General features: G+C 70.3%; 112 protein-coding genes (1 of these 112 cut by a window edge). 41 read left to right on the top strand and 71 right to left on the bottom strand.

Annotated elements, in window-relative coordinates:
- Positions 1 to 166, bottom strand: the 5' portion of a protein-coding gene (locus tag AC1U89_RS04920) for a GlxA family transcriptional regulator (protein WP_479898617.1). Its footprint begins 926 nt before the window's first position; the window shows 166 of its 1,092 coding nt (coding positions 1-166); its start codon is at positions 164 to 166; the stop codon falls past the left edge of the window.
- A 44-nt stretch (positions 167 to 210) separates the two neighbouring features.
- Positions 211 to 486 (bottom strand): DUF4242 domain-containing protein, encoded by a 276-nt coding sequence (locus AC1U89_RS04915; protein ID WP_029907250.1) that lies wholly within the window; start codon positions 484 to 486, stop codon positions 211 to 213.
- 188 nt (positions 487 to 674) lie between these two features.
- On the opposite strand from AC1U89_RS04915, the gene AC1U89_RS04910 reads away from it, so the two are divergent.
- The 8 genes from AC1U89_RS04910 (at position 675) to AC1U89_RS04875 (ending at position 11,984) form a co-directional block, all read left to right on the top strand.
- Positions 675 to 1,913, top strand: a complete 1,239-nt coding sequence (locus tag AC1U89_RS04910; RefSeq protein ID WP_479898616.1) for a molybdopterin molybdotransferase MoeA — start codon at positions 675 to 677, stop codon at positions 1,911 to 1,913.
- 109 nt (positions 1,914 to 2,022) lie between these two features.
- Positions 2,023 to 3,930, top strand: a complete 1,908-nt coding sequence (locus tag AC1U89_RS04905) for a polysaccharide biosynthesis protein (protein ID WP_479898615.1) — start codon at positions 2,023 to 2,025, stop codon at positions 3,928 to 3,930.
- Between the two features lie 139 nt (positions 3,931 to 4,069).
- Positions 4,070 to 5,881, top strand: a complete 1,812-nt coding sequence (locus AC1U89_RS04900; RefSeq protein ID WP_479898614.1) for a response regulator — start codon at positions 4,070 to 4,072, stop codon at positions 5,879 to 5,881.
- Positions 5,882 to 6,031: 150 nt separating this feature from the next.
- Positions 6,032 to 6,352, top strand: a complete 321-nt coding sequence (locus tag AC1U89_RS04895) for a hypothetical protein (protein ID WP_479898613.1) — start codon at positions 6,032 to 6,034, stop codon at positions 6,350 to 6,352.
- A gap of 52 nt (positions 6,353 to 6,404) precedes the next feature.
- On the top strand, positions 6,405 to 7,649 hold the full coding sequence (locus AC1U89_RS04890) for a TolC family protein (protein ID WP_479898612.1): 1,245 nt from the start codon (positions 6,405 to 6,407) through the stop codon (positions 7,647 to 7,649).
- Entirely contained in the window at positions 7,646 to 8,554 is a 909-nt protein-coding gene (locus tag AC1U89_RS04885) for an efflux RND transporter periplasmic adaptor subunit (RefSeq protein WP_479898611.1), read from the top strand. Before AC1U89_RS04890 ends, AC1U89_RS04885 begins: the two co-directional genes overlap by 4 nt.
- The gene (locus tag AC1U89_RS04880; RefSeq protein ID WP_479898610.1) at positions 8,551 to 8,799 is read left to right on the top strand and encodes a hypothetical protein; all 249 of its coding nucleotides are present in this window, start codon (positions 8,551 to 8,553) and stop codon (positions 8,797 to 8,799) included. The genes AC1U89_RS04885 and AC1U89_RS04880 overlap by 4 nt, the downstream gene beginning before the upstream one ends.
- Before the next feature lie 2 nt (positions 8,800 to 8,801).
- Positions 8,802 to 11,984 (top strand): efflux RND transporter permease subunit, encoded by a 3,183-nt coding sequence (locus AC1U89_RS04875; protein WP_479898609.1) that lies wholly within the window; start codon positions 8,802 to 8,804, stop codon positions 11,982 to 11,984.
- A 65-nt stretch (positions 11,985 to 12,049) separates the two neighbouring features.
- Here AC1U89_RS04875 and AC1U89_RS04870 read toward each other — a convergent pair whose 3' ends face one another.
- The 10 genes from AC1U89_RS04870 to AC1U89_RS04825 form a co-directional block, all read right to left on the bottom strand.
- Entirely contained in the window at positions 12,050 to 13,609 is a 1,560-nt protein-coding gene (locus AC1U89_RS04870) for a flavin monoamine oxidase family protein (RefSeq protein ID WP_479898608.1), read from the bottom strand.
- Between the two features lie 14 nt (positions 13,610 to 13,623).
- The gene (locus AC1U89_RS04865; protein ID WP_479898607.1) at positions 13,624 to 16,803 is read right to left on the bottom strand and encodes an amidohydrolase family protein; all 3,180 of its coding nucleotides are present in this window, start codon (positions 16,801 to 16,803) and stop codon (positions 13,624 to 13,626) included.
- A gap of 55 nt (positions 16,804 to 16,858) precedes the next feature.
- Complete coding sequence (locus AC1U89_RS04860; protein ID WP_479898606.1) at positions 16,859 to 19,582, bottom strand: TonB-dependent receptor domain-containing protein; 2,724 nt, start codon at positions 19,580 to 19,582, stop codon at positions 16,859 to 16,861.
- Positions 19,583 to 20,054: 472 nt separating this feature from the next.
- Positions 20,055 to 21,029 carry a FecR family protein gene (locus AC1U89_RS04855; RefSeq protein WP_479898605.1) on the bottom strand — a complete coding sequence of 325 codons (975 nt, stop codon included), beginning with the start codon at positions 21,027 to 21,029 and terminating at the stop codon, positions 20,055 to 20,057.
- On the bottom strand, positions 20,998 to 21,582 hold the full coding sequence (locus AC1U89_RS04850) for an RNA polymerase sigma factor (protein ID WP_479898604.1): 585 nt from the start codon (positions 21,580 to 21,582) through the stop codon (positions 20,998 to 21,000). The genes AC1U89_RS04855 and AC1U89_RS04850 overlap by 32 nt, the downstream gene beginning before the upstream one ends.
- Positions 21,583 to 21,754: 172 nt before the next feature.
- Entirely contained in the window at positions 21,755 to 24,709 is a 2,955-nt protein-coding gene (locus AC1U89_RS04845) for a DUF6493 family protein (RefSeq protein ID WP_479898603.1), read from the bottom strand.
- Positions 24,699 to 26,006: an SWIM zinc finger family protein gene (locus AC1U89_RS04840; protein ID WP_479898602.1), complete on the bottom strand. Its 1,308-nt coding sequence runs from the start codon at positions 26,004 to 26,006 to the stop codon at positions 24,699 to 24,701. The genes AC1U89_RS04845 and AC1U89_RS04840 overlap by 11 nt, the downstream gene beginning before the upstream one ends.
- Positions 26,007 to 26,183: 177 nt before the next feature.
- Positions 26,184 to 29,426, bottom strand: a complete 3,243-nt coding sequence (locus AC1U89_RS04835; RefSeq protein ID WP_479898601.1) for an error-prone DNA polymerase — start codon at positions 29,424 to 29,426, stop codon at positions 26,184 to 26,186.
- Positions 29,427 to 29,453: 27 nt separating this feature from the next.
- On the bottom strand, positions 29,454 to 31,034 hold the full coding sequence (locus AC1U89_RS04830; RefSeq protein WP_479898600.1) for a Y-family DNA polymerase: 1,581 nt from the start codon (positions 31,032 to 31,034) through the stop codon (positions 29,454 to 29,456).
- Complete coding sequence (locus tag AC1U89_RS04825; protein WP_479898599.1) at positions 30,949 to 31,728, bottom strand: ImuA family protein; 780 nt, start codon at positions 31,726 to 31,728, stop codon at positions 30,949 to 30,951. The genes AC1U89_RS04830 and AC1U89_RS04825 overlap by 86 nt, the downstream gene beginning before the upstream one ends.
- Positions 31,729 to 31,848: 120 nt before the next feature.
- On the opposite strand from AC1U89_RS04825, the gene AC1U89_RS04820 reads away from it, so the two are divergent.
- From AC1U89_RS04820 to AC1U89_RS04805, 4 genes are read left to right on the top strand one after another with little or no spacing between them, the layout of a single operon-like run.
- Positions 31,849 to 35,049, top strand: coding sequence for an acetyl-CoA carboxylase family protein (locus AC1U89_RS04820; protein WP_479898655.1), 3,201 nt, complete (start codon positions 31,849 to 31,851; stop codon positions 35,047 to 35,049).
- Positions 35,046 to 35,639 carry a DNA-3-methyladenine glycosylase gene (locus AC1U89_RS04815; protein ID WP_479898598.1) on the top strand — a complete coding sequence of 198 codons (594 nt, stop codon included), beginning with the start codon at positions 35,046 to 35,048 and terminating at the stop codon, positions 35,637 to 35,639. The genes AC1U89_RS04820 and AC1U89_RS04815 overlap by 4 nt, the downstream gene beginning before the upstream one ends.
- Positions 35,632 to 36,144, top strand: a complete 513-nt coding sequence (gene mug, locus AC1U89_RS04810; RefSeq protein ID WP_479898597.1) for a G/U mismatch-specific DNA glycosylase — start codon at positions 35,632 to 35,634, stop codon at positions 36,142 to 36,144. The genes AC1U89_RS04815 and mug overlap by 8 nt, the downstream gene beginning before the upstream one ends.
- Positions 36,145 to 36,146: 2 nt before the next feature.
- Entirely contained in the window at positions 36,147 to 36,908 is a 762-nt protein-coding gene (locus tag AC1U89_RS04805; protein WP_479898596.1) for a crotonase/enoyl-CoA hydratase family protein, read from the top strand.
- A 149-nt stretch (positions 36,909 to 37,057) separates the two neighbouring features.
- Here AC1U89_RS04805 and AC1U89_RS04800 read toward each other — a convergent pair whose 3' ends face one another.
- The 5 genes from AC1U89_RS04800 to AC1U89_RS04780 all read right to left on the bottom strand — a co-directional run bounded on the left by AC1U89_RS04800 (position 37,058) and on the right by AC1U89_RS04780 (position 41,485).
- Positions 37,058 to 37,423 carry a VanZ family protein gene (locus tag AC1U89_RS04800; RefSeq protein WP_479898595.1) on the bottom strand — a complete coding sequence of 122 codons (366 nt, stop codon included), beginning with the start codon at positions 37,421 to 37,423 and terminating at the stop codon, positions 37,058 to 37,060.
- 290 nt (positions 37,424 to 37,713) lie between these two features.
- Positions 37,714 to 39,294: a phosphoglycerate dehydrogenase gene (serA, locus tag AC1U89_RS04795; RefSeq protein WP_479898594.1), complete on the bottom strand. Its 1,581-nt coding sequence runs from the start codon at positions 39,292 to 39,294 to the stop codon at positions 37,714 to 37,716.
- 114 nt (positions 39,295 to 39,408) lie between these two features.
- Positions 39,409 to 40,584, bottom strand: a complete 1,176-nt coding sequence (locus AC1U89_RS04790) for a phosphoserine transaminase (protein WP_029907234.1) — start codon at positions 40,582 to 40,584, stop codon at positions 39,409 to 39,411.
- Positions 40,585 to 40,735: 151 nt separating this feature from the next.
- Positions 40,736 to 41,062, bottom strand: a complete 327-nt coding sequence (locus tag AC1U89_RS04785) for a hypothetical protein (protein WP_479898593.1) — start codon at positions 41,060 to 41,062, stop codon at positions 40,736 to 40,738.
- Positions 41,063 to 41,218: 156 nt separating this feature from the next.
- Positions 41,219 to 41,485, bottom strand: coding sequence for a hypothetical protein (locus AC1U89_RS04780; RefSeq protein WP_479898592.1), 267 nt, complete (start codon positions 41,483 to 41,485; stop codon positions 41,219 to 41,221).
- A 243-nt stretch (positions 41,486 to 41,728) separates the two neighbouring features.
- On the opposite strand from AC1U89_RS04780, the gene AC1U89_RS04775 reads away from it, so the two are divergent.
- Both AC1U89_RS04775 and AC1U89_RS04770 read left to right on the top strand, forming a co-directional pair.
- Complete coding sequence (locus AC1U89_RS04775) at positions 41,729 to 43,612, top strand: ATP-binding protein (protein WP_479898591.1); 1,884 nt, start codon at positions 41,729 to 41,731, stop codon at positions 43,610 to 43,612.
- A 143-nt stretch (positions 43,613 to 43,755) separates the two neighbouring features.
- A complete protein-coding gene (locus AC1U89_RS04770) occupies positions 43,756 to 44,133 on the top strand; it encodes a hypothetical protein (protein WP_479898590.1) in 378 nt (125 codons plus the stop codon).
- An 11-nt stretch (positions 44,134 to 44,144) separates the two neighbouring features.
- Here AC1U89_RS04770 and AC1U89_RS04765 read toward each other — a convergent pair whose 3' ends face one another.
- From AC1U89_RS04765 to AC1U89_RS04735, 7 genes are all read right to left on the bottom strand, one after another.
- On the bottom strand, positions 44,145 to 44,990 hold the full coding sequence (locus tag AC1U89_RS04765; RefSeq protein ID WP_479898589.1) for a PhzF family phenazine biosynthesis protein: 846 nt from the start codon (positions 44,988 to 44,990) through the stop codon (positions 44,145 to 44,147).
- 84 nt (positions 44,991 to 45,074) lie between these two features.
- Complete coding sequence (locus AC1U89_RS04760; RefSeq protein ID WP_479898588.1) at positions 45,075 to 45,659, bottom strand: nucleotidyltransferase family protein; 585 nt, start codon at positions 45,657 to 45,659, stop codon at positions 45,075 to 45,077.
- Positions 45,656 to 46,462, bottom strand: coding sequence for a bifunctional hydroxymethylpyrimidine kinase/phosphomethylpyrimidine kinase (gene thiD / locus AC1U89_RS04755; RefSeq protein ID WP_479898587.1), 807 nt, complete (start codon positions 46,460 to 46,462; stop codon positions 45,656 to 45,658). The genes AC1U89_RS04760 and thiD overlap by 4 nt, the downstream gene beginning before the upstream one ends.
- Before the next feature lie 692 nt (positions 46,463 to 47,154).
- Complete coding sequence (locus AC1U89_RS04750; protein WP_479898586.1) at positions 47,155 to 47,382, bottom strand: hypothetical protein; 228 nt, start codon at positions 47,380 to 47,382, stop codon at positions 47,155 to 47,157.
- A gap of 46 nt (positions 47,383 to 47,428) precedes the next feature.
- Positions 47,429 to 48,808 carry a M20/M25/M40 family metallo-hydrolase gene (locus AC1U89_RS04745; RefSeq protein WP_479898585.1) on the bottom strand — a complete coding sequence of 460 codons (1,380 nt, stop codon included), beginning with the start codon at positions 48,806 to 48,808 and terminating at the stop codon, positions 47,429 to 47,431.
- Positions 48,809 to 48,869: 61 nt separating this feature from the next.
- Positions 48,870 to 49,478 carry an N-acetyltransferase family protein gene (locus AC1U89_RS04740; protein WP_479898584.1) on the bottom strand — a complete coding sequence of 203 codons (609 nt, stop codon included), beginning with the start codon at positions 49,476 to 49,478 and terminating at the stop codon, positions 48,870 to 48,872.
- Positions 49,479 to 49,526: 48 nt separating this feature from the next.
- Positions 49,527 to 49,838, bottom strand: a complete 312-nt coding sequence (locus AC1U89_RS04735; RefSeq protein WP_479898583.1) for a metalloregulator ArsR/SmtB family transcription factor — start codon at positions 49,836 to 49,838, stop codon at positions 49,527 to 49,529.
- Between the two features lie 88 nt (positions 49,839 to 49,926).
- Here AC1U89_RS04735 and AC1U89_RS04730 point away from each other — a divergent pair, with 88 nt between their 5' ends.
- Genes AC1U89_RS04730 through AC1U89_RS04720 form a run of 3 tightly spaced genes read left to right on the top strand, consistent with a single transcriptional unit; the run spans position 49,927 to position 51,778 of the window.
- Entirely contained in the window at positions 49,927 to 50,403 is a 477-nt protein-coding gene (locus AC1U89_RS04730) for a hypothetical protein (RefSeq protein ID WP_479898582.1), read from the top strand.
- Positions 50,400 to 50,870 (top strand): hypothetical protein, encoded by a 471-nt coding sequence (locus AC1U89_RS04725; RefSeq protein ID WP_479898581.1) that lies wholly within the window; start codon positions 50,400 to 50,402, stop codon positions 50,868 to 50,870. The genes AC1U89_RS04730 and AC1U89_RS04725 overlap by 4 nt, the downstream gene beginning before the upstream one ends.
- A complete protein-coding gene (locus tag AC1U89_RS04720; protein WP_479898580.1) occupies positions 50,867 to 51,778 on the top strand; it encodes an acyl-CoA desaturase in 912 nt (303 codons plus the stop codon). The genes AC1U89_RS04725 and AC1U89_RS04720 overlap by 4 nt, the downstream gene beginning before the upstream one ends.
- Before the next feature lie 379 nt (positions 51,779 to 52,157).
- Here the strand turns inward: AC1U89_RS04720 and AC1U89_RS04715 are convergent, their stop codons facing one another.
- On the bottom strand, positions 52,158 to 52,760 hold the full coding sequence (locus AC1U89_RS04715; RefSeq protein ID WP_479898579.1) for a glutathione S-transferase family protein: 603 nt from the start codon (positions 52,758 to 52,760) through the stop codon (positions 52,158 to 52,160).
- Positions 52,757 to 53,590, bottom strand: a complete 834-nt coding sequence (gene folP / locus AC1U89_RS04710) for a dihydropteroate synthase (RefSeq protein ID WP_479898578.1) — start codon at positions 53,588 to 53,590, stop codon at positions 52,757 to 52,759. The genes AC1U89_RS04715 and folP overlap by 4 nt, the downstream gene beginning before the upstream one ends.
- Between folP and AC1U89_RS04705 the strand changes: the two genes are divergently transcribed.
- Positions 53,589 to 54,056, top strand: coding sequence for a DUF5063 domain-containing protein (locus tag AC1U89_RS04705; RefSeq protein WP_479898577.1), 468 nt, complete (start codon positions 53,589 to 53,591; stop codon positions 54,054 to 54,056). The genes folP and AC1U89_RS04705 overlap by 2 nt on opposite strands.
- Here the strand turns inward: AC1U89_RS04705 and AC1U89_RS04700 are convergent.
- The 17 genes from AC1U89_RS04700 to AC1U89_RS04620 all read right to left on the bottom strand — a co-directional run bounded on the left by AC1U89_RS04700 (position 54,043) and on the right by AC1U89_RS04620 (position 69,360).
- Positions 54,043 to 54,522, bottom strand: a complete 480-nt coding sequence (locus AC1U89_RS04700; RefSeq protein ID WP_479898576.1) for a YbjN domain-containing protein — start codon at positions 54,520 to 54,522, stop codon at positions 54,043 to 54,045. The genes AC1U89_RS04705 and AC1U89_RS04700 overlap by 14 nt on opposite strands.
- Positions 54,523 to 54,649: 127 nt before the next feature.
- Complete coding sequence (gene ftsH, locus AC1U89_RS04695; protein ID WP_479898575.1) at positions 54,650 to 56,524, bottom strand: ATP-dependent zinc metalloprotease FtsH; 1,875 nt, start codon at positions 56,522 to 56,524, stop codon at positions 54,650 to 54,652.
- 76 nt (positions 56,525 to 56,600) lie between these two features.
- Positions 56,601 to 57,869 (bottom strand): tRNA lysidine(34) synthetase TilS, encoded by a 1,269-nt coding sequence (gene tilS / locus AC1U89_RS04690; protein WP_479898574.1) that lies wholly within the window; start codon positions 57,867 to 57,869, stop codon positions 56,601 to 56,603.
- A gap of 157 nt (positions 57,870 to 58,026) precedes the next feature.
- Positions 58,027 to 58,890 carry a tol-pal system protein YbgF gene (ybgF, locus tag AC1U89_RS04685; RefSeq protein ID WP_479898573.1) on the bottom strand — a complete coding sequence of 288 codons (864 nt, stop codon included), beginning with the start codon at positions 58,888 to 58,890 and terminating at the stop codon, positions 58,027 to 58,029.
- Positions 58,891 to 59,065: 175 nt separating this feature from the next.
- Positions 59,066 to 59,620, bottom strand: a complete 555-nt coding sequence (gene pal, locus AC1U89_RS04680; protein ID WP_479898572.1) for a peptidoglycan-associated lipoprotein Pal — start codon at positions 59,618 to 59,620, stop codon at positions 59,066 to 59,068.
- Between the two features lie 203 nt (positions 59,621 to 59,823).
- Positions 59,824 to 61,137 (bottom strand): Tol-Pal system beta propeller repeat protein TolB, encoded by a 1,314-nt coding sequence (tolB, locus tag AC1U89_RS04675; protein WP_479898571.1) that lies wholly within the window; start codon positions 61,135 to 61,137, stop codon positions 59,824 to 59,826.
- 14 nt (positions 61,138 to 61,151) lie between these two features.
- On the bottom strand, positions 61,152 to 61,961 hold the full coding sequence (locus AC1U89_RS04670; RefSeq protein ID WP_479898570.1) for an energy transducer TonB: 810 nt from the start codon (positions 61,959 to 61,961) through the stop codon (positions 61,152 to 61,154).
- A gap of 170 nt (positions 61,962 to 62,131) precedes the next feature.
- The gene (locus AC1U89_RS04665) at positions 62,132 to 62,653 is read right to left on the bottom strand and encodes an ExbD/TolR family protein (protein WP_479898569.1); all 522 of its coding nucleotides are present in this window, start codon (positions 62,651 to 62,653) and stop codon (positions 62,132 to 62,134) included.
- 4 nt (positions 62,654 to 62,657) lie between these two features.
- Positions 62,658 to 63,356 (bottom strand): protein TolQ, encoded by a 699-nt coding sequence (tolQ, locus tag AC1U89_RS04660; RefSeq protein ID WP_479898568.1) that lies wholly within the window; start codon positions 63,354 to 63,356, stop codon positions 62,658 to 62,660.
- Between the two features lie 158 nt (positions 63,357 to 63,514).
- On the bottom strand, positions 63,515 to 63,976 hold the full coding sequence (locus tag AC1U89_RS04655; RefSeq protein WP_479898567.1) for a YbgC/FadM family acyl-CoA thioesterase: 462 nt from the start codon (positions 63,974 to 63,976) through the stop codon (positions 63,515 to 63,517).
- Entirely contained in the window at positions 63,954 to 64,451 is a 498-nt protein-coding gene (locus AC1U89_RS04650) for a hypothetical protein (protein ID WP_479898566.1), read from the bottom strand. The genes AC1U89_RS04655 and AC1U89_RS04650 overlap by 23 nt, the downstream gene beginning before the upstream one ends.
- The gene (ruvB, locus tag AC1U89_RS04645; RefSeq protein ID WP_479898565.1) at positions 64,451 to 65,497 is read right to left on the bottom strand and encodes a Holliday junction branch migration DNA helicase RuvB; all 1,047 of its coding nucleotides are present in this window, start codon (positions 65,495 to 65,497) and stop codon (positions 64,451 to 64,453) included. The genes AC1U89_RS04650 and ruvB overlap by 1 nt, the downstream gene beginning before the upstream one ends.
- Positions 65,494 to 66,111, bottom strand: a complete 618-nt coding sequence (ruvA, locus tag AC1U89_RS04640) for a Holliday junction branch migration protein RuvA (RefSeq protein WP_479898564.1) — start codon at positions 66,109 to 66,111, stop codon at positions 65,494 to 65,496. The genes ruvB and ruvA overlap by 4 nt, the downstream gene beginning before the upstream one ends.
- A complete protein-coding gene (ruvC, locus tag AC1U89_RS04635) occupies positions 66,108 to 66,629 on the bottom strand; it encodes a crossover junction endodeoxyribonuclease RuvC (protein ID WP_479898654.1) in 522 nt (173 codons plus the stop codon). Before ruvC ends, ruvA begins: the two co-directional genes overlap by 4 nt.
- Positions 66,630 to 66,695: 66 nt before the next feature.
- The gene (locus tag AC1U89_RS04630) at positions 66,696 to 67,631 is read right to left on the bottom strand and encodes a nucleoside hydrolase (protein WP_479898563.1); all 936 of its coding nucleotides are present in this window, start codon (positions 67,629 to 67,631) and stop codon (positions 66,696 to 66,698) included.
- 64 nt (positions 67,632 to 67,695) lie between these two features.
- The gene (locus tag AC1U89_RS04625; RefSeq protein WP_479898561.1) at positions 67,696 to 68,373 is read right to left on the bottom strand and encodes a hypothetical protein; all 678 of its coding nucleotides are present in this window, start codon (positions 68,371 to 68,373) and stop codon (positions 67,696 to 67,698) included.
- Positions 68,374 to 68,604: 231 nt separating this feature from the next.
- Positions 68,605 to 69,360, bottom strand: coding sequence for a YebC/PmpR family DNA-binding transcriptional regulator (locus AC1U89_RS04620; protein WP_479898560.1), 756 nt, complete (start codon positions 69,358 to 69,360; stop codon positions 68,605 to 68,607).
- Between the two features lie 107 nt (positions 69,361 to 69,467).
- On the opposite strand from AC1U89_RS04620, the gene AC1U89_RS04615 reads away from it, so the two are divergent.
- Positions 69,468 to 69,776: a hypothetical protein gene (locus tag AC1U89_RS04615; protein WP_479898558.1), complete on the top strand. Its 309-nt coding sequence runs from the start codon at positions 69,468 to 69,470 to the stop codon at positions 69,774 to 69,776.
- Between the two features lie 19 nt (positions 69,777 to 69,795).
- On the opposite strand, the gene AC1U89_RS04610 is transcribed toward AC1U89_RS04615, so the two are convergent.
- Positions 69,796 to 70,209: an organic hydroperoxide resistance protein gene (locus tag AC1U89_RS04610; RefSeq protein WP_029907201.1), complete on the bottom strand. Its 414-nt coding sequence runs from the start codon at positions 70,207 to 70,209 to the stop codon at positions 69,796 to 69,798.
- A gap of 165 nt (positions 70,210 to 70,374) precedes the next feature.
- On the opposite strand from AC1U89_RS04610, the gene AC1U89_RS04605 reads away from it, so the two are divergent.
- On the top strand, positions 70,375 to 71,160 hold the full coding sequence (locus AC1U89_RS04605; protein ID WP_479898557.1) for a class I SAM-dependent methyltransferase: 786 nt from the start codon (positions 70,375 to 70,377) through the stop codon (positions 71,158 to 71,160).
- On the opposite strand, the gene AC1U89_RS04600 is transcribed toward AC1U89_RS04605, so the two are convergent.
- The 6 genes from AC1U89_RS04600 to AC1U89_RS04575 form a co-directional block, all read right to left on the bottom strand.
- Complete coding sequence (locus AC1U89_RS04600) at positions 71,157 to 71,444, bottom strand: hypothetical protein (RefSeq protein WP_479898556.1); 288 nt, start codon at positions 71,442 to 71,444, stop codon at positions 71,157 to 71,159. The genes AC1U89_RS04605 and AC1U89_RS04600 overlap by 4 nt on opposite strands.
- A gap of 7 nt (positions 71,445 to 71,451) precedes the next feature.
- The gene (locus AC1U89_RS04595) at positions 71,452 to 72,273 is read right to left on the bottom strand and encodes a TIGR00282 family metallophosphoesterase (protein ID WP_479898555.1); all 822 of its coding nucleotides are present in this window, start codon (positions 72,271 to 72,273) and stop codon (positions 71,452 to 71,454) included.
- A 5-nt stretch (positions 72,274 to 72,278) separates the two neighbouring features.
- Entirely contained in the window at positions 72,279 to 72,893 is a 615-nt protein-coding gene (locus tag AC1U89_RS04590; RefSeq protein ID WP_479898554.1) for a 5-formyltetrahydrofolate cyclo-ligase, read from the bottom strand.
- Positions 72,894 to 72,895: 2 nt separating this feature from the next.
- The gene (locus AC1U89_RS04585) at positions 72,896 to 73,429 is read right to left on the bottom strand and encodes a methyltransferase family protein (RefSeq protein WP_479898553.1); all 534 of its coding nucleotides are present in this window, start codon (positions 73,427 to 73,429) and stop codon (positions 72,896 to 72,898) included.
- A 289-nt stretch (positions 73,430 to 73,718) separates the two neighbouring features.
- A complete protein-coding gene (locus AC1U89_RS04580; RefSeq protein ID WP_479898552.1) occupies positions 73,719 to 74,243 on the bottom strand; it encodes an FHA domain-containing protein in 525 nt (174 codons plus the stop codon).
- Between the two features lie 60 nt (positions 74,244 to 74,303).
- Positions 74,304 to 74,744, bottom strand: coding sequence for a MarR family winged helix-turn-helix transcriptional regulator (locus AC1U89_RS04575; RefSeq protein ID WP_479898550.1), 441 nt, complete (start codon positions 74,742 to 74,744; stop codon positions 74,304 to 74,306).
- 83 nt (positions 74,745 to 74,827) lie between these two features.
- On the opposite strand from AC1U89_RS04575, the gene AC1U89_RS04570 reads away from it, so the two are divergent.
- Positions 74,828 to 75,952 (top strand): aminotransferase-like domain-containing protein, encoded by a 1,125-nt coding sequence (locus AC1U89_RS04570; protein ID WP_479898549.1) that lies wholly within the window; start codon positions 74,828 to 74,830, stop codon positions 75,950 to 75,952.
- Positions 75,953 to 75,991: 39 nt separating this feature from the next.
- Positions 75,992 to 76,801 (top strand): polysaccharide deacetylase family protein, encoded by an 810-nt coding sequence (locus AC1U89_RS04565; RefSeq protein ID WP_479898548.1) that lies wholly within the window; start codon positions 75,992 to 75,994, stop codon positions 76,799 to 76,801.
- A gap of 30 nt (positions 76,802 to 76,831) precedes the next feature.
- Here the strand turns inward: AC1U89_RS04565 and AC1U89_RS04560 are convergent, their stop codons facing one another.
- From AC1U89_RS04560 to AC1U89_RS04550, 3 genes are all read right to left on the bottom strand, one after another.
- Entirely contained in the window at positions 76,832 to 77,110 is a 279-nt protein-coding gene (locus tag AC1U89_RS04560) for a hypothetical protein (RefSeq protein WP_479898547.1), read from the bottom strand.
- A gap of 90 nt (positions 77,111 to 77,200) precedes the next feature.
- Entirely contained in the window at positions 77,201 to 77,527 is a 327-nt protein-coding gene (locus AC1U89_RS04555) for a cell division protein ZapA (RefSeq protein ID WP_029907193.1), read from the bottom strand.
- A 3-nt stretch (positions 77,528 to 77,530) separates the two neighbouring features.
- Positions 77,531 to 77,929, bottom strand: a complete 399-nt coding sequence (locus AC1U89_RS04550) for a hypothetical protein (RefSeq protein WP_479898546.1) — start codon at positions 77,927 to 77,929, stop codon at positions 77,531 to 77,533.
- Positions 77,930 to 78,158: 229 nt separating this feature from the next.
- Here AC1U89_RS04550 and gap point away from each other — a divergent pair, with 229 nt between their 5' ends.
- From gap to fba, 3 genes are all read left to right on the top strand, one after another.
- Positions 78,159 to 79,166 (top strand): type I glyceraldehyde-3-phosphate dehydrogenase, encoded by a 1,008-nt coding sequence (gene gap / locus AC1U89_RS04545; RefSeq protein WP_479898545.1) that lies wholly within the window; start codon positions 78,159 to 78,161, stop codon positions 79,164 to 79,166.
- 88 nt (positions 79,167 to 79,254) lie between these two features.
- Entirely contained in the window at positions 79,255 to 80,445 is a 1,191-nt protein-coding gene (locus AC1U89_RS04540; protein ID WP_479898543.1) for a phosphoglycerate kinase, read from the top strand.
- 155 nt (positions 80,446 to 80,600) lie between these two features.
- Complete coding sequence (gene fba / locus AC1U89_RS04535; protein WP_479898542.1) at positions 80,601 to 81,692, top strand: class II fructose-bisphosphate aldolase; 1,092 nt, start codon at positions 80,601 to 80,603, stop codon at positions 81,690 to 81,692.
- Between the two features lie 87 nt (positions 81,693 to 81,779).
- Here fba and AC1U89_RS04530 read toward each other — a convergent pair whose 3' ends face one another.
- From AC1U89_RS04530 to epmA, 4 genes are all read right to left on the bottom strand, one after another.
- A complete protein-coding gene (locus AC1U89_RS04530) occupies positions 81,780 to 83,252 on the bottom strand; it encodes a hypothetical protein (protein ID WP_479898541.1) in 1,473 nt (490 codons plus the stop codon).
- 101 nt (positions 83,253 to 83,353) lie between these two features.
- Complete coding sequence (locus AC1U89_RS04525; protein WP_479898540.1) at positions 83,354 to 85,426, bottom strand: glycoside hydrolase family 65 protein; 2,073 nt, start codon at positions 85,424 to 85,426, stop codon at positions 83,354 to 83,356.
- Between the two features lie 89 nt (positions 85,427 to 85,515).
- On the bottom strand, positions 85,516 to 86,562 hold the full coding sequence (locus AC1U89_RS04520; protein WP_479898539.1) for a lysine-2,3-aminomutase-like protein: 1,047 nt from the start codon (positions 86,560 to 86,562) through the stop codon (positions 85,516 to 85,518).
- Positions 86,563 to 86,618: 56 nt separating this feature from the next.
- Positions 86,619 to 87,668, bottom strand: coding sequence for an EF-P lysine aminoacylase EpmA (epmA, locus tag AC1U89_RS04515; RefSeq protein ID WP_479898538.1), 1,050 nt, complete (start codon positions 87,666 to 87,668; stop codon positions 86,619 to 86,621).
- 109 nt (positions 87,669 to 87,777) lie between these two features.
- On the opposite strand from epmA, the gene efp reads away from it, so the two are divergent.
- Positions 87,778 to 88,347 carry an elongation factor P gene (gene efp, locus AC1U89_RS04510; RefSeq protein ID WP_479898537.1) on the top strand — a complete coding sequence of 190 codons (570 nt, stop codon included), beginning with the start codon at positions 87,778 to 87,780 and terminating at the stop codon, positions 88,345 to 88,347.
- A gap of 95 nt (positions 88,348 to 88,442) precedes the next feature.
- Here efp and AC1U89_RS04505 read toward each other — a convergent pair whose 3' ends face one another.
- Together AC1U89_RS04505 and AC1U89_RS04500 are read right to left on the bottom strand one after the other, a co-directional pair.
- A complete protein-coding gene (locus tag AC1U89_RS04505) occupies positions 88,443 to 89,084 on the bottom strand; it encodes an NrsF family protein (RefSeq protein ID WP_479898536.1) in 642 nt (213 codons plus the stop codon).
- Complete coding sequence (locus tag AC1U89_RS04500) at positions 89,071 to 89,613, bottom strand: sigma-70 family RNA polymerase sigma factor (RefSeq protein ID WP_479898535.1); 543 nt, start codon at positions 89,611 to 89,613, stop codon at positions 89,071 to 89,073. The genes AC1U89_RS04505 and AC1U89_RS04500 overlap by 14 nt, the downstream gene beginning before the upstream one ends.
- 240 nt (positions 89,614 to 89,853) lie before the next feature.
- Here AC1U89_RS04500 and AC1U89_RS04495 point away from each other — a divergent pair, with 240 nt between their 5' ends.
- From AC1U89_RS04495 to AC1U89_RS04480, 4 genes are all read left to right on the top strand, one after another.
- On the top strand, positions 89,854 to 90,147 hold the full coding sequence (locus AC1U89_RS04495; protein ID WP_479898533.1) for a BufA1 family periplasmic bufferin-type metallophore: 294 nt from the start codon (positions 89,854 to 89,856) through the stop codon (positions 90,145 to 90,147).
- Positions 90,148 to 90,233: 86 nt separating this feature from the next.
- Entirely contained in the window at positions 90,234 to 91,064 is an 831-nt protein-coding gene (gene bufB, locus AC1U89_RS04490) for an MNIO family bufferin maturase (RefSeq protein WP_479898532.1), read from the top strand.
- The gene (locus AC1U89_RS04485; RefSeq protein WP_479898531.1) at positions 91,057 to 91,827 is read left to right on the top strand and encodes an HvfC/BufC family peptide modification chaperone; all 771 of its coding nucleotides are present in this window, start codon (positions 91,057 to 91,059) and stop codon (positions 91,825 to 91,827) included. The genes bufB and AC1U89_RS04485 overlap by 8 nt, the downstream gene beginning before the upstream one ends.
- The gene (locus AC1U89_RS04480; RefSeq protein ID WP_479898530.1) at positions 91,824 to 92,294 is read left to right on the top strand and encodes a DoxX family protein; all 471 of its coding nucleotides are present in this window, start codon (positions 91,824 to 91,826) and stop codon (positions 92,292 to 92,294) included. Before AC1U89_RS04485 ends, AC1U89_RS04480 begins: the two co-directional genes overlap by 4 nt.
- Positions 92,295 to 92,301: 7 nt before the next feature.
- On the opposite strand, the gene AC1U89_RS04475 is transcribed toward AC1U89_RS04480, so the two are convergent.
- Positions 92,302 to 92,937, bottom strand: coding sequence for a DUF2799 domain-containing protein (locus tag AC1U89_RS04475; RefSeq protein WP_479898529.1), 636 nt, complete (start codon positions 92,935 to 92,937; stop codon positions 92,302 to 92,304).
- A 73-nt stretch (positions 92,938 to 93,010) separates the two neighbouring features.
- Entirely contained in the window at positions 93,011 to 93,601 is a 591-nt protein-coding gene (locus tag AC1U89_RS04470) for a TspO/MBR family protein (protein ID WP_479898528.1), read from the bottom strand.
- 83 nt (positions 93,602 to 93,684) lie between these two features.
- Here AC1U89_RS04470 and AC1U89_RS04465 point away from each other — a divergent pair, with 83 nt between their 5' ends.
- Positions 93,685 to 94,182 carry a GNAT family N-acetyltransferase gene (locus AC1U89_RS04465; RefSeq protein ID WP_479898527.1) on the top strand — a complete coding sequence of 166 codons (498 nt, stop codon included), beginning with the start codon at positions 93,685 to 93,687 and terminating at the stop codon, positions 94,180 to 94,182.
- Between the two features lie 46 nt (positions 94,183 to 94,228).
- Here AC1U89_RS04465 and bfr read toward each other — a convergent pair whose 3' ends face one another.
- Both bfr and AC1U89_RS04455 read right to left on the bottom strand, forming a co-directional pair.
- Positions 94,229 to 94,708, bottom strand: a complete 480-nt coding sequence (bfr, locus tag AC1U89_RS04460; protein ID WP_029907174.1) for a bacterioferritin — start codon at positions 94,706 to 94,708, stop codon at positions 94,229 to 94,231.
- 275 nt (positions 94,709 to 94,983) lie between these two features.
- Positions 94,984 to 95,169 (bottom strand): (2Fe-2S)-binding protein, encoded by a 186-nt coding sequence (locus tag AC1U89_RS04455; RefSeq protein ID WP_029907173.1) that lies wholly within the window; start codon positions 95,167 to 95,169, stop codon positions 94,984 to 94,986.
- A gap of 173 nt (positions 95,170 to 95,342) precedes the next feature.
- Between AC1U89_RS04455 and thiE the strand changes: the two genes are divergently transcribed.
- Both thiE and AC1U89_RS04445 read left to right on the top strand, forming a co-directional pair.
- Positions 95,343 to 95,990, top strand: coding sequence for a thiamine phosphate synthase (gene thiE, locus AC1U89_RS04450; RefSeq protein ID WP_479898526.1), 648 nt, complete (start codon positions 95,343 to 95,345; stop codon positions 95,988 to 95,990).
- Positions 95,991 to 96,066: 76 nt separating this feature from the next.
- Positions 96,067 to 96,486, top strand: coding sequence for a hypothetical protein (locus AC1U89_RS04445; RefSeq protein WP_479898525.1), 420 nt, complete (start codon positions 96,067 to 96,069; stop codon positions 96,484 to 96,486).
- Here the strand turns inward: AC1U89_RS04445 and AC1U89_RS04440 are convergent.
- Genes AC1U89_RS04440 through AC1U89_RS04430 form a run of 3 tightly spaced genes read right to left on the bottom strand, consistent with a single transcriptional unit; the run spans position 96,483 to position 98,287 of the window.
- Entirely contained in the window at positions 96,483 to 97,352 is an 870-nt protein-coding gene (locus AC1U89_RS04440) for a sigma-70 family RNA polymerase sigma factor (protein WP_479898524.1), read from the bottom strand. The two genes, AC1U89_RS04445 and AC1U89_RS04440, sit on opposite strands and share 4 nt — an antisense overlap.
- Positions 97,349 to 97,888: a hypothetical protein gene (locus AC1U89_RS04435; RefSeq protein WP_479898523.1), complete on the bottom strand. Its 540-nt coding sequence runs from the start codon at positions 97,886 to 97,888 to the stop codon at positions 97,349 to 97,351. Before AC1U89_RS04435 ends, AC1U89_RS04440 begins: the two co-directional genes overlap by 4 nt.
- A gap of 3 nt (positions 97,889 to 97,891) precedes the next feature.
- On the bottom strand, positions 97,892 to 98,287 hold the full coding sequence (locus AC1U89_RS04430; RefSeq protein WP_479898522.1) for a hypothetical protein: 396 nt from the start codon (positions 98,285 to 98,287) through the stop codon (positions 97,892 to 97,894).
- Between the two features lie 141 nt (positions 98,288 to 98,428).
- Here AC1U89_RS04430 and AC1U89_RS04425 point away from each other — a divergent pair, with 141 nt between their 5' ends.
- Both AC1U89_RS04425 and AC1U89_RS04420 read left to right on the top strand, forming a co-directional pair.
- Positions 98,429 to 98,686 (top strand): hypothetical protein, encoded by a 258-nt coding sequence (locus AC1U89_RS04425; protein WP_479898521.1) that lies wholly within the window; start codon positions 98,429 to 98,431, stop codon positions 98,684 to 98,686.
- A 149-nt stretch (positions 98,687 to 98,835) separates the two neighbouring features.
- Positions 98,836 to 99,636 carry an inositol monophosphatase family protein gene (locus AC1U89_RS04420; protein ID WP_479898519.1) on the top strand — a complete coding sequence of 267 codons (801 nt, stop codon included), beginning with the start codon at positions 98,836 to 98,838 and terminating at the stop codon, positions 99,634 to 99,636.
- Between the two features lie 222 nt (positions 99,637 to 99,858).
- On the opposite strand, the gene AC1U89_RS04415 is transcribed toward AC1U89_RS04420, so the two are convergent.
- Positions 99,859 to 100,248, bottom strand: coding sequence for a hypothetical protein (locus tag AC1U89_RS04415; RefSeq protein WP_479898518.1), 390 nt, complete (start codon positions 100,246 to 100,248; stop codon positions 99,859 to 99,861).
- A gap of 227 nt (positions 100,249 to 100,475) precedes the next feature.
- On the opposite strand from AC1U89_RS04415, the gene AC1U89_RS04410 reads away from it, so the two are divergent.
- The 5 genes from AC1U89_RS04410 (at position 100,476) to AC1U89_RS04390 (ending at position 104,546) form a co-directional block, all read left to right on the top strand.
- Positions 100,476 to 100,946, top strand: a complete 471-nt coding sequence (locus AC1U89_RS04410; RefSeq protein WP_479898517.1) for a chemotaxis protein CheW — start codon at positions 100,476 to 100,478, stop codon at positions 100,944 to 100,946.
- A gap of 81 nt (positions 100,947 to 101,027) precedes the next feature.
- Positions 101,028 to 101,663, top strand: coding sequence for a lysozyme inhibitor LprI family protein (locus tag AC1U89_RS04405; protein WP_479898515.1), 636 nt, complete (start codon positions 101,028 to 101,030; stop codon positions 101,661 to 101,663).
- Positions 101,664 to 101,748: 85 nt separating this feature from the next.
- Positions 101,749 to 102,852: a Zn-dependent alcohol dehydrogenase gene (locus AC1U89_RS04400; protein WP_479898514.1), complete on the top strand. Its 1,104-nt coding sequence runs from the start codon at positions 101,749 to 101,751 to the stop codon at positions 102,850 to 102,852.
- Between the two features lie 253 nt (positions 102,853 to 103,105).
- On the top strand, positions 103,106 to 103,516 hold the full coding sequence (locus tag AC1U89_RS04395) for a GFA family protein (protein ID WP_479898512.1): 411 nt from the start codon (positions 103,106 to 103,108) through the stop codon (positions 103,514 to 103,516).
- A 7-nt stretch (positions 103,517 to 103,523) separates the two neighbouring features.
- Positions 103,524 to 104,546 carry a beta-eliminating lyase-related protein gene (locus AC1U89_RS04390; protein ID WP_479898511.1) on the top strand — a complete coding sequence of 341 codons (1,023 nt, stop codon included), beginning with the start codon at positions 103,524 to 103,526 and terminating at the stop codon, positions 104,544 to 104,546.
- Here the strand turns inward: AC1U89_RS04390 and AC1U89_RS04385 are convergent.
- A complete protein-coding gene (locus AC1U89_RS04385) occupies positions 104,543 to 105,445 on the bottom strand; it encodes a LysR substrate-binding domain-containing protein (RefSeq protein WP_479898510.1) in 903 nt (300 codons plus the stop codon). The two genes, AC1U89_RS04390 and AC1U89_RS04385, sit on opposite strands and share 4 nt — an antisense overlap.
- Positions 105,446 to 105,559: 114 nt before the next feature.
- On the opposite strand from AC1U89_RS04385, the gene AC1U89_RS04380 reads away from it, so the two are divergent.
- A complete protein-coding gene (locus tag AC1U89_RS04380; protein ID WP_479898509.1) occupies positions 105,560 to 106,315 on the top strand; it encodes an SDR family oxidoreductase in 756 nt (251 codons plus the stop codon).
- A gap of 25 nt (positions 106,316 to 106,340) precedes the next feature.
- Here the strand turns inward: AC1U89_RS04380 and AC1U89_RS04375 are convergent, their stop codons facing one another.
- The 3 genes from AC1U89_RS04375 to AC1U89_RS04365 all read right to left on the bottom strand — a co-directional run bounded on the left by AC1U89_RS04375 (position 106,341) and on the right by AC1U89_RS04365 (position 110,442).
- Complete coding sequence (locus AC1U89_RS04375) at positions 106,341 to 106,775, bottom strand: recombinase family protein (protein ID WP_479898508.1); 435 nt, start codon at positions 106,773 to 106,775, stop codon at positions 106,341 to 106,343.
- Between the two features lie 135 nt (positions 106,776 to 106,910).
- Entirely contained in the window at positions 106,911 to 109,148 is a 2,238-nt protein-coding gene (locus tag AC1U89_RS04370) for a putative bifunctional diguanylate cyclase/phosphodiesterase (protein ID WP_479898507.1), read from the bottom strand.
- A 316-nt stretch (positions 109,149 to 109,464) separates the two neighbouring features.
- On the bottom strand, positions 109,465 to 110,442 hold the full coding sequence (locus AC1U89_RS04365) for an NAD(P)H-dependent flavin oxidoreductase (protein WP_479898506.1): 978 nt from the start codon (positions 110,440 to 110,442) through the stop codon (positions 109,465 to 109,467).
- Between the last annotated feature and the right edge of the window lie 175 nt (positions 110,443 to 110,617).

Below are 110,617 nucleotides of genomic sequence, written 5' to 3'. Positions count from 1 at the left end.
GCACCGGCGCGCCGGTCAGCGACGCCGTGCGCACCCGGAAGCGCGGCGCGGGCGGTTGGCCGTGCAGCTGGGCCCACAGCGCCCCGGCCGTATGGAATATCTCCATCGGCAGGACGGCCGTCGAGGCCAGCCCGTCATCGAACAGTACGACCGTGACGTCCTGCACGCTCCACCCGTCCCGCCGTCCTTCACCACGTCCCCGGATCAAGCCTAGGCCCGTTCCGTGGTCGGGTCGATGATCCCCGAGATCGGCGTTATCCGATTGGCCGGAAAGCCGCTGAGCCGGGCGTGGTCGCGAATCGCCGCCTCGTCCTCGGCCAGATAGACGCAGAAGGTCTTGTCCTTGGCGACGAACGACTGGACCCACTGCACCTTGGGGGCCAGCTCGGCCAGGGCCTTGTTCGAGGTGGCGGCCGCGCCGCTCAGCTGCTGGGCGTCCAGCCCCTCGACCCCGGGGATGTCGCGTTCGATCACATAGCGCTTCATGGAATTGTCTCCGAAAAAGGGAAGCGCGAGCCTATGGATATCGCCGTTCCCCGAAAGGGGGCGAAAGGGACAGACAACAGGGGTGAACGCGACCGCGCCGGATCAATTCTGGGGGCGCTATCGGAAAACCGTGGCGGCGCGGCCCGGCGACGCACGCTAGAGAGGATCCAGGGTTACGGAGGGCCGGCGTGAGCGGCGACAAGCTTCAACTGAAGAACCTGACCGTCGTCGAGGCGCGGGGCCGGATGCTGTCCGACGCCGCGCGGCTGGGCGTCGAGAAGGTCGCCCTGGCTGACGCCCTCGGCCGGGTGCTGGCCGCGCCGATCGTCGCCGACCGCCACCAGCCGCCGTTCGACGCCTCGGCCATGGACGGCTGGGCGATCCGCCGCGAGGACCTGGCGCCGGGCGCGACGTTCCGCATCGTGGGCGAGAGCGCCGCCGGCCGGGCCTATGGGCGACCGGTCGAGGCCGACCAGGCCGTGCGGATCTTCACCGGCGCGCCCGTCCCGCCGGGCGCCGACCTGGTGGTGATCCAGGAGAACGCCACGCGCGACGGCGACACCGTGACCTTCGCGATCGACCGCGACCCGCCGCCCAGCAACATCCGCCCCGCCGGCGGCGACTTCCGGTCCGGCGACCTGCTGCTGGCCGAGGGCGCGCGGATCGACGCCTGGCGGCTGTCGCTGGCCGCCGCCGCTGGCCGAGCCGACCTGGCCGTGGCACGCCGCCCCCGCGTCGCCATCCTGGCCACGGGCGACGAATTGGTCCCGCCCGGCGCCAGTCCCGCCCCCGACCAGATCTTCGAGTCCGGCTCGTTCAGCCTGGCGGCCCTGGTCCAGGCCTGGGGCGGCGAAGCGGTCAAGCTGAAGGCCCAGGCCGATGACCTGGAGGCCATCGCCCGGGCGGTCGACGCCGCCGAGGCCGACCTGGTCGTCACCGTGGGCGGGGCCTCGGTCGGCGACCACGACCTGGTCAAGCCGGCCCTCCAGACCCTGGGCCTGGACCTGCGCGTCCAGACGATCGCCGTGCGCCCGGGCAAGCCGACCTGGTTCGGAACGCTTGGAGACGGCCGCCGCGTCCTGGGCCTGCCCGGCAACCCGGCCTCGGCCCTCGTCTGCGCCGAGCTGTTCCTGCGCCCGCTGCTGGCCGCCCTGACCGGCGCCGATCCCGTCTTCCGCGTCGATGGGGCGATGAGCGTCGGCGTGCTGGCCGCGCCCCTGCCCGCCACCGGCCCGCGCGAGCACTGGATGCGCGCCACGCGGACCGTCGACGCCAAAGGCCGGGTGCGGGTCACCCCCTTCCCCGACCAGGACTCCTCGCTGATCGGCGTCTTCTCGCGCGCCGACTGCCTGGTGATGCGCCCGGCCGGCGCGGCGGCGGCGGGCGAAGGCGAAGTGGTCCAGCTGCTGCCCCTGGTGCGAGGCTGACCGCCGACCCGACCGCCTCCCCTCGCGACCTCCCCTGGCGACGACGCGCGCGGAGCGTGCTAAGCCGCGTGCGAAGCGGTTTGACGGCGGCCGCGGCGGGAGTTTGCGTATGGGTCGTATCGGCAAGATCGCGGCGCACATGGTGCTGGCCTTCATGGCCATGCTGCTGGCCCAGGCGCTGACCGCCGGCGCCGCGACCTTCACCGCTTCCGCCCTCGCCCATGCGGCCCTGTTCGCCGGCGCTGCCTTGCTGGTCGAGATCCTGTTCCAGGTCGAGCGGTCGCCGTGGCGGTTCTTCGCGGCCAGCGACGGCCTGCGCCTGGCGCGGTCGGCCGCCCTGTCGGTCCTGACCTTCGCGCTGATCGCCCGCCTGCTGGACGTGCGTCAGCCGGGCGGCCTGCGCACCCTGGTCGCCGCCTTCCTGCTGCAGACGGCCCTGCTGGCCGGCCTGCGCATCGTGCGCCGCGCCCTGCACGAGAAGGTGCTGCTGGACGCCCTGACTCGTCTGCGCCCGGCCCCCGCCTCGCCCGCCCTGCCGCGCCTGCTGATCGTCGGCTCGGCCAACGAGGCCGAGGCCTTCCTGCGCGCCCCCGCCGCCCTGGGCGAGCGCTACGCCCCGGTCGGGGTGTTGACGCCCGAGGCCCGCGAGCGGGGCGATGAGCTGGGCGGGGTCTGCGTCCTGGGCGCCGTCGACGAGTTCGACGCCGTCATGGCCCAGCTTCGGGACGGCGGGCTGCAGCCCTCGGCCCTGCTCTTCCTCACCGACGGTCCGCTCAGCGCCTTCGGGGCCGAGCGCCTGGGCCGGCTGAAGACCGAGGGCGTGCGCCTGCTGCGCCGCCAGGGCGGCCTCGTCGACATGGCCGGCGGCGCGGCCCTGCGCGAGATCAGCCTCGAGGAACTGCTCAGCCGCGCGCCGGTCCGGCTGGATCCCGCGCCCATCCGCGCCCTCGTGGCCGGCAAGCGGGTGCTGGTCACCGGGGCCGGCGGCAGCATCGGCTCGGAACTGGCCCGCCAAATCGCCGCCAGCGGCCCCGCCCGGCTGATCCTGCTGGACGCCGCCGAGGCCAACCTCTTCCACATCGACCGCGAACTGGGCGAGGCCTGGCCCCAGCTGCCGCGCCAGGACGTGCTGTGCGACGTGCGCGACGCCGCGCGCCTGGACCTGGTGTTCGCCGCCGAGAAGCCCGACCTGGTCTTCCACGCCGCCGCCCTCAAGCATGTGACCCTGGTCGAGAACCATCCCTGCGAGGGCGTGCGCACCAACGTGCTGGGCAGCCGCAACGTCGCCGCCGCCGCCAAGGCCAGCGGCGCGGCCCACCTGGCCCTGATCTCCACCGACAAGGCCGTGGCCCCGGCCAGCGTGATGGGCGCGACCAAGCGGGTGGCCGAGGCCGTGGTCCGCCAGYTCGCCAACGGCGGCGGGTCGGACACCCGCGTCAGCGTCGTGCGGTTCGGCAACGTCCTGGGCTCGGCCGGATCGGTGGTGCCGATCTTCCAGCACCAGATCGCCCGCGGCGGCCCGGTGACCCTGACCGACGCCGAGGTCGAGCGTTACTTCATGACCATCCCCGAGGCCGTGCAGCTGGTCCTGCGGGCCGTGGCCCTGTCGGCCGGCGACATGGAGCCCCCCACCGGCGTCCTGACGCTGGAAATGGGCGAGCCGGTCAAGATCATCGATCTGGCCCGGCGGATGATCGAGCTGCAGGGCCTGGTCCCCGACAAGGACATCGAGATCAAGATCACCGGCCTGCGCCCCGGCGAGAAGCTGACCGAGGCCCTGGTCGACGTCAACGAGACCGCTCGGCCCAAGGCCGAGGGCGTCACCGAGGCCACGCCCCTGATGCCGCTGCCGCCGATCCCGCCCGAGGCCCTGGCCGCCTTGGAGACCGCCGCCCTGGCCGGCGACGAGGCGCTCGTCCGCGAGCGGCTGTTCGCCCTGGTCGAGGGGCTGCGGACCGTGTCGCCCGCCAAGGCCCCCGGCGCGGGCAAGGCCGCCGCGGCCCGGACCCGCGCCTGATCGGCGTTCCTCCCCCCGCCTCATCGCCCATGAGGCGAGCGGGAAAGCCAGAATCAGCCTCCCATGCTCTGTGTCGCCCGCTTGCAAGGGCGAGCCGTCCCCCGCCAGCGGGACATCAGTAGCGTCGTCGGGAACCTGGATGTTCGAACAGACGGTGGACGTCACCCGCCTGGACGGGTTTGTTCGATACACGCGCGGGATCGTGCGCGCGCGCCTGGTGCTTGTCGGCCTCTTCCTGGGCCTCCTGACGATCTACACCCCGATGCGCATGGCCCTGTTCGGCGTGGTCGAGCTGGGCATCTACGCGGCCCTGTTCCTGGCCACCGAGGTGGCGATGCGCCACCCCGACCCGCTCGTGGCCTTCCGGCGTCTGCGCTGGCAATCGATCGGACTGGTCTTCCTGCTGTCGGTCAACGCCTGCGCCCTGGCGGTGAAGATCCGGCTCCTGGACGAACCGATCATGCGGGTCGAGGCCGCGCTGGTGGCGATCTGCGTGCTGCTGTTCGCCGCCCTGCGGGTGCACACCAGCCGGGTCAGCTACGTCACCGCCGTCGGACCGCCCGTGGCGACCCTGCTGTGGATCGCCTTCGATAGGCATACGCCGCTGCTGGCCAACCACTACGCAGCCGCCATGCTGCTGTTCATCACCGCCGTCCTGACCGCCGCCTGGCGCCAGCAGACGACCGACCGCGCCCTGGCCCAGGCCCTGCGCGACCTGGCCCGCCGCAACGCCGACCTGACCGAGGCCATCGCCGAGGCCAAGGCCGCCAGCCGCGCCAAGTCCGACCTGCTGACCGTGGCCAGCCACGAGATCCGCACCCCGCTGAACGCCGTGCTCGGTTTCGCCCACGCCCTGCGCCGCGACACCTTCCTGACCCCGATCCAGGCCGACCTGGCCCAGGGCGTGCTGGAGGGCGGGGCCCAGCTGACCCGGCTGCTCGACACGGTGCTGGACCTGACCAAGCTGGAGGCCGGCCAGGCGACGCTGACCCCGGCGCCGGTCGACCTGCGCCGCCTGGTCCGCACGGTGGTGCGGGTGTGGAGCGCCCACGCCCAGGCCGTGGGCGTGACGCTGAGCTTCGAGGACGCCGATCCCGACCTGGCCTACGGCCTGCTGGCCGACGAGGCCAAGCTGGAGCAGACCCTGGTCAACCTCGTCTCCAACGGCCTGAAGGCCTCGCCGTCTGGCGGAGCCGTCGTGGTCCGCCTGGCCGGGGCGGCCAGGGACCAGACCCTGAGCGCCCTGGTCGAGGTGCGCGACACCGGCGCGCCCGTGCCGCCGGAAGACCGGGTGCGGATGTTCGACGCCTTCGACCAGACCGAGCGCGGCCGGAACCTGGGCGGCAGCGGCCTGGGCCTGTCGGTCTGCGCGGCCAACCTGGCGCTGATGGGCGGCGAGATCGGCGTCGACGACGTCCCGGGCGGCGCGTCGGGCAAGGGTGCCCGGAAGGGCGCGGTCTTCTGGTTCGCCTTCGACGCGGCGGTGCTGGCGCCGCCGGCCGAAGGCTCGCCGGCCGAGGCCGGCCTGGTCGCCCCGATCCGGGTGCTGGCGGCCGAGGACAACCCCGCCAACCGCCGGGTGCTGGCCGCCCTGCTGGCCGCCTCGCCGATCGAGCTGGTGTTCGCCGAGGACGGCGCCCAGGCCCTGGACGCCTGGCGGGCCGAGGCCTTCGACCTGGTGCTGATGGACGTCAACATGCCGGTGCTGGACGGCGTGGCGGCCCTGGCGAAGATCCGCGAACAGGAAGCCTCGGCGACGCGCACGCGCACGCCGGTCTGGATGCTGACCGCCAACGTGTTCGACGACGACGTCGCCCGCTATCGCGCCGACGGCGCCGACGGGGTGCTGCGCAAGCCGATCGACACCGTGGCCCTGTTCGCCCTGCTGGCGGAGGTGGCGGCGGGGAAGACGAAGGCCGAGGTCTCGGACGAGCGCCGCGTGGAGGCCTAGCCGCGCCCGGAAGGCGGGCCGACGACGGGTAGCGGACCCATCGCGGGCGACCGAAGTGTGATCATGTAACGCGTTCTCAAGCTTGCCCCCCGCAGCTATAGAACCGCCATGCGTCGAGCGATGACATGGTGGCGGAACCTGGGTGGCCTGATGGCCGCCTGCGTCCTGGCCCTGCTCGTCGTCGCGCCCACCGCCAGCATGGCGACCTGCCTCTGCGACGGCGCGCCCGTCATCGGCGTCGAGACCGGCGCCGTCCAGACCACCGCCCAAGGCGATCAACGGGACCACCGCGCGCCCTGCGAGGCCGCGTGCTGCGTGAGCGGCCACTGCCATCACGGCGGCGGCATGCTCGACACGGCCGTCGCCGAGGCCCCCGCCCTGGCTCCCACCGCCTCCGAGCACGCCATGGCGTCCGTCCACGTCCTGGCCTCGCGCCCCCTCCCCGGCCTCGACCGACCGCCTCGCGCCTGACCGATCCGCGCGCCTTTCGCGCGCCGTCGCTCAGCCTTCGCGAGGAACCTTCATGTCATCGAACCGATGGCCGCTGCGCGCGGCCTTGGCCTGCGCCGCCGCCGGCGTGCTCTGCACGTCCGTCGCGGCCCAGACCGCCCCGACCTTTCAAGTCCTGTTGAAACAGGCCCAGGCTTCCGCGCCGCGCCTTGCGCTCGGGACCGCCGAGACACGCGTCGCCGAGGGCCAGGCCGTGCAGGCCGCCACCCGCCCCAATCCGACCCTGGGCCTGACGGTCGAGAACGCCGCCGGGTCTGGCCCCTACAAGGACTTCGACGGCGCCGAGACCACGCTGTCGGTCGAGCAGCCGCTGGAGTTGGGCGGCAAGCGCGCGGCGCGGACCTCGGCGGCCCAGGCCGATCTCACCGCCGCCCGGGCGCGCGCCGCCTTGGGGCAGGTCGATTTCGCCCGCGACCTGGCGCTGGCCTACGCCGGCGCCGAGGCGGCCCAGCGGCGCCTCGCCATCGCCAGGGACGCCGTCGATCTGGCCCAGGCCGACGCCAGGGCCGCCCGCCTGCTCGTCGACAACGGCAGGGAGGCCCAGGTGCGGGCCGTCCAGGCCGAGGCCGGATTGGCCGCGGCCCGGGCCGACCTGGCCGCCGTCCAGGCCGAGGCCGAGACGGCGCTGGCCCGCCTGAGCGCCCTGACGGGGTCGTCCGAGACCTACACCGCCGTCGCCGGCGGTCTCCTCGACGCCGCCCCCGCGCCGCCGCCGACAGGACCGACCTTCAGCCCGGCCATCGCGGCCGCCCGCGCCGAGCGTGACGCCGCCGAGCGTCGGGTCGCGGTGGAGCGCGCGCGACGCGCGCCCGACCTCGCCGTCAGCTTCGGTGTCCGCCGGTTCCAGAGCGACGACTCCACGGCGGCCGTCTTCGGCGTCTCGGTCCCCTTGCCGCTGTTCGACCGCAACCGAGGCGCGGTCGCCGCCGCCACGGCCAACGCCCAGGCCGCCCAGGCCCGGCTGGCCATGACCCAGGCTGAACAGGACGGCGACCGCCGCGCCGCGACCGCCCAGGTCACCGCCGCCGGCCAGACCTTGGACGCCTCCCGGCAGGCGGAAGACGCCGCGTCCGAGGCCTATCGCCTGGCCCGGATCGGCTACGACGCCGGCCGCCTGCCGCTGTCCGAACTGCTGGCCGCCCGCCGCGACCTCATCGCCGCACGGGGACGCGCCGTCGACACCAAGCTGGCGCGCGTCAAGGCGCTCGCCGACCTCGCCCGCGCCCAGGGCGGCATTCCCTTCGGAGACCAGCCGTGATCGCTCGTCGTTCCCTCATCGCCTCGGCGGTCGCCCTGATCGCCGCCGCCGGTCTCGGCTACGGCGCCGCCCAGTTCGTCGGAAGCCGCTCGGCCGCGCCGCCCCATGACAAGGAAGGCGGCGAGCACGAGGAACAGGGCGTGGCCGACCTCGTGCCCCTGAAGCTCGCCGACGCCGCGGCGGCCGGCGTCTCCGTCATCGCGCCTGGGCGCGGCGGCGGCGCGGACATCCTGCTGCCCGGACGGGTGACCCTGGCCGCCAACGCCTTGGCCGCCCTCGGCGCGCCGGTGTCGGGCACGGTGGAGCGCGTCCATGTTTCGGCAGGCGCGAACGTCGCCGCGGGATCGCCCATCGCCACCTTGCGCAGCGCCGACGCCGCCGCCGGCCGGGCCAGCCTGGACGCCGCCGGAGCCGGGGCGAGGGCCGCCCAGGCCGCCGCCAGCCGGGACCGCCGCCTGTTCGACGCCGGTGTCGTCGCCCGCCAGGACTGGGAAGCCAGCCAGGCCGTCGCCGAGAAGGCCCAGGCCGACTATCGCGCCGCCCAGGCCCAGGTCCGCGCCATGGGCGGGCCCGGGGCCAACGGCGTCACGGTCCTGCGCAGCCCCATCGCCGGGGTCGTGACGCGGATCGAGACCCAGGTCGGCGGCTTCCTGACCCAGGGCGCGCTCGTCGCCGAGGTCGCCGACCAGAGCCGCGCCGAATACGTCTTCGACGCCCCCGCCGCCGCCGCCGGCTCCATCCGGCTCGGCCAGGTGATCCATGTGCGGACGCCGGACGGTCAGGAAACGTCCGCCACCATCAGCGCCGTGGCTCCGGGCGCGTCCGCGGCAACACCGCCACCGTTCGGGCGACGCCATCTGGCAGGACCGCGCCGGTCGGGTCGGTCGTCTCGGCGCGGGTCATGACGGGGCCAGGCGGTGGTCGCGCGATCATCGTGCCCAGCGAGGCCGTCCAGACCGTCGAGGGCCGTCCGGTGGTCTTCGTGGTCGAGGCGGCGGGCTTCCGCGCCAAGCCGGTGACCCCCGGGCGGGTCGCCGCCGGCTCCACCGAGATCCTGCGCGGCCTGACGGGCGCCGAACGCATCGCCGGAAAGGGCGCCTTCCTGCTCAAGGCCGAACTCGGCAAGGGCGCGGCGGGACACGAGGACTGACCATGCTCGCACGCCTCATCGACCTCTCTGTCCACTTCCGCTGGATCGTCGCCCTGCTGGCCGTGGCCTTGCTGGCCTATGGCGGCGCTCAGCTCGCCGGCCTGCCCATCGACGCGGTCCCCGACATCACCAACCGCCAGGTGCAGATCAACACCATCGCCCCCGCCCTCGGCCCCGAGGAAGTCGAGCGCCAGGTGACCTTCCCGGTCGAGACGGCCCTGGCCGGCATCCCCGGCCTGGTCGAGACGCGCTCGCTGTCGCGCCACGGCTTCTCGCAGATCACCGCCGTCTTCACCGACGCCACCGACCTCTATGTGGCTCGAAGTCTGATCAACGAACGGCTCCAGGCCGCCCGCGCCACCCTGCCCGAGGGGCTGGAGCCCAGCATGGGGCCACCGGTCACCGGACTGGGCGAGGTCTATATCTGGACGGTCGAGCTGTCGGGTCCGGCGGCGCGGCCGGGCGTGGTCTACGTGACCCCCGAGGGCGACTGCCTGACCACCGATATCGAGAAGGCCACCTATCTGCGCACGGTCCAGGACTGGATCGTCGCGCCGCAGCTGAAGACGCTGAAGGGCGTGGCCGGGGTCGACGTGCTGGGCGGCTACATGAAGCAGTATGTCGTCCAGCCCGACCCGGCCAAGCTGTCGGCCTTCGGCATCAGCCTGCCGCAGCTGATCGACGCCCTGGAGCACGCCAACCGCGTCGAGGGCGCGGGCTACGTCCAGCGCGGCGGCGAGGCCTACATCGTCCGCGCCGACGCCCGGGTGAAGACCCTGGCCGAGCTGGCCGAGACCCCCGTGGGCCGTCGCGGGTCGGCGGTGATCCGCGTCTCCGACGTCGCCACCGTCGTGGTCGGACAGGCGCCGCGCCTGGGGTCCGCGAGCGAGGCGGGACGGGAGGTCGTCATCGGCACCGCCCTGATGCTGGCCGGCGAGAACAGCCGCACGGTCGCCGCGCGGGTGGGCGAGCGCCTGAAGGACATCCAGGCCAGCCTGCCGGCCGGCGTGGTGGTCAAGCCGGTGCTGGACCGCACCGACCTGGTGGACGCCACCATCCGCACCGTCGAGCACAACCTGGCCTTCGGCGCCCTGCTGGTCATCGCGGTGCTGTTCGTGGCCCTGGGCAACATCCGCGCGGCGATCATCACCGCCCTGGTCATCCCGCTGTCGTTCCTGTTCGCCGCCATCGCCATGCGGCGCTTCGGGATCAGCGGCAACCTGATGAGCCTGGGCGCGCTGGACTTCGGCCTGATCGTCGACGGCGCTGTCGTGGTGATCGAGAACACCCTGGGCCGGCTGGCGCTCCGCCGGGGCGAACTGGGGCGATCCCTGGACGCCCGGGAACGCATCGAGGTCGCCGCCGCCTCCGCCCGCGAGATGGCGCGACCGGCCGCCTTCGGCCAGGCCATCATCCTGATGGTCTATGCGCCCCTGCTGGCCTTCGAGGGCGTCGAGGGCAAGATGTTCGGTCCCATGGCGGCGACGGTCATGTTCGCCCTGGCCGGGGCCTTCCTGCTGTCCCTGACCTTCGTGCCGGCCATGGCCGCCCTGCTGATCGGCGAACCCAAGGCGCACGGCGAGACCCGCGTCATGACCGCCGCCCGGGCGCGGTTCGAGCCGATCCTGCGCCGTCTGATCGCCCGGCCGGTCGCGGTCGCGGCTGGAGCCGGCGCGGCGCTGCTGATCGGGGCCGTCGCCTTCCTGAGCCTGGGCCGCGAGTTCATCCCCACGCTCGACGAGGGCGACCTGCTGGTGCAGGCCGCGCGCGTGCCGTCGATCTCGTTGGAGCAGAGCCAGGCCATGCAGTTCCGGGTCGAGAAGACCCTGGCGGCCATGCCCGAGGTGGCCCTGGTGTTCACCCGCACCGGCACCGCCGAGATCGCCTCGGACCCGATGCCGCCCGGCGCTTCGGACACCTTCGTCATCCTCAAGCCGCGCAAGGCCTGGCCCGATCCGCGCCTGCCCAAGGCGGAACTGGTCGAGCGCATGGAAGGCGCGTTGGGCAAGCACCTGGGCAACGCCTACGAATTCACCCAGCCGATCCAGATGCGGTTCAACGAGCTGATCGCCGGGATCCGCTCAGACGTCGCCGTCAGCGTCTATGGCGACGACTTCGCGGTCATGGACCAGACCGCCCAGACGATCGCCAGGACCCTGCGCGGGGTGCGGGGCGCGGCCGACGTGAAGGTCGAGCAGGTCTCGGGCCAGCCGACCATCACCGCCACGGTGGACCGCACGGCCGCCGCCGCGCTCGGCGTCCACGCCAGCGACGCCGCCGACGCCCTGGCCATCGGCCTCGGCGGACGCGAGGCCGGGCATATCCTCGAGGGCGATCGGCGGTTCGACGTGGTTGTCCGCCTCGACGAGGAGCGCCGCAACGACCCGGCCGTCATGGGCCAACTGCCGGTCATGCCCGAGGGTGCGCCCCCCGGCACGGCGGCCATACCCCTCTCGACCTTGGCCCGCTTCGACGCCGCCGAAGGTCCCAACCAGATCAGTCGCGAGAACGGCAAACGCCGGATCGTCGTCCAGGCCAACGTCCGAGGCCGCGACCTCGGCGGGTTCGTCGCCGACGCCAAGGCCGCCGTGCGCGAGGAGGTCCCGCTTCCCGCCGGTTCGTGGCTCGACTGGGGCGGTCAGTTCGAGAACCTGGAGCGGGCCTCGGCGCGCCTGGCGGTCATCGTGCCGGTCGTCTTCCTGGTGATCGCGATCCTGCTCTACTTCGCCCTCGGCTCGGCGGCGGAGGCGGCCCTGGTCTTCGCCTGCGTGCCCCTGGCCCTGGTCGGCGGCGCGGTGGCCCTGGCGTTGCGGGGCACGCCGTTCTCGATCTCGGCGGCCGTCGGCTTCATCGCCGTTTCCGGCGTGGCGACGTTGAACGGCCTGGTGCTGATGCAGAGCATCAAGCAGCAACTCGCCACGGGGTTGGAGCCGGTCGAGGCGGTGGTCCGCGGCACGGTCAGCCGTCTACGCGCGGTCCTGACCACGGCCCTCGTCGCCATGCTCGGCTTCCTGCCCATGGCGATCGCCGTCGGCCCCGGGGCGGAGGTGCAGAAGCCTCTGGCCACCGTCGTGATCGGCGGCCTGCTGACCTCCACGTCATTGACCCTGCTGGCCTTGCCGGTCTTCGCGGCCTGGCTGGCGAGCAGGGGGTGGTTGAAGGCGGAGCCTACGAGATCGACCTAGCGTCAGCGAAGGTTCAGGCTCGGTCGGAAGAGGCCCACGCCACCGCCCGATCGGCCCACGGCGGCTCAGGCCGCCGACACCCGGGCCTGGATGAGCCTCAGCGCCTCGTGCGCCGACAGCGCCGCGCCCTCCTGCCAGGCGTTGATATAGCTCATGTGCTCGCCGGCGAAGTAGAAGGCGCCGTCGGGCTTGCACAGCTCGGCGTAGTCGGTGGCGCRCTGCTCGTCCCGCCAGCCCACGGCCACGCCCTCGCTGTAGGGCGTCTGCTTCCAAGAGACGGTGAAGGGCTTGGTCAGCTCCTGGCCGTGGCCGGGGTGGAACTTCTCGATCACCTTGCGCGACAGCGCGAAGCGCTCCTCGAACGACATGGCCGCGTATTTCGGCGGCGCGTCCGGGCCGGAGAAGCCGATCGAATAGGCCCCGACCAGGACACCGGTCTTCTCGCCGATGCCGCCGCTGGGGTACCAGACCAGCTCGTTGGCCTCGTCGGTCCAGCCCAAACCTCCGTACTGGAAGTCGTCCTGCTCCCAGAACCGTCGCGTCTCCCAGGCCACCTTGGTGCCATGATGGTACTCGCCCGCCGCGACCGCCTGCTTCACGCGCGGGCTGAAGTCGGACGGAATCCGGGCCAGCACGGGCAGCGGGATGGTGCAGATGCAGTAGTCGGCCTCCAGCGTCTGCGGGCCGGCCTTGTCGGCGTAGACGATCTTCACGCCCTTGCCGGTCTTGCGCAGTTCCTTGACCACCGCCTCGAACTTCACCGCCGGCTTCACCTGCTCGTAGAGGGCGTAGGAGATCCGGTCCATGCCGCCCACCGGCTGCAGCATGGTGGCCTGCATGTCGATGATCTCCTCGAAGATCAGACTGGCGCCCCAGAACTGGGACTTCATCATGTCGGCCATGCGCAGCGGCGGCCCGGCCTTGGGCGGATGGTCGTAGCCGCCGGGCGAGGCCAGGAAGCCGGCCCGCGTCGAGCCCTCGTAGGTGTTCTTGGACAGGTCGCCGTAGGCCGACAGGTAGCCCAGCAGCTTCTGCTTATCGATCCCGGTCAGCTCCTGATCCAGCGCGCCCTTGTCCACCGCCTTGGCCAGCAGCTCAGTGAAGGCCCCGCGCGTGTCGTCGACCGCCTGGCGCTCGGTCACCACCCGGCCGCCGAAGTCCAGCTTGGCCGAGCGGTTGGCGTTGACCATCACCTCCAGCGGTACGCCCAGCTCCTGGCAGTAGCCGAGGACGGCGTGGTGCCACTGCGGGATGCGGGCCGGGCCGGCGTTGAAATAGTCGTTCCTGCCCTTGGCCCAGTCGACCACCTGGTCGGGCCGGTCGGTCTGGACGATCCGCGAGCCCGAGCGCACCGACCAGGCCCGGCCGCCCGGCCGGTCGCGCGCTTCCAGCACCGTCACCGTATAGCCGGCCTTGCGCAGCTCGTAGGCCGAGACCAGGCCGGCGATGCCCGCTCCCAGGATCGCCACCGACGCGCCCTTGCCGCCCGCCAGGCCCAGCTTGGGCGCTCCGGCATAGGCCCTGGGCGCGGCCAGCAGGCCCAGGCCCATCATCGTCGTGTAGAGCGCCCCGTAGCCGCCGGCCGCACCGACCGCGCCGAGGAACCGGCGTCGCGAAATGCCCATGATCGTCCCCAATGCTAGACTTGAAGGCTGAAGGTCGGCGCCAAGCCGCAGGCTCCGTCGCAGCAGGAGGCGCGCGCGTTGGCCAGGAAATCAGGCTCGTGCCACCAGTATTCGGGCAAGGCCTCGCAAGCAAAGCGCCGGCCGCCCCCTCCCCCGCCGCCCAGGGCCGCGTGCTGGACGTGGTCCGCGAACGGCCCGATCAGGTCGGCGATCGTGTAGACCTCGCCATGCTTGATTACCTTGGCGACCTTGGCCGCGTCCTCGATCCGGGCCAGGGGATCACCGTCCACGAGGATGAGGTCGGCGTAGTTTCCCGTGGCGATCGAGCCCAGCGGCTCGTCCAGATACGCCCCTGAAGCGCTGGTGGCGGTGACCAGCGCCTCGAACGGCGTCATGCCGTAGCGGACCATGGCCCGCAGGTTCATGTGCAGGCTGACGGCGTTGAAGTCGATCGGCGAGTCCGTGCCGGTGGTGATCCGACCGCCCGCGCGGACGGTGCGGGCCACCTCGGCGACGTTCCGCTCCAGCGAGGCCAGGATCGGCGTGCGATCCATGGCCGCCATCTGCTTGGCGCGCTCGCGCAACCGGGCGTATTCCCACGGCGGATAGAGGGCCTGGATGCGCGGATCGTCGACCAGCGAACGGTCCTCGCCCAGCAGGGCCGTCGAGGTGAACAGGGTCGGCGTGCGCGCCGCCTTGCTGGTCACGAAGGCGGCGTTGACGTCCTGATAGATGTTGCCCAGCGCGCTGACCGTGCGCGAATAGCCGGTGCGGCTGGTCGCGCCCAGGTGCTCCATCCCGTCCATGCCCAGCGCCAGGGCCGGATAATGGTAGTGCGAGGTCAGCGGCAGCCCCTTGGCGTGGGCCCAGGCGATGACCTCCTTCTGGCGCTCGCCCGACAGGCGGACATAGGTCTTGATCAGGTCGTAGGACAGCGCCTCGGCCCGCCTCATCTCCAGCGCCATCTGGCCCGGCTCGGTGACCGGCCGCATGAAGTTGTAGAAGATCCGCGAGCCGTCGATCGCCTCGCCGGTGGCGTAGTAGCGCGGGCCGATCCGCTTGCCGGACTCGATCGCCTCCTGGTCCTCGACCGTGTGATAGGCCGGGCCGCCGGGCGAGCGGGTGGTGGTCACGCCCAGCGACAGCCACAGCCGCCCCTCGCGGTCGCCATAGCCGTAGCCCTGCATCTGGCGATGGGTGTGCATGTCGATCAGACCGGGCATCACCGTGCCGGTCGGTGCGTCAATCACTGTGACGTCGGCCGCCACCTCGCCGCGCGGAGCGACGCCGGCGATGCGGCCGTCCGAGATCAGGACGTCGACGTTCTCGCGCAGGGTCGGCGACTTGCCGTCCCACAAACGGGCGGCGCGGACCACCATCCGTCCCTTGGGCCGGACATTGGCCCAGGTCAGGCCGTGCGGCACGAGCTTGGGCGCGCCGCCGGCGGCGGGGATCAGCTTCAGCTGGCCGGCGGAGATGTAAATCAGGCTCTTGCCGTCGCCGCTCCAGCTGACCGCGTCGGTGACTTCGTCGTTCAGCGGCTTGGGCGGGCCCAGCAGCTTGCCGGTCTCGTCCACCGGCGACAGGTGCAGGCGGCTGGCGAACACGTAGGCCAGCGTCCTGCCGTCCGGCGACCATGCCGGACCGTCGTCGCCCCGCGTGCCCAGCGAGCGGTCGGGCAGGATCGGGGCGTAGGTCCCCTTCCCGCTGGCCACGTCGACGGTCAGGATCTCGCTGAGGCCTTCGCGGAAGCGGGCCGAATAGGGCTTGAAGGCGGCGTAGGCGATGGTCTTGTCGCCCGGTCCCCAGGTGGGCTTGCCCGGCTCCCAGAGGTCGCCGTACAGGCGGCGGGTCTCGCCCGTCGTGGCGTCGGCCACGAACAGCCCGCCGTTCTGGCTGAGGAAGGCGATCGACTTGCCGTCGCGCGACCAGGCGCTGGACACCGCCGCGCCGTCGAAATGGGTCAGTTGCCGGCTGGCGCCGCTGGCCATGTCGCGCAGCCAGATATCCAGCGACCCGCCCCTGTCGGTCGAATAGGCCAGGGTCTTGCCGTCCGGCGACCAGGCCGGATCGACCTTGTTGAAGGCGTCGTTCGTCAAGGCCTTGGCCGGGCCGCCGCCGATGTCGAGCAGGTAGAGATCGTTGAGGGCCCGGAACGCCACCTGGCGGCCGTCTGGCGACAGGGCCGGGCTGCCGATGCCGATCACCGGCCGGACCTTGGCCGACAGGAAGTCGCGGCTCTTCTTGGTGTAGCGCGGCGTGCGCACCGGTGCGGCGGCGGTGAAGGCAACGACCGTGGCCGCTCCGCCGGCCGCCCGACGCTTTATCCGGCCGTCGGCGGTGTAGAGGAACCCGCCCGACGGCAGCCAGGACGGGCGGAACGGGAAGACGTCCTCGCCTTGCACCACCACGCCGGCGGCGTTGCGCAGTTCGGCCTTGCCGTTCTCGATCGCGGTGAAGACCACGTCCTGGCCGTCCGGCGCGAAGGCCGGGCTGGACAGCGAGGCGGCGTTGAACCGGTCGGCCGAGGCCTTGACCTTGGCCACCGTCCGCCGCGCCCCGTCCAGGCCCTGGACGTCGATGCGGACCTTGTCGACCGTGAAGGCGATGGCCTTGCCGTCCKGCGACCAGGACGGCTCGAACTCGTCGGTCGGCCCCGAGCTGAAGGCGGTGATCTCGCCGCTGGCGACGTCCAGCAGGTGGACGCCGTAGCGCCCGCCCCGATCGGACGAGAAGGCGATCGTCTTGCCGTCCGGCGACCAGCGCGGCTCGCGGCAGTCGAACGCGCCCTTGGTCAACTGCTTCAATCCCGCCCCGTCGGCGCCGATCGTCCAGACGTGGAAATTGCCGTCGCGATAGGACTGGAAGGCCAGGGTCTCGCCGTCCGGCGACCAGTCGGGCTGGGCGATCTCGTAGAGGTCGTCGGTCAGCCGCCTGGCCGCACCGCCCTCGATCGGAACCAGCCACAGCATGGCGTAGACGTCGAAGGCCACGGTCTTGCCGTCGGGCGAAACCACCGCGCAGATGTTGGTGCCCTCGGTCGCCGTGACGGTGYGCGTGTCGGCGGCCAGGGGCTGGTCGGCCGCCTTCGCGCCGGGCGGCGTCAGGGCGGCGACGCCCGAGGCGGCGATCACCCCGCCGCCGATCGAGAAAAGCCGGCGGCGGCTGACGCCACGCGAGGAACTCTTGGTCATCGTGAACTCGCGAGAAAGCCGGTCCGGGCTCTCGGCCCGGACCGGCGGGCCAAGCCTAGAACCGGGCGGCGACGCGGGCGTAGTAGAAGCCGCCGCTGATCCCGTACGGGGAGTACTGATTGTAGTAGGCGAAGGCGGGCGTGCCGCGATTGGCGGCGCGGACGCTGTCGGGATAGGCGTCCAGCAGGTTGTTGGCCCCGACGCTGAGGGTGATGTTCTCGGTCGCGGCGTAGCTGAGGTCCAGATCGACGATCAGCTTGGGGCTGACGACCTCATCGTTGGCCGGCAGCGAGCTGCGCTGGATGACCTCGCCATAGCGGGTGAGGCGCAGGTTGGTGTCGAACTTCTCGAGGCTCCAGTCGGCGCCCAGGATGTACTTGTCCTTGGGCGTCCCCACCGTCAGGTCGCCGATCTTCACCCGGTCGATATAGACGATGCCGGCCGCGGCCAGGGCCGGCGGCGGCTGGACCACGCGGGTGAACTCGTTCTTGGTGTGGTTGGCCGAGATCGTCCAGCGCACCGAGCCGAAGTCGCCGAAGTCGGTGTGGTAGTCGGCCACGAAGTCGACGCCCTGCGTCTTCGTGTCGGCGAAGTTGCCGTAGTAGAAGGCCGCCTGCTGCGGGTTCAGCCCTTGGCTCGCGAGGGCGTTGCTGACCGCCGCGTTCGGCCCCAGCGTACCGCTCTGCAGGATGCGGTTGTCGATCTTGATCTGGTAGACGTCCAGCGTGATGTTCATCCGCCGCACCGGCTGGAACACGATCCCGACCGAGTAGTTCACCGATTTCTCGGGACGCAGCGGCTTGGCGCCGAGCGCGATGGCGGCGGGGTTGTCGGGCGGCAGCAGTTGCACCGGATAGAGCTGGGTGGTGGTCGCCGGCGGCACGATCACGCCGATGGTGCTGGACGAGGCGTAGTGCTGCTGCTGCAGGGACGGCGCGCGGAAGCCCGTGCTGGCCGTTCCCCGGATCGCCAGGTTGGGCAGGATCGCGTAGCGGCTGGACAGCTTGAAGGTCTTGGCGTTCCCGAAGTCGGAATAGTGCTCGAACCGGCCGGCCAGGGCCATTTCCAGCTTGTCGGTCAGCTTCTGCTCGACGTTCAGATAGGCGCTGACGTTGTCGCGCGAGAACGAGCCGGCCGAGAACGGCGGGAAGCCGGTCACGCCCTGCGAGCCGCCCGCGAAGACCACGCCGGCCTGCGGACTGCCGGCCGGGGCGACATAGCCGCCGTTGATGTACGAGGCCGGCTCGCCCGCCACGATCTCGAACTTGTCGTCGCGATATTCCAGGCCGCCCGCCACGAACAGCGGATCGGCGAAGACGCCCGTCTGGACTTCGCGCGTGAGGTCCAGGTTGCTGGTCCATTCCTGGAACTTCAACGCGCCGATGTAGAAGTAGGTCGGGCTGGCCGGACCCAGGGAGGCGTTCAGCGAATTCTCGTAGTAGTCGACGTCGTCACGGCTGAAGGTCGAGGACAGGTCCCAGTCGAAGCCCAGCACATTCGCGCCCTTGGCGCCGAACGCCACCTGGAAGTCGCGGTCCTTGAGGAACAGGCGCGGGGTGTAGCCGTCGGGATTGACCGCCGTGATGTTGTTGCTGGCGTTGGGATTGCGGAAGGTCAGGTAGGCGGCGGTGTTGCGGCTGGAGAAGGTGCCGAACGAGTAGACGTCGATGTCGCCGGTGATCGGCGAGCCGGCGCTGTAGCCCAGCGAGAACAGCTGGACCTGGGGCGAACCCGGATGGCTGGTGTGCCGATTGACCGTGGCTTCGCGCGGGTCCGGGGTCGCGCCGGCCGTCCCCACCCGCACGGGCTGGCCCAGCGCGTTGAGCGGGAAGTACATCAGGGTGGTGTTCGGCGTCAGGTCGCCCCGGTCCGTCAGGTCGGTGAGGCGCACGTCGCCCGTCAGGTTCAGATAGCCGGCCTCGCCGAGCCTCAGGCCGATATTGCCCGAGACCTGGCCGGTCTCGCCGTCGCCCTCGGCGGTCTTGCCATAGAGGGCGGTCATCGAGCCGCCCTCGGGGCTCTTCTTGAGGATGACGTTGATCACCCCGGCCAGGGCGTCCGAGCCGTACTGGGCCGAGGCGCCGTCGCGCAGCACCTCGATCCGCTCGATGGCGGCCGACGGGATCAGGTCCAGGTCCGGCGGCGACTGGCCGTTCTGCGTGGTGCCGTTGACGAACAGGATGGCGGTGTTGTGCCGGCGCTTGCCGTCGACCAGCACCAGGGTCTGGTCGGCCGACAGGCCGCGCAACGACACGGTCTTGATCGCGAAGCTGGCGCCCGCACCGCTGTTGGAGGTGTTGGCCGACGGCACCAGGGTCGAGATCAGGTCGCGGGTCGACTGCTTGCCGCTCTTGGTCAGCTCGGCCGACGAGATCACGTCGATCGGCGCCATGCTCTCGGTGACCGTGCGCGTGGTCGAGCGCGTGCCGGTGACGATCAGCTCCTCGATGACGCTGGGCGCATCGGGTTCCGGCGGCGGCGGCGGGGCGGGCTCGGGGACCGCGGCCATGGCCCCAGCGCCGGCGCCCGACCATCCGGTCCGGATCAGGCCGGTGCGCGGCGGGGCCAGGATGATCGTCTTGCCGTCGTTGGAGACCACCGACAGGCCCGTCCCCGCCAGGAGACGCTCCAGGGCGCGATCGACCGGCAGGGCGCCGCGCACCGGCCCGGTGCGCCGGCCCTGGGCGGCGTCGGACTGGACCAGKATCTGCACGCCGGCCTGCCGGGCGAACTGGCGGATGCCCGCCGCCGCCGGCTGGGCGTCGATCTTGAACGGCATGGCCTGGGCCAGACTCGTTCCTGCGCTCAGCGCCCAAACGGCCGAAGCCGCGCACAACAGCCTCCGCCTGGCGGAACGGTTCCGGTCACGCATCGACAATCCCCCATCGTTCCGAGGCCCGCCACTCGCGGCCTCCTGACAGGACGAGGCGCCGGAGCCGATTTTCCGGTGGGTGGACGTTGCATTGGTCCGCTCACGGCCCAACACGCCCGCTTTTGCGCCAGCTGCGCCGCCCGGCGCCCGTTTCGCACGCTTGTCGGCGCGGCCGCCCCCCACGGCGGAAGTCCCTACCGCCGGGGACCGCTCTTTCAGGACTTTCATGAACACCCCGACTTCAAACGTCGAGGATAGCAGGTCGATCAACGCAACCTACGCGAAGTCAATATACGTGCTTTGAAAGTAAGTTTTACTCATATCGCCGAAACGAATGAGGGACATTCAATGTATTTATAATCAGCGCGGGAAATATGTTCTAGGAAATACGAGCGCGCGCGATCCTGATCGTGCGATCATCATCGCTGACCACGGCCCCGAGGGTCGCGGCGACGGCGGCCGCGAAACTCTCTGGTTCGTTGGTCTGGAACAGGCCCACGAAGCGCTCCTGGGCCAGGGCCGGATCGTCGATCACGATCTGGCGGCTGTTGTAGCGATTGAACAGGCGCGCGGCCTGTTCCAGGCTCTCGCCGTCCAGGGCGATCTCGCCGTTGCGCCAGGCCAGGCTTCGTTCGATCTCGGAGGGCGACTCCGCCACGGTGGGCGAGACGGCGCTGGCCAGGACGATGCGGCTGCCCGCCGACAACCGCCGCCGGGGAGCGCTGTCGCCTTCGACCCAGGTCTCGACCACGCCCTCGGTGACCATCACGTCGACGCCGGCCCCGGCCTCGGCGTCGCGACGCACCGAGAAGGCCGTGCCCACGGCGCGGACACGGACAGGACCGGCCGCCACGACGAACGGACGCTGCGGATCCTTGGCGACCTGGAACCAGGCCTCGCCTTCCTTCAGGACGATGTGACGCGACTGGGGCTTCATCGCCACTTCCAGCGCGGTCTTGGTGTTGATCGCCACCAGCGAGCCGTCGGCCAGCGGCACGCGGCGGATCTCGCCCAGGCGGGTGTCCAGCCGCTGGGGCCGCGTGGTCCACAGGCCGACCCCGCCGACCAGGGCGGCGGCGACAGCGCCGCCGGCTCCGGCGATCAGGGCGCGACGATTGGGACGCTGGGCGACCACGGCCTCGACCGTCGGCGCGACATTGGCCAGGGCTCGGCCGCGGTCCAGGAAGCTGATCGCCGCCTGGGCGCGCAGCAGCGCCCCGACTCGCCGCGCATCGGCCTTCAGCCAGGCCTGCAGTTCGGGGTCACGCTCGACGTCCAGCCCATGCGCGTCGACGCGGGCGGCCCAGTCGGCCGCCTCCTCGTCAATCTCGCTTGCGGACCGAATGGAGCTCATGAGCCTTGCCGACTGTCGGTTGATGATCCTGCGCCGTTGTCTCCGATAAGGCGCGCAGGATTAAACGCAAGCCCCGGGCCGATTGCATTTCCACGACGTTCTCGGTCACGCCGAGACGCGCGGCGGTCTCCTTCTGCGACAGGCCGTGAATCCGGCGAAGGGTGAAGATCTGTCGACACCGCTCGGGCAACCCTTCGATCAACTGCCGCACCCTTCCCAGTTCGCGACGGCCCGCGACGACGCGCTCCGGGGAAGGCTCTTCATCTACGACGTTCAGGGCGTCGATTTCCGTGACGCAATCGATCCGGACAATGCGCGCGCGGCGAATTTTMTCGATGGCGATGTTGCGCGCCGTCCGGAAGAAGTAGGCGCGGCCGTTGGCGATGTGGGCGACGCTCTCCAGGGCGGCGAGGCGGCAATAGGTCTCCTGGATCACGTCGTCGATGTCGGCGGCGGAGCTGCCCGACCGACGCAGCCACCCGCGCACGTCGGCTTCGTGTGGAAGGATCTGGCCGCCGACGAAGGCGACGATCTCGGCGCGGCTCTGTTTCAACGGCCCCTCGATGACGACGATCCGGCTGGACGAACGTTCCGATCCCCGGATGGAGTCAGCAACATGCGGTCACGATATTCGGCCGTTCTTTCTGGCCAGGCGCCGCCGCACGAAGCATGAAGCGCCCCCCGGCGCCCCAGGCGAGCCCTCGCGCCGGGGTTCGCGAGGCCGATCAGACGCGCAGGAGATCCTTCGCCAGCTTCGCCGCCTTCCCGCTMCCGCCGACTTCGCGCAGCGCGGCCTGGGCCAAGGGCGCGAGGGGACGTCCGGTCAACGCCCGGGCCTCCAGAAGCACCTGGAGCACGTGCACCCCGCTCCGTTCCTCGAAGTCGAAGCGCGGAAGCCAGGCTTCCAGGGCCTCGCAGATCACCCCGGCATGCAGGGTCGAAACCTGCACGACCTGCATCAGCCCCTCGCCCAGCCGATTGAGCTTGCCCCATTTGCCTTCGCCGAGCCGCGCCATCACGTCGGCGAACACTCGCGGGTCAAACACCCGGCCCTCGATCCCCTCGATCAGGGCGTCGACGGCCAGGCCTTTGGCGTCGGCGTCCTTGCCGATCAGGCCCAGGCAGAGCAGCAGGTGTCCGAGCTCGCCCCACGGGCGGTTCCTCTGGAACAGCGATTGCAGGAATCCGAACCCGGGCGTCCAGTTGCTGCTGTTCTCGTCGATCCTCCCCGCGAGCTTCGAGACGCCTTTCATCTGCGCTCCGGCGGGATTCTGCGGCCAGAGATAGGCGAGCCATTGGGTGACCCAGACGGTGTTCAGGTCGCCCGAGTAGCGCTGGGGCTCCATGGGGCGGCACAGCGCGGCCGTGGGCAGCTCGCTCCACTTCGTCACCACCCGGCCTTGCACAGAGGTGAGCAGCCGGGCGATCAGCCCGCCCTTGGGCTCCGCGAGCGCCTCCTCGCCCTCCCGGCTCACCGTGACGTGGAATTCCGGCGTCTTCCAACGGGTCTTCTGATACTGGCCGACCGTGTGGGCCGCGCGCCAGCCGTACCGCGCCGGCCTCAGGCCGTCGGGCCACTCGTCCTCCAGGTCCAGCGACGCGAAGGCCGCGCTCCAGTCCGCCAGCGGCGCGCGGCAGCGGGCGGCGGTGATCATGGCGGCGTAGGCGTGGCGGTCTTCCTTCGCCGGCGCCCCCTCGCCGCCCAGCGCGAAGACCACGATCCGGCGCAGCGGCGCGGGCAACGCGCCGGCCCGCTCGAGAGCCTCGGCGCGGTTGTCCGGCGCCAGGCGCAGCAGCGACAGGCGGAAGTCCATCGTCTGACCCAGTCCCGCGACCGAGGCCAGCGCGTGCAGGCGATCCATCCAGACGAGCGGATCGATCCATCCGCCGTGGTGCGTGGGCGCGGACAGCAGCGTCCGGCTCTCGCGCCGCGCCGCTCGCTCCGCGACCGCCCGCAGGTGGGCGACCATCGGCTCGAGGGCCTCGTCCCGCGTATAGTATTCCGAGTGCTGGCTTTCCGTCCGGTACAGCCGACCGTGCGCCCAGCTGAAGATCAGATCGAGCACCGCCAGGCCCGCGCCGACGCGAACGACCCCCAGTCCGTTCGAACCCGTGCGCCCGTTTTCGAGACGGTGGACGAGCGGGGCGACGCGCTGCTCGAAATCGGGCGGCGCGTCGCCGGCGAAGCGGCTGATCGCGTCGATGATCAGCTCGATGTCGTCCGGGCTGTCCACGACCTCGACGGCGTGCAGCACCGCGTCGATCAGGGCGTCGACGGACGGGATCGGCGTCAGTTCCGCCTCGGGGAACAAGACCTTCCGGCCGACGACGTCCCCGCCGATCGGAACATAGGCTTCCGGCGGCGTGCCCCCTGGCGCGGATGGCGCGCCGACGACGGGAACCGGTTCCGCGCGGGCCGCCCGCCCAGGGGCCGGGGCCTGATCCACCAGCGCCAGAAGCCTGGCCCTGTTGCTGGCGGCGACGAAGCCTTCGAGGTCGGCGATCAGCTGCCGCTGCTCGGCCTCCAGCCGTCCGGCGTTCGCCTCGAGCAAGGTCAGGGCCTTGGCCTGCACGTCCGCGTTCGCATGGCGCAAGGCCTCGACGGTCGCCGACAGGCATAGCGCCCGCGCGCCTTCGTCACGCGCCGCCGTACGCTGGACCAGCATCAGCGCGGCCATGGCGTTGCCCTTGCCGGCGCCGGCGAACACGCCCTGGATCTCGCGCAGCACGGGATCGGCGTCCAATGCGCCCAGCTTCTCGACCCTGGCCAGCATCTCGATCGCGAACTTCGCCACGTGGCCGACCGGATGGCACAGCAGGTCGATGTAGAGGGGCTGATGCTCCAGCAGCTCCTGCGAGGTCGGCGTCATCTGGACGTAGAAGCGATGGAAACCCGCGAGCTGGTTCTCCTTGATGTCCAGCCGCAGGCCGTCCAGGGCCGCGCGCAGCAACCGCTCCCGATCCAACCTGCCCTGCGCCGCCAGTTTCACCAGGGCGTCCGGCCAGGTCTCATAGTCGGGCGCCGCGTTGCTCGTGAGCCAACCGTTGGTGTTGAAGGCGATGGTCTCGATCTTGAACAGCGCCCATACGTCTTCCAGCAGGCTCGGCTCGTCGATCAATTGCCGGCTGAGCGGCGGTGGCGGCGTCGTCGTGTCCGGCATGCCCCAGTCGCGGGTGCGCATCAGATGGCCGGCGAACTTGCGGTAGTAGCCGTCGACCTCCAGCTTGCGGCACACGCCGCTCTTCATCCAGGACACGATCGTGGGCAGTTCCAGCCAGGTGAAGTCCTGCTCCAGTTCGTGGGCGATCCAGTCGTCGATCCAGGGCGGCCGGCGGTCCGTCAGGATCTGCTCGGCCACGCGCTGCTCGCCCCACACATGCAGGCCGCGCTTCTTCACAGCCGTGAGAGGACCGAGGGCGAACAGGGCCATCGTGGCCTTGTTGTTCTCCGGCGCGCTGTAGAACTTCCAGGCCCCCTCCTTGCCTCGTCGCGCCAGCAGCGCCTTCAGGCGCTCGGACGCGGTCTCGTTGGCTTTGCAGGTGCTCAGCTGCCGATGCAGCTTCTGCGCCGCCGAGGATAGTTTCGTCCGCGCTTTCTCGTCGAGGTCGGCGCAGGCCCGTTGCAGCAGCCAGGCGTCGCCTTCCGTGAGGATCAGGTCCTCCAGCGTCTCAGGCGTCATCGCCGTCCGCTCCCTGCTGAACGAGAGACGCGGCCAGGATGTGCTTGCAGGGGCCGCGCTGGCCCTGGTGCTTGCTGAACCAGGGGCAGGTGCAGGCGTCCTGCTCCTCGGACAATCGCACGCGATGCTCGGTCCCCGTCCCCTGCACCGCGAAGGTCCAGACCCCTTCGCCGCCGCCGAGGGACCGGACCTTGCCTGTCTCGACGAGCTGCCGGGCGTTGCCGAGCCGCGGCTGCATCTCCTCGACCTTGACGAGGTCGAACGGCAGCTCGCGGTGGAAGTACTGCCGTGCATTGGCGTCGAAGCCGGCCAGGCCTCGCGCGCCCAGAACCGCCAAGGCGTCCTTCACCTCGTCCGCGGCCATTCCGAGCGAGGCGGCCAGCCCGTCGGGGTCGAGGCGCGACTGCCACTTGAGGCTGGCGCGCACCTTGGTGATGGCGCTGTCGGACGGCGGCCTGGCCAGCGCCGACAGGACCTGTCCCTCCCCGGAAAAGCCGCGATAGACCTCGGGGCTGATCATCAGGAAGAAGCTGCCCTGGGGATAGCAGACTTCCCAGGCGCTGGCGCCGCTGTCGTCGTCGGCCCACACCTTCAGGCTTCTGGCGCGCAGGAGCAGCGGCTCGATGATCTTCACCCGATGGGTTCCCAGGATCGGCACGGCGCCCTTCTGCGGGCGCTGGCTGAGCCGTATGGACCGTCCCACCGAGGCGGCGTAGCTGGGCATCTTCGGCCGCGACGCCTGCGGCAGGCTCCGGACGAACCGCAAGGCTTCCGCCGCGGTCACCTCCATCTTGAGCTCCAGCCGGGGCTGATAGGCCTGCACCTCGCTGAACCCCTTGATCCAGCGCAGCGGCAACTTGACCTTCTTCTCGACCGTGCGTTCGGCGCCCCGGCTGAGCACGACCTCGTCGGCGCCGACGGCGAAGGCGACGTCCTCGTCGTCACGCAGCCGCAGCAGGGCGTTGCGCATATCGACGTTGAAATCGACATTGGTCGTGCCCCGGCCCTGGCGCTCGCCGTCGAAAGCCGAGGCCGGCAGGTCGACCCGGGCGTAGACGCCGCAGCATCCGCTGAAACCCTCCAGCCGCAGGATGTCCTCGTTGCTCGTCAACACGGGATCGAGCAGGGCGGGCCGCGGCAGGAAGAAGTGCGTGCGGACGACGTCGCTCAGCACATACAGCATCTCGCCGACCATCCGCGGATGGCGCAGGCGGCCGTCGAAGAAATAGGGCTGGGCGTGGTCGGCGTTGCAGGTCGCCAGCGACAGTTGCGGGGATCCTCGCCCGCTGGGCTCCACCCGCGAAGGGGAGGCGTAGCGATAGGTGAAGTCGATGGCCGCGGACAGGTTCTTTCCCCCAAAAGACAGATGCCGATCGGGATACTAGACCATTCCGGCGCGCCCACCACCCCGGGTGGAGCCCGCGCGGCGATGGGCCGATGGCCGCCGCCGCGGACGACGCTCGTCTCCCGCCCCTCAGTGGAAATCCCGGCTCCGCTGCAGCCGTCCCGACGTCCGCATCCGCACCGTCGGGGCCGGCGCTTCGGGATCCTCCTTCATCCGCGCCAGTTCGGACGACAGGTCGGTGAAGCTTTCGGCCACTACGTGGATCACGCCGTCGGCGGCCTGGACCTTGCCGTGGACGATCAGGAACGAGGCGCTCATCACCGTGCGGCGGTTGGCGTCGAAGCAGTCCTTCCAGACCACCGCATTGGCCACGCCCGTCTCGTCCTCCAGGGTGACGAACACCACGCCCTTGGCGGTGCCCGGCCGCTGGCGGATCAGGACCAGGCCGGCGACGCTGACCTTGCGGCCGTCGCGCACGCCCTTCAGGCGGTCGGCGGTCAGGACGCCCATCCGATCCAGCATCGGCCGGAAGAAGCGTAAGGGATGGGCCTTCAGCGACAGGCTGGTGGTGCGGTAGTCCTCGGCCACGTCCTGGGGCAAGGCCATGGCCGGCAGGGCGACGGCGTCCTCGAACAGCGGCAGGCCGGCCAGCAGCGGCGCCTGGCTGTCGACCCTGGCCTCGCCCTTCAGCCCCTTGACCGCCCACAGGGCGTCGCGGCGCTTGAGGCCGGTCGAGGCGAAGGCGTCGGCCTCGGCCAGCAGTTCCAGCCCGCGCTGCGAGACCCCGGCGCGGGCGAAGTCGGCCGGCGTCCGGGCCCCGGCGGCGCGGGCGGCGACGAGCCGTTCGGCGTCGTCTTCCTTGAGGCCCTTGATCTGACGCAGGCCCAGGCGGACGGCTTTCCAGAACGGGCGGGTGTCCTCGTTGGAGAGCTTGTCGGGAGCGGGCCTGAAAACCCCGCCGTCCCCAGCGGCCCTAGCCTCCAGCGTGCAGTCCCAGTCGCTCATCATCACGTCCGGGGCCCGCGCCTCGACCCCGTGCTCCCTGGCGTCGCGCACCAGCTGGGCCGGCTGGTAGAAGCCCATCGGCTGGGAATTGATCAGGGCCGCGCAGAAGACGTCCGGCCAGGCCCATTTGATCCAGGCCGAGACGTAGACCAGCTTGGCGAAGCTGGCCGCGTGGCTTTCCGGGAAACCGTACGAGCCGAAGCCCTCGATCTGCTTGAAGCAGCGGGTGGCGAAGTCGCGTTCGTAGCCGCGCGAGACCATGCCCTCGACGAACTTGTCGCGGTACTGGGCCGGATCGCCCAGGTTCTTGAAGGTGGCCATGGCCTTGCGCAGGCCGTCGGCCTCGTCGGGCGTGAACTTGGCCGCCTCGATGGCCAGGCTCATGGCCTGCTCCTGGAAAAGCGGCACGCCGTAGGTGTTGCCCAGGATGCTCTGGAGCTCGTCGGCCGGGCCGTGCTCCGGCGACGGGGCCGGGAACTCGACCGGCTCCAGACCCTGTCGCCGCCTTAGATACGGATGGACCATGTCGCCCTGGATCGGGCCCGGCCGGACGATCGCCACCTCGATCACAAGGTCGTAGAACCGGTTGGGCCGCAGCCGGGGCAGCATCGACATCTGGGCCCGGCTTTCCACCTGGAACACGCCCACGCTGTCGGCCTTGGACAGCATGTCGTAGACGCCCTTCACCTCGGTGGGCACATGAACCAGGTCGGTGATCGGCTGGCCGTGGTCGGCGCGCAGCATGCCGAACGCCCGCTGGATGGCGGTCAGCATGCCCAGGGCCAGCACGTCGACCTTCATCAGGCCCAGGCTGTCGATGTCGTCCTTGTCCCACTCGATGAAGGTGCGGTCGGCCATCGCCGCGTTGCCGATCGGCACGGTCTCGTCCAGCCGCCGCTTGGTCAGGACGAAGCCGCCCACGTGCTGCGACAGGTGGCGCGGGTGCTGCAGCAGCTCGGTGGCCAGGGCGATGGCGCGGGCGATCTGCGGGTTCCTGGGGTCCAGCCCTGTCTGGCGGATGTGCTCATCGGGCAGGCTGTCGCCCCAGCTGCCCCAGACAGTGTTGGCCAGGATGGCGGTGATGTCCTCGGTCAGGCCCAGGGCCTTGCCGACGTCGCGGATGGCGCTGCGCGGACGATAGTGGATGACCGTGCCGCAGATGGCCGCGTACTCCCGGCCATAGCGCTCGTAGACGTATTGCATCACCTCCTCGCGCCGCTCGTGCTCGAAGTCGACGTCGATGTCCGGCGGTTCGCCGCGGTTCTCGGAGATGAAGCGGGTGAACAACAGGCGGTGCTCGGTGGGATCGATCGCCGTCACCCCCAGGCAGAAGCAGACCGAGGAATTGGCCGCCGAGCCGCGCCCCTGGCACAGGATGCCCATCTCCCGCGCCTTGTGGACGATGTCGTGCACGGTGATGAAGTAGTTGGGGTAGTCCATCTTGGCGATCAGCCGCAGCTCCTCGCGCAGCTGGTCGGCGACCTTGGGCGACACACCGTTCGGATAGCGCCAGGCCGCCCCCGCCCAGGTCAGGTCGGTCAGGTGCTGCATGGCGGTCTTGCCCGGCGGCACGGGCTCGTCGGGATACTGCTCCTTCAGGTCGCCCAGGTCGAAGCCGATGCGCTCGACGATCTCCACCGTGCGCTCCACCGCCCCCGGCCAGCGCTCGAACAGCCGGACCATCTCGGCCGGGGTCTTGATGTGGCGTTCGGCGTTGGCCTCCAGGCGGAAGCCGGCCTCGGTGATCGCGCAGCCCTCGCGGATGCAGGTCATCACGTCCTGCAGCGGCCGCCGCTCGGGGCCGTGATAGAGCACGTCGTTGGTGGCGACCATCGGCGCCCTGGCCTCGCGCGCCAGGTCCGACAGCCGCGACAGGCGCTTGAGGTCCTGGGCGGCGTAGGCCCGGCTGGCGGCCAGCCACACCCGGCCGCGCAACTCTCCGGCCATGCGGGTCAGGTCCGTCTCGAAGGTCTCGTCCAGTTTCGCGGGCGGCACGACCAGGGCCAGCTGGCCGTCGGCGTGCTCCAGGAAGTCCTTCCAGGTGAGATGGCATTCGCCCTTCTCGGCCCGGCGCTGGCCGACGGTCAGCAGGCGGGTCAGGCGGGCGAAGGCCTCGCGGTCKGACGGATAGACCAGCAGGCTGGGCGTCCCGTCCATGAAGTCCAGCCGGCAGCCGGTCAGGGCGCGGACCTTGAGGTCCTTGGCCGCCGTCCAGGCGCGGACCACCCCGGCCAGGCTGTTACGGTCGGCCACCCCGACAGCGGCCAGGCCCAGGCCTTCGGCGGTCGTCATCAACTCGTCCGCGTGGGAGGCCCCGCGCAGGAAGGAGAAGTTGGTGGTGGCCTGGAGCTCGGCGTAGCCCGCCATCAGACCCTCCTCCCGTGGGGGAGGGACTTACCCGAACAAGCCATGCAACCACCACTTCGGGGCCTTCTCCCCATCGCCGTACAGCCCCGCCCGGAAGATCCAGAACCGCTCGCCGCCCTCGTCCTCCACCCGGTAATAGTCGCGCACCTTGCCCGGGCCGATCTCGTCGAAGGCCTTGCGCCACCATTCCTGGCCGATCCGCTCGGGCCCCTCGGCCAGGCGCACGCGGCGCGACTTGCCGCGCCAGCGGAACTGGACCGGCGGATCGTCGGGCAGCTTGGCCATCACCTCGATCGCCTCGGGTCGACGCAGCAGGCGCGAGGGCCTGGGACGGTCGGGATCCCAGGCGTCGTCCGGTAAGGACTCCAGCGGCGCATGACGCGCCACCGAGCGCTCGGGCACATGGCTCTGGTGCGGGTCGGCGCGCCAGACCCGATCCTCGCCCAGGCGGTTGATCAGCCGGTCGATCAGCGGCGCCAGGCCCTCCTCCAGGCTGACCCCGCCGTCGGCGTCGAGACTGCGCTGCGCCGTCGACAACGGCTCGACGTCGTCGGTCCACAGGGTGACGACCTCGATCCCGAAACCGGGATCGACCACATCCAGCTTCGGCTTCAGCAGCTTGGCGATCCGCACGGCGTCGCGGCCCGGACGCGACAGGCCCACGCGCACCGGCTGGTCCTTGCCGTCCAGGCGGTGGAACACCAGCTCGAACCGCCGCGCGCCCTGGCCCTCGGCCTCCAGCCGCGCGCACAGCAGGGCGCAGATGTCGGACGTCACCCGCTCCAGGTCCTCCAGGGCGCTGATCGGCTCGAAGAAGGCCAGGCGGTCGAACCAGGGCGTGGCGGGGCGACGGAAGGTCAGGGCCTCGCGGGCCGCGCCCAGGGCCTGGTCGATGCGCAGCACGGCGGAAAGGCCGAAGCGCTTGGCCAGCTGGGCGCGCGGCAGGGCCAGAAGCTGGCCGACGCTGAACAACCCCAGGCGCGGCAGCTGGGCCTGGGCCGCCTCGTCCAGGCGCAGGGCGGCGACGGGCAAGAGCGCCACCAGCGGAGCCTGGCCGCCGGGCGGGGCGATGGTGCGGTCGGGGGCGTAGCGGGCCAGGGCCCATGCCGCGCCAGGGGTGTCGGCGATCGCGCCCCGGGCCGGCGCGCCCCAGCGGGCCAGGCGGTCCAGCAGGTCGTCCAGCATCATGGCCTCGCCGCCCCACAGGTGCGAGACGCCCTCGACATCCAGGAACAGGCCGTCCAGGCCGTCGATGGCCACGGCGGGCGAGAAGCGCACGCACCAGTCGCACAGGATCTCCAGCGCCGCGCGGTCGCCGTCCGGGTCGTGGTCGGCGGTCACCAGGTCCGGGACCAGGGCCGCGGCGTCGGCGGCCTTCTGGCCGACGTGCAGGCCGAGCAAGGCGGCCGCCTCGTCGACGGCGGCCAGACGGCGGGTCCCGCCCTCGGTGGCGACCAGGGCGACGGGGGGCGGTGGAGTCCCCTTCGTCGGCTTCGCCGCCACCAAAGCCCCGGAGGGGGTTTCAGCCGACGAGCCGAAGTTCGGGTTCACCCGCCGCCACGTCGTGATCGGCCAGTTGCGACACCAGACGGAAAGGATGCGGGCCATCAAGGGCCTCCGCTTGTTCGAGGATCCAGGCGCCGGGACGACCGCCCCGGCAGCGTTCGAGTTCGGCGCGCCAGCGCGGCGGGCCCAGGCCCGGCTCGCCCGGCGGCGGCTGGCTGGGCGCGGCGGCGATGCGCCAGCGGGTCTGGGCGGCCGCGCCGGAAACCTCCCGCGCCYTGCCCGCCGGTCCGCCATAGGGCCGTCGCCGCAGCAGCACGCCCGTCGCGCCGCGCCGCTCGCAGGCCAGCTGCAGGCGACGGCCGGCCTTGAGGTCGGGGCTTTCGGCCTCGCCGATCGCGGCGGCGACGCCCACCGTGGCCAGGGCGTCTTCCAGCACCGCCAGCACCTCGGCCTCGTCGCGGGCCCGCACCTGGATCAGGCGCTGGACGGGGAAGCCCAGATTGACCAGGCCCGGCGCGTGCAGGTCGTCGCGCCGCATCACCCAGACCACCGCCCCCTTGGCGGCCAAGGGGCGCAGCATCAGGGCGGTGAAGGCGGCGGGCGCGGCGCCCGTCTCCTCCTCCAGCCCCGAACCGCCCACCTCGTGCCAGCCGCCGCGCTGCAGGCCGCCGGCCGGGAAACAGCCGTCGATGCGCGGATCGCCGAACGGCAGGACGGGAGGCGGAGTCCGGGTCCCCGCCTCCAGGGCGGCGATCTGGGCTCTCAAAGCCGAAAGGGCGGGTTTCGCCCCGGCCATCCTCGCATCTCCAATGTTCCACTTTTGTTCTGATCTTCCGGGGTTGGAGAGTCAAGCGGAGCCCGTCATGGTGCGTCAAACGGCCGTATGAAGCCGCCGGGAGTTCCCATGCCCTTCGCCCTGCCCTTCAAGCGCGTACTGATCGCCAATCGCGGCGAGATCGCCGTCCGCATCGCCCGGGCGGCGGCGGAGCTGGGGATCGCCGGCGTGGCGGTGTTCGCGACCGACAAGGCCGACGCTCCGCACGTGACGGCGGCCGATGCGGCGACCGCCCTGCCCGGCGCCGGCCCGCGCGCCTATCTCGACATCGCCGCCGTGGTGGGCGCCGCCCAGGCCGCCGGCTGCGACGCCCTGCACCCCGGCTACGGCTTCCTGGCCGAGAACCCGGCCCTGGCCCGGGCCTGCGCGGCGGTGGGGATCACCTTCGTCGGCCCCTCCCCCGCCCATCTGGAGACCTTCGGCGACAAGGCCCTGGCCCGCTCCCTGGCCCTGGCCAAGGGCGTGCCCCTGATCGAGGGGACCGGCGCCCTGGACCTGCCCGCCGCCCAGCGGTTCTTCGCCCATCACGGGCCAATGATGCTGAAGGCGGCGGCCGGCGGCGGCGGGCGCGGCATGCGCCCGGTGCGCGAGGCCGGCGAGGTCGAGGCCGCCTTCGAGGCCTGCGCCCGCGAGGCCCAGGCGGCGTTCGGCGACGGCGCGCTCTATGCCGAGCGGCTGATGGACGGCGCCCGCCACATCGAGGTGCAGGTGGCCGGCGACGGGCTGCAGGTGGTGGCCGTGGGCGACCGCGACTGCTCGCTGCAGCGCCGCCGCCAGAAGCTGGTCGAGATCGCCCCCGCCCCGAACCTGCCGGACGCGACCCGCGCCGCCCTGTTCGACGCCGCCGTCCGCCTGTGCGCCAGCTATCGCACCCTGGCGACGGTGGAATTCCTGGTCGGCGCCGATGGAGCGTTCGCCTTCATCGAGGTCAACGCCCGGCTCCAGGTCGAGCACACGGTGACCGAGGAGGTCACGGGCGTCGATCTGGTCCGCGCCCAGTTCGAGCTGGCCGGCGGGGCCGGCCTGGCGGACGTCGGCCTGGCCACGACGCCACCCGCCCACGGCTATGCGATCGAGGGCCGGGTCAATCTGGAGACCCTAGCCGCCGACGGGACGCCCCAGCCCTCGACCGGGACGATCACCGCCTACCGGCCCCCGGGCGGTCCCGGCGTGCGGGTCGACGGGGCGGGCGCGGCGGGACAGGTCGTCACCGGCGCCTATGACAGCCTGCTGGCCAAGGTCGTGGGGCGCGGCCGGACGCCGGCCGAGGCGGCGGGACGCGCGGCCCGGGCCCTGGCCGAGTTCCGCATCGAGGGCGTCGACACCACCATCCCGCTGCTGCGCGTGCTGCTGGCCGAGCCGGCCACGATCGACGGGACGGCGACCACCGACTTCATCGACCGCGAGGCCGGGCGGCTGTTCGAGGCCGTCGGCGCGCCGGCCGCCGGTCCCGCCTTCGGCGCCGAGGAGGGCGCGGTCGTCGCCCCGCTGCAGGCCCTGGTCGGCGTCGTCGAGGTGGCCGAGGGCGACCTGGTGCGCCCCGGCCAGGCGGTGGCCGTGCTGGAGGCCATGAAGATGGAGCACCTGGTCCACGCGCAGACCGGCGGCCGGGTGGTGCGGGTCGCCGTCTCGCCGGGCGAGCCGGTGCGGCCGGGCCAGCCCCTGCTCTATCTGGAGCCCGCCGAGGTCGAGGGCGATGAGGCCCTGGCGGCCGAAGTCGTCGATCCCGACGCGATCCGCCCCGACCACGCCGAGGTCATCGCCCGCCATCGCTTCACCCTGGACGAGGCCCGGCCCGAGGCGGTGGCCAAGCGCCGCAAGACCGGCCACCGCACCGCGCGCGAGAACATCGACGACCTGGTCGATCCGGGCAGCTTCCTGGAATACGGCGCCCTGGCCATCGCCGCCCAGAAACGCCGGCGCTCGACCGAGGACCTGATCGCCGCCACGCCCGCCGATGGCCTGATCACCGGCGTGGGCAGCGTCAACGGCGCGCTGTTCCCCCCGGACAAGGCCCGGGTCGCGGCCCTGGCCTACGACTTCACCGTGCTGGCCGGCACGCAGGGGGCGATGAACCACCGCAAGTCCGACCGCCTGCTGGCCGTGGCCGAAGAGCAGCGCCTGCCGATCGTCTGGTTCGCCGAGGGCGGCGGCGGACGGCCGGGCGACACCGACACCACGGCGGTGGCGGGCCTGGACGTGCCGACCTTCCGCAGCCTGGCGGCCCTGTCCGGCGTCGTGCCCAAGATCGCCATCGTCGCCGGTCGCTGCTTCGCCGGCAACGCCGCCATCGCCGGGCTGTCGGAGATCATCATCGCCACCAAGGACTCGAACCTGGGCATGGGCGGCCCGGCCATGATCGAGGGCGGCGGGCTGGGCGTGTTCCGGCCCGAGCAGATCGGCCCGGCGGCGCATCAGTGGGCCAACGGCGTGATCGACATCCTGGCCGACGACGAGGCCCACGCCACGCGTTTGGCCAAGCAGGCCCTGTCCTATTTCCAGGGCGCGACGGTGGACTGGACCTGTCCCGACCAGCGCCTGCTGCGCCAGGCCGTGCCGGAGAACCGCCTGCGGGTCTATGACGTGCGGGCGTTGATCGCCGGACTGGTCGACACCGGCTCGTTCCTTGAGCTGCGCGGCGGCTTCGCGGCGGGGATGATCACCGGCCTGGTCCGGATCGAGGGCCGCCCCCTGGGGCTGATCGCCAACGATCCGCGCCACCTGGGCGGGGCGATCGACGGCGACGGAGCCGAGAAGGCCGCGCGGTTCCTGCAGCTGTGCGACGCCTTCGGCCTGCCGGTGCTCAGCCTGTGCGACACCCCCGGCTTCATGGTGGGTCCCGACAGCGAGGACGCCGGCGCCGTGCGGCGGGTCAGCCGCCAGTTCATCGCCGGCGCCAAGCTGCGCACACCGCTGCTGACCGTGGTCACCCGCAAGGGCTACGGCCTGGGCGCCCAGGCCATGGCCGGCGGCAGCTTCCACGCCCCGCTGTTCATCGCCGCCTGGCCGACCGGCGAGTTCGGCGGCATGGGCCTGGAGGGCGCGGTGCGGCTGGGCTACYGCAAGGAACTGGAGGCCGAGACCGATCCGGCCAACCAGAAGGCGCTCTACGACCAGTTGGTCGCCAAGCTCTATGCGGCCGGCAAGGCGACCAGCATGGCCGCGGCCCTGGAGATCGACGCCGTGATCGACCCGGCCGACACCCGTCGCTGGATCCTGGGTGGGCTGGACGCGGCCGCGGGCGTGACGCGGCCCTGGGCGGTGCGGGTGGACAGCTGGTGACCACGCGGCTGACCCGGGACGAGCTGCCGGTCGACACGGCCGCCCTGGCCCGCTTCCTGGTCGGCAAGGTGGTGGTGCGCGAGACGGCCGAGGGCGTCATCAGCGGCCGCATCGTCGAGACAGAGGCCTATGTCCTGGGCGACGCGGCCAGCCACGCCTTCCGGGGCATGACGCCCCGCACCCGCCCCATGTTCCTCGAGCGCGGCCACGCCTATGTCTATCTGAACTACGGCACGTCCTGGATGCTGAACGTCTCCAGCGAGGCCGAAGGGATCGGGGCCGGCGTGCTGATCCGGGCGCTGGAGCCGCTGGAGGGGATCGCCCTGATGCAGGCCAACCGCGGGACCGAAAAGCCGCGCGACCTGGCGCGGGGGCCGGGGCGGCTGTGCCAGGCCTTGCAGATAGGCCCCTGGGCCGACGGCCTCGACCTGTGTGCGGAGGGCCCGCTCTGGCTGGGACGCGACGAGGTCGATCCCGGCGAGATCGGGCTCAGCGTCCGGATCGGCATCACCAAGGATGCCGACCGGCTCTTGCGTTTCTACGTGCGCGGCAGTCCGTTCATCAGCGGGACGAGGGCGCTCAATGTCTAAGCCGCTTCCGGACATCGTCGCGCCCGGCTTGTCGGTCGTGTTCTGCGGGCTGAACCCGGGATTGTCGGCCGCCGCCTCGGGCCATCATTTCGTCGGCCGGAGCAACCGGTTCTGGCGGGTGCTGCACCTGGCCGGGTTCACGCCGGACCTGATCGCGGCGGAGAACGACGCCGGCCTGCTGGCCTACGGCCTGGGGATCACCAGCGTGGTCGAGCGGCCCACGGCCGGCGTCGACGACTTGGCGCGGTCGGAGTTCGTGGAGGCCGCCGCCGGGTTCGAGGCCTGGGTCCGGCGGTGGGCGCCGCGCCATGTCGCCTTCCTGGGCAAGGCCGCCTATTCGGCCATAATGGATCGCCGGGTCGTGTCCTGGGGACGGCAAGCCGAGCCCTTCGGCGGCGCCGTGGCCTGGGTCCTGCCCAATCCCAGCGGCCGCAACCTCGCCTTCAGCCAGGACGCGCTGGTGGCGGCCTATCGCGAGCTGCGCCTGGCGGCTGAAGGAGCCTGAACATGAGCGAAGTCGATGTCGCCACCGACGGCCCGGTCTGGACCGTCACGATCAATCGCCCGGAGAAACGCAACGCAGTGAACCCCGAGGCGGCCCTGCAGCTGCGCGCCGCCTTCGACGCCTTCGAGGCCGACGAGGTCGCCGCCGTGGCCGTGCTGACCGGGGCGGGCGGGACGTTCTGCGCGGGGTTCGACCTGGCCGTCGCCGCCTCCGGCGAGGGCGAGCGCTACGACCCGGTCGGCGAGGGTCCGATGGGGCCGACGCGGCGGCTCTTGTCCAAGCCGGTGATCGCCGCCGTCGAGGGCCACGCGGTGGCCGGCGGACTGGAGCTGGCCCTGTGGTGCGATCTGCGGGTGGCGTCGGAAGCCGCGATCTTCGGGGTGTTCTGCCGGCGCTGGGGCGTGCCGCTGATCGACGGCGGCACGGTGCGGCTGCCCCGCATTGTCGGCCAGGGCCGGGCGCTGGACATGATCCTGACGGGCCGCGCGGTCGAGGCGGCCGAGGCGCTGAGCTGGGGCCTGGCCKACCGCGTGGTCCCGGCGGGTCAGGCGCTGACGGCGGCCCAGACCCTGGCCGCCCAGATCGCCGCCTTCCCGCAGGTCTGCCTGCGCGCCGACCGCGCCTCGGCCTTCGGCCAGTGGGACGCCTCGCTGGAGGAGGCCCTGAAGGCCGAAGGGATCGGCGGACTGGAGCCGCTGCGCCGTGAGGCCCGCGCCGGCGCCGCGCGGTTCAAGGACGGCGAGGGGCGCGGCGGGAAGTTCTGAGAACTCTCAAGAACCGCTCATCCCGGCGAATGCCGGGACCCAGATCCTAAAGCTGGGTAGTGGATTGGAAGGGCTCAGCGCTTGTGGCGTCAACCTCACCGCCATTCCATCTGGGTCCCGGCATTCGCCGGGATGAGCGGAAGTGAAATCTAGAACCGCGCCTTGCCGCGCCACCACTGGCTGACCAGCATCGGTCCGAAGGCGGCGCTGATGCCGCAGGCGTCGGCGAACAGGTCGAACCACGAGGCGTCGCGGCCGACGAAGCCCTGCAGGATCTCGATCCCGCCGCCGAACGCCAGGATCACCAGGCCGATGCGGTGCAGCCGGCTCTGCGGCAGGGCCAGGGCGGCCAGGATGCTCAGCACGTAGAAGACGATGAAGTGCTTGGCCTTGTCCCACGGGATCAGGCCGATGCTGTCGTCGTCGGGCAGCAGGGCCCGGGCCAGGGCGTAGGCCGAGGCGGCCAGGAAGACGATGAAGACCAGGCGGTTGATCTTGCGGGCGCGGATGGACATCGAGGCTCCGGGTTGGGTCTCCCGCACCTAGCCGTTCCGGTGAGGCTTGAAAATGGCGGGACGACGCCTCGGCCATATCCTCTCGCCGGCTGCACGCGGTCTGCACCGTCTTCCCTCTCCCCTTGCGGGAGAGGGTGGCGGTCCGCAGGACCGTCGGGTGAGGGGTCGCACGAACGCAAAAGCCGCGCCCAGTCGAACGATCGAACGCGGCTTAAGCTTTTGAGAGACCCCTCATCCGGCCTGCTACGCAGGCCACCTTCTCCCGCAAGGGGAGAAGGAGCAGAGCGATCCTAGAACGTCAGGGCGCGGGCTTCCTTGACGTGCGGCAGGGCCTGGATCTTGGCCAGCAGGGCCTCGTCCGGGGCCTGGTCGACGCCGACCAGGGCGATGGCGTCCTCGTCGGCCGAGACGCGGCCCAGGTTGAAGGTGGCGATGTTGACGCCCGCCTCGCCCAGCAGCATGCCCAGGGCGCCGATGAAGCCCGGCTTGTCCAGGTTGTTGATGTAGAGCATGGCCGGCGAGAAGCCCGCGTCCAGCTCCATGCCCTTGACCTCGACGATGCGCGGCGCGCCGGCGATCACCGTACCGGCGAAGGCGCGCTTGCCCTTCTCGGTGGTGATGGTGATGCGCATCAGGCTGTCATAGGTGGGGCTGACCTCCTGGCGGCTCTCCGAGACGGTGATCCCGCGCTCCTTGGCCACGGCCGGGGCGGAGACCATGTTGATCTCGGCCAGCATCGGCTTGAGGATCCCGGCCAGGGCGGCCGAGCTCATCGGCTTGACGTTCAGCTTGGAGACCTCGCCCTCGAAGGCGATGTCGATGGCCGAAATGCCGAAGTCGACMATCTGGCCGGCCAGGGCGCCGATCTTCTCGGCCAGGGCCACGAACGGCTTCAGCTTGGGGGCTTCTTCCGCCGTGATCGACGGGCTGTTCAGGGCGTTGGTGACCGCGCCGGTCAGCAGGTAGTCGCTGACCTGCTCGGCGACCTGCAGGGCCACATTCTCCTGGGCCTCGCTGGTGCTGGCGCCCAGGTGCGGGGTGGCCACGACCTTGTCCGAACCGAACAGCGGGTTTTCCTTGGCCGGCTCGGTGACGAACACGTCGAAGGCCGCGCCGCCCACGTGGCCGTCGTCCAGCAGCTTGCGCAGGGCCGTCTCGTCGACCAGGCCGCCGCGGGCGCAGTTGACGATCAGCACGCCCTTCTTGGTCTTGGCCAGGTTCTCGGCCGACAGGATGTTGCGGGTCTTGTCGGTCAGCGGCGTGTGCAGGGTGATGACGTCGGCGCGGGCCAGCAGCTCTTCCAGCTCGACCTTCTCGACGCCGATCTCGATGGCGCGTTCCGGCGACAGGAAGGGGTCGTAGGCCACGACCTTCATCTTCAGGCCCAGCGCCCGGTCGGCGACGATGCCGCCGATGTTGCCGGCGCCGATCAGACCCAGGGTCTTGGCGAACAGCTCCACGCCCATGAAGCGGTTCTTCTCCCACTTGCCGGCCTGGGTGGAGGCGTCGGCTTGGGGCAGCTGGCGGGCCAGGGCGAACATCATGGCGATGGCGTGCTCGGCCGTGGTGATCGAGTTGCCGAAGGGCGTGTTCATCACCACGATGCCCTTGGCGGTGGCGGCCGGGATGTCGACGTTGTCGACGCCGATGCCGGCGCGGGCGATGACGCGCAGCTTATGGGCGGCGGCGATCACGTCCTTGTCGAGCTTGGCGCCCGAGCGGATGGCGATGCCGTCGTAGTCGCCGATCACGGCGATCAGCTCGTCCTTGGACAGGCCGGTCTTGATGTCGAAGTCCAGGCCGCGGTTCTTGAAGATGTCGACGGCGGCGGGGCTGAGCTTGTCAGCGATGAGGACGCGGGGAGCGGTCATGGGAGCTCTCTTGCTTTCGGGCCTTCCGGCTGCGGGAAGGACGGAATGGGGGTGTTGGCTTGAGCGGCGGGGCCGCTGGTCCCTCCCCCGTCGAGGGGGAGGGAAGGCGCAGGATCAGGCGGCGGCCAGTTCGGCCGAGACGGAGGCGAAAGCCCAGTCCAGCCAAGGCGTCAGGGCCTCGAGGTCCGAAGCCTCGACGGTGGCGCCGCACCAGATGCGCAGGCCGGCCGGGGCGTCGCGATAGCCGCCGATGTCGAGGGCCGCGCCCTCCTTCTCGAGCAGCGAAGCCAGCTTCTTGGCGAAGTCGGCCTGGGCGTCGTCCGACAGGGCCGTGATCTTGGGATCGACGACCTTCAGGCACACCGAAGTGTTGGACCGGATCTCAGGCGTCGCCGCCAGGAACTCGACCCACGGGGTCTTGGCCACCCAGTCGGCCAGCACGGCCAGGTTCTGGTCGGCGCGGGCCTGCATGGCTTCCAGGCCGCCGATGGACGAGGCCCACTTCAGGGCGTCCAGGGCGTCCTCGACGCACAGCATCGACGGCGTGTTGATCGTCGCGCCCTCGAAGATGTCGGCCGCGATCTTGCCGCCCTTGGTCATGCGGAACAGCTTCGGCATCGGCCAGGCGGGGGTGTAGCTCTCCAGGCGGGCCACCGCGCGCGGCGACAGGATCAGGATCCCGTGCGCGCCCTCGCCGCCCAGCGCCTTCTGCCAGGAGAAGGTCACGACATCGAGCTTGGTCCAGTCCAGGTCCTGGGCGAAGGCGGCGCTGGTGGCGTCGCAGATGGTGATGCCTTCGCGGTCGGCGCTGATGAAGTCGGCGTTCGGGACGCGGACGCCCGAGGTGGTGCCGTTCCAGGTGAAGACCAGGTCCTTGGCCGGATCGACCTTGGAGGTGTCGGGCAGCTGGCCGTAGGGCGCGTCGAGCACTTCCACGTTCGGCAGCTTCAGTTGCTTGGTCACGTCGGTGACCCAGTCCTTGCCGAAGGACTCGAAGGCCAGCAGCTGCACGGGCTTGGCGCCCAGCATCGACCACATCGCCATTTCGACGGCGCCGGTGTCCGAACCGGCGACGATGCCGATCAGGAAGTCGGCGGGGACTTCCAGGACTTCGCGCGTCTGGTCGATGGCGGCCTTCAGGCGGCCCTTGCCCAGCTTGGAGCGGTGCGACCGGCCCAGGACGGCGTTTCTGAGATTTTCGGGGGTCCAGCCGGGGCGCTTGGCGCAGGGGCCGGAAGAGAACTCGGGACGAGCCGGGCGGATCGCCGGCTTGGCGAGGGTCGTGGTCATAGCGATGTCTCCCATCCTTACAGATGGACTGCATCCCGTTGGGGGGATGTGGCCCGCCGGCGAGAAACCCCGTTTCGTCGACGAAGGCAAGGAGAGATTTTGCCGCGTGGCGGACAAATCGTCCGCCCAGGGAAATTATTTTCTAGCGAAACTATTTCCGGGCGGTGGCCCGCCGCCGCCAATTGGCGGCGATGCCCAGCAGGATGCAGATCAGCACGCCGATGGAGTTGAGGTTATTGACCAGGCCATAGGTGTAGTCGTGCGGGCGTTCGCCGACGAGGTAGTAGGCGTGCAGGCTGAACTGGATCGCCTGCAGCAGCATCGCGCCGCCCAGCCAGGGACTGGTGTAGCGCATGGCCAGCATCAGGAAGCTGAAGCCGTAGATCCCTTCGCAGAGCAGGTTGACCACGGACTGCGAGGATGGGGGAAGGAACAGCAGGATCAGCAGGTAGACGACGGAGCCGGCCAGCACGATCACGCTGCCCCAACGCTCCGCGGGCCCGCCGCGCACCCACGCCAAACCGCACACCAGAAGTGTGGCGATCCATCCCATAAGAGGCGCGAGTTGGCTGTGCATCCCTAGAGTCTCTAACCCGAATTAGAGACCCTAGGGATTAAACTCTTGCAATATTGCTTAGCTGGCTTCGGCCAGGCGCTCTTCTTCCTCGGTCTTGAGCGAGCTGTCCTTCGGATCCCAGCCCATCATCTTGGTGCGGACGCCCAGGCGAAGGCGGGCTTCATCCAGTTCGGCGTGGGCCGCGACCATCACGGTGCGGGCTTCGGCCAGGGCGGCGAGGGCGGCCATGACCTTGTCGGTGGCGCCCGACGCGACCGTCGCCGACACCTTCAGATCCTTCCGGGCCTGGACCATGTCGGCCATCAGGTCGGCGACTTGAACCATGGCGGTGTCAATAGCGGCTTCGCTGCCATGCAGCTTCGCGGCAACCCGTTTGACGACGAAAACCTTTTCCAACGCCCCATCTCCTTAATGAAAGACTAAGGGAAGAGGTAAACGAAAAGTTAAGAAGAACGCAATGAGAAATGCGCGTTAACGTTGTTTTGTACGGCGAGCGCGGTATTTTGGAAGCGAAGCGTTAGGAAGATTGGGCGAGGGTGGACCTCTAGGATTCTCCTGGGACGGGAAATGATCGACGAGAGCCGCAGCTCTGGAGCCGCGACGCACGCGCCCTTGCAGGCGCGAATCGCGGCTGTCGCGCTGACCACCACGGTGGCCGCGCTCCTAGCGGCGTGCCTGTGCTTCATGCTCCAGCAGTGGAGCGTCGCCCGTCAGGAATCCCAGGCCAACCACGAGATCCTGGCCCAGATGGTGGCGGCCGGCGCCGCCGGGCCGATGGCCGACCACAACATGGTCGGCGCCTATCGCGCCCTCGAGGCGGTGGCCAAGGCCCCCAACGTGGTGTCCGTGCAGCTGACCGATCTGCGGGGCCAGGTGGTCGCCCAGGTCGGTGTGGCCAAGGACGCCGAGGTCGACACCCTGGTCCGCCCGATCAAGCTGGGCGACCGGCGGGTGGGCACCCTGTCCCTGGCGGCCCGCCGTCCCAGCCTGACCGACATCGTCGCCCGCGACCTGGCCCTGACCGGCACCCTGTTCTTCGGCTCGGCCGGCCTGGCGATCCTGCTGGCCAACGGCCTGGCCCGCCGCATGACCAAGCCGATGGAGCGCCTGTCCAACGCCATGCGCGAGGTCGCCGCCAACGGCCAGTTCAAGCCGGTGGAGCAGGCCGCCGACGACGACGTCTTCCAGAGCCTGACCGACAGCTTCAACCATCTGGTCTCGCGACTGGAGATCAACGACCACGACCTGCGCGGCGCCATGGCCGAGCTGGTCAAGGCGCGCGACGACGCCAACGCCGCCAACGTCCTGAAGTCGCACTTCCTGGCCAATATGAGCCACGAGATCCGCACCCCGCTGAACGGGGTGCTGGCCATGACCGAGGTGATGGCCATGGGCGAGCTCAGCCCCGCCCAGCGCGAGCGCCTGTCGGTGATCCGCGAGTCCGGCGGCCTGCTGCTGTCGGTGCTCAACGACGTGCTGGACCTGTCGAAGATCGAGGCCGGGCGCCTGGACCTGGTGGAGCGCGACTTCGACCTGGCCAGCCTGGCCCTGTCGGTCCGCGAGTCCTACACGACCCAGGCCCGGGCCAAGAACCTGGAGTTCGGCGTCTTCGTCGCGCCTGAAGCGCTGGGCTCGTGGCGCGGCGACGCCGACCGCCTGCGCCAGATCCTGGGCAACCTGGTCTCCAACGCCCTGAAGTTCACGCTGGAAGGCAGCGTCTCGGTGCGCTTCGCCTCGGCCGACGACGGCAGCGGCCTGCGCGTCGACGTGGTCGACACCGGCATCGGCATCGACGCCGAGACCCTGCCCCGCCTGTTCGACAAGTTCGTCCAGGCCGACAGTTCGACCACCCGCCGGTTCGGCGGCTCAGGCCTGGGCCTGTCGATCTGCAACGAGCTGGCCACCCTGATGGGCGGCGGCGTCCATGTGCAGAGCCGCGAGGGCCAGGGCTCGACCTTCACCGTCGTGGKGGCCATGCCGCGCGGCGAGGCCACCGTGCCGGCCCAAGTCGAGGCGGCCCCGCCGCCGATCGAATCCGAGCGCCGCCTGCGGGTGCTGGCCGCCGACGACAATCCGACCAACCAGAAGGTCATCGCCGCCGTCCTGGCCCCGCTGGGCGCCGAGGTCGAGCTGGTGGCCGACGGCGCGGCCTGCGTCGAGGCCTGGAAGCGCGGCGGCCACGACATCGTCCTGATGGACATCCACATGCCGGTGATGGACGGCGTCGAGGCGGCCCGCACCATCCGCGCGCTGGAAGTCAGCGAGAGCCGCAAGCGCATCCCGATCGTCGCCGTCACCGCCAACGCCCTGGTCCACCAGGTCGAGGGCTACATGGCCGCCGGCATGGACGGCCACGTCGCCAAGCCGATCGAGGTCACCAAGCTGTACRACGCCATCGAAACGGCCGTGGCCATCGCCCGGCGCGACGGCGCGAAGACGGCGGCGGCTTAGAACCGCTCATCCCGCCGTTTGGGGTGTTCAGGTACCTGAACAGAACATAACGAGCGGCTCAGAACCGCTTCAGGCTGGGTGTGGTCTCTTGTCATCAACGTCGTCCCGTCGGGCGTCGGAAATGTTCAAGAGGAACCGTACCGATGAAGAAGATCCTGCTTTCGATCGCCGCGGTCTCGGCTATTGCCGCCGCCGTCCCCGCTGTCGCCTCGGCCCAGGCCTACGGCTACGACCGTGGTTATGACCGCGGCTACGACCGTGGCTATCAAGACGTCGGCGGCGATCGCGTCGCCCGCCTCGACCAGCGCATCGACATGGGCATCCGCAGCGGCGGCCTGACCCGCAACGAAGCCTGGCGCCTGAAGGGCGACCTGCGTGAAACCGCCCGTCTGGAAAGCCGCTATCGTCGCGGCGGCCTGAGCGGTTGGGAACGCGCCGACCTGGATCGTCGCTATGACCGCATCAGCGCCCAGATCCGCTACGAGCGCCACGACGGCGACCGTTACGGCCGTCGCTACTAAGCCCGTGAGGGCTAACGGTGAGCCGGTCCCACCCTCAACCGGCTCTCCACCATCGTGAAGCCGCGGCCGCGCAACAGAACGCGCGCGCCGCGGTTTTCGCATTCCAGGTCCCCGCCCCGGCCCGGACAGGCCTGGTGGAAACGAAGGGTGTCCGCGCCCAGCCGCTCGCCATAGAACGGCATGAGGATGCAGTGGGCCGAGCCCGTGGTCGGGTCCTCGGGGATGCCGCAGCCCGGCGCGAAGAACCGGCTGACCACGGCGTAGTCGCGGCCCGCATCGGCCGTCGCGGCGACGATCACCTGTCCCGCCCCGCCCTTGGCCAGCCCGCCCCCGACCGTGTTCAGCAGCGCCAGGTCCGGCGCCAACCCCCGCACCGTCGCCTCGTCGGCGACCACGGCCAGCAGGTACTGCCCCGCCCAGACCTCCAGCGGCTCGGCGCCCAGCGCGCGGGCCAGGTCGGGCCCCGCCTCGACCCGGCGCGGCGGGTCGGCCGGGAAGTCCATCTCCAGCCCCTCCCCGCCCAGCACGCCGCCGACCCGACGCACGGTCAGGTCGCCCGCCAGGGTGTCGAAGGTCAGCAGGGGGACGTCGACGCCCAGCTCCTCGAACAGCGCATGGGCGCTGGCCAGGGTGGCGTGGCCGCAGATCGGGGCCTCGACGGTGGGGGTGAACCAGCGCAGGCCGAACCGCGCCGGATCGGCGGTGCGCAGCAGGAAGGCGGTCTCGGCCTGGTTGTTCTCGGCCGCCAGGGCCTGCATCCACGCCGCGTCGGGCCAGGCGTCGAACGGCTCGACCACGCAGGCCGGATTGCCCTTGAACGGGCCCGAGGCGAAGGCGTCGACGGTCCACTGGCGCATGKCGAGGCTCCTCTTCACGCCACGCCTAGCCAGGGGCCCGTCACGGATCAATTCGAACATTGTCACGCGGGACAATGTTCTCCGCTATTCCCCCTCGATCGTGATCTCGGGCCAGCGCGCCTTGGCCGAGCCCGTCGTGCGCGCCCAGCCGCCGGCGCCCTTCACCCGCAGCGGGTTGGGCCGCAGGTACAGGGCGAACAGGTCGTCCAGACCGAACGGCGCGAACACCGACAGGCTGTCGTCGGCCTCCATCCGCACGCCCACGCAGAAGGCCGTGGCCACGAAGCGCTTCAGGGCGTCGGCGCTGGACGCCAGCGGTGGATAGGGCTCGTCGGCCCCGAACTTCTTCTCGAACCACAGGTGAACCCGGGCCTGGTTGCGCACCTCGACCAGGTCACGCAGCGGCGGCTCGAACGCGGCGGCCACACGCTTGATGACCACGTCCTCGGCCTCGTACGAGGTGTCGGAGGCGTCGTGATAGGCCAGGTCGTAGTCCTTGATGCCGTAGTCCGGCGCCCGGCCCGTCAGGTGGTTCCAGACCGGCTGGTAGACCGCGCCGGAGAACACCATGGCGTCGGGCAGGCCCAGGTCGCGGGCCGTGCGCAGAACCTGCATCGTCGTGGGGACGCCGCGGACGATGTCGACGAGACGGGCTTCCAGCTCGCTCATTTGCGGGTCATCCACCCATGATCCAGCGGACCGTGCCCCGCCCCGAAACCCGGCGCGCGCAGCATGGCCTCGTGGACGTAGTTCCAGGCCCGGGCCACAGACTCGGTCAGGCTCAGGCCCTGGGCCAGGCCCGTGGCGCACGCGCTGGCCAGGGTGCAGCCGGTGCCGTGGGTGTGGCGGGTCTGGATCCGCTCGCCCTCGAAGGCGGTCTCGCCCTGACGGGTGATCAGCAGGTCCACGACCCGCTCTCCCTCCACATGCCCGCCCTTCATCAACACCGCGTGGGCGCCCAGCTCCAGCAGAGCCTCGCCGGCCCGGCGCAGGTCGTCGGTAGTCTCGACCGTCAGGCCCGTCAGGGCGGCGGCCTCAGGGGCGTTGGGGGTCAGCAAGGCGGCGCGCGGGACCAGCAGGCTCTTCAGCGCCCCGATCGCCGCCTCGGCCAGCAGCGAGGCCCCGCCCTTGGCGATCATCACCGGATCGATGACGGCGGGGACGGCTTTCGCGCTGCCCAGCACCCGGGCCACCACCTCGACCGTGGCGGCGTCGCCCAGCATGCCGGTCTTGAAGGCGTCGGCCCCGATGTCGTCCAGCACGGCCCGGGCCTGCGCCTCGACGATCTCCAGCGGGATCGGATGGACGCCCGTCACCCCCAGGGTGTTCTGCACGGTGATCGCCGTGATCGCCGTGGCCGCGTAGCCGCCCAAGGCGGTGATGGTCTTGATGTCGGCCTGGATCCCCGCCCCGCCACCGGAATCCGATCCGGCGAGGACGAGCACGCGGCCTTGGTGGGGGGCGCTGGTCATGGAGGGGTTCTAGCGGGGAGTCGGGGGTGGGGGGTAGGCGGTTTGTGGCTCACCCACTTGCCCCCTACGGATCGCTTCGCGATCGTCTTCCCCCATAGGGGGGAAGAGGTCACGCGTTTTTTCCTCCGCCCCCTATGGGGGCGGATAGACCGCGAAGCGGTCAGGTGGGGGCAAGTGGGTGTGATCCCACGCCTGCGGCTGTGAGCGGATGGGAAGGGTGCGAAGCGCCCGGGCCTCGCCCGGATGATTTGCAGTTGAATGTACCGTTTCGACGAAGTCAGGCGCTTCGCGTGGAGCCGTTATCCGGAAGCCTTCGGGGCGCCGATTTTTAACCGGCTCCGATGGAGGCCCCCGACGGGCGGGGTGTTGGCGCACCCCGGACCGCCTGGGCGATTTCAGCCCAGGCCTGTTGCATCCGCCGATCCCTCGCCGCCTGGGTTTCGTCCCGATGTTTCAGGGAAACCTGCCCAGGACGCCCGAGGCGTCACCCAAGACCACCGGCGAGCGCTTCCCGCTCGTCCACCCCCAAAAGCCGTTCGGTCGCCGGCCGGACGCCCTTCCCATGCCTTCAGGTGACATCAGGATACGGTCGCCTGGAAGGGTGAGGACAAGTTCGGTCGAGAAAGTTCAGGGTGTTGAAATCGCTGAACTTCATTCGCTATCCGCCGAGGATGGACGTTTACCCGCGCCAGTCAGCCCAACAGGGTCCGCGTTTCCGAAGGACTCGCCAACACCCGAACCCGCACCACGGCTTTCCCTTGATCGTCCTGCGTCAGGTCGTGCTTCACATCCTTCACCGACATGACCTTTCCCGAAATGCCGATTTTTTCCCCAATCCGGGGCATGACGGGAAGATCCGCCGCCGGCAATTCGTCGCCGCTGGCCCAGTCCTGCCCGACCACAAGGATGACTTCAGGCATTACGCCGCTCCCTCTTGTTCATTCAAAACGCCCATTGTTCGAGTCTCTACTTCACGCTCTCGAAGCTCCCCGCCGCGCCGGGGAACACCACCGGGCTCTCCCAGCCGTCGGCGCTCACCGACGACACCCCGAAGAACCAGTCGTCGATCACCACGGTCTTCAGCGTCGTCGAACTCTCCGCCCCCACGGCCCGTGTGTGACTCCATTGCGGCTCGGTCGTGCCGCGCCACCAGACGCGGTAGCCGGTCGCGCCGGGGACGGGCGTCCACGAGACCTTGGTGTCGGCGCTGACCGCGCCCTCGATCTTGACGCCCGACGGCGGGGCCGGGGCCGAGGCCAGGGCGGCCAGGGTCACGGCGTTCAGCCGCGTCACCTGGGCCAGGTAGGGGAAGTCCACGCCCTCGACCACGTCGCCATAGGCCCGGCCGTTCTCGGTACGGACGGTCTGGTGCTGACGGTCGTAGTGTTCGGCCGCCTCGGTGACCCGCACGGCCGGATAGCCGGCCTCCAGCACCGGCACCTGGTCGCCGCCCCGGCCGTAGCGGTCGGTGCGGTAGACCATCGTCACGTCCAGGCCCTTCACATAGCGGTCGGCCAGGCCGTCCATGAACCGGGCCAGGTTGCGCGAGGGGCTGTCGACCTCGCCGCCGTTATAGCGCCGGGCGTTGGCCTGCTCGGGCGTCTCGACCGCCTTGGTGCCTTCCGAGAACACCCGCACGTGGGTGCGGTCGACCACGCCGCCGATGCCGTSGACATTGCCGACAATGTCGTTGTTGAGGTCGGCCTCGACCTTCCAGCCCTTGTCCTTGGCGGTCTGGGCCAGCAGCTGGCCGCCGAACAGGCCCTGCTCCTCGCCCGACAGCACCGCATAGACGATGGTGGCCGGGAACCTGTGCTTGGACAGCACCCGCGCCGCCTCCAGCACCGCCGCCACGCCCGAGCCGTCGTCATTGGCGCCCGGCGCATCGGTCGTCGCGTCCATCACGTCGTTGACCCGGCTGTCGATGTGGCCGGCGATGATCACCACCCGGTCCGGATCGGTGGTCCCGCGTTGGATGCCCAGCACGTCGACGATCTCGACGCCGTTCGGGGCGCGCTTGCCGGTGAAGGTCTTGCTGGGCGTATCGACCGTCAGGCAGCCGCCGCAGTCCTTGGAGATCGCCGCGAACCGCGCCGCCGTCCAGCGCCGCGCGGCGCCGATGCCCCGGGTATCCGAGGTGGTGTCGGACAGTGTGTGGCGGGTGCCGAAGCCCACCAGCGACCGGATCGTGGCCTCCAGCGCTTTGGCGTCGACGTCGGCGGCGACCGTCTTCAGGACGGGCTGGACCTTCGCCGGCTTTGGGGCCGGCTCGGCGGCTAGGGCGGAGCCGGCCAGGGCCAGGGGAGCGACGAACGCGACGGCGGCGGCGATGAGAACGGAACGCATGGGGTCTCCCGACTAGGTCGCGCAGCTTGGCGGTTTCGCCGCGTGACGCAAGAGCCCGGGATCAGGCGCGTGGCTCGCGCCACATGGCGGCCAGGGGCGGGGCGCCGGGCGCGGGGGCGAAGACCTCCAGCGTGCGGAAGCCGGCCCCTTCGTAGAGCGGGGTGTTGGCCGGGTTGCTGTTCTCCAGATAGGCCGGCAGGCCCGCCGCGTCGCAGGCGGCCAGGACCGGCGCCAGCAGCCGCCGCCCCAGCCCCTTGCCCCGCGCCTCGGCCAACACCCCGATGGAGAACAGGTAGACGTGCGGCGTCTTGGGCTTGCGCCGCACCATCTCGGCGTCGACGGCCAGGGCGCGCTTCATGGCCCTGGGTCCGCCGTCGACCAGCAGCCGGGCCGCCGCGCCCAGTAGCGACAGCGGCGGCAGTTCCTTGCTGGGTCCCGGCGGCAGCCACATGGTCGCGCCCGTGTCGCCGTCAGCCAGGTGGCAGATCCCGCGCGGCAGGTAGACGTCGCGCGCCAGGCGCTGGAACACCGGCGTCAAGCACGGCTTGCCGTCGAAGGTCCAGGTGGCGACGGGGTCCTCGGCGAAGGCCTCGGCGGTGACGGCGCCCAGCGTTTGCCAGTCGTCCGGCGTCGCCTGGCGCAGCCCGTCGGCCGGTTCGATCCGCAGCATCGCCCCCTCCCCCTTTTGGGAGAAGGCTAGCATGGGCGCGGCGGGCGGCTAGGCCTCGTGCTCGCCCTTCAGGCGGGCGCTCTCGGTCTTCAGCGGCTTGGACACTGGGCAGACCTCCTGGACGAAGTCGTTCAGCGTGTTGACCAGGCTGTCGCGCACCAGGCTGTAGTGCACGAACTGGCCGCGCTTCTCGCTGCGCACCAGGCCCGCCGCCTCCAGGATCGACAGGTGCTGCGACACCGCCGGCTTGGAGATCGAAAAGCGCGAGGCGATGTCCCCCGCCGTCAGTTCGGCATGGGCCAGATAGGCCAGGATCTTCCGGCGGACCGTCGAGGAGAGGGCTTCGAACACGCGCTGCATGGGACGGTATTTAAGCGCTTCGCTAATCGCTTGCAAATTAGCGATGAGGTATTTAAGGAATAACTTATCTTCAATCGAGGATATCGCCATGGACGCCGCTCTGATCGTTCGCCGCGCCTCCGCCTTGTCGCCTGGAAGAGTCGCCCGGGCCCTGGCCGCTGGAACCTTCACGGGATCAGGGTCGCTCGCGGCTCTGGTCGTTGCCGTGGTGTCGATCGCCAGCCTGATGCAGGGCGGTTTCGAGGCGTTCGGGAACGGCGTGGCGGTCGCGTTCCTGTTTTTCCTGTTCTCGCTTCCGGTCTGGGCCGGCGGACTGATCGTGGTCGGCCTGCCCGGATGGGCCGCATTGCACGCCTTGGGATGGCGCTCACGATGGGCTGGCGCGGGGTTCGGCGGCGTGGCGACCCTTGTCGTGTCCTGGATGCTCGGGCTGGGGCTCAACCCAAGCCTGGCCGACCAGCCCTGGGGGCTCCTGCCGATGGCCGGCGTGTTGGCCCTGATCGGCGCGGTCGTGGGCTGGGTGGCGGCGCGAGCGGCCTACGGCTCGCAAGGCGCCGACCGATGAGCGCGACGGCCCGCCACGACTCCGTCTGGCCGCCGCGGAACGCGATCCGGGGCCTGGTCGCCGGCGCGCTGACGGGGGCCGGCCTTCCGGGCGCGGCGATCGCGATCGGGGGTCTCGCCACCACGCAAGTGGAGACTCTCGGACAGGCGGTTGTCGGCGCGGCTCTGATCATGCTCACGGTCTTTGTCTCCACACTGACCCTATGGGCCATGGGCCTGATCATGATCGGCATACCCGGCTGGTGGATGCTGTGGGCCCTGGGATGGCGCTCGCCCTGGGCGGGCGCGGCGTTCGGCGGCCTGGCCACCTTCATGGCGTCCAGCCTGCTCCTCCAGGGCCTCGGCTTTCACTCCGCCGACGATCCCAAACCCTTCCTGATCATGACGGTCGTCCTCGGCCTGAGCGGCGCCGTCGCCGGTTGGGTGGTGGTCGCGGTGAGCCGGGACGAAAAGGAAACCGCCAGATGAGTTCGCACCCTCATGACGATCCCTACGCCGTCCATTCCATCGCCGAAGACGCGGGCGGCGACGCCGTCACGGGCCGGGTGGTCTGGGCGCCGGCGGCCTCGCTCTGGCAAGGCGTCATGCTGGCCGGGGCCCTGGCCGCGCCTTTCGTCTTCAGCTGGAGCGGGCTCGGCGTGTTCGTGGTCCTGACCGGCGCCACCCTGCTGGTCGGCCACTCGGTCGGCTTCCACCGGCGGCTGATCCACGGCAGCTTCCAGAGCCCCCGGTGGCTGGACCGCCTGATGATGTGGCTGGGCACGCTGGTGGGCATGAGCGGGCCGCTGGCGATGATCGCCGCCCACGACCTGCGCGACTGGGGCCAGCGCCAGCCGGCCTGCCATCCCTACCTCGCCAACCGCGCCGGTTTCTGGACCGACTACGCCTGGAACCTGCACGGCCGACTGGTGCTGACGCGCCCGCCCCGCCAGGCGATCCCGGCCCGGATCGCCGACGACCGGTTCTACCGCTTCCTGGAGCGCACCTGGATGCTGCAGCAGCTGCCCGTGGCGATCGCCCTGTTCGCGCTGGGCGGCTGGTCCTGGCTGCTGTGGGGCGTCTGCGCGCGGGTCTGCGTGTCGGTGACCGGCCACTGGTACGTCGGCCGCATGGCGCATACGACCGGACCGCAGCGCTGGCTGGTGACCGCCTCGGGCGTCCAGGCCCACGACGTGCCCTGGGCGGCGATCCCGACGATGGGCGAGGCCTGGCACAACAACCACCACGCCTGGCCGGGCTCGGCCAAGCTGGGGCTCTATCCCGGACAGGCCGACTGGGGTTTCGCCTTCATCCGCCTGCTGGAGCGCCTGGGCCTGGCTTGGGACGTGCGGACGCCGGACACCCTGCCGCAGCGGGCGGGGCTGGCGCGGGTCTAGACGCCGGCGTCGTGAAACGGCGCCAGGGTGGTTTGCGGACGTTCAAGCTGCGGTGTTAGGTTGGCGAATGGTGAGAAATCTCGTCCAGCGCCCCGTAGCTCCGTGGCGACCGTTTCTTGGCGGGTTCGCGATGTGCGCGATCCCCGCCGCGATAGGCTTGGCGTTCAAGACCCTCACCCTATTCGGTCCCTCGGGATTTCTCGAAAACCTGGATGTGATCGCTGTTTGCGGGCTGATAGCGGGAACGCTTGGTGGCGTGGCGCTCGGCGCCCCCACGCTGGTAAGGGCGATAACCTATTGGGTTGTCAGCAGGCGGTAGCAGCTCGAATAGGCAACGACGCGGCGAATGTCGGGACCGGGGCCGTTGGCGGACGCTTCCCTATTCCCCAGGGAACGCCGGTCGCGCCGCCAGGACGGACCACCAGCGGCGGAGGTTCGGCCGGTCGCCGAGCAGCTTCAACCGCGCCGCCCGCTCGATCGTCAGGCCCGCCGGGATGTCAGCCATCGAGAAGGCGTCGTCCGCGAGGTGTCCGACGGTCATGAGCCGTCCGTCGAGCACGTCGAGCCAGCACGCGAACTCGGTTTCGAGGACGGCGCGCCGATCCTCGTCCAGCGCCCGGCTCCGCGCCTGGGCGTGGTGCAGCGGCCGCAGGGCGGGCCACAGGGTCGTGGCGTTCCAGTCCATCCACTGTTCGGCCTCGAAGCGGGCGGGAAGGCTCGAGGCCCGGGCCAGCGCGCCGCCGCCATGGGCCGTGCAGAGATAGCGGACGATGACGTTGGACTCCCAGACCACGACGCCGGCGTCGTCGATGACGGGGGCCAGCAGGTTGGGATTGCGGGCGCGCAAGGCCGCCGTCGGTTCGACACCGAAGCCGGCCTCGACCAGCGTGTAGGGCAGCGCCAACTCTTCCAGGGCCCAGATCACCTTCCGGGTATGGAAGCTGCTTCGGCGGCCCCAGAGCGTGATGGCGGGACCGCTCATGGCCGGCCCGCCCCCCCGATCGCCCCCCACACCGCCAGCGCCTGGACCGTCTCGCGCACGTCGTGCACGCGCACCGCCGCCACGCCCGCCGCCGCGCCGTGCAGGTGGGCCGCAAGGGAGCCGCCCAAGCGGTCGCCGGCTTCGGCGCCCAAAGGGTCCAGGGCGGCGATGAAGCGCTTGCGGCTGGAGCCCAGCAGGATCGGATAGCCGAGGGCCTTGAACCGCGGCAGGGCGGCCAGCAGGGCCAGGTTGTGGGCCGGGGTCTTGCCGAAGCCGATGCCCGGGTCCAGCCAGATCTTCTCGCGCGCCACCCCGGCGGCCATGGCGGTGAAGGCGCGGGCCAGCAGGAAGGCCTCGACCTCGGCGACGACGTCGTCGTAGCGCGGGTCGTCCTGCATGGTCCCCGGCTCGCCCAGCATGTGCATCAGCACCACCTCGCAGCCCAGCTCGGCGGCGACTTCGGGAGCGCCCATTTCCGACGATGCTGGCGCGAACCGCAGGGCGGCCACGTCGTTCCAGATCGTGGCCCCGGCGGCGACGGCGGCGCGGGCCACGGCGGGCTTCATGGTGTCGATCGAGATCGCAACGTCGCTGGTCGCCCGGATCGCCTCGATCAGCGGGACCACGCGGGCGATCTCCTCGGCGGCCGGCACCGGCGTCGCGCCCGGCCGGGTGCTCTCGCCGCCGATGTCCAGGATGTCGGCGCCCGCGTCGATCAGCGCCCGCGCCTGCTCCAGGGCCGCGCCGGGATCGAGGAACCGGCCGCCGTCCGAGAAGCTGTCGGGCGTGACGTTGACGATCCCCATGACGCGGGGGATGGATACCGGCATGTCGTCCTCACTCGCCGCGACCGACCCGAACGCGTGGATCGCGCTCAGCCAGGACTTTCTAGCCTTCGTCGCGGCGGAAGGAGAGGGCTCGCTGTCCGAACTGGCCGAAAAGGTCTCGGCGCTGGTCGCCGCGGCCGAAGCCACCGGACTGCCGGAGCTCTCCGAGGCCGAGAGCGCGGTGGAGGGATGGCCCACGCTCGCCGATGCCTGGCTGGACCAAGCCGGACGTCGCTTTCCCGCCCTGACCGACTGGCTGGAGCAAGAGATGGACTTCGGCTACGGGCCCGACAATGTCAGCGAGATCGCCGAGGAGCTCGATCGCGCGCTTCGTGTCCTGGCGCAGGGCCATACCCGGTCGGCGCTCTGGGAATGGCGCTTCGCCTACGAGCACCATTGGGGGCCGCATCACGCGGCCCCGTTGCTGGGTCAACTGGCGCTGCGCGGAGTCCGGCCTACCAGTCGATGAACGTGGTGAAGTCGCCGATCATGCCGGTCCAGACGCTGAAGTCATCGTCCAGGCCCGACATCGTGCGGCCGGCGTTCACGTTGACGTCGTACTGGACGTAGGGGTCGCCGTCGTCGTCGAGATAGACCTTCAGATAGCGGTTCTTGCGGTTCCACTCGTTGGCCTTGGCCAGGGTCAGGCCGGACTTCAGGTCAAAACCGGCCGAGAACTGCAGCGCCTTGCAGCGCTTGGTCGCGTCGCAGTCGTAGAAATAGATCTTGAAGTTATGGCCGTCGGCGGCGCTGTCGATCAGCGGGTCGCCGCCGTCGTCCTTGCTCAGCGCGGCCTTGAAGCCGCCCTTCTGCAGCCAGGCCGCCACTTCGGGTCCGGTCATGCCGTCCTTGTGGATCGCCTGGGCCTGGGCCGCCGCCGCGCCCAAGGTCATGGCCGTTGCAGCCGCCAGGGCGATGATCGCCTTCTTGTTCATGTCATGCCTCCCCCGCCGCGCGTCGCGGCCAAGGCCCAGATTAATCCGGCCGCCCCGGGGCGCAAAGAAAAAGCCGGATCGGCGGACCGATCCGGCTTCTMCGGCTTTGTCTTGAAAGCGCCGAGGCCTAGGCGGTGACGCCCGTCGACACCGGCACCGAGGCCACCGGCCCCGTCGGCATCTTGTTGCTCTCGTCCTCGACGCGGACGGGCGGGACGCCCTTCATCACGCCGATGATCTCGTCGCCGCTGAGGGTCTCGAACTCCAGCAGCGCCTTGGCCACCGAGTGCAGGCCTTCCAGCTTCTCGGTCAGGATCTGGCGGGCCTCGTCCTCGCCGCCCTTGACCAGGCGACGGACCTCGCTGTCGATCTTCATCATGGTCTCGGGCGAGACGTTCTGGGTGCGGGCCACCGAGTGGCCCAGGAACACCTCGTCCTGATTGTCGCCGTAGGCCACGGTGCCCAGCTCGTCCGAGAAGCCCCAGCGGGTGACCATGTTGCGGGCCAGGCTGGTGGCGGCGCTGATGTCGCTGGAGGCGCCCGAGGTGATCTTGTGCTTGCCGAAGATCAGCTCTTCCGCCACGCGGCCGGCCATCATGATGGCCAGGCGCGAGGTCATCATGTCGTAGCTCATCGAGTAGCGGTCGCCCTCGGGCAGCTGCATGACCATGCCCAGAGCGCGGCCGCGCGGAACGATGGTGGCCTTGTGGACCGGGTCGGCGACGGCGACGTTGAGGGCCACGATGGCGTGGCCGCCCTCGTGATAGGCCGTCAGCTTCTTCTCGTCCTCGCTCATGGCCATCGAGCGACGCTCGGCGCCCATCATGACCTTGTCCTTGGCGTGCTCGAAGTCGTGCATGGTGACCATGCGGCGGTTCTTGCGCGCGGCCGTCAGGGCCGCCTCGTTGACCAGGTTGGCCAGGTCGGCGCCCGAGAAGCCGGGGGTGCCGCGGGCCAGGGTCTTGACGTCGACGTCGGCGGCCAGCGGCACGTTCTTCATGTGCACGCGGATGATCTTTTCGCGGCCCGAGACGTCCGGGTTGGGCACCACGACCTGGCGGTCGAAGCGGCCCGGACGCAGCAGGGCCGGGTCCAGCACGTCGGGACGGTTGGTGGCGGCGATCAGGATGATGCCTTCGTTGGCCTCGAAGCCGTCCATCTCGACCAGCAGCTGGTTGAGGGTCTGCTCGCGTTCGTCGTTGCCGCCGCCCAGGCCGGCGCCGCGATGGCGGCCGACGGCGTCGATCTCGTCGATGAAGATGATGCAGGGGGCGTTCTTCTTGGCCTGCTCGAACATGTCGCGCACGCGGCTGGCGCCGACGCCGACGAACATCTCGACGAAGTCCGAACCCGAGATGGTGAAGAACGGCACGCCCGCCTCACCCGCGACGGCGCGGGCGATCAGCGTCTTGCCGGTGCCCGGAGGGCCGACCAGCAGGGCGCCCTTGGGGATCTTGCCGCCCAGGCGCTGGAACTTGGCCGGGTCCTTCAGGAACTCGACCACTTCCTGCAGCTCTTCCTTGGCCTCGTCGACGCCGGCGACGTCGTCGAACAGCACGCGGTTCTTGTTCTCGGTCAGCAGCCGGGCCTTGGACTTGCCGAAGCCCATGGCGCCCTTGGTGCCGCCCTGCATCTGGCGCATGAAGAAGATCCACACGCCGATCAGCAGCAGGATYGGCAGCATGTTGAACAGCAGGGCCAGGGGGCTGAAACCGCTCTTCTGGTAGACGATCGACGACCCGCGCGCCTCCAGGCGCTTGACCAGGTCCTCGGAGTTCGGCGGCACGTTGACCGAATAGGGCTTGCCCGTCTTCGGCTGGATCTTGACGACGTCGCCGTTGATGTTGGCTTCCTTGACCTCGCCGCTATCGACGTTCTTGAGCAGCTGCGAGTAGCTGACCTCGCCGCTGCCGCCGGGCTTACCGCCCTGGCTCACGACGAGATAGGCCATGGCCAGCACCACCACGATGGTCGCCCAGATGCCCAGGGTCTTCAAATTCATACGCGTTGTCTTCCCAACGATAGTCTCTGACCTACCAAGATAGGACGGCCCGGCCGATTTCGCCACGCGCGGGATATCATGTCGCGGGCTCTTGATCGACACGGCCCGTCGCCGCCTCGAAACGATCCACCACAAGACAACGCGCCTGGACGGCTTTCGCCTCTGCAAGGATCGGGCAAGCCACTGTCCCATCGGGCGACACCACGGCCGGCAGGCCGGGGCGGGCGGCGGCCGGAAAGCCTTTCAGCGCCTGGCGTTGCGTGGCCGACAGGCGGGCGGCGAGGCCTTGCAGGGGGCGGACGACCAGGCCCGGCTGGGCGGCGGTGAGCTCGAAGCGGCCGTCCCAGACCATGGGCTGGCCGGGAGCCAAGGCGCTCCCCCCGTGGGGGAGGCGATCCGAAGGATCGGTGGGGGGAAGAGTCGATCGGCGGGCCTCGCCGGGCTCGCGGAAGAACGACACCCCCTCCCCCGCCGCCTCGATCCGCGCGCCCGCCAGGGTGGCGGTGAAGTCCTCGCCGGCCCGGATCCGCGCGACGAGGCGCTGGAGCCGCTCGCCGCGCGGCGGGCGCGTCGTCCCGGCCGCGCACAGGCAGGCGGCGGCGACGTGGGCGGCGAGGGCGGCCCGGGGGAGCGTGAGCCAGCCTTCTCCGCCGTGGAACGCGTAAGACGCGGCCTCCGTCGGCTTGTCCGGCCGCGCCTCCGCCGCGCCCGGCGCGTCGGAAGCCGGGAGCGAACGCCGCGCCCGGGCCCGGGCCGACCTCGGATCGGCGTTGGCCGGATCGTCCAGCCAGGTCTCGCCCCGCGCCGCCAGCCAATCGCGAAGCTCGGCGCGTCCGACCTCGAGCAGCGGGCGCAGMACGAACAGCCCTCGCCCTTCCGGCCAGGCGGGCGACGGGGCCCAGGCGCGCGGATCGGACACCGTCGAGCCCTCGGCCCGCATCACGGCCGCCTCGGCCAGGTCGTCGCGGGTGTGGCCCAGCAGGAGGACGCGCGCCCCGGCGGCGCGGGCGGCCTGCGCCAGCAGGGCGTGGCGGGCGGCGCGGGCGGCGGCGGAAAGGCCCGTGGCGGGCTTGGGTCCGGTCCAGGCCAGGGCGCGCGGCTCGGCACCCAGGGCGCGGGCCTTGGCGACCGCCTCGGCGGTCCAGGCGGCGCTGGCGGGGTTCAGCCGGTGGTCGACGGTCAGGCTGACGACGGAACGGCCGTGGGCGCGGGCCCAGTCCAGGGTGAGGATCAGCAGGGCCAGGCTGTCGCCGCCGCCGGAGAAGCCGACGGCCAGGGGCGCGGCGGCGTCCGGGCGCAGGCGGCGGTCGAGGGCGGCGGTGAAGGCGGGGAAGGTTTCAGTCACGCCATCCCCTCTCCAAACCCGCTCATCCCGGCGAACGCCGGGACCCAGATCCCAAAGCGGAGCGCTGATTGGATGAGCGCAGAGCCCATAGAACCCACCACACCGCTATTCCATCTGGGTCCCGGCATTCGCCGGGATGAGCGGAATTCTTAAAGGCTTAGGTCGCGCACTTGGCCTGGACGCGGGTGGCCGTGGCCTTGGAGACGACCGCGGCCGGGGCCTTGGGGTAGCGCTTGCTCAGCTCGTCCAGGGCCTTGCAGGCGTCGGCGGGCTTCTTCAGCGCCACCAGCGAGCGCGACAGCTTCACCACCGCGTCGGGGGCCCAGCTGGTCTGCGGCCAGCCGCGCAGCGAGCCCAGGTAGTTGCCTGCGGCGTCGCTGTAGGCCTCGCGCACGAACTGGGTCTCGCCCAGCCAGTAGCGGGCTTCCGGCGCCTTGGCGCTGTCGGGGAAGGCCTCGACATAGCCGCCGAAGGCCTGTTCGGCGCCGCCGTAGTCGCCGTCCAGCAGCAACTGGCGGGCCGACTTGAAGGCGGCGTTCGGATCGGTCGGGGTCGCGACGGCGGCGGGCGCGGCCGGGGTCGCCGCCACGGCGGCCGCGGCGGCCTCCTGGTCGGCGATGCGCTTCTCCAGGGCGGCCAGGCGCTGGTCCAGCGCGTCGGCGCGGGCCTTCTGGCTGTCGCCGGCCTGGCGCGCCACGTCCAGGTCGTGGGTCAGGCTTTCGTTCTGGCCGTTCAACCGGGTCAGGGTCTGCTCCAGATCGGCCAGCTTTTCCGACAGCGCCGCGATCTGGGCGTCGGTCTCGGCGGCCTGCACCACCACCGGCTTGCCGGTGTCGCGGCCCTGGAAGACGATCGCCCGCAGTTCGCGGACCACCTTCTCCATCTTGTCCAGCCGCTTGACCGAACGGTCGTCCAGCGGGTCGGGCATGGCGGTCTGGGCCATGGCCGTGGAGGGTGCGGTGAGGGCGGGCATGGCGGTCAGCGCCAGGACCGAGGCGAGCAGAGCGGCTTTCAGCTTCATGTCGGCGATTATGCCCCGGTTGCGGACAAAAGTGCGGCGCTAAAGGCCAGAGCGTCACGATGGAACGAGATCGCGCCTGGCCGCATCTCGAAACGCCGTCATCCCGAAAGCGCGCGGCGCTTCCGGGATGACACCGTCCAAGTCCCTCCCCCAGGCGGAGAAGGGGATATCGGTCCTACCGCGCGCCGTCGGTGATGGCGGTGCGGGCGTTGCGGTTCTTGGCCCAGGAGTCCTCGCCCGTGCCCGGGTCGATCGGACGTTCCTTGCCGTAGGACAGCGACTCGATGCGCGAGGCCGAGACGCCGGCGCCGATCAGCACTTCGCGGACGGCGTTGGCGCGACGGGCGCCCAGGGCCAGGTTGTACTCGCGGGTGCCGCGCTCGTCGGCGTTGMCTTCGATGCGCACACGCACGGCCGGATAGCGGTTCAGCCATTGGGCCTGGGCCGCCAGAACCGCCTGGGCGTCGGGCGTGACGTCGTAGCTGTCGGTGGCGAAGTAGATGCGCTCGCCGATATTGATCACGAAGTCCTGCACCGTGCCCGGCAGCGGGCCCTGCGGTTCCGGCGACGGCGGGATCGGCCGCGGGGCAGGCGGAGGCTCGGGTTGGGTCTGTTGCTGCGGCGGGGTCACCGGGCCTTGCGGCTTCGGCCGCGAAGCACAGGCGGCGAGCGAGGCGGCGGCCAGGCCGATCATCGCCAGTCTAGCAACGCGTTGGGTGTCGAAGCTCATCCAGTTTCTCCTCAAGTCCACGGCCAAGGTTCATACTTCTAACGCGTGTAGCCTTCGTGGCGCCGCGCCAAATCGTACCCTGCACCTCACAATGGCGTCAGAATGTCGCACGCCCACGTGGTTTCACCCCTGGGGTGAACGTCGGATGAACGACTTTAGGGCAACGCGCTTTTACGGCAGAGGTTGCGCCAAAGTCGTGTGGATCAATCCAGCAGCGGCGACCAGGCGGGGTCCGAGGCGGCGCCGGTGTAGGCGGCCGGACGCAGGATCCGACCGGTGATGTCCACCGTCCACAGCCGAGAATTGCCGCTGGAGCTCTCGCGCGAGAACATCAGCACCCGGCCGTTGGGGGCCCAGGTGGGGCCTTCGTCCAGATAGCTGGTGGTCAGCAGGCGCTCGTCGCCGCCGTCGGGCTTCATCACCCCGATGTGGAATTCGCCGCCGGTCTGCTTGGTGAAGGCGATGTAGTCGCCGCGCGGGCTCCACACCGGCGTGGTGTAGCGACCGCCGCCGTACGAGATGCGCCGCACGCCGCTGCCGTCGACGTTCATCACGTAGATCTGGGCCTGGCCGCCGCGGTCGGAGTTGAAGACGATCCGGCTGCCGTCCGGCGAGAACGACGGCGAGGTGTCGATGGCCGGGTCGGTGGTGATCCGCGTCGACTGCCGGCTGCGCAGGTCCAGCACGTAGATGTCGCTGTTGCCGCCCTTCTCGACCGAGAAGGCCACCTTGCTACCGTCCGGCGAGAAGCGCGGGGCGAAGACCATGCCCGGGAACTTGCCGATGGTCTCGGTGCGGGCCGTCTCCAGGTTGGTCAGGTAGATGCTCGACCCCGTGGGCCGCAGCGCCATGTAGGTGATCTCCTGGCTGGTCGAGGAGAAGCGCGGGGTCATGACGATGTACGAGCCGTCGGTCAGGTACTGCGGGTTGGCGCCGTCCTGGTCCATGATCGCCAGCTTCTTGACCCGGGCCAGCTTGGAGCCGCTCTCGGCCACGAACACCACGCGGGTGTCGAAATAGCCCTTCTCGCCGGTCAGGCGCTCGTAGACCGCGTCGCTGATCTTGTGGGCCACGCGGCGCCAGTTCTCGGCGGTCGACGTGAACTGCAGGCCCAGCAGCTGCTGCTGGCTGAAGGTGTCCCACAGGCGGAAGTCCACCCGCAGCACGCCGTCGGCGCCGACCGTGACCTGGCCGTTGATCAGGGCCTGGGCCCCGGTGGCCTGCCAGTCGGGAAAGCGCGGCTGGACGTTCACGTCGGCCAGCTTGTCGGCGACGTTGGCCACGTTCAGCGGCTGGAACAGGCCTGAGCGCTCGAGGTTGCCGCTGATGACCTGCGAAATCTCGGCCCCGCGCCCGCCGCCCGAGAAGGCGGGGATGGCCACGGGCAGCGGCTTGACCGCGCCCTTGTCGATGTCGACCTCGATCTGGGCGCGGGCGGCGGTCGGCGCGAAGACGACCGTCGAGAGGGCCAGGACGGCGGCGGTCGCCAAGCCGGAGAAGATGGACTTGAGGGTCATGCTTCGGGTCCTCCCTATCGCGCCGCGCAAGCGTCGCGCGCCTTGAAGTTCAAATTGAGTTGCTGGCCATAATAGTCCGGCGGCAGGCCTTCGAAGGGCGCCGACTGGTAGACCGCGCGGATCGCCCGGTCGGCGGCGGCCTTGACCACCGGATCAGATGAACGCTCGGCGTCGCCGGCCGTGACCTGGCCCACGATGCGCCCGCCGGTCGCCAGCTTGAAGCTGACCTTCACCTGCACGGCCGCGCCGCCCTCGACCTCGCAGTTGGGGTTCCAGCGGCGCTGGATCTCGTCCTTCATGCCGTTGATGGCCGCGGCCTGCAGGCCGGTCATCGCCCCGGCGCCGGGACGGGCCTGGGTGGCGGTCTCGGGACGGGTCGGGCCCTTGGGCGCGTTGGCCACCGGCTTGCCGGTCGCCTTGGGCGTCTTGGCCAGGGTCTTTTCCAGTGAGGCGAAGAAGTCGGGCTCGGGCTTGGCCGGGGCCGGCTTGGTCGGGGTGGGCTTGGGCGTCGGGGCGGGCGTCGCGGTCTTGGGCGGCGCGGGGGCCGGGGTGGGGACCGGCGCGGGCACGGGGGCCGGCGGCTGCGGCTCGGCCTCGGGCGTGGGCTCCTCGGTCTGGGCGGTCTGGTCGACCACGTCCTCGATCGCGGGCCGCACGTTGGTCGGCCCCTCGGTGACGATGGTCACCGGCACGCTCTCGCCGATGATCACCGGCTTGGACGGCTTCCACGGGCCGATCAGGATCGCGGCCACCACCAGCACATGGAGGCCGATCGACCCCGCCAGGGCCGGAGAGAAATTGGTGCGGTCTTGGCGGGGGGTCATGCGAACCACCCCATGATCCGCTCATCCCGGCGAATGCCGGGACCCAGATGGAATGGCTTCGAAGCTGACGCCAGATGGCGCCGAGCTCCTCCAGTCATCCACACCGCCTTGGGATCTGGGTCCCGGGATTCGCCGGGATGAGCGGAAATGAGAACCATCGCCGCCAACCGTCACTGCGCCGGACGCAGGGCGCCCGCGTCCGAAGCGCCCTGAGGCTTGATCGCCACGCCCGACGAGGGGCCGCCGGTGTCGGTCAGCAGGTTGATCTTGGCGAAGCCGGCGTTCGACAGGGCGGCCGTCACCTGGGCCACGGTGGCGTAGTTCGCCTTGCCGTCGGCGCGCACGAAGATCGGCTTGTCGTAGCCGTCGCCGGCGATCGACGAGATGCGCGGGGCCAGTTCGCCGAACGGGACCTCGCCCTCGCCGATGAACACCGCGCCGTCGGCCTTGATCGACACCGTGATCGGCTCCTGCTGGTTCTGCAGGGCGGCGGCTTCGGTCTTGGGCAGCTCCAGCGGCACGCCGGCGGTCAGCAGCGGGGCGCTGATCATGAAGATGATCAGCAGCACCAGCATCACGTCGACCAGCGGGGTGACGTTGATCTCGGACAGGGCGCCCTTGCCCCGGCGTCGGCCCCGACGGCGGCCGCGACGGCCGCCGGTGGCGAAGGCGTCGTTGGCGGACATGGCCATGGGGCTAGACCCGCTCGCTCAGGCGACGCTGGATGGCCGTCGACAGGTCGTCGGCGAAGTTCTCCAGCCGGCCGGCGAACTTGCCCGCGTCGGTCGAGAACTTGTTGTAGGCGATATAGGCCGGGATGGCGGCGATCAGGCCCACGGCGGTGGCGAACAGGGCCTCGGCGATCGACGGGGCCACCACGGCCAGCGAGGTGTTCTTCGAGATCGCGATGTTCTGGAAGGCGTGCATGATGCCCCAGACCGTGCCGAACAGGCCGATGAACGGGCTGGCGGTGGCGACGATGGCCAGGCTGCCCAGACCTTCCTCGGCCTTGCCGGTCTCGCGGGCGATCAGGGTGTCCAGCATGCGGTCGATGCGCTGGATCAGGAAGGCGGCCTGGGCCTCGCCGATCGCGCCCTTGGCCTTGGCGTCGCGCCATTCCTTCAGGGCGGCCTGCAGCATGCGCGGCAGCGGCTGTTTCGGATTGGGGCCGGCCTGGGCGGCGACCTCCTCCAGCCCCTGGCCCGAGCCGACCTGGTCCTCGAATCGGTTGGCGGCGCTGTTCAGCGACGAGAAGCGGAACAGCTTGTCGATGATCACCGCCCACGAGCCCAGCGAGGCCAGGATCAGACCGACCATCACGCCCTTCACGACCCAATCGGCCTGCATGAACAGCGAGATGAAGGAAAAGCTCTGCGGGCCTGCGGCGGCGTCCATGCGGGGTCCTGCTCCGTTGGGGCGTCAGTATCGTGGAAGGCGGCGGGGCCTTCCGGGGTTCCGTTGCGCCCTTACTGACATGAAGCGGGGCAATGGTGAAACTATGACAATCGGCGGGGGTGCGGGTTTTTGTTCTCCGCCCTCAACACCCGCGCGGGTCAGCCGACTTCCAGCCACGGCGCCATCTGGGCCAGCATCTCGGCCGTCGGCTTGCGGGGGCGGCCGTCCAGGGTGATGCAGACCGCCTCGCCGGCCGCCTGGCAGATCAGCTCGTCGCCGCGGGTGATCCGCTGGCTGACGAACAGGCGCGGGCCCTTCACCCGGTCGTAGGTGGTGCGCACCAGCAGGGCGTCGTCGATCCGGGCGGCGCGCTTGAAGTCCAGCTCCATGCGCACGATCGCGAAGGCCGTGTCGGCCTTGTGCAGGGCCGTATGCGAGATGCCGATCATCCGGAAGAAGTCGCTCCGCCCCCGCTCGAAATAGCGCAGGTAGTTGGCGTGGTAGACGATGCCGGAGAAGTCGGTGTCCTCGTAATAGATGCGCACGGGCAGCTGGTGCTCGCGGCCTTCGAAGACGCCGGGTGTGGGCTGAAGGCCCTCAGAAGATCGAGGCGACGACATCCAGCCTCCTGTGCAGGAACGAAAGCAGGAAGGCGGCTTCGTCGCGGGCGAGCCAGCGACCGAAACCGACCAGGACGACGGCGAACGCGATCATCCCGAACGGGAACAACCCCACCCCGATGCCTTCGACGCCGCCGGAGGCGCTCAGGACCGACAGCATCATTCCGCCGCCGATCAGGATCAGCATGCCGCACCAGGCCAGCATGAAGAGCTTCGTGAAGGTCCCCATGCCCGTCCGCCCCTCGACGATGGTGGTCGCCCCTTCCCGCCGGAACTTGGCGTCCAACACGGTCTGGAAGCCGTTCCTGTACCAGATGCGCTTGCGCAGGCTGGCGCCGCCGGCGTGGGCGTGACCGATCACCGACTTGCCGCCGAAGATCATGAGATAGTCGTCGATGGCGGGACGCAGGCGCGCCGCGCATTCCTCGGGCGTCAGCGTCGTCTCGAACCGCCAACGCTCATCTCGCCAGATCATCACTCTTCCCCGAACAACCCGCCCTGCACGATCTTCGGGGCCGTCGTCGGTTCCGGCAAGCCCAGGTGCAGATAGGCCTTGCCGCAGGCCATCCGGCCGCGCGGCGTACGCTGGATGAAGCCCTGCTGCATCAGGTAGGGCTCGATCACGTCCTCGACGGCGTCGCGGGCCTCGGCGATGGCGTAGGCGATGGTCTCGACGCCCACCGGGCCGCCGCCGTAGTTGTCGATCATGGCGCGCAGGTAGCGGCGGTCCAGGCTGTCGAGGCCGCTCTCGTCGACCTCGAGCCGGGCCAGGGCCATCCCCGCCGCCTTGCGGTCGATCACGGTCGCCCCGTCGGCGGCGGCGAAGTCGCGGACGCGGCGCAACAGCCGGCCGGCGACGCGCGGCGTGCCCCGGGCGCGCTTGGCGATCTCGTCGGCCCCGTCGTCCGACAGCGGCGCGCCCATCTTGCGGGCGGCGTGCAGCAGCACGTGGCGCAGCTCGGCCGGGGTGTAGAACTCCAGGCGGATCGGAATGCCGAAGCGGTCGCGCAGCGGCGTGGCCAGCATGCCCGCCCGCGTCGTGGCCGCCACCAGGGTGAAGGGCGCGAGATCGATACGGATCGACCGCGCCGACGGCCCCTCGCCGATCACCAGGTCCAGCACGTGGTCCTCCATCGCCGGATAGAGGATTTCCTCCACGGTCGAGGGCAGGCGGTGGATCTCGTCGATGAACAGGACGTCGTTGGCTTCCAGATTGGTCAGGATCGCCGCCAGGTCGCCGGCCTTGTTCAGCACCGGGCCCGAGGTGGCGCGGAAGTTCACGCCCAGCTCGCGGGCGACGATCTGGGCCAGGGTGGTCTTGCCCAGGCCGGGCGGGCCGAACAGCAGCACGTGGTCCAGGGCCTCGCCCCGGCCCTTGGCCGCCTCGATGAAGATGCGCAGGTTGCCCTTGGCCTGCTCCTGGCCGACGAACTCGGCCAGGGTCTGGGGCCGCAGGGCGCGGTCCGAGGCGGTGGGGATCTGCTCGCCGTGCTGGGCTTCGCCGGAGATGATGCGGGTCATCGACCCAGCTCCTGGAGGCCCGCCTTGATCAGCTGCTGCACGGTGGCCTCTTCGCCCAGCTTGTCGGCGGCGGCCTCGATCACGCGGCGGGCGTTCACCTCGGCCACGCCCAGGCCCATCAGCGCCGCCACCGCGTCACCGGTCGGAGCGGCCTTGGCGGGCGTGGCCGGAGCCGCCGTCGTCGGAGCGCCCATGAACACCGGGCCGTCGATGATCGGCTTGTCCTTCAGCTCGGTGACGATCCGCAGGGCCAGCTTGGGGCCCACGCCGTTGGCGCGGCCGACGGCGGCCTTGTCCTCGCGCGCCACGGCGCTGGCCAGCTCGGCCGGCGACAGCACGTCCAGCACCGCCATGGCGGCCTTGGGGCCCACGCCCTGGATGGCCTGGAGCAGCACGAAGGCCCGGCGCTCGTCGCGGGCCAGGAAGCCGTAAAGACGCAGGCCGGCGCTCTCGCTCCACTGGCTCTCGATATGCAGCAGGGCCTCCTCGCCCAGGGCCGGCAGCCGCTGCAGGGTGCGCGCGCCGCAGCGCACGACATAGCCCACGCCCATGACGTCGATCAGCGCTTCTTCCTCGCCGACCTCGGCCACCGCGCCGCGTAGACGCCCGATCATGCAACTCTCCGATTGGCGACGCGCAGGTTGGCGTGGGTGACGGCGACGGCCAGGGCGTCGGCGCAGTCGGCCGTGGTCTTGCCGGCCGTGGGCAGCAGGCGGGCGATCATGAAGCCGATCTGGGCCTTGTCGGCCGCCCCGGTGCCGACTACCGCCTTCTTGACCAGGCGGGTCGAATATTCGGCCACCACCAGGCCGGCGCGGGCCGGGGCGATCAGGCAGGCGGCGCGGGCGTGGCCCAGCTTCAGGGTCGACTGGGCGTTGGTGTTGAGGAACACCTCCTCGACCGCCGCCTCGTCCGGCCTGTGCTCGTCGATCACCGCCGAGATGCCCTCGAACAGGGCCAGCAGGCGGTCGGCGAAGTCGGCCTTGTCGTCGGGCGCGATGACCCCGTGGGCGACGTGGCTCATGCGCGAGCCCTCGACGCTGAGCACGCCCCAGCCGGTGCGGCGCAGGCCGGGGTCCAGCCCCAGGATTCGGATAGGCGTGCGATTCGCGTTCATCATGTGTTCTCGCACCATCGCCGGTTTCGCGCCCCAGGAAAAGGCGCTGTTTGCCTAACGAAACCTTAAGCTTGGTCCCGCCTAGGCCGGGTTCAGGGCCGGGGCGCAGAACAGGCGCGCCAGCAGCAGGGCCTCGACGGCCGCCACGTCGACGCCGACGCAGACCTCGGCGTTCGGCGCGCCCTCGACCCGCTCGATGCGCCCCAGGTGCTCACCGTCGGTCATCACCCGCAGGCGCGCGGGCTCGAAGGTGAACAGCGACGGCGCCACCAGGCTGGCGGCGACCACCGCGTCGTGCGGATGGCAGCCGGCCTCCAGCCCCCAGACCCGGCCGTGGAAGGCCATGTAGGGTCCCAGGGCCTTGTTCAGCCGCGCCGACAGCGGCGAGCCGCAGGCGGTCGAGCCCGCGGCCATGGCCTGGGCGGTCAGGGTGACGCGCGAGGTGACGTCCAGCGGCACCAGGCGCGGCATGACCCCGCGCTCCAGCACCCGGGCCAGGGCCTCGGCGTCGCTCCAGCTGTTGAAGTCGGCGCCGCCGGTCGCCTTGCCCTCGACGGCGAAGGCCCCGGCCATGACCGTGGGCCGCCAGTCGCGGAAGGCGCCGGGGTCCTCCAGCAGGCCCTGGGCCAGGTTGGTCAGCGGTCCCAGGAACAGTCCGGCCACCTTGGCGCGGGCGCGGAAAGCCAGGAGGCTGCCGCCCTGCCCCCGGTCCAGCTCGGGCAGCTTCCAGCGCTGGGAGAAGCCGGCGCCGTTCAGGCCGTCAACGCCGTGGGCCGGGCGCATCCGCTCGACCCGGCGCTTGGCCACCCCGGAGCCGGCGCCGATGTAGACCTCGGCCGGACAGCCGGCCAGGCGCAGCACCCCCCGGGCGTTGGCGGCGGCCTGGTCGACATAGGTGTTGCCGAACACCGCCGAGACCGAGACGACCTCCACCGCGTCGCGCGAGCGCGCCAGCATGGCCAGGGCCAGGGCGTCGTCCACGCCGCAGTCGGTATCGATGTGCACGCGCAGCGACATGGGTCCAGCATAGCGCGGCGCCCCGGGCGCCGGGAAGCCGCTCTGCCCCTCCGACGGCGGGATTTCACCCGGCCTGCAGGCCGCGCGGTCCCAGGATCAGCAGGGCCGGCGGCAGGCAGCAGGCCAGGGCCACGGCGAACAGCCAGGCCGCCGTCCGGAAGGCCCGGAAGCCGCCCACGGCCAGCCGGTGGTGCAGCCAGCGGGTCTGGACGCTGAGGTACCAGGCCACCGCCGCCACCGCGATCGCCCCGCCCGCCAGCCGGGTCGTCGCCGTCGGCGAGCCCAGCAGGATGACCGCCACCGACAGCGACAGGGCGAACGGCGCGGCGCACAGGCACTGCAGCTCGAACGGCTCGCGCAGGGTGGCGTGGTCGACCGGGCGTCCCTGGCGATGCAGCGTCCCCGCCGCCATCACCAACGGGAACAGGCTGAAGGCCAGGGCGCGGAACAGCAGCGGCCCCAGGCCCGGCGCCGCGGCGGCCTCGCCCAGCTCGCCGCGCAGCGACAGGTCCAGGGCGTGGGCCAGGCCGATCGAGATCAGCAGGAACAGCGGCGGGCTGACCAGGTCCGGCGGGGCGTTGACGGCCTCGTCCCGCCCCGTCCCGTTCCGCGCGGCCAGGGGCGGGACCAGGGCCTCGGTCGGCCACAGCAGCACGCGCCACAGGGTGCGCGGATAGAACAGCAGCCCGGTCATCACCTCGTAGAGGATTTCCCCCAGCGTTCGAAAGCGAAGGCGTTCCATGTCGTTCCCCAGCCTGACGGCCCCGGAACCAAACACTCCAGCTTGCGGAATCCGCTCAGACGGCGATGAGCTCATGTGAAAAATCAGGGAAATCCCCGAGTCTCGGCGCCGGCCAAGAACGCAAAAGCCGCGCCTGGCCATTCGGCTGGGCGCGGCTTTCGATGTTTGAGAGACCCCTCATCCGTCGGCTGCGCCGACACCTTCTCCCGCAAGGGGAGAAGGAGAAGGTTCCTAGGCGAGCTTGGCGGCGTCCTCGTCGCTGATCTCTTCGTTGGAGTAGACGTCCTGGACGTCGTCGTCCTCGTTCAGCGCGTCCAGCAGCTTCATCAGGGTGGCCACGGCGTCGCCGGTGACCGGGACCTGGCTCTTCGGGCGCCAGGCGATCTTGGTGTTGGACGCTGGGCCGAACTTGGCTTCCAGGGCGGCGGCCACGTCGTTCAGGTCCTCGAAGGCGGTGTAGACCGTGTGGCCCTCGCCCTCCTCGTCCATGTCCGAGACGACGTCGTCGGCGCCGGCCTCGATGGCGGCTTCCATCATGTCGTCTTCCGACGCGGCCTTGGCGGGATAGCTGATCTGGCCGACGCGGTCGTAGTTGAAGGTCACCGAGCCGGTGGCCCCCATATTGCCGCCCATCTTGGTGAAGTAGGAGCGGACGTTGGCGGCGGCGCGGTTCTTGTTGTCGGTCAGCACCTCGACGATGATCCCGACGCCGCCGGCGGCGACGCCCTCGTAGCGGATCTCGGTGTAGTCGGCCGCGTCGCCCATCTGCGACTTCTTGATCGCGCGGTCGATGACGTCCTTGGGCAGGCTTTCGGCCTTGGCGTTGTTCACGGCCAGGCGCAGGCGCGGGTTCATGTTCGGGTCTGGCAGGCCCGCCTTGGCCGCCACGGTGATCTCACGCGACAGYTTGGAGAACAGCTTGGAGCGCGCGGCGTCGGCGCGGCCCTTGCGGTGCATGATGTTCTTGAATTTCGAGTGGCCGGCCATTCGCGGGGCTCTTCTCTGATCTGCGAAGGAAAGGTAGGGCGCGCTTCTAGCGCTTGGCGCCCCATATTGTCATCCTCCAAGCTTAGAAGCCCATGCTGGAGGCGCCGATGACCCCGTCCGATTTCCTGTCCGAACAGTTCGACCCGGCGCGCCTCGGGCAGTTCGAGGCGCAGGACCAGGACGCGATCCACGAGCTCGACAGGCCTCCGGCCGTGGCGACGGGCGCCGCGGCGGCCGGAGCCCTGTCCACCGGCGCGGCGGCGCTGGGCGGCATGGCGGTCGGCGCGCTGGCCGTGGGGGCGATCGCCATCGGCGCCCTGGCCATAGGCCGCCTGTCCGTCGGCAAGGCCCGATTCCGCCGACTGGAGATCGACGAGCTGATCGTCCACCGCGTCTCGGAACGGCGGCCGCGCTGAAGCGGCCGCCGCCAAGGGCCTAGGCGACCTTCAGCACGACGTCGATATTGCCGCGCGTCGCCTTCGAATACGGGCAGACCTCGTGGGCGGTGTGCAGCAGCTTCTCGGCCGTCTCGCGATCCAGCTCCGGGGCGTTCAGGGTCAGGCGCACGCCGACGTGGAAGCTGGTCTCGTCCTTGATCAGGTCGACCTCGCTGTCCAGGCTGTGCTCGCCCAGCTTGATGCCCTGGTTGCGGGCCACCAGGCCCAGGGCGCCCAGGAAGCACGCGCCGTAGCCGGCCGCGAACAGCTGCTCGGGATTGGTCCCTTCGCCGTTGCCGCCCATCGACTTGGGGTAGCCCAGCTTGACGTCCAGATGGCCGTCGTCGGTCTTGGCGGTGCCCTGGCGGCCGCCGACGGCGTGGGCATGGGCGGTGTAGATGGCGTCGGTCATGGGGAAGCTCCTTCGGGGGTTTGGCTGGCGCCGACTGTTGGCCCAACCCGTGACAGGCGCAAGCACGCGAAGCTTGGAGATTCCGGCTGTCGCGTCGGCTTGGCATTCCCCGCGGGCTCTGACATGAAGCCGGTCGACGAAGACGCGGGCGAAGGACCTCGACACATGCGGACCGGCCTGACACGCGGCGGACGGGAAATCCACCTCGACGGCGAGGTCTACACCCACACCCTGGCCAGCCTGCACCTGGCCCTGAAGCCGGCCAACTATTTCGAGATCGGCACGCTGCACGGCCAGACCCTGCGGCTGGCGGCCTGCCCGGCGGTGGCGGTCGATCCGGCGTTCCAGCTGGCCGACGACCTGTCCGGCGGTCGCCCCAGCTGGCGGTTGTTCGAGACCACCAGCGACGCCTTCTTCGCCGAGCAGGACCTGAAAGCCCTGCTGGGCGGTCCCGTCGGCCTGGCGTTCCTGGACGGCATGCACCAGTTCGACTTCCTGCTGCGCGATTTCATCAACACCGAGCGGGCCTGCGCCGCGGGCTCGGTGGTGCTGATGCACGACGGCCTGCCGCGCGACGCGGCCATGACCGGCGCCGCCGACGCCACGGCCGACAGCCGCTTCCCCGGCTACTGGACCGGCGACGTGTGGAAGCTGATCCCGATCCTGCGCCAATGGCGGCCGGACCTGACGGTGACGGGCCTCGACGCCCAGCCCACCGGCCTGGTCGCCGTGACGGGCCTGGACCCGGACAGCCGCGTCCTCTCCGACCACTACGAGGCCATCGTCGCCGAATGGGCCTCAGTGTCGCTGGCCGCCTACGGCCTGGACCGCCTGTTCGCCGAGGCCCGGGTCGAACCGGCCCGCGACTGGCGCCGCCGCTTCGGTCCCGAGGAAGCCCCGAACGAACCGATCGGCTGGAAGCGCCGCCTGCGCCGACTGCTGCCGGTCTAGACCCCGTCGATGGGCGACCTGCCCTGGTCAGGTCGTGCGAGGCGCGCAAGCACATACGGCGCGACCTGATCCCAGGAGGCATCGCTCTCCCCTGCCCCGCCGACCTCGACATCATCGACCGAAGACGCCGCGACGGCCTCGTCGAGTGTGGCTCCCACCCCGATCGACAGCTCCCGGTGGCGGTATCGGACGTAGACCCACCCGCCGTCGGACAGCGCGCCTTCCCACTGGGACGGCGATCGCTCGGAGGTCTGAACCAGATCGATGATGGTCGGCGTGGTCATGGCGCCCCTAGACCGCCGGAACCGTCTCCTTCAGCCGCCCGCCCACGCGGATCGGCTCGACGCGGACCGCCAGGCCCGTGCGGTCGTCGGTCTCGACGAACACGCCGCAGACCGTGGCCGGGCCCGAGGCCGGCTGGTAGCGGCCGCCGCTGATCTTGGTGGTGAACCGCCGCAGGGGCTCGTCCTTCTGGTTGCCGATCACGCTGTCGTAGTCGGCGCAGGCGCCCGCGTCGGTCTGGTAGGCCGTGCCGCCGGGCAGGATCTGGGCGTCGGCGGTCGGCACGTGGGTGTGCGTCCCCACGACCAATGAGGCGCGGCCGTCGCAATAGTGGCCCATCGCCATCTTCTCGGACGTGGCCTCGCAGTGCATGTCGACCACCACCGCGTCGGCCACCTGGCCCAGCGGGGCCTTGTCCAGCTCGCGGTCGGCGGCGGCGAACGGGTCGTCCATGGCGTCCATGTGCACCCGGCCCAGCAGGTTGATGACCATGATGGTCTTGCCGCTGTCGGTCTGGAACAGATGGCTGCCGCGGCCCGGGGCGTCCGACAGGATCGGATAGTTGGCCGGACGGATCAGACGCGGCTCGCGCACGATGTAGGTCAGGGCCTCGCGCTGGTCCCAGCTGTGGTTGCCCAGCGTCAGGCAGTCGGCCCCGGCCTCGAACAGCTCGCGGGCGGTGTTCTCGGTGATGCCGAAGCCGGCCGCCGCGTTCTCGGCGTTGATGATCACGAACTCGAGCCCGAGTTGGCGGCGCAGGGCGGGAAGGTGGTCGGCCAGGCCGTCGCGGCCCGACTTGCCGACCACGTCGCCGAAGAAAGCAAAACGCATGAAATTCAGTCCTCTCGGACGGCGATATACTCGCTTTCCGTCAGGATGGCGTCCAATCGTTGGTCGTGGGGCTCATCGGGCAGGCCGTGTGTCTCCTGGCCCACATAGGCCAGGCCCAGGACGAAGACGTCCTTGCGGGCCCGCAGGGCCTCCAGCGCCCGGTCATAATAGCCGCCGCCCTGGCCCAGGCGTCGCCCCTCGCGGTCGAAGCCCAGCAGGGGCGCGACCACCAGGTCGGGCTGGACGACGGGATGATCGGGCGTGGGCGCGACCAGGCCGACGGCGTCGTGCGCCAGCGGATCGCCCGGCGCCCAGAGGCGGAACACCATGTGGCCGCCGTGACCTTCCGGATCGGCGCCCTCGACGCTGGGCAGGGCCAGGGTCCACCCCGTCTCGGACAGCCAATCGGCCAGCAGGCGGGCCGGAAGCTCCGAGCCCAGGCCGTGATAGACGGCCGCGATCTTGCCCTTCGGATCGGGGAAGCGCCGCGTCAGCGGCTCGCGCGCCACGTCGACCACCTTCCAGTCGGCCTCGGGATGCTCCAGAGCCAGTTCCTTGCGGCGATTGCGGACGAACAGACGCAGGGCGGTCTTGGCGACGGCGGGATCTTTGATGGCCATGGCTATCCTCTGCCACCTCGGGCGGCGGGCCGCCAGGGGCGCAGGCGCGGCAGCCAGCGCGGCACGTGGCGACGGAAGGTCTCGTAGTCCTGGCCGTAGTCGCCCAGCAGCCGGGGCTCCTCATAGAACACCACGAACAGGTGCATCGTCAGCCACGCCGCCGCGCCATAGGCCAGCAGCACGGCCTGGCCCAGCAACAGCGCCTGTCCCAGGATCAGGCTCACCACGGCCACGTACATCGGGTTGCGCACGAAGCGGTAGGCGCCGCCCACCACCAGGGTGCGGGTCGGGGCGACCGGCGCGGGGGTTCCGCGGCCCTCCAGGGCGAAGCGGGCGAAGGCCTCCAGCAGCACCAGCGCGGCGGCGAGGATCAGCGCCCCGCCCAACCAGCGGCCGGCCTCCAGGCCCAGCAGCGGCGGCGCGACCCGCCAGCCGGTCAGCCACCAGGGAACCAGCCCCGCCACCACGCCGGGGGCGACGACCAGGAAGACGGCGGAGCCGACCAGGGCCCCTGTCCTGTTCATGCTCTTGTCCATGCGCACCTCACGCGTCGAGGCGTTGGGATCGCGGGAGAATGGGGGAAGGTGGCGGCGCCGTGAAGAACCGTGAAGACGTTTCAATCCACTCGAACCTGTAAGTTACAGGTGGGCCCCGTGTTCCCGCAGCCACGGCCACGGGAGGGAACAGGTCCCGATAGAGAGATTAAGGTCCCTGGGAATAGAAATCTTCGACGAGGGCCACAGCAGACCCGCCGAGAGGGAATATAGGGCGTTCGAGGCTCCGGCGATAGGGCCGCATTGACGCAAGTGGCAGGCGCCCGACGTTTCAGGACAAGACTTTAGAGCAGTGCACCGTCTGGAACCGCAGGCGCTGGCCGCAGATGTCGATCTCGTCGGCGTTTCTCAGGCGCACGCTGTCTCCGCGCGGCACGGATGCTCCGTTCACGCTTACGCCGTTGGTCGAGCAGTAGTCCTCCAGGAAGACCCGGCTTCCCTCCGAAACCAGCCCACAGTGGAACCGCGACACGTCATCCATGTCGAGCACCACATCGTTGCTCCCGTCCCTGCCGATCGTGACGCGGGAGTTGATGGGGATGAACAGCACCAGCCCCTTCTTGCCCTGATCCCAGCCATCGACGACCTTGACGACCGCCACGGCGAAGCGTCGAGAGGCCGCCTTGGATTTCTCGGGATCGAGCAGCAGCTTGGTGACGTCCAGCGAGATCTCGCTCTGCCGCCGCTTGGCCTCCCGCATCGCTGTCCGCGACGCCACGATCAAGGCCGCGAAGGCGCTGGCCATCGACGCGATGACCGTCGCAACGGCCGTTGCGGACCAATCCGTGGTGAACAAGGGCGCCCCCGATGACAGTGCATCTCCGCGCACAACCAAACCGCGCGGAAACCGCGGCGTCTACCCCTTCACCAACTCCGCCATCACCGCCGTCCAGCCCGCATGCGCTTCGGCTCCCGCCCGGTCGAACGCCGCCCGCAGGTGCCGCGTCTGGGCTTCGGTGAGTTCGGCTTCCAGCTTCCGGCCGGACTCCGTCAGGCGCAGGTTCTTGACCCGGCGGTCCTGGGCGCCGGCCTCGGTTCCGACCAGCCCCATCTCGATCAGCTGGCGCAGAGGCGCATTCAAGGCCTGCTTGCTGACCGCCAGCAGGTCCAGCAGGCCGCGCACCGACACGTCAGGCCGGCGGCCGATAAAATAGAGGATGCGGTGGTGCACACGCCCCAACCCTCGCCTCTCGAGAATCCGGTCAGGACGGTCCGTGAAACCGCGATAGGCGAAATAGAATTGCTCTATCGCCTCATGCAGGTCGTCAGATAGGGCAGGATCATCCAGGTCAACCATGTTGACACTTTAGGATGCGTCGGCTCATGGTGTCGATAGGTCAAGGTCTTTGACGCTGTTTGGAACGTTGAGGGAGGTCGGCGATGGCGCGGCTGTCGGTGCGGAGTTCGGACATCAGACCCTCGCCGGTGCGCGACATGCTCAACGTGTCGCAGCGCCCGGGGATGATCTCGTTCGCCGGCGGCCTGCCCTCGCCCGAGACCTTCGCCGGCCTGGACCTGCCCCCGCCGCCACGTGACCTGCTGCAATACGGCCCCACCGAGGGCGAGCCGGCCCTGCGCGAGCGCATCGCCCAGGACCTGGCCGCCCTGGGCCTGAACAGCGAACCCGACCGTGTGATGGTGCTGTCCGGCTCGCAGCAGGGCATCGACCTGGCCGCCAAGCTGGTGGTCGACGCCGGCACGACCCTGGCCGTGGAGTCGCCGGCCTATCTGGCGGCCCTGCAGGTGTTCCGCTTCTACGGCGCGCGGTTCGAGATCATCGACCGGTCCCACCCCGGCGCCGGATCGGGCGAAGCGCCGCCTTCGATGGCGTACGTCATCCCCACCTTCCAGAACCCGTCGGGCCACTGCTGGACCGCCGACGAGCGCGCGGCCATGGCGGCCGCCTGCCAGGCGGGCGACGTGATCCTGTTCGAGGACGATCCCTATCGCGACCTGGTCTACGAACCCTGCGACCGCCGCCCGGTCTGCGCCGGCATGACGGGCGGGTCGTGGATCTACCAGGGCTCGTTCTCCAAGACCGTCGCCCCGGGCCTGCGCCTGGGCTACCTGACCGCCTCGCCCGACCTCTTCCCCCTGCTGGTCCAGCTGAAGCAGGCGGCCGACCTGCACACCAACCGGCTCAGCCAGTGGATGGTGCTGCAATATCTGAACGACCCGGGCCGGGCCGAGCGGATGGACCAGGTCGCCGCGCTCTATCGCAGGAAGCGCGACGCCTTCGCCGACGCCCTGACCCGCCACCTGGGCAACAAGGCCTCGTGGTCGCTGCCGCCCGGCGGCCTGTTCTTCTGGCTGACCCTGGCCGAAGGGACTGACGTCGAGGACCTGTTGAAACGCTCCGTCGAGCGCGGCGTGCTGTTCACCCCCGGCAGCCACTTCCTGGCCGAGGGCGGCGCCTCGCCGACCATCCGGCTGAACTTCAGCCTGGCCGCCCCTGAAGCGGCCGAGAGGGGGCTGGCGATCATCGCTGAACTGTTGGACGACTAGGCCGCTACGGCCGTCGGGGGGACGGGGATGGAGGGAAGCATGCGCCTGGTCCTGTTCGCCGCCCTGGCCTGGGTGCTGGCCGCCGCGGCGCCGACCGCCGCCCAGGGCGCCCTCGCCTGGCCGAAGGGCAAGCGCGCGGCCATCGTCCTGACCTATGACGACGCCATGCCCTCGCAGTTGTCCGTCGCGATCCCGCAGCTGGACGCCGCCGGACTGAAGGGGACCTTCTTCCTGGACACCGACAGCCTGACCCCGGCCGAGATGTTGCGATGGCGGCGGGCGGCGAAGAGCGGCCACGAGCTGGGCAACCACTCGGTGAACCATCCCTGCCCGCGCGCCATGCTGCCCCGCGCCGAGCACTATGTGACCGAGACCTACGACACGCGGTCGATGCTGGCCGAGATCGGGGTGATGAACGCCGTGCTGTTCGGCATCGACGGCCAGACCGCGCGGACCTACGCCTATCCGTGCAGCCAGAGCCTGGTCGGCGGCGAGGACTATCGCGACGGCCTGCGGACCTCCGGCCTGATCCGCTATGCGCGCACCGGCGGCGACGCCTACCGCTCGGTGATCACCGACGCTGCTTCGCTGGACCCCTTGAACGTGCCCAGCTGGGGCCCCGTCGATCATCCCGACGGCGCGCAACTGATCGCCTATGTGGAGCGCGTGCGAGCCGCCGGCGGGCTGGGCGTGCTGCAGTTCCACGGCGTGGGCGGCGACTATCTCGAGGTTTCGGCGCAGGCGCACCAGCAACTGCTGGAGCACCTGAAGCGGAGCCCCGACATCTGGGTCGCGCCGTTCCAGCAGGTCATGGACCACGTGACCAAGGTCGGCGCCGCCAGGCCTTAGCGGTCCAGCCGCGCCGGCCCCAGCCTGGCGCTAGTCGGGCCGCACCGCGATCACGGTCTGGGCCTGGCCGCCGGCCCAGACCTGGCCCTCGCAGACCTTGGCGTGGCCCTTCGGCACGCTGCCAGTGGCGGGGACGAGGCGCACGGGCTTCTCCGGATGGCCGTCGCCGTACTGGAAGGTCGCCACGCTGCCCTCGAAAGGCCGGTTCAGGGCGACCAGCCTGCCGACGCCGGCCTCGTCGGCCGCGATCGCCTCGCTCAGCTCGTCGAGGGAAAACTCACGCGGATAGGTGAACGTCTTCTGTCCCACCGGCGCCTCCACAGCTCGAGATTGCGCCGGAGGCAACCACAATTATGCCGACGAAGATAGGCGCATTCCCGCCAGGGCGGGCGGACAACGTCAGCCCTGGACCAGGGCCTCGATCTTCTCGGACGCCGCGTCCAGCGCCTTGATGGCCCGGACCTCGACGCGGGTCTGCTCGGTCTGCAGGCGGGCCAGCTCGGACTGGGCGTGGGCCAGGCGCAGCTTCAGGTCCGACAGCTCGTCGGCCAGCAGCAGGGCGCCCATCAGGAACAGCCGCGTCTCGCCCAGCTGGCCGACGTCCTGGCTGACCTGGCGGACCTGGCGGTCGAACAGGCGGGCGATCTCCAGCAGGTGGGCTTCCTGCCCGTCCTCGCAGCCGACGGTGTAGGGCCGGCCGTTCACCTGGATGGTCAGTTGGGCCATGGCTCAGGCCTCCCTTTCCGAGCGGTCCTCGGGGAAGAGGTCGGCGCCGTCGTCGCCCTCGTCGCCGAAGTCCTCGTCGTCGTCATGGACGCCTTCGGTGATCAGGCTCTCGTCGCCCAGGGCGGCGCGGATCTCGGCGATGGCGCGGCCCAGGGCCTCGGACGCCTGCTCGCCGGCCTCCTCCAGCGCCTTCTCGCGGGCGCGGGCGGCCTCCAGGTCCAGCGCCAGGCGCGCGGCCTTGGACTCGGCTTCGGCGTCGCCGTCGAACAGCCCCGGCTCGCCCGAAACGGGCGCGGCCGGACGCGCCGCGCGCTCGGCGGCGATCTTCTGTTCCAGCTGGCTGACGGCGCGCTCCAAGCGGCGCGCGGCCAGTTCGAGGGCGTTACCTTCGCCCGGGGTCATCGGCATCGTCCCAAAATCATGCGTCGCAACATATAGACTGCGGTCCGCTTCGCCACCCGCCATGGCGACAATTGGGCGATGAAACGGTGCGGATAACAATAGGTCATCCTATGTGAGCGCTCGCGCAGGTTTCTTGGGGTTGACTTCCCCGCCCCGCCCCGCAAAACGCGCTGCAAAATCAAGGTAACGTCGGTCGCCTCGGCCGAACGCTCGTTAGGAGAAAGACCTCATGGCCATTCGCGTCGCCATCAACGGCTTCGGCCGGATCGGACGTCTCGTCCTGCGTTCCATCGCCGAACATGCGCGCCGCGACATCGAGGTCGTCGCCATCAACGACCTGGGCCCGGTCGAGACCAACGCCCACCTGCTGCGCTACGACAGCGTGCACGGCCGCTTCCCCGGCGTGGTCACCTCGGGCGAGGACTGGATCGACGTCGGCCTGGGCAAGATCAAGGTCACGGCCATCCGCGACCCGAAGGACCTGCCGCACAAGGACCTCAACGTCGACATCGCGTTCGAGTGCACGGGCATCTTCACCGCTCGCGACAAGGCCGCCCTGCACCTGGAAGCCGGCGCCAAGCGCGTGCTGGTCTCGGCCCCGGCCGACGGCGCCGACAAGACCATCGTCTACAAGGTCAACCACGAGACCCTGACCGCCGAGGACATCATCGTCTCGAACGGCTCGTGCACCACCAACGCCCTGGCCCCGGTGGCCAAGGTGCTGCAGGACCTGACCGGCATCGAGCGTGGCTACATGACCACGATCCACAGCTACACCGGCGACCAGCCCACGCTGGACACCATGCACAAGGACCTCTACCGCGCCCGCGCCGCGGCCCTGAGCATGATCCCCACCTCGACCGGCGCCGCCAAGGCCCTGGGCCTGGTGCTGCCGGCCCTGAAGGGCAAGCTGGACGGTTCGTCCATCCGCGTGCCGACCCCGAACGTCTCGGTCATCGACCTGAAGGTCGTGCCGTCGCGCGACACCTCGGTCGATGAAGTGAACGCCGCCCTGCAGGCCGCCGCCGACGGCCCGATGAACGGCGTGCTGTTCACCACCAAGGACCCGCTGGTCTCGCACGACATGAACCACATCGCCGCCAGCTCGACGGCCGCCCTGCCCCAGACCCAGGTCATCGAGGGCAAGCTGGTCCGCGTGCTCAGCTGGTACGACAACGAATGGGGCTTCGCGACCCGCATGAGCGACACCGCTCTCGAGATGGCGAAGTTCCTCTAGGACAGCCTGCCAGACCCCCGCCCTCTCCGAGGCGCGGGGGTTTTCCTTGCCCGCTTACCGTATTCAAGTCCGTCGACAGGATTTCCCCATGCCCTTCCGCACCCTCGACACCGCCGATCTCGCCGGCAAGCGCGCCCTGGTCCGGGTGGACTTCAACGTGCCCGTCGACGGCGGCAAGATCACCGACGACACCCGCCTGCGCGCGGCCCTGCCGACCATCCACTACCTGTCGACCCAGGGCGCCAAGGTGATCCTGCTGGCCCACTTCGACCGCCCCAAGGGCAAGGTCGTGCCGGAGATGAGCCTGGCCTTCGTGGCCGAGCCGCTGGGCAAGCTCTTGGAACAGGAAGTCGCCTTCGCCGGCGACTGCGTCGGTCCCGAAGCCGCCAAGGTCGTCAACGGCCTGGAGAACGGCGGCGTGGCCCTGCTGGAGAACGTCCGCTTCCACGCCGGCGAAGAGAAGAACGACCCCGATTTCGCCAAGGCCCTGGCCGCCAACGGCGACCTCTATGTCGACGACGCCTTCAGCGCCGCCCACCGCGCCCACGCCTCGACCGAGGGCCTGGCCAAGATCCTGCCGGCCTATCCGGGCCTGGCCATGCAGCGCGAGCTGGAGGCCCTGGACTCGGCCCTGGGCAATCCGAAGAAGCCCGTGCTGGGCATCGTCGGCGGCTCCAAGGTCTCGACCAAGCTGGACCTGCTGAACAACCTGGTCGCCAAGCTGGACCGCCTGGCCATCGGCGGCGGCATGGCCAACACCTTCCTGTTCGCCCAGGGCCACGACGTGGGCGGATCGCTCTGCGAGAAGGACCTGGCCGACACCGCGCGCGAGATCATCGCGACGGCCGCGAAGTCGGGCTGCGAGCTGCTGCTGCCGATCGACGTGGTGGTGGCCAAGAAGGTCGCCCCCGGCGTCGACGCCGAGACCCGCGAGCTCTCCGAAGTCCAGCCCGACGACCTGATCCTGGACGCCGGCCCCAAGAGCGCCCAGCGTCTTATCGAAGCCATGGAATCGAGCAATACGCTGATCTGGAACGGCCCTTTGGGCGTTTTCGAGGTGCCTCCGTTCGACGAAGCGACGGTTTCGGCGGCAAAACACGCCGCGAAACTCGCCAAAGGGGGTAAGATCGTGGCGGTCGCCGGCGGCGGTGATACCGTGGCGGCCCTGAACCACGCGGGCGTGTCGGGCGACTTCACCTTCGTCTCGACCGCCGGCGGCGCGTTCTTGGAATGGATGGAGGGCAAGACGCTTCCGGGCGTCGCCGCTCTGGAGATCTAGGGAGAAACGACCCTTCGGCGCGTCTCAGGAGGGCGCGCCGAACCGAAAATACGGACACCACAGAGGTCCGGAAAACTTGGGCAAAGAGCGCTTCAGCGCCGGGCCCCAACAACAAGAAACGACCCAATTCACTCACGCTTGCAGGAGAACACCACGTGGCGAGGATCACGCTAAGACAGTTGCTGKATCATGCGGCGGAGCATGACTATGCGCTGCCGGCCTTCAACATCAACAACATGGAACAGGGCCTGGCGATCATGGAGGCGGCGGAAGCCGTCAACTCCCCGGTCATCATCCAGGCCTCGCGCGGCGCGCGGAGCTACGCCAACGACATCATGCTGGCCCGGATGATCGACGCCCTGGCCGAGATCTATCCCAACATCCCTGTGTGCATGCACCAGGACCACGGCAACGGCCCGGCCACCTGCGCCACGGCGATCCAGTACGGCTTCACCTCGGTGATGATGGACGGCTCGCTGATGGAGGACGCCAAGACCCCCGCCACCTACGAGTACAATGTCGAGGTCACCCGCAAGGTGGTCGAGATGGCCCACAGCTGCGGCGTCTCGGTCGAGGGTGAGCTGGGCGTGCTGGGCTCGCTGGAAAGCGGCATGGGCGAGGCCGAGGACGGCCACGGCTTCGAGGGCGTGCTGAGCCACGACGAGCTGCTGACCGATCCCGACCAGGCGGTCGAGTTCGTCGAGCGCACCGGCGTCGACGCCCTGGCCATCGCCATGGGCACCAGCCACGGGGCCTACAAGTTCACGCGCAAGCCGGACGGCGACGTCCTGGCCATGAACGTGATCGAGGAGATCCACCAGCGCCTGCCCAACACCCACCTGGTGATGCACGGCTCCTCGTCGGTCCCGCAGGAGCTGCAGGACATCATCAACCAGTACGGCGGCGCCATTCCCCAGACCTGGGGCGTGCCGGTCGAGGAGATCCAGCGCGGCATCAAGCACGGCGTGCGCAAGGTCAATGTCGACACCGACAACCGCCTGGCCATCACCGGCGCGATCCGCAAGATCCTGACCGAGAAGCCGCACGAGTTCGACCCGCGCGCCTATCTCAAGCCCGCCAAGGAAGCCATGCGCCAGGTCTGCCAGGACCGCTTCGTGCAGTTCGGCTCGGCCGGCCACGCCGACAAGATCAAGGCGCTGTCGACCGCGACCATGGCCAAGCGCTATTCGTCCGGCGAACTGAACGCCAAGTTCGGCGCGGCGGCGAAGAAGGCCGCGGCGGAGTAGGCTCAAGCCCTTTAACGAACACAAAAGAGGCCTCCCAGGGCGACCTGGGAGGCCTTTTTCGTTGGCGTCGAGCCGTCGGCCCGGCCGTCAGAAGCCGTAGTTCACGCCGAGCGTCAGCCGCGAGCTGTACACCGGCCAGACCGCGACCGACGAACCGTCCAGGAACCGCTTGGAGGCCCGCCCGTCGGCGCCCAGGCCCGAGACGTTGCTGACCAGCGACAGGTCGCGCCGGCGCTCCAGCGAGACAAACGCGCCCATCGGCCCTCGCGAATAGTCCAGACGCGCGCCGAGCCGGCCCGTGAACTGGTCGTCGAGGTTCTGGACCGTCGACTCCGAAGGGACGTCGAAGCTGAAGTAGTGATAGTTCGCGCGCGCCGTGGCGGTGAGGTCCGACATTTCGTAGTCGACGGCCGAACGGATCGACCAGCGCAGGTTCGAGGTCCTCCAGACCGGGCCGCCCAGTTCCCCTGTCAGGCCGACCAGGGCGGTCGGGCCATCGGCCGAGCGATAGAAGTCCCAACTGGCCTCGGCGACGACGCTCTCACGCTCCTCCAGGGTCCACCAGCCCAGGCCGAGCTCGCCGCCCAGACTGGCCGTCAGGCCGCCGATCGGAGACCCCAGGGCGAAATCGCGCGCCAGGCCGAGCCGGCCGTTCAGGCGCTTGGAGGTCTGGCGGACGCTGTCGCGGGAGAGAAGGGCGAAGGGTCCGGGGCCGCTGTTGTTCGATTGGGTCGGCAGGATGTACTGGTTCGATGTCACGCCCGTGGTCAGCTCGTAGCCGCAGCTGTAGACCACCGTGAACGTGCCGGAGAGGAAGCAGCGATATTGCGGCGTCCCGGGCGTGTAGGTGTAGCCGCCGCCCGGAGCCATGTCGGAGCGTGTCTCCTCGGTCAGCCCCTCAAGGCTGGCGGTCCAGCGCCATCCCTCCGCGCCCAGGCCGGCGGGCGCGAAGTCCATCGACAGCGCGGCGCCGGACGACCAGCTCCTCACCGAAGGACGCGCCCCCTCCTGGACGGGCCCGACCGACAGCAGTTGGAATCCTTGGTTCGGCACGATCGGGGGAAAGGTCGGCGGCGTCGTCGGCGGCGGCAGGGGAACGGGCGTCCGCGTGAAGTTGTTCTGCATCACCTGGCCGTTGACCGTCCGCATGCTCAGCCGCGAGGCGGAGCTGGGYTGGCGATCGGCCTCGAAGACGCTGAGCTCGGCCCGGAAACGGCGCACGGGCGGCGCGGCTTCGGTGGCAAGCGCCGCCGGCGCCTCGGCCTGCGCGATCACGGGACGCGCCGCTACGGGCGCGGCGACGGGGGCGGCGGCGACCTGGGACGGACACCCGCCCGGCTGGGCGCGCAGTTGTTCGGCCTGGGCCCGCAGGCTCTTGTAGGACGCCCACTCGGCGTCGCCGGCCGCGCCCACGGCGCCACGCCGCGAGGCTTCCGCCACCTTCTCCGTCGCCGCCTTCATGGCCGCGAAGGCCTGGTCCTCGAGGTTGTCGATGGCGGCCGCATGCGCGGCCGGATCACAGGGCTGGACGGCCGCTGGCGGCATGTCGACGAAAGGCAAAGGCGGTCCCCCCAACGGACGCTCAATCAGAATTGAAACCTATGTCCCTCTACTTGCGCGTGATGGTCAAGGTCGCCCCCCTTGAACCTTGTGGGCCTTTTTCATTCCGCCGGGGTCAGCCGCGCCGGCTCGCCATGCCGCGCCTCCAGACGCATGGGACGGCCGCGCACCCAGATCCGGTCGATCTCGATGGCCTCCCAGCCCGCTGGCAGGACCACCGTCGCCTTGGACCATGTATCCGGCTCGCCCTCGCCAGGCTCCAGGCGCGGGAAGCCTAGCACCAGGCTCGACAGGAAGCCGCCCATGTTGGCGAAGAACGGACCGGCGCGGGGCTGCTCCGGGAACCGGTCGGGGCGGTACTCGAGGATCTGGGCGAAGCGGCCGCTCTCGAACTTGGCGTAGCCCTCGTCCAGCAGCTTCAACGCCAGGGCCCGGTCGCCGGTCCGCGCCGCCCACGCGCCGTAAAGGGCCGACAGCATCGGGCTGCCGACATAGGCGTCGGCCAGGTCGAGATAGAACTTCAGGGTGGCCTGCTCGTCTTCCGGGTCGAGCCGATAGCCGAAGGGCCAGACGCCCATAAGCGGGTCGGGCGTACCGCCCTTCTCCTCGGTCCTGCGATAGCCGTCATGCGAGACCACCACCCGGTCGCGACGCGGCAGCACCATGCCCTCGGCCACGGCCCGCCAGAGCGGATCGACCGACCGCCCCAGGCGCTCGCCGATCCGGATCGCGTCGGTCAGCACCACCACGGCGGCCATGTTGGTGAAGGCGGCGTTGTCGACCGGCTGCTCGCGCTCGGCGATGCCCATGGAGGCGCGGATCTCGTAGCCGTCGGCGGTCTTGCGGACCCGCGAGGCGATCCATTCGGCGACGCCGGCCAGGACCGGCCAGGCCTTCTCGCGCCGGAACTCGCCCTCGCCGGTGGCGTCGGCGAACAGGGCGAAGGCCCGCGCCACGTCCAGCGAGACGTGATCCTCGTGCCAGCACGCCGTGCCCGGCAGGGGCGCGGCCTCCTCCCCCTTCGACGGCGAGCTCTCCCAGGGGAACTGCGCGCCCTGGCGGCCCATCAGCTGGGCGTTGGTCCGGGCGGCCTGCAGGTTGCGGAAGCGGTAGTCCAGAAGGGCGTGCGCCGCCTGGGGCTGGACCAGGGTCAGGACCGGCGCAGCGAAGGCCTCGATGTCCCACATCACGTGGCCGTAATAGTAGTGATAGTCGTGCCAGGTGGCCAAACCGAAGATCGAGGTCGAGGCGCAAGACGAGGCGTGGACCGAGGTGTTCAGGTAGAAGAAGGCCGCATCGGCCATCGCCTGCCAGCGGTCGTCGGCTCCCACCAGCCGCACCCGCCCCTTCCAGAGCTCGCCCCAGGCCGCCTTGTTCTCGGCGCGGATGGCGTCGAAGCCGTCGTGCCGGGCCTTGGCCGCCATCCGTCCCGCCTGCTCGTCCGGGCGGCCGTGCATGGCGCTGGGGACGAGGCTGGTGATCTGGCGCAGATGATAGCGGGTCCGCGCCCCGGCGCGGAAGGCGTAGGTGGTGATCAGCCCCTTGCCGTCGAGGGCAGGACGCGCCGGCTCGGCGTCCGCCGCCGCGCCGCCGGCGATCTCGGTGACATAGGCCAGGCCCAGGCGACACAGGCCGCCGGCCGATTCCCACAGCAGGGCGCCGTCGACATCGGCCTTCCCCTCGCCCGGCGTGTCGCGCAGGAACCGCAGCGCCCGGCCCAGAACGCCGGCGGTCTCGACGCCCGCCCGGACCTGCAGGTCGCAGGCGCCGTCGACCTCGATCACGGTCTCCTGGCAGACCAGGGTCGGATCCTCGCGGCTGGCGAAGGTCAGCACCGTGCAGGTCAGGCGGCGCTCGCCGGCCTGGAACACGAAGCGGCTGGTCAGTTCGCCCGTGGCGAAGTCGTAGGCCTGCTCCAGATCGGCGACCTGATGCGGCTGGTCCGACAGCCAGGCCCCGTCGACGGCGATGTCGCCCGCCAGGGGATAGGGCGCGGGCGTCGCGCCCTCGATCCGCCGCTCGGGGTCCTCGCCCGCATAGCCGCTGACGATCGTCATGCCCGCCTGCAAGGGCTGGCCGCGCACGCGCAGGCCGATCAGGCCGTTGCTGACATAAGCGGGCAGTTCACGACCGCCTGCACCGGACGCGGGCGGCGGATTGATGGGCCTCGACACGGCGGACTCCGACGATTCCGGCTCCCCACAGATCGGCCGGMGTACGCCAAACACATCGCGGGCCGGAAGGTTCGGAAATCAGCCGGACGTCAGGCCGGTTTGACCGGCGGATAGGCGTGCGCGCCGCCGTTCGGGTCCTCGACCTCGCCGTCCACGGCCAGGTAGTCCGGGCCGATCGGGACCTTGCCGTGGCCGTCGGGGATGTCGAGCACGTAGGTCGGCTGGCACAGGCCCGAGAACCGGCCGCGGATGGCGCGCATCAGGGCGCGGCCTTCCTCCACCGTGGTGCGCAGGTGCGCGGTGCCGGGGGCGTGGTCGCCATGGTGCAGGTAGTAGGGGCGGATGCGGGTCTCGACGAAGCCGCGCATCAGGGCGCCCAGGGTCTCGGGATCGTCGTTGACGCGCTTCAGCAGCACCGTCTGGCTCAGCATCGGCACGCCGGCGTCGATGATCCGCGCGCAGGCCGCGCGGGCCGCCGGCGTCAGCTCGCGGACATGGTTGGCGTGCAGGGCCACATAGACCGTCTTGCCGCTGGCCTTCAGGGCGGCCACGACCTCGTCGGTCACCGCCTCCGGATCGACGGCCGGCACGCGGGTGTGGAAGCGCACGACCTTGACGTGGTCGATCGCCGCCAGTCGCTCGGACAGGTCGCGCAGCCGGCGCGGCGACAGCACCAGCGGGTCGCCGCCGGTGACGATCACCTCCCAGATCTCCGGGCGGCCGGCGATGTAGGCGAAGGCCGCGTCCAGCTGCTCGGGCGTCAGGTTCGAGGCGCCGTCGGGCCCCACCACCTCGCGGCGGAAACAGAACCGGCAATAGACCGCGCAGGTGTGGGTGGGCTTCAGCAGCACGCGGTCGGGATAGCGGTGGACGATCCCCTCGACCGGGCTGTGGACCTCGTCGCCGATCGGGTCGGCGACCTCGCCGGGATTCTCGGCCAGCTCGGCGGCCTGGGGCAGGAACTGGCGGGCGATCGGATCGCTCTCGTTGGCCGGGTCGATCAACTCGGCCATGGCCGGGGTGATCGCCACCGCATAGCGCGCCGCCACCGCCTCGAGCGCGGGCAGACGCTCGGGCGCGATCAGCCCGGCTTCAGCCAGGGCGGCGGCGCTGCGGAGGGTGCGGGCGGCGGTCATGAGGCGGGGGATATGGCGGGTTTAGGCGGGGGACGCAATGCGGCCCGCTGACGGGTCTACCCCGCCACCGGCGTCCACAGCACCTGGTCCACCCGCGACGCCCCCGCCGCCAGCATCACCAGGCGGTCGAAGCCCAGGGCCGAGCCCGAGGCTTCGGGCATGATCGCCAGCGCCGCCAGGAAGTCCTCGTCCAGCGGATAGCGCTCGCCATAGACCCGGGCCTTCTCGTCCATCTCGGCCTCGAAGCGGCGGCGCTGCTCGCCCGCGTCGGTCAGCTCGCCGAAGGCGTTGGCCAGCTCGACGCCGCAGGCATAGAGCTCGAACCGTTCGGCCACGCGCGGATCGCCGGGCTTGGGCCTGGCCAGGGCCGCCTCGGCGGTCGGGTATTCGCAGAGGATCACCGCCCGGCCGACGCCTAGGTTCGGCTCGACCTTCTCGACGATCACCCGGCTGAACACGTCGGCCCAGGTGTCGTCGTCGGCGACACGGATCCCGGCCGCCTTCGCCGAGGCGGCCAGGGCGTCGCGGTCGGTCGCCCCCGCAGCGTCGATCGAGGCCAGCAGGTCGACGCCCGCATGGCGCTGGAACGCCTCAGCCACCGTCACCCGCTCCGGCGCGGCGAACGGGTCGCACGAGAGGCCCCGGAAGCGGAATTCGAGGGTTCCGGCTGTTTCCGCCGCCAAAGCCAGCAGGGCCGCGCAGTCGTCCATCAGGACCTGGTACGGCTCGCCCGCCCGGTACCATTCCAGCATGGTGAACTCCGGATGGTGCAGCGCCCCGCGCTCGCGGTTGCGCCAGACCTTGCCGAAATCGAAGATCCGCCGCTCGCCCGCCGCCAGCAACTTCTTGCACGAGAACTCCGGCGAGGTGTGCAGGTAGAGCGGCGCGCTTTCGCCCGAAAGGGTCAGGGCCGCCGTCTCGAAGGCGTGCAGGTGCGCCTCGTTGCCGGGCGAGACCTGCAGGGCCGCGGTCTCGACCTCCAGGAAGTCGCGCTCGGCGAACCAGGCGCGGAACGCGGCCTTGATCCGGTTGCGCGCCAGCAGGAACGGCCGTCGGTCGGCGTGGTTTTCGGGCCGCCACCAGGGCGAAGGAGAGGCTGTCGACAAGGGAAACGCTCTGCTCGGGGTGGCGAACTTGGCGAGGATCGCTATAGGAGGGCGATATCCAACGCAAATTCGCGCGGCTTAAGGCCGCCGCGGGATCAAGGACGTACTCGTGACTAAAGTCGCCGCCAGCTCGCTGAGGAAGGGTTCCGTCGTCGATATGGACGGCAAGCTCTACGTGGTCCTCAACGCCGAAAACATCCACCCCGGCAAGGGCACGCCGGTCACCCAGCTGAACATGCGCCGCATCTCGGACGGCGTGAAGGTGTCGGAACGCTACCGCACGACCGAGCAGGTCGAGCGCGCCTTCGTCGACCAGCGCAACCACACCTTCCTGTACCAGGACGGCGAGGGCTATCACTTCATGAACCCGGAGAGCTACGACCAGCTCGTGGCGACGGAAGAAGTGGTCGGCGACCTGGGCGCCTATCTGCAGGAAGGCATGACCGTCGCCCTGTCGACCCACAACGACGTGCCGATCGCCCTGGAACTGCCGCGCACCGTGGTGCTGGAGATCGTCGACACCGAACCGTCGGTGAAGGGCCAGACCGCCTCGTCGTCGTACAAGCCCGCCATGCTCAGCAACGGCGTGCGCACCATGGTCCCGCCGTACATCTCGGCCGGCACCAAGGTGATCATCCTGACGGAAGACGGTTCGTACCAGGAACGCGCGAAGGACTAAGGGTCTTTCTTCCTTCTCCCCTTGCGGGAGAAGGTGTCGGCGCAAGCCGTCGGATGAGGGGTCGCACGGCGAAAGCCATGCGGCCCTTCTTCATTTCACCACCGCAGCATCCAGCGACCGATCACCGCCCCCAGCACGCCCGTGCCCAGCACGCCCAGGGTGTACCAGGTGCCCACGAACACCATCGTGCTCTCGCCGCAGTGCAGGCCGTAGACCGTGGCCGCCACGCCGCCGGCGAAGGCGCCTGCCGCGAAGCCGGTCAGGGTCGGACGGGTCGGGGCCATGCCGCGCAGCACGACCAGGGTCGCCGCCAGACCCGGCAGGGCCAGGGTGAGGATGTAGCGGAAGCAGACCTTCCACGATCCGCCCATCATCATCGACCGGCGGTGCTCCCAATCGGCCGCCAGCCATTGGCCGAAGCCCAGGCCGACGAACAGCGCCAGCACCAGGGCCCCGAACAGCAGCGCCTTCCTCGGAACGCCCTCGGGCCGGGCCAGGCGCTCCAGCGCCCAGAAGCCGGCCAGGCCCAGCAGGCCGGTATAGGTCGCCTTCATCCAGAACATCCGGCCGGTCATGGCCTGGGCCAGGTCCTGCCGCGTGCCCAGCCAGGCCAGCACCATGACGAGGGCCGCCAGGGCGGCGGCCACGGCCAGGCCGAGGAAGCGGCGCTGCACCGCGCCCGCCGGGATGGCGCGCGGGTCGGCCGCCAGCTGATCGATCAGATCATCCGTCCGCACGGCCACGCATCCTTTCTCCCAGCGCCTTGAGCGCCCGGTGCAGGGCGACCTTGGCCGCGCCTTCCGAGACGCCGGTCCGGTCGCCGGCCTCGGCCAGGCTCAGGCCCTCGATCTTGACGGCGCGCACCAGCTCGCGCTGGCGCTCGGGCAGGGTCTCCAGGGCGCGGTCCAGGTCCATGGCCGAGCCGGGCTCGGGGGCGTAGGCGGCCAGGACCTCGACATAGTCGTCGATCGGCAGGGTCACCCGCACCTTCCGCCGCCGCCAGTGGTCGATCAGCTTGTAGCGCGCCAGGGCGAAGGCCCAGGGGGTGAACGGCTGGGCGCGATCATAGGTCGCGCGCCGCGTATGCACCGCCAGCAGGGTCTCTTGCACCAGGTCCTCCACATCGCCAGGAGCGTCGCGCATGCGGCGTTCGAAATAGACGCGGAGCCGGCCACCGAGTTGAGACAGCAACAGCCGATAGGCCGGGGCGTCGCCGTCCAGGCCCAGCAGCATCAGCGCCTTCAGGGCGGCCTCGGTTTCCGTCACGCCTCCCCCTTGTTCGCGCGAGACGGGCCGATGGTTACACCGCGTCGCCCGAACCGGGAAGCAGGGGCGCGCGGGAACCGGGCCCGGTGATCTTCACGCCCCGATTTTGGCCGCCGCGTTTTTGTTCGGATACCGGTGTAACCTTTCGCCGCACCCGTCCGTAACTCCTCCATGACCGCGCAGGACGGGCCGACGATCGGCGCCGGGCGCGGTCGGACCAGACGAAGGAAACGTCCCCCCATGACCCGTACCGTGCAACGCACTCCCGCCCTCGCCCTCGCCGCCGTGTTCGCCCTGAGCGCCGGCGCCGCCATGGCCCGCGACGACATGAAGCCGGCCAAGCCCGAAATGGAAAAGTGCTACGGCGTGGCCAAGGCCGGCCAGAACGACTGCAAGGCCGGCGCCGGCACCTCGTGCGCGGGCACCTCGAAGGTCGACTACCAGGCCGACGCCTGGAAGAAGGTCGCCAAGGGCACCTGCGTGACCATCAAGACCCCGACCGGCATGGGCTCGCTGACCCCGCCGAAGGCGTAAGCCCGCGGATCAGCCGCGTCGTCCGGGGATCCCCCCTTAACCGCCCCGGACGACGCTCCCGCCGTTCCTGCTCTCGGACCCTCCCGATGTCCCCCACCGCCGGCCTCGGCCTGAAACCGCAGCACTATGACGACGCGCTCGCGGCCGACGCCGAGGGCCTGTGGTTCGAGGTCCATCCCGAGAACTACATGGCCGCCGGCGGGCCCCGGCTGCGCCGGCTGGAGGCGGTCCGCGAGACGCGCCCGCTGTCGCTGCACGGCGTGGGCCTGTCTTTGGCGGCCGACGCCGATCCCGACCTCGGCCACCTCCTGGCCCTGAAGGCCCTGGCCGACCGGTTCGAGCCGTTCGTGGTGTCCGAGCACCTGGCCTGGAGCGCCTGGCGCGGCGTCCACCAGCCCGACCTCCTGCCCTTCCCCCGCACCCACGCCGCCCTCGACCGCATCGCCACCAACATCGGCCGCACCCAGGACGTCCTTGGACGGACGATCCTGGTCGAGAACCCGTCGCTGTACCTGCCGCTGACCGGCCATGAGCTGGACGAGACCGACTTCCTGGTCGAACTGACCCGCCGCACCGGCTGCGGCCTGCTGGTCGACGTCAACAACGTGTTCGTCAGCGCCAGCAACCTGGGCTACGCCGCCGAGACCTATCTGGACGCCCTGCCCGCCGAAGCGATCGGCGAGATCCACCTGGCCGGCCACGGCGCTGATGAAGGCGGCTCGGCCCTGCTGATCGACACCCACGGCGCGCCGATCGCCGAGCCCGTCTGGGCCCTCTATCGCCGCCTGGTCGACCGCGTCGGCCCGCGCCCCACCCTGATCGAACGCGACGACGACATTCCGGCCTTCGAGGTCCTCATGGCCGAACGCAACCGTGCGCACGGCGTTCTGACCCAGCGCGAGCCGGCCCATGTCTGAGCTGGGCCGCTTCCAGGACGCCTTCGCGGCCGCCCTCGCCGAGCGCACGGCCGCCCCGATCGCCGGCTGGCTGCCGGAGGGCGAGACCGATCCCGCCGGCCTGGCCGTCTATCGCAACACGATCGCCAAGGGCTGCGTCGACGCCATGGCCGCCAACTTCCCGACCGTGGCCAGCCTGGTCGGCGACGACTGGTTCCGCGCGGCCGCCGCCCTGTTCGTCCGCGACAATCCGCCGAGGAGCGCCGCCCTGCTGGCCTATGGCGCGGCCTTCCCGGACTGGCTGGCCCGCTTCCCGCCGGCCGACGACCTGCCCTATCTGCCGGCCATGGCCCAAATGGACCGGATGTGGACCACCGCCCTGTTCGCGCCCGAGGCCGAACCGCTGGCCGCCGAGGCCTTCGCCCTGCCGCCGGAAGCCCTGGCCGCCGCCCGGCCGCGCTTGCACCCCAGCCTAGCCTTCGCCGGGTTCGACAGCGGCCTGCCCGGCCTGTGGTTGGCGGCCCGCGAACCTGAGCCCGGCGAGATGGAGCTCGTGGACGACCCGCAGGCCGTGCTGATCGTCCGTCCCCACGACGCCGTGACGGCCCGCCTGCTCGACCGCGCCGGCCACGCCTTCCTGGTCGCCGCCGCGGACGGCGCGCCCCTGGGCGAGGCGATCACCGCCGCCGCTGAAGCCGACCCGGCCGCCGACCTCGCCGCCCTTTTCGCCGCCCTCATCGCCGACGGCGTGTTCGTCGGCCTCGACCTCGGAGACCCCGCGTGACCGACCAGATGCTCGTCCCCGCCGCCGCGCGCCCCTGGAGCCGCCCGCTCGACCGCCTGGCCGCCCTGGCCCACCGCGCCCTGCCCGACGGGGTGCTGACCCTGGTGGCGCGCCTGGGCATCGCCTCGGTGTTCTTCCTGTCCGGACGCACCAAGGTCGACGGGATCCTGCACATCACCGACGGGACCTATTCGCTGTTCGCCGACGAATACCGCCTGCCGCTGATCCCCTCGGACATCGCCGCCCACCTGGCGACCTACAGCGAGCACCTGTTCTCGATCCTGCTGGTGCTGGGCCTGTTCACCCGGCTCTCGGCCCTGGCCTTCCTGGGCATGACCCTGGTGATCGAGGTGTTCGTCTATCCCGACGCCTGGAGCACCCACCTGTCCTGGGCCGCGATCCTGCTGTTCCTGGTGGCCAAGGGCGGCGGCAAGTGGAGCCTGGACCGGGTGCTGGGGATCCGCTGACCGCCCCTCACCAGTTCCCATACCTCGGCCCGAACCGGTGGTGCAGGTCGTCGACCTCGCGCTCGGCGTCGCGAGCGGCCCACTCGGCCCGGCGGCCGTCCTCGACGGCCTGGCGGCGTTCTGACCGCAGGCGATTGAGGCGATCGCGCAGCTCGCGCTTCTGCTCGTCGTTCAGCTTGGGGTTCGTCAGCTCGTCCTCGACCCCGCGCGCCTCGCGGTCGCGTTTCTCGGCCCGATGGTCGGCGCTGTCGCGGTCCGACTCCGCCTGGCTCAGCCGCGAGACGGCGGCGTGGACCAGCTGGCCGTCGGCATACCCCACCAGGAAGCCGCGCTCGGGTCCTGGCGGGCAGACGCCATGGTAGCTGTTCCCCTCGCGTCCCTCGCCGAACCCGCGATCCTGGGTGCAGTAGAGCTTCAGCCCCTGGTCGCGGGCCTGGAAATAGGGTGCGGCCTCGGGGACCACCCCGGCCTTGGCGCAGGCCTTGGCGTGGTCGTCCAGGCGGCTCTGCGGGCGACCGGCCTCGCCGTCCCTGAACCCGACGCCGACCCAGTCGCCCTGCAGGCAGGCCTCCTTGCTCATGGTGGCGCAGCCGGCCAGCGCGGCGACCGCGACGGCGGCTCCCAGGACCCAAAGACGACGCATGTGAAAGCTCCCCAAACCGTGACTTGAGGGAAGCTAAAGCTTGGCCGCCTGAACGGCCGCTGAACGGCGTTTTCTAATGGACCGTCACGCGGCGCGGACGCTTCCACAGCTCTTCGGTCAGGGCGTTGGCGAAGCCCAGCCAGCCCAGATAGGGGCTGGAGAGGCCCGAGGCCGGAGCCACCAGCTTGCGGGCCTGCAGGGCGTAGGCGCCCGAGGCGGCCAGGGACGCGGTCGCGGCGCCAAGCTGTCCCCCGACGCGCTTGGCGCCGAGGGCCAGCCAGAGGGCGTTGAAGCCCTGGACCAGGCTCCAGAGGGTGAGAGCCCGGGTGCGTGTGGGGCTGGAGGGCGCGTTCCAGATGCGCAGCCCCGAAAGGGTCATGGCGATGAACAGCGGCGGCAGGATCAGGCTGGTCAGGGCCTTGGGCTGATGGGCGACCGGCTCGTGCATCTCGGCGTAGCCGACCGCGTACTCCTCGTCGTCGATCATCCGCTCGTGGCGGCGGCCCAGCAGGGTCGAGGCCAGGATCGCCCCGCCGGCCAGGGCCAGACCGATGGCGAGCTGCGTGCCGGCCGAAACGGCGGTGTCGGCCTTGGCGTCCATCTCGAACGACTCGCGACCGGCGTGAGTCCGCCTCCCGTGGGATCGGCCGTTCGGGATGTGCATGGCGGTACTCCTCGCTAAACATGCTTGTAACACGCCTAGCTGGACCTTGGTTCCAAGGCGGTGGAACGGTTTGTGAGCCCGCCATGGTCGATTTCCGCCCCGCCCGGCCCGACGAGATCGAGACGATCCGCGCCCTCGAACGCGCCTCGGCCCAGCGGTTCGTCGGGCTGCTGGACGCCCTGGCGGCGGACGAGCCCAGCCCGGCTTCGGTGCTGGCGTCGCGGATCGAGAGCGGCGGCCTGGTGATGGCCGTCGAGGGCGGCGAGGTCGTGGGCTTCGTGATGTTCCGGCCGGTCGAGGAGTGGGCCTATGTCGAGCAGATCGACGTGCTGCCGGCCTTCGCTGGCCGGCGGATCKGCGCGGCTCTGCTCGACGAGGTCGCCCGGCTGGCGCGGGCGACGGGGCTGACCGGCCTGTCGCTGTCGACCTTCCGCGAGGTCCCGTGGAACGCGCCGTACTATCGGCGGCTGGGGTTCGTGAAGGTGCAGGCCCTGACGCCGGGGATGCTGGCGATCCGGGCGGAGCACCTGGCGCGCGGACTGGACGAGGCCGCGCGGGTGTTCATGGTGCGGGATTTCTAAGGCGCGGCCGGGGACACGCGCTTGCGCGTGTCCCCAAACGGAGTTCCTAAGCCGGCAGCTCGCCCACGGCGCTCTGCAGGTAGTTCTGCTCGCCCAGCGACTTGACCAGGCCCAGCTGCATCTCGAGGAAGTCGATGTGCTCCTCGGTGTCGCTGAGGATCTCGCGCAGCAGTTCGCGGCTGACATAGTCGCGGGCCTGTTCGCACTGGATGATGCCGGGGATCAGGGTCTCGCGGCCGCCCAGCTCGACCTGCAGGTCGCTGGCCAGGCACTCGGGCACGGTCTCGCCGATCTTCAGCTTGTGCAGGTCCTGCAGGTTGGGGAGGCCTTCCAGGAACAGGATGCGGTTGATCAGCTTGTCGGCGTGTTTCATCTCGCCGATCGACTCGTCGTAGGTGATCTTGCCCAGGCGCTTGAAGCCCCAGTTGTCGTACATCCGCGCGTGCAGGAAGTACTGGTTCACCGCCGTCAGCTCGTTGGTGAGCACCGCGTTCAAGAGCCGGATGATGCCGGGATCGCCTTGCATGGCGGGCCTCCTCAGATTCGAATTCTGACGGACCCTGATCTATCGCCTGGGTTGCTTCAACCGCTATGTCTGCAAGTGTTTCTCAGCCTCACGGAAAAGCGTGAGACTGCTTCGCGTGAGCGGAAAATGCCCCAAAATCCGCTCATCCCGGCGAATGCCGGGATCCAGATCCAAAGGCGGAGAGGCTGATTGGAAAGAGCGCGGCGCTCATGGCGTCAGGCTCAAAGTCATTCCATCTGGGTCCCGGCATTCGCCGGGATGAGCGGAACGAGAACCTATTCGGCGGCGAAGGCCAGGGCCTCGCGGCTGTCCTGGATCATCTGGCGCATCTCGCAGACGCACTTGGCGCACTGGGCCTGGCAGCCCTTGTGGCGGAACACTTCGGCCGGACGGGTGGCGCCCGCCTCGATGGCGGCGCGGACCTCGCGCTCGCGGATGCCGTTACAGTTGCAGACGTACAAGGGAGACAGGCCCCGCCGAATGATTGTCATTCTCATGTAGCGGAGGCGTGGAACTTTTGCAACTGACTCGCAGTGCGACAAAGTGAACGAGGAGCGGGGACAGGCGCATGCGCCTATCCCCAGCCATAGCCCGCCCCTCGCCCCCCGGCCCAAATCGGCGTAATCCGCACCCCATGACCGACTGCCGCCTCTATCTGATCACCCCGCCGGCCCTCGACGACCTGGCCGCCTTCGGCCGCGACCTGGCCGCGGCGCTCGACGCCGGCGACGTGGCCGCGCTGCAGATCCGCCTGAAGGACGCCCCGGACGAGGTGATCGCCGCCGCCGTGCAAGCGCTGAGCCCGATCGCCCGCGCGCGCGACGTCGCGGTGATCCTCAACGACCGTCCCGACCTGGCCGCACGGCTGGGCTGCGACGGCGTCCACGTGGGCCAGAGCGACACGCCCTACAAGGAGGCCCGCAAGATCATGGGCCAGGGCGCGATGATCGGCGTCACCTGCCACGACAGCCGCCACCTGGCCATGGAGGCCGCCGAGGCCGGCGCCGACTACGTGGCCTTCGGGGCCTTCTTCCCGACCACGACCAAGGACGCCCCGACCACCGCCGATCCCGAGATTCTGTCGATCTGGCAGGAGACGATGGAGGTCCCCTCGGTGGCGATCGGTGGGATCACCGCCGACAACGCCGCCGACCTGGCGACGGCCGGCGCCGACTTCCTGGCCGTCTCGGCCGGGGTCTGGAAGCATCCGGGCGGTCCGGCCGCCGGGGTCGCCGCGCTCAACGCCGCCATCGCCGAAGGGCTTGCCGCGCGCACCGCGTAACGCTGTTCGCGGAACTTGCCGCTCAAGCTTGACGGGCGTAGCGTCCTCCCAACGATAAAATACGGGGAGGACGCCCATGCGGCGGCTTGGTCTGTGTTTGCTTGGCGTAGCGGCCCTGGGCCTGGCGGCGACCGCCGCCACGATGACCTGGGCCGAGAACTGGAAGCCCTCGCCCGGCGAGGCGAAGACCTTCTACGACGCGGACTTCCTGCGGGTGGACGAGACGTCCGGCCTGGTGGTGCTGCGCATCGCCGAGGGCCGGCCCAACGGCCCCTACAAGGGGTGGCCGGGCGGCAAGGGCCCGATCTTGCTGTTCGCCCTGGACTGCGCCGCCGACAAGTGGATCGACCTGGGCATGGACTTCAACGGCGACCAGGGCCTGCCCAAGGGCTGGCGCAAGGGCGAGAAGATCGAGGACATCAAGGGCGCCGCCGGCGGCGCGGGCCGCGTGGCCTGCGAGACCCGGGACACCCTGCCGAAGGTCGCGCTTCCCTAGCTGTTCAGCCGCGCCAGCTTCTCCGGGTTCCGCATCGTGTAGACGGCGGCGATGCGGCCGTCGACGATCTCCAGGCCCATGGTCTGGAAAACCACGCCGTCGTGGCTGAACACGATGCCGGGCGCGCCGTTGATCCGCGCCAGGCGGGCGCTCGTGCCCTCGGGCGGCGGCCATTTCTTCTTGATGCCCATCACCAGGCGGATCGCCTTCTCCAGGCCGAAGACCGGGTTCATCGTCGCCTTGGCGATGCCGCCGCCGTCCGAATGCATGACCACGTCCTGGGCCAGGACGCCGCGCAGCAGGCCCTCGTCGCCGGTCAGGGCGGCGGTCAGGAAGGCGCCCGTCAGGCGCTGCTCCTCCTCGGCGCTGGGGTGGTAGCGGGGCTTGCCGGCCTTGACGTGCTCACGGGCTCGGGCGGCCAGCTGACGGCAGGCCGCTTCGCCCCGGCCCAGGGTGCGGGCGACCTCGGCGAAGGGGACGTCGAACACGTCGTGCAGCAGGAAGGCGGCGCGCTCCAGCGGGGTCAGCCGCTCCAGGGTCAGCAGGAAGGCCACCGACAGGTCCTCGCCCAGACGCTCGTGGTCGTCGTCGACCACCGGCTCGGGCAGCCATTCGCCGACATAGACCTCGCGCCGAGCGCGGGCCGACTTCAGCCGGTCCAGGCACAGGCGGGTGACCACCTTGTTCAGGAAGCCGGCCGGATTGGAGACCTCGCCGGGCTCGACGCCGCGCCAGCGGATCCAGGCGTCCTGCACCACGTCCTCGGCGTCCGCCCGCGAACCCAGCATGCGATAGGCCAGGCCGGTCATCGCCCCGCGCCGGTCCTCGAAGATCGTATCCCCGTCCTTGCTCGAGAAGTCGCTCATGCCCGCACCGCCACCGCGCGCCCGCCGACCGTGACCTTGGAACAGGCCTTGCCATAGCCCAGCGCGTATTTCACCGTCGGATAGACCCGCGCCGTCGCCAAAGCCAGGGCGATGGCGGCCAGGCCCTTTTGGCCCCAGCGCGCCACGACCTCGTCGCGCAGGTCGTCGCTGCTTTCCAGGTCGCGGGCCAGGCTGGCGCGGGCGAAGCCGAAGGCCAGGCCCGCGTCCGGCCCCATGGCCTCGCCGTCGCCGGACAGAATCGCCGCCAGGATCGCGGGCGGGACGCCCCGTTCCTCGGCCTGGCGCACGACGATCTGGGTGCAGGGGCCGCAGTCCTCGTTCAGCGTGCCGGCCAGGGCCGCCGCGGCGATCGCCTCGGGCGGAGCCCCCTCGCGAAAGCCTTGCAGCCGTCCGACGCCCGAGAAGGCCATCAGCGCCTTGGGGCTGGCCGCCGCCAGGGCGCGGATATAGCTGGCGTCGTAGTCGTAGCGGCGCTCCAGGCGGCGCACCGCGTTCAGCATCAGCCAGGTCAGCATGGCTCAGCCCTCCGCCTTGGCGGCGCGGCGCCGGCACGAGCGCACCACCAGGACGCTGAGGATCGCCGGCAGGAACACGCCCGGGAAATCCCGCGCCAGCAGCGGCCAGGGCAGGCTGGTCCCGCAGAAGGGCGTGATCAGGTGGATCATCGCGTGCAGGCACAGGAAGGTCGCCGAGGCGACGGCCACGCCCAGCCCCCGCGCCGGGTCCTTCAGCGCCCAGCCCATGGCCAGAGCGCAGGCCAGGAACGCCGCCCCGATGTCGCGCACGAAGTGGTCGTTGAACGCCCCGGTCTCGATCACCCCCGGCACGCGCGGATACCACCAGGCCGGGACCAGCATCATCACCGCGCCGTTGACCGCCAGGATCGCCGGCAGAATCCATTTCACCCAACGCATCGCACTCGCCCTCCGTTGTTCAGGGACAGGACGAGACAGGCGTCATGGATGTGACATGGCGGCGTGAAAAGTCCGCCGACGGTTGTCGAACGGCGTGAAGCTGGCCAAGCTGTCCCTCGCGCCTCGGGGGAGACAGAAGCCATGCGAGCCAAATGGAAACTTGCCCTCCTGGCCTTTCTGGCGCTGGGCGTGATCTTCTATTTGATCGTCCCGCTCTTCACGGTTCAGGTGACCGTCAAGATGCCGCCTGGAACCGCCGACGCCGCGCCGCAGGACATCAACCGCGTCGCGACCTGGATCGTCGTCGGACTGGTCCTGGCGCTCGCCCTGACGGCCCTGGGCGTGATCGCCTGGGTGGTCGGCCACGTTCTCCGACGAAGCCAACGGCCGACCGACTAGCCCGCGACAAAATCCCCTCGCCTTGCTTTCGGCGGCCTACGCGACTAGGTATCGCGCCCACTTTCCCGATCTTTCTATCCGCCCGCACGCATATCCCCCGCCGTCATCCTCATGACGCTGCGTAGGGGGACCTTTGAAGGACACCCAGATTGGCCACCGCTTCCGCCCTCCTGAACGTGATGATCGACGCCGCTCGCAAGGCGGCCCGCGGCCTGGCCCGTGACTTCGGCGAAGTCACCGAACTGCAGGTGTCCAAGAAAGGTCCCGCAGACTTCGTCACCGCCGCCGACCAGAAGGCCGAGCAGGTGATCTTCGAGATCCTGGAAAAGGCCCGCCCCGGCTACGGCTTCCTGGGCGAGGAGCGTGGCCTGGTCGAAGGCACCGACAAGACCCACACCTGGATCGTCGATCCGCTGGACGGCACCACCAACTTCCTGCACGGCATCCCGCACTTCGCCGTCAACATCGCCCTGCAGCGCGAGGGCGAGGTGGTGGCCGGCGTCACCTACAACCCCATCACCAATGACCTGTTCTGGGTCGAAAAGGGCAAGGGCGCGTTCCTGGGCGCCGAGAAGCGCCTGCGCGTCGCCGCCCGTCGCCACCTGGACGAAAGCCTGATCGCCACCGGCATCCCGTTCCTGGGCAAGCCCGGCCACGCCCAGTTCCTGAAGGAGCTGCACCAGATCAGCCAGAAGGTCTCGGGCGTGCGGCGCTTCGGCGCGGCCTCGCTGGACCTGGCCTGGGTGGCCGCCGGCCGCTTCGACGGCTTCTGGGAGCGGAACCTCAAGCCGTGGGACGTGGCGGCCGGCGTGCTGATGGTCACCGAGAGCGGCGGCAAGGTCACCACGATCGAGGAACACGGCAATCCCGTCGACGGCGCCTCGATCCTGGCGGCCAACCAGGAACTCCACCCGCAGTACCTGGAGCGGCTGCGGGCGGCGCAGGGCTGATCCAGCCCTCATCTCAAACACCGGTCATCCCGGCGAATGCCGGGACCCAGATCCCATAGCTGGGTGATGGGCTGGAAGAGCTCAGCGTTCTTGGCGTCAGCCACACCGCCATTCCATCTGGGTCCCGGCATTCGCCGGGATGAGCGGAAATGGGGGAGCCCAAAAAACCAAAACGCCCCGGGTGCGAACCCGGGGCGTCTTCGTTTCCAGATCGATCAGCCGTTACCGGCAGACCGTCCGCGAATAGACCGCGTCGCGATACGGATCGTACTCCCGCGTGGTCCAGCAGTCGCGGCCGTAGCCATAGCCGTACGGGCGCGGGGCGTAGCCGCCGTAGTAGCGCGGCGGGGGCGGCGGCGGGGCGTAGCCGTAGCTGTAGCCGCTGCGATAGTGGTCGTTGTGGTTCCCCGCGATCGCCGCGCCCAGGGCCAGGCCGACGACGCCGGCGGCGATGGCGACGCCCGCGTCGTTGTCGTGGTGGCCGTGGCCATGGCCGTAGTAGCCGCCGTAGCGGTAGCCTTGAGCCGAGGCGGCGGTCGCGCCGGCCACCAGGGCCAGGGCGGCGACGCCGGCCGTCGTCCGGCCGATGATGGTCTTCAGTTTGCGGTTCATGACGCTCGTGTCCTCTCTGGAGAGGCGTCCCGACAGGTCCGTCTCCATCTTGGGACCCATCCTCGTCCCCGGCGGCTGAACGCAGGCTGAACGGGGCCGTCAGCTTCGCCGGGCGTCCTGGGACTCAAATCGTTGAATTCGAGGCGGATTTATTCACCTTTCCGCGCGAKGGTGAGGCCAAGACGGCGCCCAGAACGGGCGACGACAAGCTTGAAGGCGACCCGCCGATGTCCAGGAACGTGGCTTACACGGCCGGCCAGGAACTGCAGATCCTGTCGTTCGAGGTCGGAACCCAGACCTATTGCGTGCCCGTGGGCGCGGTCCGCGAGATCCGCGGCGTCACCCCCGCCACCCCGCTGCCCGACGCCCCGCCCTATGTGCGCGGCGTGATCAACCTGCGCGGCCAGGTCATGCCGGTCATCGACCTCTCGGAACGCCTGGGCAAGGGCGTGGCCGCCGACAGCGCCCGCCAGGTGATCATCGTGGTCGAGCACCACGACGACGTCGCCGGCCTGCTGGTCGACGCGGTCTGCGACAGCTTCATCGTCCCGGCCGACTCGATCAGCCCGCCCCCGCCGCTAGGCGAGGACGTCGCCTCGACCCTGGTCTCGGCGGTCATCACCACCGAGGCGGCGATGATCGTGCTGCTGGCCGTCGACGCCATCCTGCCCGAGCGCAAGATCCAGCTGGCGGCGTAAGGCCTTTCCGCACGCCAACGGTGGCGCTTAGCCCGCGCCGCTGATACCGCTGGTCGACCTGACTCCAGCGCGGTCCTTCCCATGTTCGCAAGCCTGATCGCCGCCGCGGCCCTCCATGGCGCCGGCGGCCTGCCCCTGCCCGACTTTTGCATCCATCCGACCAACAAGATCGATCACATGATCTGCGGCGATCCCGCATTGCTGGCGCGCGCCAAGGCGTCGATCCGACTCTACGCCGATCTCCGGGCCATTGATCCCGTCGACGCCGACCAAGCGCAAGAGGGTCAGGATTGGCCCGCTGTTCTGGACAAATGCAGTGATCGGGCCTGTCTGCTTAGGGCGTACGACAGGCGGATCGACTGGATCGCGACGCCCTTCTCAACGGACGACTATCGCATACGGGGCGCTCAGCGCTTCGCGCTAAGGGATCCGCCCAGCCACAAGGACTTCCAGGGTCGATTGGACCTTTTGCCMGTGGGAGACGGCTTGGTGTTTTTCCGATTGAGGAGGGAGTGGGTGAAGGACTCCGAACGAGGCATAGTCTTTTCGGGCGGATCGATCGGCTTTGTCCGACTAGACGGCGATCGCGGCACCTATCGGGGCCTCGACAAAAGCGGCTTCGATTTCCAGCGCGAGCCCAAGGGCGGCTGGCGCGTGATCCAGATCGGCGACTGCCCTTGCGGCGCGCACATCACCCTGGACGGCCTCTACCGCTAGCGCTCCAAACATTTGTTCGAATAACCCCTTCCTTCGCCCCCCGCCATCCCGCTAGGGTCTCTCGCAACAACAAGGGAGATCGCCGATGAAGGCCGCCGTACTGCGCGAAGTGGGCAAGCCGCTCTCGATCGAGGACGTCTCGATCGGCAAGCCGGGCCCGCGCGAGGTGCTGATCCGCACCAAGGCCGCCGGCGTCTGCCATTCCGACCTGCACTTCGTCGAAGGCTCCTACTCCCATCCCCTGCCCGCCGTTCTGGGCCACGAGAGCGCCGGGATCGTCGAGGCGGTCGGGTCCGAGGTCCGCACCGTCAAGGTCGGCGACCACGTGATCACCTGCCTCAACCCCTATTGCGGCCACTGCGAGGTCTGCCTGACCGGGCACATGAACCTCTGCATCAGCCCCGAGACCAAGCGCGGCAAGGGCGAGGAGCCCCGGCTGTTCCGCGAGGACCTCTCCGGAGCCGGCGACACCAAGATGGCCCAGTTCCTGAACCTGTCGTCGTTCGCCGAGATGATGCTGGTGCACGAGCATGCGTGCGTGGCGATCCGCAAGGACATGCCGTTCGACCGCGCCGCCCTGATCGGCTGTTCGGTGATGACCGGCGTCGGTTCGGTGGTCCACACCTCCAACGTCCGCCCCGGCGAGACGGTGGCCGTGATCGGCTGCGGCGGCGTGGGTCTGGCCACGATCAACGGAGCGGCCATCGCGGGCGCCGGCCGGATCATTGCCATCGACCGGGTGCCGGCCAAGCTGGAACTGGCCAAGACCTTCGGGGCCACCGACGTGATCGACGCCGGCGCCGTCGACGACGTGGCCAAGGCCGTGGTCGAGCTGACCGGCGGCGGCGTGCAGCACAGCTTCGAAGCCATCGGCCTGAAGGCCACCGCCGAAGCCTCGTTCAAGATGCTGCGCCGGGGCGGCACGGCCAATGTGATCGGCATGATCCCGGTCGGCACCAAGATCGAGCTCCACGGCGTCGACTTCCTGGGTGAGCGCCGGATCCAGGGCAGCTACATGGGCTCCAACCGCTTCCCGGTCGACATGCCGCGCCTGGTCGACGCCTACATGGCCGGCAAGCTGAAGCTGGACGAACTGATCTCACGCCGGATCAAGCTGGAGGAGGTCAACTCGGCCTTCGACGAGCTGAAGCGCGGGGAGCTGGCGCGGTCGGTGATCGTGTTTGACTGAGAGCTTCAGATTCGATCGTCTCACCTTTCAGCCGTCATCCCGGGCCTTGTGCCCGGGACCCCTGGTTCAGCTTCCACGTGAGATGCAAGCGGTTCGCCAGCGAACCGCCCCTTCCGCGCTTGCGGCGGACAGAGGGGTCCCGGGCACAAGGCCCGGGATGGCGGCGTAGAAGGGGCGATAGAGCAACTCGCCAAGTTCGTGCACTCTCTCCCTCAACGGCCCGTCGAGGCCGGCCATCCAGGGAGCGAACACCATGACCACCCTCCAAGGCGGCTGCCAGTGCGGCGCGATCCGCTACGAGATCACCAGCGAGCTGATGGGTTCGGGCGTCTGCCATTGCCGGCAGTGCCAGTACTCGACCGGCGGCGGGCCCAATTCGGTGGCCCTGGCGCCCAAGGACGGCTTCAAGGTCACCAAGGGCCAGCCGAAGCAGTACGCCCGCAAGGGCGGCAGCGGCGCCGACGTCAACCAGGTGTTCTGCGCCGACTGCGGCTCGCCCCTGTGGTCGGAAGGCGCGGTCCTGCCCTTCTATCCGGTCAAGGCCGGCAGCCTGGACGATCCGTCGATCCTGGAACCGGCCATCCATCTCTGGACGAGCGAGGCCCAGCCGTGGCATCGCATCGAGCCTGGCCGCATGGCCTTCCCGGAAAATCCGCCGCGCTGAGGACTGCATGGCCGCCCGTTACGACTTCGCCTCCGACAACGTCGCCGGCGCCATGCCGGAAGTCATCGAGGCGATCGTCGCCGCCAATGCGGGCACGGCGTCCGGCTACGGGACCGACCACGTCAGCGCGGCGGCGGCCGACCGCATCCGCGCCCTGCTGGACGCCGACGCCGAGGTGCGGTTCACCGCCTCGGGCACGGCGGCCAACGCCTTCGCCCTGACCTGCCTGGCCCATCCGCACGAGGCGGTGCTGGCCCACGAGCACGCCCACATCTGCACCGACGAGACCGGCGCGCCGGGTTTCTTCGGCCAGGGGGTGGGCCTGATCGGCCTGGCCGGCGCCTCGGGCAAGATCGCCCTGCCAGGGCTGGACCTGGCCCTGAACGAGCCCGACGTCTCGTACCGCCAGCCGGCCGCCGCCCTGTCCCTGACCAACGCCACCGAGTACGGCACGGTCTATTCCGCCGACGACCTGGCCGCCCTGATCGCGCCGGTGAAGGCCAAGGGCTACGGCGTGCACCTGGACGGCGCGCGCCTGGCCAACGCCGTGGCGGCGGGCTTCGACCTGAAGCGCGTGGCGAAGATCGGCGTCGACATCCTGGTGATCGGCGGCACCAAGGCCGGCTCGACCCCGACCGAGGCCGTGGTGTTCCTGGACAAGGCTCTGGGCAAGCGCCTGGACGCCCGCCTCAAGCACGCCGGCCAGCTGGTTTCCAAGGGCCGGTTCCTGGCCGCCCCGTGGCTGGGCCTGCTGGGCGAAGGCAATGACGGCGGCCCTTGGGCGGCCCGCGCGGCCCACGCCAACGCCATGGCGCGGAAACTGGCGGCCCTGATGCCCTTCCCCCTGCGCCACCCGGTCGAGGCCAACGGCCTGTTCGTCGACATGGACGACGCGGCCCTGGAGCGCCTGCGCGCCAAGGGCTGGTTCGTCTACCGCTTCCTGGACGGCACGGCGCGCTTCATGTGTTCGTGGGCCACGACGCCGGAGATGGTCGAGGAGCTGGGCGAGGCGCTCGCGCAGATCGCCTAGCCGACCGGCCGGTCGCGGCTGAAGACGGCGGCCAGGTGGTCGATGAGCGCCCGCACGGCGGGCGGCAGGCCGCGCCGGGTGGTGAACACCAGGTGGACGATGCCGTCCTGCGACCGCCACTCCGGAAACACCCGCACCAGACGGCCGCTGATCAGGTCGCCCCGGCAGACATGGTCCGGCAGGAACGCGATCCCGGCGTTGGCGGCCGCGGCGTCGCGCAGGGCCAGGAAGTCGCCGCAGGTCATGCGCGGCTCGTGGCGGACCTGGCGGACCTCGCCGTCCGGACCGGACAGCTCCCAGACGATCTCGCCCGGCTGGTCGGTGGGGCTGAGGGTGGGCAGGCCGGCGATCTCCTCCACCGCCAGCCCGTCGCAGCGCGCCGCCATCTGCGGGCCGGCCACCAGGATGCGGGACGACCGGCCCAGGGTGCGCATGGTCAGGGCCGCGTCGGTCGTCAGGGTGGTGCGCACCCGCAGAGCGACGTCGATCCGCTCGTCGATCAGGTCCACGGCCCGGTCCACCGCGATCACCTGCAGCCGAACCTTCGGGAACCGCGCGAGGAATTGCGGAAAGGTCGCCGACAGGGTCTCGATCAGGCCCGTGGGGCAGCTGAAGCGGATGACGCCGTGCGGCTCGCTCTTGGCCTCGGCGGCGACGGCGTCGGCCTGCTCGACGTCCAGGGCCACGATGCGACAGCGCTCGTAGAAGGCCTGGCCCACCTCGGTCACCCGGAATCGGCGCGTGGTGCGCTCGATCAACCGCACGCCCAGCCGCGCCTCGAGCGCCGCGATCCGCCGGCTCAGGGTGGACTTCGGCTGACGCAGCGCACGGCCGGCCGGGGCGAAACCGCCATGGGTCACCACGGCGGCGTAGAGCAGGTAGTCGTTCAGGTCGGGCATAAGATCGTCCCAGATTTGGAACGCTAAGTACCACAGCAACCGACTACCCGCCTCATCGTTCCAGATGCATCTCTTCCGTTACGACGAACGGTTCGTCGGCAAGGAGAGTTTCAGATGAGCGGCAAGTTCGAAAACAAAGTGGTGGTGGTGACCGGCGGCACCAGCGGGATCGGCCTGGAGACCGCCCGCCAGTTCGCGGCCGAAGGCGCCGCGGTGTTCATCACCGGCCGCCGCCAGGCCGAGCTGGACGCGGCGGTGAAGGCGATCGGCGGCAAGACGGTGGGCGTCCAGGCCGACATGTCCAAGCTGGCCGACATCGACCGGCTATATGACGCGGTCCAGCAGCGCCACGCMCAGATCGACGCCCTGTTCGCCAACGCCGGCGGCGGCGACATGCTGCCCCTGGGCGCGATCACCGAGGAACACTACGAGGACATTTTCGGCCGCAACGTGAAGGGCGTGATCTTCACGGTGCAGAAGGCCCTGCCGCTGCTGCGCGACGGGGCCAGCGTGATCCTGACGGGCTCGACCACGGCCAGCACCGGCACGGCGGCCTTCAGCGTCTACAGCGCGTCCAAGGCGGCGGTGCGCAACCTGGCCCGCAGTTGGACCCTCGACCTCAAGGATCGGGGCATCCGAGTCAATGTCGTCAGCCCCGGCCCCGTCAAGACGCCGGGCCTGGTCGAGCTGGCCGGTTCCGATCCCGCCCAGCAGCAGGCCCTGCTGGACTACCTGGCGGGCCAGACGCCGATCGGCCGGGTCGCCGCGCCGAGCGAGATCGCCAAGGCGGTGCTGTTCCTGGCCTCGGACGACTCGGCCTTCATGGCGGGCTCGGAACTGGCCGTGGACGGCGGCCTGGCCCAGGTCTAGCGGGCCGGCGCGGAGGCGGCCCGCCTCAGGCTTCCTCCGCCGCGCTCGACGCCTCCGATCGCCGCGGCCCTTCCCGCACGATCTTCTCTTCCATGGTCCGCACGGCGCGCCGTTGATCGTGGAAGGCGGCCAGCTGGGCGCAGGCGGTGAAGAAGCCGCCGGGGGCGCGGGTGTCGATGCCCTCGGCCAGGGTCAGCAGGTGAACGCCGGCCGCCTCGAACCGCGCCAGCACTTCCAGCAGGTCGACCAGGTGGGCCGCGAAGGCGTGCAGGTTGATGACCGCCAGCACGTCGCCGGGCTTGAGCACGGCCAGGGCCTGGTCCAGGCCCGGCTTGTGCACGGCCAGGCCGTAGCAACGGTCGTGGAACAGCTGGTCGCAGCCGGCCTCGAACAGCCGCTGCGACGACGGCCCGTCGATCACCACGCCCCTGACGGGCGGAACTCTGAGATAGCCGACCATGCGCATGGGCCGGTGTGTGACGAAGATCGCGCCGGGCGCCTAGGGGCGACGCGCGGAAAGGTGGGGGATATCTCCGAAACCCTCTCCCAGAGGGAGAGGGAGGGATCCGCCGCGCAGCGGTGGGAGGGCGAGGGGTTACACCGTTCCCGTTTTCCCACCCTGCCGGCTCTCCGTCGGACTCGCCACTCCCTCATCCTCCCACGACTTCATCGCGGGCCCCTCCTTCTCACCATGGGAGAAGGTGATCACGGGCGCCTTGTCACCGCCCCGGACGGTGACCCCCAGCATCGCCGCGATCTCGGCCGCCGGCTTGGGTCGGCTGATGAAATAGCCCTGGATCTCGCCGCAGCCCTGGCGGCGCAGCTCGTCCAGCTGCTCCACCGACTCCACGCCCTCGGCCGTGGTCGTGATGCCCAGGCTGGCGCCCAGGTCCAGCACGGCCTTGATGATCGCCAGGGCGTCGGCGTCGTCGAGGATGTCGCGGACGAAGGTCTGGTCGATCTTGATCTTGTCGAACGGGAAGCTGCGCAGATAGCTCAGCGACGAATAGCCGGTGCCGAAGTCGTCCATAGAGATGCGCACGCCCAGGGCCTTCAGGTCGTGCAGGATCGACATGTTGCCGGCGGTATCCTGCAGCAGCACCGACTCGGTGATCTCCAGCTCCAGCCGTTCGGCGGCCAGGCCCGAGGCCGCGAGGGCCGAGACCACGGTGGTCACCAGGTGCTTGTCGCGGAACTGGGCCGGCGACAGGTTGACGGCCAGGCGCACGTGGTCGGGCCAGCCGGCCGCCTCACGGCAGGCCTCGCGCAGCACCCACTCACCCAGCGGATTGATCAGGCCGATCTCCTCGGCCAGCGGGATGAAGTCGGCCGGCGAGACCATGCCCCGCACGGGATGGCGCCAGCGCAGCAGGGCCTCGCAACCGGTCACCTTGTCGGCCCCTAGGTTGAACAGCGGCTGGTAGTGCAGCTCGAACTGGCCCTCGGCCAGGGCCAGGCGCAGGTCCAGCTCCAGGGCCCGGCGGGCCTGAAGGGCCTCGTCCATGGCCCGCTCGAAGAAGTGGAACGCGCCCTTGCCGTCGGCCTTGGCGCGGTAGAGGGCCATGTCGGCCTTCTTCAGCAGTTCATCGCTGTCGGACCCGTCGTTGGGCGACACGGCCACCCCCACGCTGCCGCCGATCATCACCTGGTGGCCCTGCAGCTCGAAGGTCTCGGCCAGGGCCTCGACGATGCGGCCGGCCAGTCGGGTGGCGCCGGAAAGGTCGGTCAGGCCGCACTGGACCACCGCGAACTCGTCGCCGCCCAGGCGCGCGATGGTGTCGCCCTCGCGCACGCAGGCCCGCAGGCGCTCAGCGGCGGTCTTGAGCAGGGCGTCGCCGATCGGGTGGCCCAGGGTGTCGTTGACGGTTTTGAAGCGGTCCAGGTCGATGCAGTGCACCGCCACCAGGTCCTCGCGCCGCGCGGCGCGCGACAGGGCCGCCGACAGGTCCTTCTGGAACAGCAGGCGGTTGGGAAGGTCCGTGAGCGGATCATAGTGCGCCAGGCGGGCGATCTGGGCCTCGGCCCGCTTGCGCTCGGCGATGTCTTCCGAGACCGCCAGGATGTACTCCGCCGCGCCGTCCGGACCGGGGATGGCGATCTTCTTGGTCCGCAGCAGGGCCGTGCTGCCGTCCTTGCGCGGCACCAGGTCCTCCTCGATCACCCGCACCTCGCCGGAGGCGGCGACCTCGGCGTCGCGCTGGCGATAGATGGCGGCCTGCTCGGGCGGGTAGAAGTCGGCGTCGGTGCGGCCGACCATGTCGGCGCGGCTGTGGCCCAGGATCTTCTCGCCGGCCCGGTTCAGCAGCACATACGAATGATCGTCGGCCCGCTTGACGAACACCATCGAGGGGATGGCCTCGACCACGGCGGTCATGAAGGTATGGGCGCGTTCCTGATCGGTCTTGGCGGCGGCCAGGGCCTCGACGCCCCGGCGGTTGGTCTCGTTGGCCGCCTGCAGCAGCCCCAGCACCGTGCCCACGCCGATATAGCGCCCGCCGTCGGTGACGATGAAACCGCGCAACAGGTCGCTGGCGCGGTACGACAGGCTGTCGCTGGTGAAGGCCGCCAGCTCGACATCAGCCTCGACGACCAGGGGGTCGTTGTCCATCAGCACCGAGATCGGCCGCAGGGCGTAGAGGGCGCGGCCGTATTCGGCGGCCATGCGCAGGAAGAAGGCGTTGCGTTCGACCAGGCCGATCGGCCGGTCCTCGGCGTCCAGGACGGGCACGATCAGGGTGTCGGGCTCCTCGCGGAAACGCTCGTACAGCGTCTTGCCCAGGTCGTCGGCCCGGGCCGGCGCCAGCGACGAAACCGTGTCTCGCAACGTGAACATGTAAGACCCCAATTACTCGGGGCCGGAAGGACCATTTCTGGCCTAACGACTGGCTAATCCTGGTCCTGAAGCGCTGCTATTTCACGAAAACTTCGCGGTGCTGTCACAGTGCTTGCCGGGGCGTTTACCGTGACTGCCCAAACGCCCTTACCCCACCCAAAACCGTCATCCCGGGCCTTGTGCCCGGGACCCCTTGTTCAGCTCGTACGTGAAGCGCCTTGGCGCGCAGGCGCGCCACACATCCGCACCTGCGGCGGACAGAGGGGTTCCGGGCGCAAGGCCCGGAATGACGGTTGAAATGGGGGTGTTCCCGAGCCTACCCGACCATCCCCGCCAGCCGCCCGCGGATCAGGTCCTCGGCCTCGCCCATGATCCGGTCGATCAGTTCGCGCACGGTCGGCACGTCGTGGATCAGGCCCTGGACCATGCCGGCCGACCAGACGCCGTGGTCCGTGTCGCCGCTGATCAGGCCCTCGCGGCCGCGCGCGCCCTTCACCAGGTCGGCCACGTCCTCGAACTTGGCGCCGCCGGCCCGTTCGATGGCCACGACCTGCTGGCTGATCGCGTTCTTGGCCACCCGGGCGGTGTTGTGCAGGGTGCGGAAGATCAGGTCGGTGGCGCGCTCGTCGTTGGCGACCATCTGCTGCTTGAAGTTGTCGTGGATCGGGGCCTCCTGGGTGGCGCAGAAGCGGGTGCCCATGTTGACGCCGTCGGCGCCCAGGGCCAGGGCCGCCACCAGGCCACGCGCGTCGCCGAAGCCGCCCGAGGCGATCATCGGGATCTTCACCTTCTCGGCCGCCACGGGGATCAGGATCAGGCCGGGGATGTCGTCCTCGCCCGGATGGCCGGCGCATTCGAAGCCGTCGATGCTGATGGCGTCCACGCCCATCCGCTCGGCGCTCAGGGCGTGGCGGACGGCGGTGCATTTATGGATCACCTTGACCCCGTGGGCCTTCAGCTCGTCGACATGCTCCTGGGGCTTGTAGCCGGCGGTCTCGACGATCTTGATCCCCGCCTCGATGATCGCCGCGCGGTACTCGGCGTAGGGCGGCGGCTTGATGGCCGGCAGGATGGTCAGGTTCACGCCGAACGGCTTGTCGGTCAGCTCGCGGGTGCGGGCGATCTCCTTGGAGAGCGCCTCGGGCGTGGGCTGGGTCAGGGCGGTCAGGAAGCCGAGGGCCCCGGCGTTGGCCACGGCGCTGACCAGGGGCGCGGTGCCTACCCACTGCATGCCGCCCTGGGCGATCGGGTGCTCGACGCCGAACAGCTCGGTGAAACGGGTCTTGATGGCCACGGACGCCTCTCCCTCGATGTTTTGAGAGAGTATGGCGGGGTGACCGTTAGGGCAGGCAAGCCCTGAAGTTCCTCCCCCTGTTGGGGGGAGGCGGTCCGAAGGACCGGTGGGGGGAGTTATAGGCTCGTTCGATCCAAGCTCGGGCTGCCTGCCGATCACTCCCCCCACCGTCGCC

The sequence above is a fragment of the Caulobacter sp. 05T431 genome, assembly GCF_056665975.1.
This window is presented reverse-complemented; position numbering and strand designations above follow the sequence as displayed.

Excerpts from the sequence above, each read along its gene's own strand:
- AC1U89_RS04915 (WP_029907250.1), bottom strand. The coding sequence starts at position 486 with ATGAAGCGCTATGTGATCGAACGCGACATCCCCGGGGTCGAGGGGCTG.
- AC1U89_RS04900 (WP_479898614.1), top strand. The coding sequence starts at position 4,070 with ATGTTCGAACAGACGGTGGACGTCACCCGCCTGGACGGGTTTGTTCGA.
- AC1U89_RS04895 (WP_479898613.1), top strand. The coding sequence starts at position 6,032 with ATGGCCGCCTGCGTCCTGGCCCTGCTCGTCGTCGCGCCCACCGCCAGC.
- AC1U89_RS04890 (WP_479898612.1), top strand. The coding sequence starts at position 6,405 with ATGTCATCGAACCGATGGCCGCTGCGCGCGGCCTTGGCCTGCGCCGCC.
- AC1U89_RS04880 (WP_479898610.1), top strand. The coding sequence starts at position 8,551 with ATGACGGGGCCAGGCGGTGGTCGCGCGATCATCGTGCCCAGCGAGGCC.
- AC1U89_RS04875 (WP_479898609.1), top strand. The coding sequence starts at position 8,802 with ATGCTCGCACGCCTCATCGACCTCTCTGTCCACTTCCGCTGGATCGTC.
- AC1U89_RS04855 (WP_479898605.1), bottom strand. The coding sequence starts at position 21,029 with ATGAGCTCCATTCGGTCCGCAAGCGAGATTGACGAGGAGGCGGCCGAC.
- AC1U89_RS04830 (WP_479898600.1), bottom strand. The coding sequence starts at position 31,034 with ATGGCCCGCATCCTTTCCGTCTGGTGTCGCAACTGGCCGATCACGACG.
- mug (WP_479898597.1), top strand. The coding sequence starts at position 35,632 with ATGTCTAAGCCGCTTCCGGACATCGTCGCGCCCGGCTTGTCGGTCGTG.
- AC1U89_RS04800 (WP_479898595.1), bottom strand. The coding sequence starts at position 37,423 with ATGTCCATCCGCGCCCGCAAGATCAACCGCCTGGTCTTCATCGTCTTC.
- AC1U89_RS04790 (WP_029907234.1), bottom strand. The coding sequence starts at position 40,584 with ATGACCACGACCCTCGCCAAGCCGGCGATCCGCCCGGCTCGTCCCGAG.
- AC1U89_RS04780 (WP_479898592.1), bottom strand. The coding sequence starts at position 41,485 with ATGGTTCAAGTCGCCGACCTGATGGCCGACATGGTCCAGGCCCGGAAG.
- AC1U89_RS04770 (WP_479898590.1), top strand. The coding sequence starts at position 43,756 with ATGAAGAAGATCCTGCTTTCGATCGCCGCGGTCTCGGCTATTGCCGCC.
- AC1U89_RS04765 (WP_479898589.1), bottom strand. The coding sequence starts at position 44,990 with ATGCGCCAGTGGACCGTCGACGCCTTCGCCTCGGGCCCGTTCAAGGGC.
- AC1U89_RS04760 (WP_479898588.1), bottom strand. The coding sequence starts at position 45,659 with ATGAGCGAGCTGGAAGCCCGTCTCGTCGACATCGTCCGCGGCGTCCCC.
- thiD (WP_479898587.1), bottom strand. The coding sequence starts at position 46,462 with ATGACCAGCGCCCCCCACCAAGGCCGCGTGCTCGTCCTCGCCGGATCG.
- AC1U89_RS04750 (WP_479898586.1), bottom strand. The coding sequence starts at position 47,382 with ATGCCTGAAGTCATCCTTGTGGTCGGGCAGGACTGGGCCAGCGGCGAC.
- AC1U89_RS04740 (WP_479898584.1), bottom strand. The coding sequence starts at position 49,478 with ATGCTGCGGATCGAACCGGCCGACGGGCTGCGCCAGGCGACGCCGGAC.
- AC1U89_RS04735 (WP_479898583.1), bottom strand. The coding sequence starts at position 49,838 with ATGCAGCGCGTGTTCGAAGCCCTCTCCTCGACGGTCCGCCGGAAGATC.
- AC1U89_RS04730 (WP_479898582.1), top strand. The coding sequence starts at position 49,927 with ATGGACGCCGCTCTGATCGTTCGCCGCGCCTCCGCCTTGTCGCCTGGA.
- AC1U89_RS04725 (WP_479898581.1), top strand. The coding sequence starts at position 50,400 with ATGAGCGCGACGGCCCGCCACGACTCCGTCTGGCCGCCGCGGAACGCG.
- AC1U89_RS04720 (WP_479898580.1), top strand. The coding sequence starts at position 50,867 with ATGAGTTCGCACCCTCATGACGATCCCTACGCCGTCCATTCCATCGCC.
- AC1U89_RS04715 (WP_479898579.1), bottom strand. The coding sequence starts at position 52,760 with ATGAGCGGTCCCGCCATCACGCTCTGGGGCCGCCGAAGCAGCTTCCAT.
- AC1U89_RS04705 (WP_479898577.1), top strand. The coding sequence starts at position 53,589 with ATGTCGTCCTCACTCGCCGCGACCGACCCGAACGCGTGGATCGCGCTC.
- folP (WP_479898578.1), bottom strand. The coding sequence starts at position 53,590 with ATGCCGGTATCCATCCCCCGCGTCATGGGGATCGTCAACGTCACGCCC.
- AC1U89_RS04700 (WP_479898576.1), bottom strand. The coding sequence starts at position 54,522 with ATGAACAAGAAGGCGATCATCGCCCTGGCGGCTGCAACGGCCATGACC.
- ybgF (WP_479898573.1), bottom strand. The coding sequence starts at position 58,890 with ATGAAGCTGAAAGCCGCTCTGCTCGCCTCGGTCCTGGCGCTGACCGCC.
- tolB (WP_479898571.1), bottom strand. The coding sequence starts at position 61,137 with ATGACCCTCAAGTCCATCTTCTCCGGCTTGGCGACCGCCGCCGTCCTG.
- AC1U89_RS04670 (WP_479898570.1), bottom strand. The coding sequence starts at position 61,961 with ATGACCCCCCGCCAAGACCGCACCAATTTCTCTCCGGCCCTGGCGGGG.
- AC1U89_RS04665 (WP_479898569.1), bottom strand. The coding sequence starts at position 62,653 with ATGGCCATGTCCGCCAACGACGCCTTCGCCACCGGCGGCCGTCGCGGC.
- tolQ (WP_479898568.1), bottom strand. The coding sequence starts at position 63,356 with ATGGACGCCGCCGCAGGCCCGCAGAGCTTTTCCTTCATCTCGCTGTTC.
- AC1U89_RS04655 (WP_479898567.1), bottom strand. The coding sequence starts at position 63,976 with ATGTCGTCGCCTCGATCTTCTGAGGGCCTTCAGCCCACACCCGGCGTC.
- AC1U89_RS04650 (WP_479898566.1), bottom strand. The coding sequence starts at position 64,451 with ATGATCTGGCGAGATGAGCGTTGGCGGTTCGAGACGACGCTGACGCCC.
- ruvB (WP_479898565.1), bottom strand. The coding sequence starts at position 65,497 with ATGACCCGCATCATCTCCGGCGAAGCCCAGCACGGCGAGCAGATCCCC.
- ruvA (WP_479898564.1), bottom strand. The coding sequence starts at position 66,111 with ATGATCGGGCGTCTACGCGGCGCGGTGGCCGAGGTCGGCGAGGAAGAA.
- AC1U89_RS04630 (WP_479898563.1), bottom strand. The coding sequence starts at position 67,631 with ATGTCGCTGCGCGTGCACATCGATACCGACTGCGGCGTGGACGACGCC.
- AC1U89_RS04625 (WP_479898561.1), bottom strand. The coding sequence starts at position 68,373 with ATGGAACGCCTTCGCTTTCGAACGCTGGGGGAAATCCTCTACGAGGTG.
- AC1U89_RS04615 (WP_479898558.1), top strand. The coding sequence starts at position 69,468 with ATGACCCCGTCCGATTTCCTGTCCGAACAGTTCGACCCGGCGCGCCTC.
- AC1U89_RS04610 (WP_029907201.1), bottom strand. The coding sequence starts at position 70,209 with ATGACCGACGCCATCTACACCGCCCATGCCCACGCCGTCGGCGGCCGC.
- AC1U89_RS04605 (WP_479898557.1), top strand. The coding sequence starts at position 70,375 with ATGCGGACCGGCCTGACACGCGGCGGACGGGAAATCCACCTCGACGGC.
- AC1U89_RS04600 (WP_479898556.1), bottom strand. The coding sequence starts at position 71,444 with ATGACCACGCCGACCATCATCGATCTGGTTCAGACCTCCGAGCGATCG.
- AC1U89_RS04595 (WP_479898555.1), bottom strand. The coding sequence starts at position 72,273 with ATGCGTTTTGCTTTCTTCGGCGACGTGGTCGGCAAGTCGGGCCGCGAC.
- AC1U89_RS04590 (WP_479898554.1), bottom strand. The coding sequence starts at position 72,893 with ATGGCCATCAAAGATCCCGCCGTCGCCAAGACCGCCCTGCGTCTGTTC.
- AC1U89_RS04585 (WP_479898553.1), bottom strand. The coding sequence starts at position 73,429 with ATGGACAAGAGCATGAACAGGACAGGGGCCCTGGTCGGCTCCGCCGTC.
- AC1U89_RS04575 (WP_479898550.1), bottom strand. The coding sequence starts at position 74,744 with ATGGTTGACCTGGATGATCCTGCCCTATCTGACGACCTGCATGAGGCG.
- AC1U89_RS04570 (WP_479898549.1), top strand. The coding sequence starts at position 74,828 with ATGGCGCGGCTGTCGGTGCGGAGTTCGGACATCAGACCCTCGCCGGTG.
- AC1U89_RS04565 (WP_479898548.1), top strand. The coding sequence starts at position 75,992 with ATGCGCCTGGTCCTGTTCGCCGCCCTGGCCTGGGTGCTGGCCGCCGCG.
- AC1U89_RS04555 (WP_029907193.1), bottom strand. The coding sequence starts at position 77,527 with ATGGCCCAACTGACCATCCAGGTGAACGGCCGGCCCTACACCGTCGGC.
- AC1U89_RS04550 (WP_479898546.1), bottom strand. The coding sequence starts at position 77,929 with ATGACCCCGGGCGAAGGTAACGCCCTCGAACTGGCCGCGCGCCGCTTG.
- gap (WP_479898545.1), top strand. The coding sequence starts at position 78,159 with ATGGCCATTCGCGTCGCCATCAACGGCTTCGGCCGGATCGGACGTCTC.
- AC1U89_RS04540 (WP_479898543.1), top strand. The coding sequence starts at position 79,255 with ATGCCCTTCCGCACCCTCGACACCGCCGATCTCGCCGGCAAGCGCGCC.
- AC1U89_RS04520 (WP_479898539.1), bottom strand. The coding sequence starts at position 86,562 with ATGACCGCCGCCCGCACCCTCCGCAGCGCCGCCGCCCTGGCTGAAGCC.
- AC1U89_RS04495 (WP_479898533.1), top strand. The coding sequence starts at position 89,854 with ATGACCCGTACCGTGCAACGCACTCCCGCCCTCGCCCTCGCCGCCGTG.
- bufB (WP_479898532.1), top strand. The coding sequence starts at position 90,234 with ATGTCCCCCACCGCCGGCCTCGGCCTGAAACCGCAGCACTATGACGAC.
- AC1U89_RS04485 (WP_479898531.1), top strand. The coding sequence starts at position 91,057 with ATGTCTGAGCTGGGCCGCTTCCAGGACGCCTTCGCGGCCGCCCTCGCC.
- AC1U89_RS04475 (WP_479898529.1), bottom strand. The coding sequence starts at position 92,937 with ATGCGTCGTCTTTGGGTCCTGGGAGCCGCCGTCGCGGTCGCCGCGCTG.
- AC1U89_RS04470 (WP_479898528.1), bottom strand. The coding sequence starts at position 93,601 with ATGCACATCCCGAACGGCCGATCCCACGGGAGGCGGACTCACGCCGGT.
- bfr (WP_029907174.1), bottom strand. The coding sequence starts at position 94,708 with ATGCAAGGCGATCCCGGCATCATCCGGCTCTTGAACGCGGTGCTCACC.
- thiE (WP_479898526.1), top strand. The coding sequence starts at position 95,343 with ATGACCGACTGCCGCCTCTATCTGATCACCCCGCCGGCCCTCGACGAC.
- AC1U89_RS04445 (WP_479898525.1), top strand. The coding sequence starts at position 96,067 with ATGCGGCGGCTTGGTCTGTGTTTGCTTGGCGTAGCGGCCCTGGGCCTG.
- AC1U89_RS04440 (WP_479898524.1), bottom strand. The coding sequence starts at position 97,352 with ATGAGCGACTTCTCGAGCAAGGACGGGGATACGATCTTCGAGGACCGG.
- AC1U89_RS04435 (WP_479898523.1), bottom strand. The coding sequence starts at position 97,888 with ATGCTGACCTGGCTGATGCTGAACGCGGTGCGCCGCCTGGAGCGCCGC.
- AC1U89_RS04430 (WP_479898522.1), bottom strand. The coding sequence starts at position 98,287 with ATGCGTTGGGTGAAATGGATTCTGCCGGCGATCCTGGCGGTCAACGGC.
- AC1U89_RS04425 (WP_479898521.1), top strand. The coding sequence starts at position 98,429 with ATGCGAGCCAAATGGAAACTTGCCCTCCTGGCCTTTCTGGCGCTGGGC.
- AC1U89_RS04415 (WP_479898518.1), bottom strand. The coding sequence starts at position 100,248 with ATGAACCGCAAACTGAAGACCATCATCGGCCGGACGACGGCCGGCGTC.
- AC1U89_RS04410 (WP_479898517.1), top strand. The coding sequence starts at position 100,476 with ATGTCCAGGAACGTGGCTTACACGGCCGGCCAGGAACTGCAGATCCTG.
- AC1U89_RS04400 (WP_479898514.1), top strand. The coding sequence starts at position 101,749 with ATGAAGGCCGCCGTACTGCGCGAAGTGGGCAAGCCGCTCTCGATCGAG.
- AC1U89_RS04395 (WP_479898512.1), top strand. The coding sequence starts at position 103,106 with ATGACCACCCTCCAAGGCGGCTGCCAGTGCGGCGCGATCCGCTACGAG.
- AC1U89_RS04390 (WP_479898511.1), top strand. The coding sequence starts at position 103,524 with ATGGCCGCCCGTTACGACTTCGCCTCCGACAACGTCGCCGGCGCCATG.
- AC1U89_RS04385 (WP_479898510.1), bottom strand. The coding sequence starts at position 105,445 with ATGCCCGACCTGAACGACTACCTGCTCTACGCCGCCGTGGTGACCCAT.
- AC1U89_RS04375 (WP_479898508.1), bottom strand. The coding sequence starts at position 106,775 with ATGGTCGGCTATCTCAGAGTTCCGCCCGTCAGGGGCGTGGTGATCGAC.
- AC1U89_RS04370 (WP_479898507.1), bottom strand. The coding sequence starts at position 109,148 with ATGTTCACGTTGCGAGACACGGTTTCGTCGCTGGCGCCGGCCCGGGCC.